Below are 111780 nucleotides of genomic sequence, written 5' to 3' on the forward strand. Positions count from 1 at the left end.
CGGTCCGCCGGGCGGCTCGGGAGGCCGCCGGTACGGGCGCCAGCGTGGCGTACACCGTGGGCGGGCCGCCGGTCTCGGGGCCTCGGGTGCAGACCAACCGCAGTGCCCCCTCCACAGCCGCTGGCCAGCCCGCACACACCTCGTCGAGCAGGTCGATCAGCGCCGCGGTGGGCGGCACGGCCAGTTCGACGGCGTCGGCCCCGGCGACCAGCCGGGCGAGGTGTTCGTCGCGCAGCCACGGCCGGCCCTGACGCAGGTGCATGGTCTCGAAGAGGCCGTCGCCGTGCAGTACGCCGAGGTCGTCACCGCGGAGCATCGGGTCACCGGCCGGCACCGGGCCGCGCCCGAGGACGACAGTCCGCGCGGTCGGATCGGCCCCGACCTCTCCGGCTGGGGACTTCACCATGACCATCGAGCGTAGCGGCGGTCGATCGCGGTGCCCGGACCGGCACGGTGGCCGAACTATGATCGGACGGTGTCCGAATCCTCCCTCGCGGAAATGCTGCGAGCCCGTGGGCTGCGGCTGACGCCCCAGCGACAGCTCGTCCTCCAGGCGGTGCTCGATCTGGGGCACGCCAGCCCGGAGCAGGTGCACACCGCCGTCCGGGAGGTCGCCGCCGGCGTCAACATCACCACCATCTATCGCACGCTTGAGCTGCTGGAACGGCTCGGCCTGGTCACCCACACGCACCTGTCGCACGGCTCACCGACCTATCACGCCGCAGGTGAGCACCAACACGTCCACCTGGTCTGCCGGGAGTGCGGGGCGATCGACGAGATCGATCCGGGGCTGCTCCGGCCGCTCGCCGACGAGTTGGCCGCGCAGCGGGGGTTCCGGGTGGATATCGGGCACGTGTCACTCTTCGGCGTCTGCGTACGCTGCGAGAACGGGGACAACAAATGATCGACATCGCGGGTGCGGTGGCCGTCGAGAGCATCGACGAGGCGAGCCGCGACCAGCCGGATCCGGCGCACGTCGCGGCCGGGGTGCGGGGAGTGGCCGCGCACTACGGGGACCCGCTGCGCGAGCAGCGCACCCTCGACACCGAGGTCGGCCTGGTCGACCGGTCGCACCGGGGAGTCATCGCGGTGCCCGGGGAGGAGCGCGCCGGCTGGTTGCACACGATCACCTCGCAGCACCTGACGACGCTGGCCGCCGGTGAGGGCACCGAGCTGCTGGTGCTCTCCCCGCACGGCCACGTGGAGCAGCACGCGCTTGTCGCGGAGGACGGCGAGACCGCCTGGCTGGACACCGAGCCGGGTGCGACCGAGGGCCTTCTGACCTACCTGGAGAAGATGCGGTTCTTCAGCCGGGTCGACCCGCGCGACGCGACCGCCGAACGGGCGTTGCTGTCGCTGGTCGGGCCGGCGGCGACCGAGGCGCTGGCCACGCTCGGCGTGACCGGGTTGGCCGCACCGGACCTGGTCGCGGTGCCGGGTCCGAAGTTCGCCGCCGGCGCCGTGCCACCGCGGGCGAGTGTCCGGTACGACGTCAAACCGCTGCCGATCGGCGGCTGGGCGCGGCGCGGCCTGCTCGGGGTGGACCTGCTGGTGCCCCGCTCGGCGATGGACCAGGTGGTGGCGGAACTGCGCGGCGCCGGCGTGCCGGTCGCGGGGCTGTGGGCGTACGAGGCGATCCGGGTGGCCGCTCGGCAGCCCCGGGTCGGAGTGGACACCGACCACCGGACCATTCCGGCGGAGGTGGATCTGATCGGCCCGGCGGTGCATCTCGACAAGGGTTGTTACCGGGGGCAGGAGACGGTGGCCCGGGTGCACAACATGGGACGACCGCCGCGTCGCCTCGTACTGCTGCACCTGGACGGGGTGACCACCGACCAGCCGCCGGTGGCCGGTACGCCGGTGACCCTCGACGGCCGGGCGGTGGGCTTCGTCGGCAGCGCGGTGCTGCACCACGAGCTGGGGCAGGTCGCTCTCGCGGTGCTGAAGCGGAACGTCCCGGACGACGCCGCGCTGCGGATCGGGGAGACGGCGGCGGCGATCGACCCGTCCTGAGCGGGGCGTCTAGGATCGCCGGCATGACGACAGGGACGTTGATCACGGTGGCTCCGACGGGCGCGGAGTCGGCCAAGGCGGAGGTGCCGGCGCTGCCGGTGACCCTCGACGAGCTGCTGCTCACCGCGAAGGAGTGCGAGGCGCTCGGCGCCGCCGTGATCCACGTCCACATCCGCGACGACGAGGCCCGGCCGACGCTCGACCCGGTGCGGCTGGCCGACACGGTGGCGGCGCTGCGGGACAGCACCGACCTGATCGTGCAGCTCTCCTCCGGCGGCGCGGTGACCGACCCGGAGGCGGCCCGGCTCGCCGTGCTCGACGCCCGGCCGGACATGGCCTCCTGCACCATGGGCACTGTCAACTTCGGCGACGACGTCTTCCTCAACCGCTGGGAGTTCATCGTCGACCTGCACACGCGGATGCAGGAGCGCGGGATCGTGCCGGAGTACGAGATCTTCGACCTGGGCCACCTGTCCGCGTTGCAGCGGCTGCTCGGCAAGTACGGGCTGCCAGCCGGCGGGCACGTGCACGTCGACTTCGTGATGGGCGTGCCCGGCGGCATGCCGGGCACCACCGAGACCCTTGTCGCCGCCCACCGGATGCTGCGCGACCTGCCCGAGGGCACCACCTTCTCGGCCACCGGCGTCGGCCGCAGCACCCTTCCGGTGCTGTTGGCCGCGCTGTCGACCGGCGGGCACCTGCGGGTCGGCATGGAGGACACCGTGACGTACGCGAAGGGGCGTCCGGTGGAGTCCAACATGCAACTGGTCGCCCGCGCGGTGGGGTTCGCCCAGCTCGCCCAGCGCCCGCCACTGACCACCACCGAGGCCCGCGAGCTGCTCGGGCTGTAAGGCCGGGTCTGTCCCGCGCTCCTGTCACCCGGGTGGAGGACCACCTGGTCACCCGGCCGACGGGCACCCCGGGACCGTCGGTACCGTCCAGCGCGTGACGAAGACGTACGAGGGCGGCGCGCCGCTCGCCGAGGTGGTCCGGTCCGGGTTCGTGGAGGGTGCGCACCGCGGCTCGGTAGTGGTGCTGGACGCCGCCGGGGCGCCGGTGGCCGCCGCCGGGGACGTGACGTCGCCAATCTTCCCCCGCTCGGCCAGTAAGCCGATGCAGGCGATCGGGATGCTTCGGGCCGGTCTGTCGTTGACCGACCCGGCCGACCTGGCCCTGGTGTCGGCGAGCCACGCGGGTGAGGACTTCCACCTGGCCCGGGTCGGTGCGCTGCTGGAGCGCGCCGGGCTGGACGCGGAAGCGTTGCACTGCCCGCCCGACCTGCCGGCGGGCACGGCCGCCCGGGAGGCGGTGCTGCGCGCCGGTGGCGGCCCGAGCAGGGTGCAGATGAACTGCTCCGGCAAGCACAGCGGGATGCTGCTGACCTGCGAGGCCGCCGGGTGGCCGCGGGATGGCTACTGGCGGCCGGAGCATCCGTTGCAGCAGCGGCTGCGGGCGGCCATCGAGGAGTTCACCGGGGAACAGGCGGCGGCGGTGGGCGTGGACGGCTGCGGCGCCCCGGTGCTCGCCGTGTCGCTGACCGGCCTTGCCGGGGCGTTCCTCCGGCTGGTCGACGCCGAGCCCGGCTCGGTGCCCCGCGCCGTGGCCGACGCCATGCGCGCGTACCCGGAGATCGTCGGTGGCACCCAGGCCGACGACACCCGGCTCATGCGTGGGGTCCCGGGCCTGCTGGCCAAGATTGGTGCCGAGGGTGTGATCGCGGTGGCCCTGCCGGGCGTCGGCGCCGTCGCACTGAAGATCGACGACGGCGCCGACCGGGCCCGGATGCCGGTGCTGGTCTCCGCGCTGCGCCGGCTAGGTGTGGACGCCCCGGTGCTGACCGAGTACGCGGAGGTGCCGCTCTTCGGCGGCGGCGTCCCGGTCGGCGCGGTCCGCCCGCTCTGGTGACACCAGCGGCACGGGCGGCTCGCCGCCCGTGCCGCTAGTTCAGAAAGTCGAGCAGGGCGGCGTTGACCGGCTCCGGACGTTCCAGCGGCAGCAGGTGCCCGGCGTCCGGCACGTCGGGCAGCCGTACCGCGCCGGGGACCTCGGCGGCGATCCGGTCGGCGAGTCGACTGATGTCCGGCACGTCCGCGGCGCCGGCGGTGACCAGGACGGGGATCGTCAACTCGCCGAGGCGACCGATCGCCGGTGGCGTCAGCTCGCCCACCTCGACCGCGCCGAGCGCCAACTCGGCGGCGAGGGCACGCTGGTCCATCTCCTGCGCGAACGCGAGCAGTTCCGGGTCGACGTCCTCCGGCTGGCGGGCCGGGCCGACCACCCAGAACCGCACCTCGCCGGCCGCCCCGGCGACGAAGTCGTCCGGGTCGACCTCTCCGACCAGGCTGTCCCAGAGGTCGTTCGCCTCCTCGGACCACTCGTTGCCGGAGACCGCGGTGTCGAACAGCGCGAGCGCGCTCACCCGGTCCGGGTGGGCCAGCGCCGTGTCGATGGCGACCGACCCGCCGAAGGAGCAGCCGACCAGGGCGGCCCGGGGCAGGTCGAGCGCGTCCAGCAGCCCGGCCACGTCGTCGTGGTGCGTGAACGGGGTGGGGGGCAACTCCGAGTCTCCGTAGCCGCGCAGGTCCGGAACGATCACCCGGTGCCGAGTGGCGAGCGCGGGCACCTGCCCCCGCCACATCCGCCGGTCGGCGATGCCGGCGTGCAGCAGCACGACCGGCGAACCGGTGCCGGCCTCGTCGTACGCGATGCTTGCTCCGTTGACTGTGATCGTGTGCACGAACGGACCGTACGGATCGGCGTTGCGGCGCGCAAACAGGGCGCTGAGACGTTGCTAACTACGGCTAGCGTTTTGCTTGCAACAGCTAGCGCGATTGGTTAGCGTCGCTCCCATGGCCACACCCAAGGACCTTCCCGACGTCGGCGGGTTCATCCGCGATCTGCGGCGCAACGCCAAGATCTCGCTGCGACAGCTCGCCGAGCAGGCGGGGGTCAGCAACCCGTACCTGAGCCAGATCGAGCGCGGGCTGCGCAAGCCGAGCGCCGAGGTGCTTCAGCAGCTGGCGAGCGCGCTGCGGGTCTCCACCCCGGCGATGTACCTGCGCGCCGGGCTGCTCGACGACAAGGAGGGCCACGGTGTGCTGGCCGCCATCGCGGTGGACACCGACCTGACGATGGCCCAGAAGCAGTCGCTCAGCCAGATCTACGAGACGTTCCGCCGGGAGAACACCCGGCTGGCCGAGGCCCGGGCCGAGGCCGAGGGCACCGGCACGACCGGAGCGACCACTCCGACCGACGTCGCCGACCAGCCCGCCGACGTGGCCAACCTGGCCGCCACCGGCCCCACCACCGCAGGCGGCACCCCGACCGAGGCCGTGCTCGAGTCGGTCGCCGTCACCGAGGCGGGTACCGCACCCGCCCCGGGCAGCACCAGCACCCCCGAGAAGAAGGCCGCCGGTCCGGCGGCCCGCGAGGCCGCCACGGTGGCCGAAGAGGAGACCTCATGAGCGAGCCGAAGACCAACCGCATCCCCGCCCCGATCTACGCCGCCGCTGGCGCCGGTGAGTTGGCCATCGAGCAGCTGCGCAAGCTGCCGGCCGTGGTCGGCGTCCTCGGCACCCGGGTCGTCGCCGACCTCGGCGGCCGGGCCGTGCTGACCGGCTTCGAGTTGCGGCAGAAGGCCACCGAGACGCTGCGTACCGCCAACGAGACCGCCGGCACGCTGCGCGAGCTGGACCTGGCCAAGCTCCGCGAGTCGGCCGACCTGGCCAAGCTGCGCGAGGCCGCCGACCTCGACAAGCTGCGGGCAGCCGCGACCCGCAACGCCATCATGGTCTTCGCGGGCGCGCAGGCCGCCCAGGAACGGGCCTACGCGGCGTACGGCGCGCTTGTCGCCCGCGGCGAGCGGGTTGTCGGCGCCGGCGTGCTGGAGGCCGCCGAGACGGTCAACGCCGACATCGAGGCGACCGAGACAGTGACGCCCGTCACCGCCACCCCGGCCGCCCCGGTCGCGACCCCCGCCGACGTGTCGACCTCCGCCGACGTGCCGACCCCGGCCGACGTGGCCGAGATCGTCGAGGCCAAGCCGGCCGCCGCCAAGAAGGCCGCCCGTGCGCCGAAGGCCGCCAAGCCGGCCGCGACCCCGTCGGCGAAGCTTCCCGGTGCCACCAAGCGGACCCGCCCGGCGGCCGAGTAGTTCGTCAGGTCGACGACCCCGGCGGCGTCCTTGTCGGACGTAGCCGGGGTCCTCGACATAAGCTTGCCGGCATGGCCAACGCCGCGCCGATCTTCGCGTTCGAAGTCCGCTCCGTGATCGAGCTGATCCTGCTCGTCTTCGCGCTGATCGTCCAGGGCGTCGCTCTGGTGCACGCGATCACCCAGCGCTCCGACGCCTTCCCCGCCATTGGCACCCTCCCGAAGGGCGGCTGGATCGCCATCCTCGCCGTCTGCCTCGTGCTGACCCTGCTGGGCTTCGGCCCGATCAGCCTCTTCGGTCTGATCGGGATCGCCGCCGGCCTGATCTACCTCCTCGACGTTCGGGTCGGTCTGCGCGACCTGAGCGACGGTAAAGGGTTCTGGTGAGAGGTTTTCGCTGGCCACCCCCACCGGACAGTGGACCCCGCACCTGGGGTCCCGGCCCGGGTGGGCCGCGTACCGGCCGACCGGCGCTGCCGGAGCCGGAGACCGAGCTGGTCGCCACCCCGCACGGCGTACGCCTGGAACGGCTGGTCACCGGCACCGGTGATCCGGTCACCGTGTTCGCGCACGGGCTGGGCAACGGCATCGCCACCACCCGCCCGTTCGGCAGTGGCGTGACCGGCCGCAAGGTGTTCTTCCAGTTCCGCGGGCACGGCCGTTCCGACGCCCCGGACGGGTCGTGGGACTACCTGGACCTGGCCCGGGATCTGCGCGCGATCGCAGACCTCGGCGGGGCCAGCCGGGCGTTCGGCGCCAGCCTCGGCGCCGGTGCCCTCTGCCGGTTGCTCGCGGAGAGCCCGGAGCGTTTCGAGAAGCTGGTCTTCTTCCTGCCGGCGGTGCTCGACGAGCCGCGCGGGCCGGTCGCCCACGAACGGATCACGGATCTGCTGGCGGCGGTGCAGAGCGGGGAGGCCTCGGCGGTCGCCGACGTCGTCGCGCTGGAGCTGCCCGCGGCAGTGCGCAACACACCTGCCGGCTGGGCGTACCTGCGGCAGCGGCTCGACCAGCTGCTGCGCGACGGTCTGGCCGAGGGGCTGGGCACGCTTGCGGAGCAGACGTCGCTGCGCCAGATCGGCGACCTGGCGGCGGTCACCGCGCCGGCGCTTGTCATCGGTTGCGCGGGCGACGACCTGCATCCGGTCGAGGTCGCCGAGCGGCTCGCCGTCGCGCTGCCCCAGGCCACCCTGCACGTGTACGACAGGCCCGGCGTCCTCTGGACGGAACGCGCCGACCTGCGGGACCGCATCGCCGGCTTCCTGAACGAGTAACCTGCCCTGTCATGGGCGTCACACAACATGGCCGCACGCACCGGCTCGACCTCGCCGACCCGACCCTGCGCGAGTGGACGTGCACGGTCCTGCACGCCGACGCCGAGCAGGGCATCGTGCTGGACCGCTCGGCGTTCTACCCGGGCGGCGGCGGCCAACCGCCGGACCACGGAGTGCTGCTGTGGCAGGGCGTGCAGACCCGGATCGTCGGCACCCGCAAGGGCGACGACCCGTACCTGATCCCCGCCGAGGGTGACCCGCTGCCGCCGGTCGGCACCGAGGTCGTCGGCGCGCTGGAGGATGAGCGCCGCACCCGGTTGATGCGTACCCACTCGGGCCTGCACGTGCTCTGCGGTGTGGTGTTCCGCGACTTCGGCGCCCTGGTGACCGGCAACTCCATGGAACCGGGCGAGGCTCGGATGGACTTCAACCTCCCCGAGGTCCCGCCGGACTTCAAGAGCCGGATCGAGGAGCTGGTCAACGCCGAGGTGGCCGCCGACCGCTCGGTCGCCACCCGGGTGCTGCCGCGCACCGAGGCGCTGGCCCTGCCGGACATCATCCGTACCCAGTCCAACCTCATTCCGCCGGACGAGCAGGAGGTCCGGATCGTCGACATCGTCGGGCTGGACGTGCAGGCCGACGGCGGCACCCACGTCGCGTCCACCGCGCAGATCGGCAAGGTGCAGGTCGTGAAGGTGGAGAGCAAGGGCCGGGCCAACCGCCGCGTCCGCGTCCGGTTGGTGGACTAGATCGGGTGACGAATTCGGACGCCGGTTGTCAGGTATCGCTGGCAACGTCGCAGGCATGACACAACCGCTCGCAGGAAAGATCGCGCTCGTCGCCGGCGCCACCCGGGGCGCCGGTCGGCAGATCGCGATCCAGCTCGGTGCCGCTGGCGCCACCGTCTACGCCACCGGCCGCAGCAGCAGTGCCGGCCGCTCGGAGATGAACCGGCCGGAGACCATCGAGGAGACCGCCGAGGCGGTCACCGCGGCTCGCGGCACCGGCATCGCCGTTCGGGTCGACCACCTGGTGCCCGAGCAGGTCCGCGACCTGGTCGCTCGGATCGACGCCGAGCGGGGCCAGCTCGACGTGCTGGTCAACGACATCTGGGGTGGCGACCCGTTGGTCACCTGGGACAAGCCGGTCTGGGAGCAGCCGCTGGACGCCGGCTTCCGCACCCTGCGGCTGGCCATCGACACGCACATCATCACCAGCCACTTCGCCCTGCCGCTGCTGATCCGCAAGCCCGGCGGTCTGGTGGTGGAGATGGGCGACGGCACCAAGGCGTACAACGACGAGAACTACCGGCTCTCGGTCTTCTACGACCTGGCCAAGGTGTCGGTCAACCGGCTCGCCTTCAGCCAGGCCCACGAGCTGAAGCCGCACGGCTGCACGGCCGTGGCGCTCACCCCCGGCTGGATCCGTTCCGAGGCGATGCTTGAGCACTTCGGCGTGACCGAGGAGAACTGGCGCGACGGAGCCGCCACCGACCCGAACTTCCTCATCTCGGAGACCCCGGCCTTCGTCGGCCGGGCGGTGGCCGCGCTCGCCGCCGACGAGGAGAAGGCCCGCTGGAACGGCCAGTCCGTCGACGCCGGCACGCTGTCCAAGGTGTACGGCTTCACCGACCTCGACGGCAGCCAACCGGAGGGCTTCCGGTACATCACCGAGGTGGTCGACGCGGGCAAGCCGGCGGACGTCACCGGCTACCGGTAGAGCGCGCCGAGGCGGTCCGCCGCGTCGGCCAACAACTGCCGCAACTCGGGTGGATCGAGCACCTCGACCTCGGGGCCGAGCCCCAGCAGTTGGCGGTACGCCACCGGGACCGACTCGACGGGCAGCCGGGCCACCACCCAGCCCTGCCCGTCGGGCGGACCGGCGGCGGCGACCAGTTCGTCGTACACGAAGGGGGCATCGACCAGGTGCCGGAGCTGGCGCAGGCCGGCGGGGCTCAGCCGGACGGCGACCTCGGCCCGCAGCATGGTCCGCAGGAACGACCCGGCCTGCTCGCGCCAGTGCCCGGCCAGGTCGAAGCCCTCGTCGCGGTCGAACTGCTCGTCGCCCACCTCGACCCCGGTGACCCGGTCCACCCGGTAGGTGCGCACGTCGTCGCCGGCCCGGCCGACCAGATACCAGACCGCACTTTTCAGCACCAGCCCGTACGGCTGGACCCGGCGGGTCACCTCCCGGTCGCCGCGCCGGTAGCGCAGCTCCACCACCCGGTCCGCCCAGACCGCCCGGGCCAACTCGGGAAGCCAGAGCGGTGGCGAGGTCTCCCGGAACCAGCCCGGTACGTCCAGGTGGAACCGTTGCCCGGCACGGGCCGGAGCGTCGCGCAGGGCGGGCGGCAGCGCGGCGAGCACCTTCAGCTCGGCGGACGCGACCGCGTCGGCCAGCCCCATCTCACCGGCCGGCCCGGGCAGCCCGCTGAGGAAGAGCGCCTCCGCCTCGTCCCGGGTCAGCCCGGTCAGTCGGGTGCGGTAGCCGCCGAGCAGCCGGTAACCGCCGGCCCGACCCCGATCGGCGTAGACCGGCACCCCGGCGGCGGAGAGGGCCAGCACGTCCCGGTAGACGGTCCGCTCGGAGACCTCCAACTCCCGCGCCAGCTCGCTCGCGGTCATCGACCCGCGCGCCTGCAACAGCAACAGCAACGAGATCAGCCGGGACGCGCGCACCCGCCCATCCTGCCCGGTGCCGCTCACCGCCCGCCGGGCGTCAGCAACCCCCGGTCGTACGCGGTGGCCACCGCGGCAGCGCGGTCGTTGACCCCGAGCTTGGCGTACACGTGCAGCAGGTGGGTCTTGACGGTGGCCTCGCTGATGAACAGGCGGGTCGCCGCCTCCCGGTTGGAGGCACCCCGGGCCACCAGGGTGAGCACCTCCAGCTCCCGATGACTCAGCGGCTCCTCGGCGGGAGCGCGCAGCCGACCCATCAGCCGCCCGGCGACGCTCGGCGCGAGCACCGACTCACCACGGGCCGCCGCCCGGACCGCGCGCACCAGGTCTTCCCGAGGGGTGTCCTTGAGCAAATAACCGGTCGCACCGGCCTCGATCGCCGGCAGCACGTCCGCGTCCGTGTCGTAGGTGGTGAGCACCAGCACCCGGGCGGTGCTCCCGGCGCGAGCCAGCCGGCCGATGGCGGTCACCCCGTCCATCCCGGGCATCCGTAGGTCCATCAGCACCACGTCCGGCCGCAGCGTCGCGATCAGGGCCAACGCCTCCGAGCCGTCCACGGCCTCGCCGAGAACCTCGAAATCGGGGTCGCCGGTGAACATGCCCCGCAGGCCGTCCCGCACGACGGGATGGTCGTCGACGATCAGCAGTCGTATCGGGGCGGTCATCCGGCACCTCCGGGTAGCGCGGGGACGGACGCCGAGATCGCGGTGCCGCCGCCCGGCTCGGATTCGACGGCCAATTCGCCACCGACCCGGGTCACCCGCTGCCGCATGGCGGTCAGCCCGTACCCGCCGCCCGGCTCGCGGGGCGCCGGCCGGTCGGTGACGTCGAAGCCGGTCCCGTCATCCCGGACATCGAGCGTGACCACGTCCGCCATGTACGACAGGGTCAGCCCGACGCGCGACGCGTCGGCATGCCGGGCCACGTTGGACAGCGCCTCCTGGGCGGCCCGCAGCAGGGTCACCTCGACCTCCGGGTGCAGCGGGCGGGGCGTGCCGGTGGTGGCCACGTCGGCCCGTACCCCGTTCCGGGCCGACCAGCGCCCGCCCAGCTCGACGAGGGCGTCCGGCAGCCGGGCCGTCTCCAACGGTTCCGGGCGGACCGCCTGCACCGAGCGACGGGCCTCGGTGAGGCTCTCCCGGGCCAGGGCGAGCGCGTTGTCGACGTGCCGGCGCCAGTCGGCGGACCGGTCGCGGCCCTGCTCGGCCGCCTCCAGTTGGGTGATGATGCCGGTCAACCCCTGCGCCAGGGTGTCGTGGATCTCCCGCGCCATCCGTTGCCGCTCGTCCAGCACCCCGGCCTCCCGAGCCTGGGTGAGCAGTTGGGCGTGCAGCCCGGCGTTCTCCCGGACCGTCTCGGTGAGTTGGCGGTTGGCCTCGCCGAGTTCCACCACCAACCGCCGGCGCTTGGCGTCCTCCTGTTCGGCGACCATCGCGAACCAGCTCACCGAGCCGGCCACCACCAGGTTGAACAGCACCAGCACCAGCCAGAGCGGCAGGTTCGACGTCACCACCGTCAGGCCGCCGCCCTGCGACGTGGCGACGAGGGTGGCAGTGGTGACGACACCGACGATCCGCCAGTGAGTGCGTAGCACCGAAAAGGCGTGGATGTAACCGACCCAGGCGAAGAAGCCGTACCACGGACTGGCGGCCACCAGCACGGCGGCGAACGTGAGCAGCCCGGCGTAGTAGACCGCCATCAACCCGCGCCGGCTCTGCCACCCGGGGTGCAGGGTGATGAACCAGGCGACCCAGCACCCGGCCGCCGCGGCGACGGCGAGGGTCGGCATCGCCCCCAGGCTGCGGGGCGCCGGTGCGACGAGGGCCAGCAAGGTGCCCAGGGCCAGCCCGCCGAAGGGGAACACCCGATAGAGGCTCGCCTCGCGCTCACGCCAACCGGTCAGACGGTCGTGCCCACCGTTGCAGGTCATCGCATCTCCGCTCACTCCCAGCGGAACAGTTTCGCCGCGCCGGCGCCGGCCGCCACGGCGATCACCGCCATTATTCCCAGGTGCAGCGGCTGCGGCGACGTGCCGGTCCAGGCGTCGAGGAGCGCCTGCACCCCGGGCGGCGTGTAGTCACCGATCCGCGCCACGAAATCCGGAAGCAGGAACCGGGGGAGGTAGGCCCCGCCGAAGAACATGGTGACCATGAACAACGGTGCGGCCAGGGCCTGGGCCGCCTTCGTCGTCCGGGCCACGGCGGCGACCAGCAGGCCGAGCGCCAGCAGCGCCGCCGTACCGAGCAGGAACGCCACGGTGAAGCCGAGCGGGTGCCGGGGCAGCGGCACCCCGAAAGCCAGCCGGGCGACGACGATGAGCAGCAGCGCGCTGGCCAGGATCCCGGCCAGGGCCAGCACCAGTTGGGCGGCGAGCAGAGCCGCCGGGTGCGCCGGGGTGGTCGCCAGCCGGCGCAGCACGCCGCGTTCCCGGTAGGTGGCCAACACGGCGGGCAGGGTGTTCACCCCGACCATGACCAGGGTGACCACCAGCAGCGACGGTGCGAAGTAGCTGACGAAGGTCTGCCCGTCGAATTTCGGATCCGGCTCGCGGAGCGCGGGGATCAACCCGAGCACCGTCAGGATCAGGGTGGGCACGCCGACGGTGGAGAGCAGCGTCGGCCGGTCCCGCAGGTAGAGCCGCGCCTCGATCCTCAGGATCTGGCGAAAGGCGTGCATGGTGGCTCCCTTCTCAGTTGGTGGACCGGTGCCCGGTCAGCTCCACGAAGGCATCGTCGAGGGTGGACTGCTCCAACCGCAGGTCCGCGACGACGATCTGGTGACGGGCCAGCACCGAGGTGACCGCGTGCAGCAACTCGCCGGTGCCGGTCACCACCACCTGGCTCCCGGTACGGTGCACGTCGGTGACCTCGGGCAGGTCGGTGAGGAACCGGTCGTCGACCGGAGCCGACGGCCGGAACCGGATCCGCTGCTCCGGCGCCACCGTCGACACCAGGCCCGCCGGGCTGTCCAGCGCGACGACCCGGCCCCGGTCGATCACCGCGACCCGGTCGCAGAGCCGCTCGGCCTCCTCCATGAAGTGGGTGACCAGCACGATCGTCACCCCGCTGTCGCGGACCTGTTCGATGAGGCCCCAGGTGTCCCGGCGGGCCTGCGGGTCCAGCCCGGTGGTCAGCTCGTCGAGGATGGCGATCTCCGGATTGCCCACCAGGGCCAGCGCGATGGAGAGGCGCTGCTTCTGACCACCGGAGAGCTTCTTGTACGCGGTGTTCCGCTTCTCGCCGAGACCCAGCTTGTCGATCAACGCGGCCGGGTCGGCCGGGTTGCGGTAGAAAGAGGCGTACAACTCCAGTGCCTCGGCCACCCGCAGCCGGTCCGGCAGTTGACTCTCCTGGAGTTGCACCCCGACCCGCTGGCGTAGCTGGGTGGCGTCCCGGCGAGGGTCGAGCCCGAGGACCGACACCTCGCCCCCGTCCGGGACACGCAACCCGGCGACACATTCGACGGTGGTGGTCTTGCCGGCGCCGTTCGGGCCGAGCACGCCGAAGATCTCCCCGGGTTCCACCGCGAACGACACGTCCTCCACGGCCACCAGATCGCCGTACCGCTTCCTCAGGTGGGTCACCTCGATGACCGACATCGTGCCGCCTTCCGCCGCTGGCCTCGTACCCCTCAAGGGTCGTCGGGGTGACCCGGCGGCGAATCGACCGGTCGGCGATGATCGCCGGTGTCCCCGGTTGATCGCCTCCGTCCGTCAACCGGTTGATGCGTGCGGTGCGGGTCGCTGCTAGCGCGCTGCCCGGCGGATTCGATCACCGCTCGCTAGGCTGCTCGATCGTGGACGTCAGCAGAGTCGCCAGCCCGGTCACCGGGGTCGTCGGACGCTTCTTCGCCGGAGCGGGGCTGCTCCTGCGCGGGCTGGGTCTCTACGTCCGCAGCCCGGGGCTGATGCTGCTCGGCGTCGTCCCGGCGCTGATCTCCGGCGCGCTGTTCCTGGCCGCGCTCGCCACCCTGGTGTACTTCGTGGACGACCTCGCCGCGCTCGTCACCCCGTTCGCCGACGACTGGTCGACCACGTCCCGCAGCCTGGTCCGGGTGATCGCCGGGCTGGCCTTCCTGGGCGTTGGCGGCCTGCTCGGCGTGCTCACCTTCACCGCGGTGACCCTGGTCATCGGCGACCCGTTCTACGAGAAGATCTCCGAGCGGGTCGAGCAGCGGTACGGCGGCACGCCCGGCGCGGTGGACGTACCGTTCTGGTCGTCGCTGCGGCGCAGCCTCGCCGACTCGGTACGGCTGGTGGCGCTCACGGTGCTGGTGGGGATTCCGCTGTTCATCGCCGGCTTCATCCCGGTGGTCGGTCAGACGGTCGTCCCGGTCATCGGGGCGGCGGTGGGCGGGTGGTTCCTCGCCGTGGAGCTGGTCGGCGCGCCGTTCTACCGGCGCGGAATGCGGCTGCCGCAGCGCCGGACGATCCTGAAGGCCGACCGGGCCACCTCGCTCGGCTTCGGGGTGGCGGTCTTCCTCTGCTTCCTCATCCCACTCGGCGCGGTGCTGATCATGCCGGCGGCGGTCGCCGGTGCCACCCTGCTGGCCCGCCGCTCGATGGGCCAGTCGATCGAGAAGGACTGACATGGAGATCACCCTGGTCGAGGGGGACATCACCACCCAGCGGGCGGACGCCATCGTGAACGCCGCGAACTCGTCCCTGCTCGGGGGCGGAGGGGTCGACGGTGCGATCCACCGGCGCGGTGGGCCGGCCATCCTGGCCGAGTGCCGGGCGCTGCGGGCGTCCCACTACGGCAAGGGCCTGCCCACCGGTCAGGCGGTGGCGACGACCGCCGGAGAGCTACCGGCTCGCTGGGTGATCCACACCGTCGGTCCCGTCTGGTCGGCGAGCGAGGACCGGTCGGCGCTGCTGCGCGACTGTTACGCCAACAGCCTGCGGGTGGCCGACGAGTTGGCCGCGTCCACTGTGGCGTTCCCGCTGATTTCCGCTGGCATCTACGGGTGGCCGATCGACGACGCGGTCCGGCAGGCACTGTCGGTGCTGCGCTCGGCCACGCCGGTCGCCGTCACCGAGGCACGCCTGGTGCTCTTCGGCGCCGACACCCACGCGACAGTCCGCCAGGTCTTCGACGCCGCCTGACGTCGGCGCGCCACCGCCTCGATCACGCCGTCCTGGTCAGGTCAGGTCGGCCAGGCAGGTCCACTGGGATGCCACCGGCCGGTAGCCCAGTCGGGCGTTGATCGCCAGCATCGAGGCGTTGGTCTCGTCGTTCGAGGTGTACGCGATCCGTACGCCGTTGGCGGCGGCCCGGTGCAGCGCCGCCGTCTTGGCCAGCCGGGCCAGCCCACGCCCCCGGTACGCGGGGATGCTGCCCGTGTAGTCCGACCACATCCGGTCCCCGTCCCGCTTCACGAGGCTGAAGGCGACCACTTCACCGTCGACCTCGGCGGCGGTGCTGGCCGTCTTGTCCAGCCCGAGGTTGTCCCACACGTCGTACTGCCAGCTCTCGTAGCTGATCGCGTCGACCGGCACGTCGCCCGGTTCGTCCGCTGCCGAGGCCACATTCGCCACGTACAGCAGGTGGGGGTCCAGGTCGGCGATCGGGCGCAGCCGTACGCCCGGGGGCGGCTCGGGCAGTGCTGGCGCCGGATTCAGGTCGAGTGCCGAGTAGCGCACCTCTCGGCTCGGCTCGTAGCCGTGTCGGCGGGCGAACGGCAGCGCCTCCGGCTGTGCCATGGCACGCACCCGGCGGATTCCCAAGGGGCGAAGGTGGTCGGTCGCGGCGGTCAGCAGGGCCGTCCCGACGCCGCGCCCCCGGTGCTCCGGGTGGACGTGCAGCAGGTTGATGCCGCCGACGCTCGCCACCGATGTCGAGGTGATCCGTTCGGCGGACACCCAGCCGACGACCCGCGCGTCGACCTCGGCCACGAAGGCGGCCCAGTCCTCCCCGGGCGGCGGCTCGGCGATCATCTTCCGGGTCGACTCGACACCGCGCACCAGGTACGGAACGACCGTCGCCCGCAGGGCCACCACGGCCGGGGCGTCGTCCGGCGTTGCCACCCGAATCCGCATGTCAGGCCCCCGTCCGTACGGCGGCGACGGCCTCGACCTCGACGAGTTGGTCGGAATAGCCGAGAACGGCAACCCCGAGCAGGGTGCTGGGTGGGTCGTGGTCGCCGAAGAAGTCGCGCACCACCTCCCAGACGGTCACCAGGTCGGCCTGCCGGGAGGACGCCACGTACACCGTGGTCTTGACGACGTCGGTGGGGATGGCGCCGGCCGCGGCGAGGGCGGTCTTGAGGTTCGCCAGCACCTGCCGGGCCTGCGCGGCGTGATCGCCTGGCGCGACGGTGCGTCCCTCGGCGTCGAGCGGGCAGGCACCGGCGGTGAAGACCAGTCGCGTGTTTGGTTCGACGGTGGCCGCGTAGGCGTATTCGGCGACGTCGGAGAGTGCGGGGACGTGCAGCAGCGCGACATGGTCCGGCATGCCGGCGAGACTAACCACGATCGCCCGCCGCAGCGAGGCATTAACCTCGCGCCCGTACGGCGAGGAGGCAGTTGTGCGGATCTTGCCGCAGCGCGCGGGCGCCTGACCGCGCCCGGCGCGGTCAGGCGGACACGCGGCGGATCAGTTCGGTGGGGAGCATGACCGACTGTTCGATCGTTTCGCCGGCGGCGAGGCGGAGCAGTTGCTGGGTCATCCGCCGGCCGAGTTCCACGATCGGCTGCCGGACGGTGGTCAGCGGTGGCTCGGTGTAGGCGGCGGTTTCGATGTCGTCGAAGCCGATGACCGCGACGTCCTCCGGCACGCGTCGGCCGGCTTCGCGCAGCGTCCGCAGGGCGGCGTGCGCCATCAGGTCGGAGGCGGCGAAGACACCGTCCAGGTCGGGGTGCTCGGTGAGCAGCCGGTGCATCGCCGCCGACCCGGACTCCCTGGTGAAGTCGCCGACGGCGACCAACTCGGGCAGCCCCGCGTCGTGGACCGCGCTGCGGTAACCGGTGAGTCGTTCGATTCCGGCGATCATGTCCTGCGGGCCGGCGATGGTGGCGATCCGCCGTCGACCGCTGGCGACGAGGTGTCGGACGGCTGCGGTCACCCCGCCCACGTGGTCGACGTCGACGTACGGCACGGGCCCGTCGCCGAGCGGCCGGCCGCTGACCACGACCGGGATGCCGAGCCGGGCAAGTGTGCCGGGCAGCGGGTCGGCACCGTGCAGCGAGGCGAAGAGCACCCCGTCGACGTGCCGGCCGGTGGTGTACCGCTCGACCCGGTGGTGTCCGGCCGGCGAGCCGGCGAGCATCAGCACCAGTTGCTTGTCGGCGGCCTCCAGCTCCTGGCTGACGCCACGGATAATGCCGGGGAAGACCTGGTCGTCGGAGAAGACCCGGGTGGCCGCCTCCGGCATGACCAGGGCGATCGAGTCGGTGCGTTGGGTGACCAGGCTGCGGGCGGCGAGGTTCGGCACGTAGCCCAGCTCGGCGACCGCCCGGGTGACCGCCTCCCGGATCGGCTCGGCGACGGTGGTGGAGCCGTTGACCACACGGGACACGGTGGCCCGGGACACCCCGGCCCGCGCCGCCACCGCTTCGAGCGTCGGCCGTTGCACCGTCGTCATCGCGCCTTCCTCACGCTCGTCACCGCCCGTACCTGGTGCTCAACGCCGGCACCTGGCCATCAGTGTGCGCCGCTGAGTCACGACAGCGTGACCGGCGCTTCCCGCGCTGTCAAGAGAGCGCTCTCTCGGCATCTTGCGGGTTGGCCCCGGAACGGGCGAGGGCGCCACCCGTCGGGGTGACGCCCTCGTCGATCCAAAGGATCACTTGGCCCGCAGGCCGTCCAGCAGGGCGCGGTCACCAGCCACGTCAAGCGTCTCGAAGCTCACCCGACCCCAGAGCGCCAGCAGCAGGTCGCTCGCCGTGCCGCTGACCTGCGCCCGCGCGTGATGATCGTCGTGGTCGAGAATGGTCGCCGTGTCCAGCAGCGCCACACCCTCGCCGCGCAGCCGCAAATACCACTCCTGAGCCGCGTCGGTCGCGGTGAGCTGCACCACCCCGCGCCAGTCGCCCGGCGTCCGCCGTCGACCCGCCGGCAGCCAGGTGTCCAGCACCTCACTCACCCCGTCGGCCGCGAGCTTCGCCTCCACCGGCTCGCCGGCCGCGATGGCGAGCTGGGCGTCCCAACGGTGCACAGCCGTCTCGTGCGCCATCCGGCGCGGCCAGAAGCCGGCCTTCTTCGGCTGCGGAGCCCAGTTCCACGCCGGCGCCTCCGGGTCGAGCCCGTCGAAGACCGTCATCAGCTGGTCGTACCCCTGCTGCCACAGCTGCAGCGGGGGCACGCCCGGGGCCGCCTCAAGCGGCTCCCGGCGGGCCGGCTGAGTGGTCTGGCCGGCACCGGCGAACGACGAAACCCACTGGTAGATGCCCGCGAGGTGCAGTGTGAGGTCGCCGACCGTCCAGCCCGGACAGGACAGAACCGGTGTCTCCGGCGGCGCCTCGGCCACCGCCGCCGCGAACGCGGGACCCTCCGTTCGGAGTGCCCCGACCCAGAAATCCTTGCTGCCCTGCAGTCTGCTCATCGCCATCCTCCCGGGGGTGCCGGACGACCAGTGGGTGCCACGGCTATCGGTCAGCCTAAGGTGAAGGGCGTGCCAGACGCCTCCGCCCAGCCGACAACCGAAGCCGATCGTGCCATCCCTGGTCCACTGGCCAGCTACACCACTCTACGAATGGGTGGGGCGGCCCAGCGGATCGTGGTCGCCGACAGTGCCGACGAGATCATCCGCGCCGTCCGCGCCGCGGACGAGCCGGTCCTGGTCCTGGCCGGCGGCAGCAACGTGGTGATCGGCGACTCCGGCTTCCCCGGCACCGTCGTGCTGGTGCGCTCCCGTGGGCTGCGCGTCATCGGCGAGGACGCCGGATCGGTCACCGTACGGGTCGACGCCGGCGAGCCGTGGGACGACCTGGTCGCCGCCACGGTGGCCAACGGCTGGGCCGGGCTGGAGTGTCTCTCCGGCATCCCCGGCTCGACCGGCGCTACCCCGATCCAGAACGTCGGCGCGTACGGCCAGGAGGTCGCCGAGACGATCAGCGCCGTCGAGGTGTACGACCGGGCCGAGGGCACCCGCCACAGCATCCCCGCCGCCGACTGCGGGTTCGCCTACCGAGGCAGCATCTTCAAGTACCGGGACCGGTGGGTGGTCCTCTCCGTCGACTTCCGGCTCACCCCGTCCCCGCTCTCCGGCCCGGTGCGCTACGCCGAGCTGGCTCGTGCGCTCGGTGTCGAGGTGGGTGACCAGGTGCCGTTGGCCGACGCCCGAGCGGCGGTGCTGCGGTTGCGCGCGGGCAAGGGCATGGTGCTCGACGCCACCGACCCGGACACTCGCTCGGTCGGTTCCTTCTTCACCAACCCGGTGCTGGACCAGGCGACGTACGAGCTGCTCCTGGAGCGCGCCGCCGAGCTGGGCGACCCGCCCGCCTGGCCGGGAGCCGACGGCCTGGTCAAGGTGAGCGCGGCCTGGCTGATCGACAAGGCCGGCTTCACCAAGGGCCACCCCGGCGAGGGCGGAGTGTCGATCTCCAGCAAGCACACCCTGGCCCTGACCAACCACAGCGGCACGGCCAGCACCGGTGATTTGCTCGCCCTGGCCCGCGACATCCGTGACACGGTGCACGACCGCTTCGGCGTGACCCTGCACCCCGAACCAGTCCTCATCAACTGCGCCCTCTAACCCCACCCCCGCCCCGGCACGCCCCCACCCCCGCCCGACCACGTCGATCAAGGAGTTGTGGCGGGGGACAATTGCCGCCTTCGGGGTTAAAGCGCCCGCCACGACTCCATGATCGACCGGGGCGGGGCGGGGCGGGGTGGGGCGGGGCGGGTGGGCCGGGCAAAGCGGGCTGGGGCGGGGCGGGCTGGTTACGGGAGGGGCCAGGGGACGGTTAGTTCGCCCTGGCGCCAGCGCGTGGGGCCGTCCAGGACGGGCCAGCCGGTCTCGCGGAGCCGGGTCACCGCGTGCAGCCAGCGTTGGCGGGGGCCGAAGGTGGCGTACGGGGCGGCGGCCTGCCAGGCGTCGTCCAGGGCGCGGACCAGCTCGTGCACCGGCTCACCGGGAACGTTGCGGTGGATCAGCGCCTTGGGTAGCCGCTCGGCCAACTCGGCGGGGCTGCCCAGCGTGCTGAGCTTCGCGGACAGGGTCAGCGTCCGCGGGCCGTCGGCGTCGACCAGTAGCCAACTGGCGAGCCGACCCAACTCGTCGCAGGTGCCCTCGACGAGCACCCCATCCGGGGCGAGCGCGGCGGTCATCGTGCGCCAGGCGTCCGGGACCTCGCTCTCGTCGTACTGTCGCAGCACGTTGAATGCGCGGACCAGCACCGGCCGGAGCCCGGCCAGCTCGAACCCACCCCGAGCGAACGTCAGCCCGGGTGGGTCGGCGGCCGGGGCCGCGGCCGCCACCCGGGCCGCGTCGATCTCCAATCCGACCAGCCGTACGTCCGGACGGACCCCGGCCGCCAGTCGAGCGCGCAACTCCACCGCGGTCACCGGGGTGGCGCCGTAGCCGAGGTCGACCACCAGGGGGTCCTCCGCCGCCAGGAGCCGGTCGGCGCAGGTGGCGACGATCCAGTTGTCCACCCGCCGGAGTCGGTTCGGGTTCGTCGTCCCGCGGGTGACCACGCCGAGCGGCCGGCGCCGCGCCACAGGGCTCATGTCGACCTCCGGGCCAATCTCCGTTCGCGACCGCGGGGCTCGAAGACCCGGCGCGCTTCTCGCTAGACCCGGTGCACCTTGTGCTGGGCGGCCTGTGCCCGGGGCCGGACCACCAGCCGGTCGATGTTGACGTGCTCGGGGCGGGTGGCGCACCAGGCGATGCAGTCGGCGACGTCCTCGGCGACGAGCGGCCCCGGCACCCCGGCGTAGACGGCGGCCGCCCGTTCCGCGTCGCCCTCGAAGCGGACCAGCCCGAACTCGTCGGTCTTCACCATGCCCGGGTCGATCTCGATCACCCGCAGCGGTCGGCCGCACAGCTCCAGGCGGAGCGTGCCGGCGATCGCGGTCTGCGCGTGCTTCGCGGCGGTGTAGCCGCCCCCGCCCTCGTAGACGGTCAGGCCGGCGGTGGAGGAGACCACCACGATGGTGCCGGAGCGGGACGCCTCCAGCGCCGGCAGCAGCGCCTGAGTGACCCGCAGGGTGCCGAGCACGTTGACGTCGTACATCCACTGCCAGTCGGCGACCGAGCCGGACTCCACCGGGTCCAGCCCGCGCGCTCCGCCGGCGTTGTTCACCAGCAGGGTGACTGGTCCGGGTGCCTGGGCGGCGGCCTCGGCCAGCCCGGCCACCGACTCGTCCGAGGTGATGTCGCAGGTCACCGCGGTGGCCTGCCCACCAGCGGCGGTGATCTCGGCGACCAGGTCGGCGAGCCGCTCGGCGCGGCGGGCGGCGGCGAGTACGTGGAAGCCTTCGGCGGCGAGCCGGCGGGCAGTGGCCGCGCCGATCCCGCTGGACGCTCCGGTGACGATGGCGACTGAGGTCATCCCGACATTGTCACCCCGGGCGTACGACCCGCCCCGACCGGGCGTACGGCGGCCGTGGGTGGGCGTCGGGTGATGAGGTCCGTCACGCCGAGGGGCCGCGCCGGGGAATTTCCGAAGCCCGATGGGGAAGATGACATCCGGCGTACAGGTTGACCGAGAAGCGCCGGTCGTGCGAGACGGCATCAACCGTGACAAAGGAGCGGATGTGGCGGAAATGCACACCGGTGTCGGGCGTCAGCGAGGTGCCCAGCCGTGGCCCCGGCCTCGCCGCATCGCCACCCTGTCGGTCCACACCTCCCCCCTGCACCAGCCCGGCACGGGTGACGCCGGTGGCATGAACGTCTACATCCTCGAAGTCGCCCGGCGTCTCGCCGAGGCCAACGTGGAGGTGGAGATCTTCACCCGGGCCACCTCCGGCGACCTTCCCCCGGTGGTCGAGATGGCGCCCGGCGTACAGGTCCGGCACATCACCTCCGGCCCCCTGGAGGGCCTCACCAAGGAAGAGCTGCCCGGCCAGCTCTGCGCCTTCACCGCCGGGGTGCTGCGCGCCGAGGCGTCCCGCCCACCCGGGCACTACGACCTGATCCACTCCCACTACTGGCTCTCCGGGCAGGTCGGCTGGCTGGCCAAGGAACGCTGGGGCGTGCCGCTGGTGCACACCGCGCACACCCTCGCGAAGGTCAAGAACGCCCAGCTCGCGGCCGGTGACCGGCCCGAGCCCAAGGCCCGGGTGATCGGCGAGGAGCAGGTCGTCGCCGAGGCGGACCGGCTGGTCGCCAACACCAGGGTCGAGGCCAGCGACCTCCTCACCCGCTACGACGCCGACCCGGACCGGGTCAGCGTGGTGCAGCCGGGTGTCGACCTGGGTCGGTTCCGGCCCGCGCCGGGCAACCGGCCCGCGGCCACCCGCGAGGCTCGCCGCCGGCTGGGGCTGCCGTCCGACGGGTACGTCGTCGCCTTCGTCGGTCGGATCCAGCCACTCAAAGCCCCCGACGTGCTGATCCGCGCGATCGCCGCGCTGCGCGAACGCGACCCGGCGCTGGCCGACCAGGTGACAGTGGTGATCTGCGGCGGACCCAGCGGCAGCGGGCTGGATCGGCCCACCGCGCTCATCGAACTGGCCAGCACCCTCGGTGTCACCGACGGGGTGCGGTTCCTGCCGCCGCTCACCGGAGACGATCTCCCTGCCCTGTACCGGGCGGCGGATCTGGTCGCGGTGCCATCCCACAACGAATCGTTCGGGCTGGTCGCCCTGGAGGCACAGGCCTGCGGTACGCCGGTGCTGGCCGCCGCCGTCGGAGGACTGGTCACCGCCGTGCGGGATCAGGTCAGCGGCGTACTGATCGACGGCCACGACCCGGTCGACTGGGCCGGGGCGCTGGGCCGTCTACTGCCGGACCGAGCCCTCCGGGCGGCCCTTGGCCGAGGAGCCGAGCAGCACGCCCGGAACTTCTCCTGGGACCGTACGGTCGCCGGTCTGCTCGGCGTCTACGGCGAGGCCATCGCCGCACACCGCGCCCGGCTCGCGGCCGACCTGGTGGCCAACCCGGCACTCTCCTGCTCCTGGTGACCGAGGGGCGTCGCCGTCAACGGGTGCGCCGGGCGGGTCGGTCGTAGAGTGGGTCCGGTGAGCCCGAAGAGCGATCTTGCGACCCTGATCGAGTCGGTCTGCGCCGAGCGTGAGTTGGCCTGGGAGTCGACCGGCCCCGACTCGTACGCGGTGACCCTGCCGGGCACGCACAAACTCAAGACGGTCTGCAACCTGATCATCGGGGAGCACGCACTGCGGGTCGAGGCGTTCGTGATGCGCCAACCGGACGAGCGCCGCGAGGAGCTGTGGGCCTGGCTGTTGCAGCGCAACGCCCGGATGTACGGCGTCTCCTTCTCCACCGACGCCGTCGGCGACGTGTACCTCACCGGGCGGGTCAACCCGGCCGGCGTGGACGCCGACGAGTTGGACCGGCTGCTCGGCTCCGTGCTCACGTACGCCGACGAGTCGTTCGACACGATGCTGGAGATCGGCTTCGGCAGTTCGATCCGCCGCGAGTACGAGTGGCGGGTCAAGCGCGGCGAGTCGACAGCCAACCTGGCCGCTTTCGCCCACCTCTTCGAGCCCTCCGGCTCCGGCCCCGACCACTCCTGACCCCTGCGCCCCGTCCGCCCCTGCGTCCCCCCGCGTCCCCGCGCGCGCCCGGCGTCCTCTCTCGCAAGATCGTGCTCGAACCAGGATGTAGGGGTGTCGTCGACGTGGCGAGGCCACTCGATCCTGGATCGAGCACGATCATGGCGAGCTGACGGTGGTTCGGACTGCTCCTGACGGGTATGCCGCTCCGCGCGGTGCGGCGAGGGACCCCCGCGCGCCGAGGACGGAGTGTCAAGGAGCGGAGCGTCCCATGGCTCAGCGGAACAGCTCAGGTCGCGGCGCGACTGCGACCAGGACGAAGCGACAGGCCGGCAACCAGACGCCGGGTACCCCGGGAGTCTCCGAGTCGGAGATCTCCCGGATGCGGGTGGACGACATCCGCGGGCAACTGCGCAAACGCGGGGTCTCCGGGATCTCCGCGCTGCGTAAGCCCGACCTGGTGAAACAGCTGGTGCGCTCGATGCGGGCCGGCGCAGGTCGGAGCAGCACCGGCCCGACGGGCCGGGCCACCGGCACCCGGGCGTCGGCGGGTCGTGCCGCCGCCACGAAGAAGTCGGCGGCCAGACCGGCATCGAGCCGCGCGAAGGCCGCACCGGCGAACAAGAGCGCTCCCGCGAAGCGGGCCGCCGCAACGAAGGCGACCGCCACGCGGAAGTCGACGGCGGCGGCGAAGAGGGCGCCGGCGAAGAAGACCACCGCCGCGACGAAGGCCACCGCCGCGAAGCGGACCACAGCGGCGGCGTCGACGGCGGCACGCAAGACCACGGCGGCACGCAAGACCACCGCCGCGAGCCGGACCACCGCCGCGAGCCGGACCACGGCCGCCCGCAAGACCGCAGCGGCCCGCAAGACCGCAGCGGCCCGCAAGACCGCGGCGGCCCGCAAGACAGCGACGGCGCGTACGGCGCCCGCGCGGAAGGCGCCGGCGAAGAAGGCACCGGCCCGGCCGGCGGCGAAGCGCACGGCACCGGCCAAGAGCACGGCGGCCAAGCGCACGACAGCGAAGCGCACGGCACCGGCCAAGAGCACGACAGCGAAGCGCACGACAGCGAAGCGTGCGACGCCGGCCAAGAGCACGTCGGCGAAGCGCACGCTGACGCCGTCGACCGGTGGCGGGACGACGGCCGGTGGGATCCGGACCGGACGGGGCACCGGGCGGTCGGTCCGCAGCTCGCAGGTGATCTCGTCGGTGCTGGACCGGCCGGAGCGGCCGGGGCGCAGTTTGATCACCACGAATCACGAGGTGATCCAGCGGTGGGCCCGGGAGCGTGGGGCCAAGCCGGCGACCATCGCGGGCACCGAGCGCGACGGTCGGGCGGGCGTTCTGACCTTCAACATCCCCGGTTACCGGGAAAGTAGCCGAATTCGCGAGATCACCTGGGATGAGTGGTTCCATACCTTTGATCTGCGGCGACTGAACCTGATTTATCAGGAACAGTTGCGCAGCGGTCGGCAGAGCAGCTTCTTCCGGACCGAGTCACCCGATCGGGAGGACGGTTGAGGCGTTTGCGGGAATGGCTGACGGGTACCCGGCTGTTGCCAGAGATTGAGGCCCGAGCAGCGGATACTCGTCAGTTGTGACCGGCGAGACAGACGTTCTGGGTTGAATCCAGAATCCGGGCGAACTAACTTTATTGCACCGCGCCACGCTTGGAAACGTTCGGGGGAGCGGCGGATCGATCAGATCCGCGCACCAGGCGAGGCGCGAGGGGACGGGTGGATTTACCGTTGGGGGACGGTGGCCCACCTGTTTGGACCGGCGGCTGAGCGGGCGATGCTTACGGGGGTGAGTGTTTGCCCGCCGCCGCCGGCCCCACCGGCGGGCGCCCATCACGACCTCAGGGTCGAGGTGGGCGCTTTGCCGTGTCGAGGGGTCATGCGGTGGGCACCCGGTCGGCGGACGACGATGTCTGCTCTCGCCGTAGCGCGGCGACGTGTCGTTCCCGGGGTGGTCCGGCGACCAGGTGCCCGACCGCCGCTGCCATGCCCAGCCCACCCACGAGCAGCCAGTGCCGGTCGCCGAGGTGTTGCAGGCTCACCCCGCCGAGGGTGGGAGCGACGAACGCCGCCGCCGGGAACGTCAGGTAGAAGACCGCCTGATATCGGGCACGGAGCCGCGGCGGTGCCAGGTCGGCATTGATCTGCGCGTTGGGCGGGGCGGCGAGCATCGAACCGATCGTCCAGACCGCCGCGGCACCCAGGTAGACGGCCAGTTCGTCGGCGACGACGAGCGCCCCGAAGCCGAGCGCGAGCAGCGCGGTGGACGCGGCCAGTACGACGTCCTTCCGGTGCCTGTCGATCAGCCTGGGCACGAACAGTTGCCCGATCACGATCAGCGCGCCGCCGAGCGCCACCACCAGCCCGTACGCCGATGGGCCCAGACCGTCCGCGCGCATGGCCAGCGGCATGATCGTGGACGTCTGCATGGTGAGGACGGCCAGCACGAAGGTGAGCCCGACGAAGATCAGGAAGGTGCGGTCGGTGAGCGCGGTGTGCAGCCCCTGCCGGCGAGGCCGGACCGACGCGCGACTGGCCGGCGCAGGGTCGGCGGGCGGGGCGGCCAGGCGCAGGGTCTCCGGCACCTTCCAGGCGATCACGGCGGCCGCCGTCAGGGTGGCACCGGCGTCGACCAGGAACAGCGCCGTGAAGCTCGCCTCGGCCAGCACCCCGGCGAGCAGCGAGGCGACCGCCATGCCCAGGTTGAACGCCCAGAACTGAAGGTTGAACGCGCGGGAGCGGCGCTCGGCGGGCACCACGTCGACGATCGCCGCGACGAACGCCGGACTGGGCATCGAGTGGACCACGCCGACGAGCGCGGAGAGCACCGCGATCAGGAGCAGGTGCTGGCTGAAGGCGAGTGCCACCATCAGGGCGGCCGTGCTCAGGTGCGCGGCGAGCAGGGTCGCCCGGCGGCCCCACCGGTCGGCGAGGACGCCACCGAGCAGCACGCCGACCGCGCCACCGGCCCCGTACGCGCCGACCACGGTGCCGGCCAGCCCGATGCTCGCTCCGCGTACGTCGGTGAGGTAGAGCGAGAGGAACAGCATGGCGAACGCGCCGGCCCGGTTGATCAGCAGTCCGGCCCAGAGGTACCAGAAGGTGGCGGGAAGCCCGCCCGCGGTGTCGTGCCACCAGCGCCGCAGGGCGTGCACCCGACCTCCATACAGTTCGCTTTCTTAACTGTTCCGAGTGCAGGGTAGGAAATCGGGCCGCCCCGGCGCCAGTCGTCAGGCGGCTGCCTCGGCGGGTTGCGGCGTCCGGCTGGTGTCGACAGGTGCCAGTGCCTCGCCGGATCGGCGCAGCGCGGCGGCGCGCCGCTCCCGGGCCGGTCCCGACACCAGGTGGGCCACGGCGGTCAGGACGCCGAGCGCGGCGCAGCCGTACCAGAGCGCGTCGTTGCCGACGTGCTCGCGCACCAGGCCGCCGAGGATCGGCGCGCTGGCCCCGGCGATCTGCCAGGACAGGGAGAAGACGCCCTGGTAGCGGCCGCGTAGCTCGGCCGGGGAGAGTTCGGCGATGAGCGTGGAGTTGGACGGCGAGTTGAGCATCTCGCCGACCGTCCAGATCAGCACGGTCAGCCCGTAGAACCAGGGGGTGCCGGCGAACGCGGTCAGCCCGAACCCGACGCCCATCACCACGGACGCCAGCGCGAGCACGTGGGAGCGGCTCCGACCCCGGATCAACCGGGGCACGAAGAGCTGGCCGACCACGATGAGGATCCCGTTGAGCGCGATCACCGAGCCGTAGGTGGCCGGGCTCAGGCCGTCGTCGCCCATGGCGATCGGCAGCATCGAGATGTGCTGGAGGAAGACCAGCGCGGCGAACAGGTTGAGAGCCACGAAACCGAGGTAGACGCGGTCGGTGAGGATCGTGCGCAGAGCGCCGCGCGGGGCGGTCGTCGCGGCGGTGGCGGCGATACCGGACCGCCGGGTCTCCGGCACCCGGGTGAAGATGATCAGCGCGGTGATCAGCATGGTGCCGGCGTCGACCACGAAGAGCAGCAGGTAGTCGGCCTGTGCGGCGAGGCCGGCGAGGACGGCGGCGCAGGCGAAGCCGAGGTTGATCGCCCAGTAGTTGAGCGAGAAGGCGCGCAGCCGGTCCTTCGCCGGCACCACGTCGATCATCATGGCCCCGAACGCGGGCCGGGCCGCCTCGGCGAACATGCCGAGCAGCAGGGCGCCCAGCGCCACCGCCCAGAGGTCCCGGGCCAGGCCGAGGCCGAGCATCATCACGGCCGCGCCCACGTGGGCGGTGAGCAGTGTCGGCCGGCGACCCCACCGGTCCGCGAGGGTGCCGCCGGCGGTGGTGCCGAACGCGCCGCCGACGCCCCACAGGCCGATCACCAGGCCGGCCTGAGAGGCCGAGAAGCCGCGTTCCTGGGTGAGGTAGATGGCGAGGAAGACGAGGACGAACGAGCCGAGCCGGTTGATCAGGGTGCCAGACCACAGGTACCAGAAGGTGGTGGGCAGGCCTCCGGTGGTGTCCCGGAACCAGCTCCGCATCGTCCGCATATGGCGCCCCGCTTGCAAGTAATGACCGATGTGACTGTCGTGCCTTACAACCCTAGCGGCGGGCGCGGCCGCTGGTCATCCGCATATTCACGTGGTGGTCGTCACGACGGCTGCCCGCGTGTCCCCTCGGCGGTTGAGGCAGGATGATCCGCATGACTGCGAGCGAAGGGCCCACCGTCGGGACGCTGGTCCTGCTGCGACACGGTGAGAGCGACTGGAATGCCAAGAACCTCTTCACCGGCTGGGTGGACGTCGACCTGACCGAGAAGGGCGAGCGCGAGGCGAGGCGCGGCGGCGAGCTGATGCGCGAGCACAGCCTGCTGCCGGACGTCGTGCACACCAGCGTGATGCGCCGTGCGATCCGCACCGCCGAGCTGGCGCTCAACGCCGCCGACCGGCACTGGATCGCGGTGCGCCGGTCGTGGCGGCTCAACGAGCGCCACTACGGCGCCCTGCAGGGCAAGAACAAGAAGCAGACCCTCGACGAGTACGGCGAGGAGCAGTTCATGCTCTGGCGCCGGTCGTACGACACACCGCCGCCGCCGATCGACGACAACGACGAGTGGTCGCAGGTGGGTGACCCCCGCTACGCGCTGCTGCCGACCGAGCTGATGCCGCGTACCGAGTGCCTCAAGGACGTCGTCGAGCGGATGCTGCCCTACTGGTACGACTCGATCGTGCCGGACATCCTGGCCGGCCGGACGGTGCTGGTGGCCGCGCACGGCAACTCGCTGCGCGCCCTGGTCAAGCACCTCGACCAGATCTCCGACGAGGCGATCGCCAAGCTGAACATCCCGACCGGCATCCCGCTGCGCTACGACCTCGACCCGCAGTTGCGCCCACTCACCCTGGGCGGCACCTACCTCGACCCCACGGCAGCGAAGGAAGCCGCCGCCGCGGTCGCGAACCAGGGCCGCTGAGCCGACGACGAAGGCCCCCGGGATTCCGGGGGCCTTCGTCCTGGTCGGTTCAGCTCGCGGAGGGTCCGCTCTGCCCGGTGATCAGGTAGATCACGTGCTCGCCGGCGTTGACCGCGTGGTCGGCGAAGCGCTCGTAGAAGCGGCCCAGCAGGGTGGCGTCGATCGCGGTCTCCACCCCGTACGGCCAGTCGTCGCCGAGCAGCACCGCGAACAGGTTCTTGTGCAGCTCGTCCATGGCGTCGTCGTCGCGGTCCAGTTCGCCGGCCAGGTCGGCGTCGGGCTTCGCCAGCACCGAGCCGATCTTCACAGCCATCCGGTCGGCGATCTCGGACATCTCGGTGAAGACCGTCCGCAACTCGGCCGGGACGGCGGGGGAGGGGTGCCGGCGCAGCGCGGTCTTGGCCACGTGCTCGGCGAGGTCGCCCATCCGCTCCAGATCAGCGGCCACGTGCAGCGCGGTGATCATCGCCCGGAGGTCGGAGGCGACCGGTGCCTGTCGGGCCAGCAGGTCACAGACCCGCTCCTCGACGTGTCGGTAGAGGTCGTCGATCTCGCCGTCCCGCTCGATGACCGTCTCGGCGGCCTGCCGGTCGGCGGTGAGCAGGGCGCGGGTGGCCTGGCGCATGGCGGCGCGGACGCCCTCCGCCATGTCCACCAGCAGTTGGCTGACGATCTGGAGGTCGGCCCGAAACTCGTCGCGCATCATCACGTCCTGTGGTCGGTCGCCGCCGGCGGGTGCCGGCGCAGGGGGGTTGAGCAGGTGCGACGCCAACGGTATGGGGCGCGGGCGGACCTCGGATGAACCACGGTGAACGACGCCGGACGCGGGGGTGAACACTTCTGAAAGTGAGGGTGGTTCGTCCCGTTCTGTGTGGTAGCCAGGTTAACAATGACCCTACGATCGCCGGGTGGAGTGGACGGTGGCGGTCGTGGTGGCCGTGGCATTGGTGGCCGGATTGGTCGCCGGTCTCCTGCTGCCCCGGTTCCTGCCCTCGCGGGACGGACGCTCCACGTCGACGGGGAGTGTCAACTCCCGCTCAAGCAGGGGGAGGCCCGCGATAGCCGACGAGCAGCAGGCCGGGCTCGGCCGCCGGACGATCGACTCACTCCGGGCCGGTGTCGTGGTACTGGACAACGACGACGTCCCTGTGTTGATCAACCCGGCCGCCCGCGCGATGGGGCTCCTGCGTACCGGCAGCACCCCCGGCTCGATCGCCGCGCACCCGCTGATCCGTACCCTTGCCGGCCAGGTGCGACGCACCGGGGTGCGGCGCGAGATCGAACTCGACCTGCCCCGGGGTCGCGACAGCGCGGGGGAGAACCCGCTCGGCGTGCACCTGCGGGCGATGGGTCTCGGCAACGGCTTCATCGCGGTGGAAGCGGTCGACGTGACCGAGTCGCACCGGCTGACCCGCGTACGACGCGACTTCGTGGCCAATGTGAGTCACGAGCTGAAGACCCCGATCGGGGCGCTCCAACTGCTCGCCGAGGCGTTGCTCGACGCCACCGAGCCGGCCGACGCGGCGGCGCCCGACCTCTCCGAGGACCTGGTGGCCGCGCGCCGGTTCGCCGAGCGGATCCAGCACGAGTCGACCCGGCTGGGTCGGCTGGTGCAGGAGTTGCTGGAGTTGACCCGGTTGCAGGGCGCCGAACCGCAACCGCCACCCGAGCCGGTCGCGCTGGACTGGGTGATCGCCGAGGTGGTCGACCGGACCCGCACCACGGCTTCCGCCCGCAATGTCGAGGTGACAGTCGACGGTCAGCGGGGCCTCACCGTGTACGGCAGCGACTCCCAACTCGCCACGGCGGTGGCGAATCTGGTGGAGAACGCCATCAACTACTCGGGTGAGGACACGGCGGTGCGGGTCACCCTCCGCGGCGACGACGAGCACGTCGAGATCGCGGTCGCTGACCAGGGCATCGGCATTGCCCCCACCGACGTGGACCGGATCTTCGAGCGGTTCTACCGGGCCGACCAGGCCCGTTCGCGGGCCACCGGCGGCACCGGACTCGGCCTGGCAATCGTGAAACACATCGCGAGCAACCATGGCGGACGGGTCGAGGTGTCGAGCACTCTTGGTGGTGGATCGACGTTCACCCTCCGGCTGCCCGCCAGCCCACCGGACGACCTGCTGGCGACACTGCCGCCGGTTGGGATCGAGTCCGGTCCGGCTGGGCTACGGCAGGTCTGACAGCAATGAAAGGAAATCCCCGTTGAGCCGCGTTCTGGTGGTCGAGGACGAGGAGTCGTTCTCCGACGCCTTGTCGTACATGCTCCGTAAGGAGGGCTTCGAGGTTTCGGTCGCTGCGACCGGCACCGACGCCCTCACCGAGTTCGACCGGACCGGCGCCGACATCGTGCTGCTCGACCTGATGTTGCCCGAGATGTCGGGGACCGAGGTCTGCCGGCAACTGCGGCAGCGGTCCGCCGTGCCGATCATCATGGTCACCGCTCGGGACAGCGAGATCGACAAGGTGGTCGGGCTGGAGATCGGCGCCGACGACTACGTCACCAAGCCGTACTCGCCGCGGGAACTGGTTGCCCGGATCCGGGCGGTCCTGCGCCGGCAGAGCCCGGAGGTGGCCGAGGCGGGGGCGCCGACGCTGGCCGCCGGCCCGGTGCGCATGGACATCGAACGGCACGTGGTGACCGTCGAGGGCGGAGCTGTGCAGCTGCCGCTGAAGGAATTCGAGTTGCTGGAGCTGCTGCTGCGTAACGCGGGCCGGGTGCTCACCCGCGGCCAGCTCATCGACCGGGTCTGGGGTGCCGACTACGTCGGTGACACCAAGACGTTGGACGTGCACGTCAAGCGGTTGCGTTCCAAGATCGAGCCGGAGCCGTCCGCGCCGCGTTTCATCGTCACCGTTCGGGGCCTGGGCTACAAGTTCGAGCCGTGATCGGCGTACCCGAAGGGGGTCTGCGTTCGACGCAGGCCCCCTTCGGGCTGTTCGCGCTCGGTCAGCGGACGACCTTGACGTTGAAGATGGCGGTGTCGAGCCGGCCGTAGAGCCGCAACCAGAGCGGCAGCAGCATCTCGGTGCCCCGCGCGGTGGAGAGGTCGCCGAGGTCGATCACGTCGGTGTGCCCGAAGCTGATGAGCAGCCCGGTGACGATCCGCTTGGCCTCCGCGTCGTCACCGGAGACGAAGACGCTGTGCTCGCCGTCGGCGAGCTGACGCGGATGCACCATCAGCTCGGCGGTCAGCGTGTTGAGCGACTTGACCACCAAGGCCTGTGGAAACTCGCGCTGGATGCGTTCGGCGAGGGAGTCGGTGTTGTGTACCGACAGGGTGGGCGGGAAGCCCGCGCCGAAGTCGAGCGGGTTGGCGATGTCGAGCAGGACCTTGCCGGCCAGGTTCGGTGCGCCGGCCGCGGTCAGGGCGGGCAGCGAGCCGTTGCCGTTGGTGGCGTTCACCACCAGCTCGGCGGCACTGGCGGCTTCGGCCAGGGTGGCCAGGCCGACCTCGGGGTGCTGCGCCACCCAGGCGGCCTGTGCGCCGGCCCGCAGGGCCGCGACGTCGCGGGTGCCGATGACGACCTGGTGGCCCAGCTCCGCCGTGCGAGCGGCGATCGCCTGCCCGACCGAGCCGGTTCCGAGAACTGCGATACGCATGTCGATCGATCCTCCGTCGGTGTGCCAAGTGGACTCATGCCGAGTGCCAGCAGGCTAACAGACAGGTCTGTCTACTGCTGCCCCGCGAAGAGCGTCCTGCGCAGCAACGGCACGTGCAAACGCCGGGGTGGGGCGGGGCGGGAGGACGCGCCCAGGCGATGCCGGCCGTTGACGCGGTGGGATATGCAGACGGAACTGTCTGTAGGATCTGTGCCGCCACCAGCAGATCGAGGGAGTGTCGATGCCCGCGCCCCGCACCCCGGCCGGCTCGGCCCGGGACCGGATCCTGGATACCGCGTTCCGGTTGTTCTACGCGCACGGGCCGCGCGGCGTCGGCGTGGACACGGTGATCGCCGAGTCCGGCGTGGCGAAAGCGACGCTCTACAAGCACTTCCCGCGCAAGGACGATCTCGTGCTGGCCTACCTCGATCGGGTTGACCAGGCGTGGTTCGGCGCGTTGCGGGCGGCGGCCCGGGACGCCGGCGAGCGGCCGCGCGACCAGTTGGTCGGGATGTTCGACGCGCTGGTCGGCGCCTGTCGCCGGGACGGTTACCACGGCTGCGCGTTCATCAACACCGCCGCCGAGTCACCTGCGGGCGGGCCGGTGCACGCCCGGACGGTCGAGCACAAGACGGTGGTCCGCGCCTGGGTGACCGAGCTGGCCCGGCAGGCCGGCGCTGCCGAACCGGAACTGCTCGCCCGGCAGCTCACCCTGTTGCTCGACGGCGGGCTCGCCAGCGGTGTGCTGGACGGCGACCCTACGATCGCCGAGGCGGCTCGGCGCAGCGCCCGCACCCTGGTCGACGACGCCCTGCGCTGACCCGCCGCCGAGCGCTCAGAACAGCTTGCGCAGCGCGGCGGCGATCTCGGCCACCTCGGTCAGCCGGCTCTCCGTCACGCTGATCACCAGGTCGTACGCGACGTCCTGGTCGACCTCGTCGAGCTGCGCGATCGTGATGGCCCGGTTCTGCAGCAGGAAGGCGATTGCCGCGATCCAGCCGATCCGCTTGTTGCCATCCACGAACGGGTGGTTGTTGACAAGTGAATGCAGCAGCGCGGCGGCCTTGGTCCACAGGTCCGGGTAGGCATCTTCGCCGAATACGCTCGTCCGCGGCCGGGCCACGGCCGACTCCACCAGGCCGGCATCCCTGATCCCCACACCGATCTTGCGGGCGATGCTGGCCACGTCGGCGAGCGTGGGGTAGCGGACCTCCGTCATCACTCCGCCAGGCGAGCGAGCAGGGTGGCGTGGCGTTCGATGATCTCGTCGGCGAGGTCGCCGAACTCCTTGACGTTGCGCCGTGCGAGGTAGTCGTCGATCGCGCTGACGACCACGGCGTGCATCGACCGCGCCTCTTCGTCCGCGACGTGACGGAGTTGCCGTTCGCGGTCGTCGTCGAGTCGGAGCGTCATGGCCACGCGGCAAATGGTAGCAAGATTGCTACCAAGATCAGCTAGATTTCGTCGGCGGGGTGCGGGGCGACCATGCCCTGCTTGACCCGCGCCGCGCACAGCTCGGCCAGCCGCTCGTAGGCGGCAGCGCCGATCAGTGCGCTCAGCTCCGGGGCGTACGACAGGTACATCGGCTCGGTGCCGACGTGCGCATCCGTCGAGGAGGTGCACCACCAGTCGAGGTCGTGCCCACCGGCGCCCCAACCGCGCCGATCGAACTCGGACAGGGTGGAGACCAGCACCTTGGAGTTGTCCGGCCGCTTGACCCAGTCCTGATCGCGGCGGATTGGTAGCTGCCAGCAGACGTCCGGCTTGTATTCCAACGGGTGCACCCCGTCGCGCAACGCCTGACCGTGCAGGGCGCAGCCCCCACCGCCGGCGAAGTCGGCGTCGTTGAGGAACACGCAGGGGCCGTCGGCGCCCTGGGTGGCGGTGCGGCGGGCCGGGTTCTTGCCGTCGATGGTGTCCTCGTCGGTCCAGTTCTTGAAACCGCGCCGGAAGTGCTGCCAGGTCGCCGGGGTGAGCCGCTTGACGGCGTTGCGGACCCGCTTCTCGTCGTCCGAGTCGGTGAAGAACGCCCCGTGCGAGCAGCAGCCGTCGGCGGCCCGCCCGGCGATGATGCCGTGGCAGCCCTTGCCGAAGATGCAGGTCCAGCGGGAGAGCAGCCAGGTCAGGTCGGCGCGGATCAGGTGCGTCTCGTCAGCCGGATCGGTGAACTCGATCCACTCCCGCGGGAAGTCCAGTGCCACCTCACGGCTGCGCGGGTCGCCTGGGTCGTCCACCAGCACACGGAGCTCCATCGTCACCCGGCCCAGCGTACGCGCGGTGTGGGGCGCAGGCCGGCGAGCCGCGCAAACGTGTTGCACCTAGGGTCTTCACCATGCGACTGGGTGTTCTCGACGTCGGATCCAACACGGTGCACCTCCTGGTGGTGGACGCGCACCACGGCGCGCACCCCTGGCCGGCGCACTCCGAGAAGGTGGTGCTCCGGCTGGCCGAGCAGATCGGCCCCGACGGCGCGCTGACCGAGGCGGGTGCCGACGGCCTGGTCAAGGCCGTGGGCATGGCCAAGGCGGCGGCCACCGGCCTGGCGGCCGACGACCTGATCGCCTTCGCCACGTCCGCGGTGCGCGACGCCACCAACGCGGCCGAGGTGCTGACCCGGGTCCGGGACCAGACCGGCGTACGACTCGCGGTGCTCTCCGGCGCGGACGAGGCACGGTCGACGTTCCTGGCCGTCCGGCGGTGGTTCGGCTGGTCGGCGGGTCGGCTGCTGGTGCTGGACATCGGCGGCGGCTCGCTGGAGATCGCCGCCGGCATCGACGAGGACCCAAACGTCGCGGTCTCGCTGCCGCTCGGGGCCGGCCGGCTGACCCGGGAGCGGTTGGGGGTCGACCCGGCCAGCGCGGTCCCACCGTCGGCGGAGGCCGTCGAAAAGCTCCGGGAGTACGTGGACGGCCGGCTGGACAAGGTGGTCGACCAGATCACCCAGGTCGGTTGGGACCGCGTGGTGGCCACCTCGAAGACGTTCCGAACCCTGGCCCGACTGGCCGGGGCCGCGCCCTCCGGCGCCGGGCTCTGGGCGCGGCGCAGCCTGACCCGGGCGGGCCTGCGGCAGGTCATCGGGTTCATCCGGCACATCCCGCCGGCCCAGTTGATGGAGCTGGAGGGGGTCAGCGCGGGTCGTGCGCACCAGCTGCTGGCGGGTGCCGTGGTCGCCGAGGCGGTGATGCGCCGCCTGGATCTGGACTCGCTCGACATCTGCCCGTGGGCGCTGCGCGAGGGCGTCATCCTCCGTCGACTCGATCAACTCGAACCGAGCTGACCCGGGGGTCGGTTTCGGCCGATTTGCCGGCGCTCGTCGCAATGACGACAGCGCTGCCGGGCTACGCTGGCTGATGTGACTTCCCGCGTTCCCGTGCTCCTGTCCAGCTCCTCGGTCTTCCCCGAGCCGACCGCCGCGGCGTTCCAACTGGCCGCGGCACTCGGCTACGACGGGGTGGAGGTGATGGTCTGGACCGACGTGGTCAGCCAGGACGCGGGCGCGCTGCGCGGCCTCTCCACGCACTACGGCATGCCGGTGCTCTCGGTGCACGCGCCCTGCCTGCTGGTCACCCAGCGGGTGTGGAGCCCGGACCCGTGGGAGCGGCTGCGCAAGGCCGCCGAGCTGGCCGAGACGCTGGGGGCGCCGACGGTGGTGGTGCACCCGCCGTTCACCTGGCAGCGTGACTACGCGCGCAACTTCACCGAGGGGTTGGCCACCGTCGCGGACCGGTTCAACGGGCTGCGGTTCGCGGTGGAGAACATGTACCCGGTCCGGATGGCGGGCCGGCAGTTCGTCCCGTACGTGCCGGGCTGGGATCCCACCGACACCGGCTACCCGTCGTACACCCTGGATCTGTCGCACTGCGCGGCGTCGCACAGCGACCCCCTGGAGATGGCCGACCGGATGGGCGCCGGGCTGGCGCACGTGCACCTGGGCGACGGCACCGGCGAGGGCCGCGACGAGCACCTGGTGCCCGGGCGCGGCACCCAGCCCTGCGGTGAGCTGCTCTCCTCGCTGGCCGGTCGGGGTTTCACCGGGGCGGTGGCGGTGGAGGTCGCCACCCGGGGCGCGAAGAGCCGCGCGGTACGCGAGGCGGACCTGCGTGCCGCGCTGGAGTTCGCCCGTCAGCACCTGACCGCGTCGTCCCCGGTCGACGCCTGACCACGTCCGCCCGCGACGGGCGGCGCCGGGGTCAGCTGACCGGTGAGAGCGAGTCCGCGGCGCTCGTCGGCTGCGGGGCGACCCTCAACTGCTCACCGACCGCCGCCCGCTTGCGGGCCCGGTGCGCCGCCACGTGCGAACGGGTGGCGCAGCGCTCCGAGCAGAACCGCCGGCAGCAGTTGGACGACGTGTCCAGGTAGACGTTGCCGCACCGCTCGTCGGCGCAGACCCCGAACCGGGCACTGCCGTACTCGCAGAGCCAGACCGACAGCCCCCAGACCGCGCCGGCCAGGTATTCGGCACTGACGGAGGCACCCCGGCTGGTCACGTGCATGTGCCAGTCACTGGAGTCGTGCCCCGAGATGCGCGGCTGCACCGGGAACGCCTCGAGCAGCGCGTTCAGCTCGGTGACCGCCTGGCCGTCCCGCCCCGAGGTGCCGTACTCGAAGACGTCGCGCAACCGTTTCTGTGCCCGCCGGAAGATCGCGACGTCCCGGTCCGCGACCTCGTCGCGCATCCAGGCATTGTCGTCGGGGAAGAGTGCCCGCAGGTCGTCGAGGTCGTCCAGGCGGGCGTTGACCAGGTCAACGCCGGTCCGGGCGTACGCGTCGAAGTTCACGCCCCCAACGGTAGACGACTCATGCGGTACGCGGCGCGTCGATGTAGTGCGGCAGGAACCGCGCGTAGCCATCGGTGATCAGACTGGCGCTCTCCCGCACACCCACGCCGGCCGACTCACCGTCGACGATCCAGCTGCCCAGCACCATCCGGTTGCCGTCGAACTGCGGCAACGCCCGGAACTCCTGGTAGCACCAGCCCTCGTCGCCGTAGATCCCCGGGTTGGTGATCTCCTGCTCGGCCGTGACGATGCGGACCGAGCCGCCCTCCCGGCCGAGCAGCGGCTTGGCGACGTACTCCGTCATGCCGCGTGGCGAGTCGAGATACGCCGGGAGCAGGTAGTCGTGGTCGGGGTACAGCTCCCACAGGACGGCGAGCAGCGCCTTGTTCGACAGCAGCAGCTTCCACGCCGGCTCGATCCAGGTGGTCGGGGTGCCCGGGGCCAGCGCCGCCGGCCCGTACGGCTCCGCCAGCATCCACTCCCACGGGTAGAGCTTGAAGCAGGTGGTCACCGGGCGGTCGTCAGCGTCGACGAAGCGCCGGCCGTCCCAGCCGATCTTCTGGATGGGCTGCAACTCGACGTCCAGTCCGGCCTGACGGGCGGTCTCGGCGAGGTAGCCGGCGGTCATGTGATCCTCGCCGGACTCCTCCTCGTTCGACCACAGCACGTGCACCCGGCGCTCGTGCAGCCCGGCCCCGATCTTGGCCCAGGCGCCGACCAGCCGCTCGTGCAGGCTGTTCCACTGGTCCAGCTCCGGTCGGGTCTGCTCCAGCCAGTACCACTGGATGATGCTGGCCTCGACGAGCGCGGTGGGGGTGTCCGCGTTGTACTCCAGCATCTTCGGCGGCCAGGTGCCGTCGTACGCCAGGTCGAAGCGCCCGTAGAGGGTGGGTGGGGCCTCCCGCAGTGACCGGGCCACGGCTTCGGTCGCCCACTCCGGGATGCCGAACTCGGCGTACCGGCGGGTGGCCACCACGTGCTCGGCGGCGGCCACCGACATCCGGTGCAGCTCCTCGGTGGCCTCCTCCAGCCGAAGCACCTCGTCGAGGTCGAAGGCGTACGCGCCGGTTTCGTCCCAGTACGACATCATGTCGCCATCGGGCAGCTCGGTGTCGACGTAGACCAGTCCCTGCGCCCGGATCGTGGTGTCCCAGTCGGGGCGGGGCGTGACCCTCTCGCGGCGCACCTCAGCCGCCGCAGGAGGCGAGGTGGGTGCCGAACCCGCCCCGGTCGGGCACGGCGGCTGTGGTCGGCTCCGGGGCGGCGCGGCCGGTGGCCGGGTCGGGGACCCGCATCGCCAACGCGACAGTGTCGCCGCCGCCGACCGGCCCGAGGGCGCAGTCGTCGTCATCGTCGTCGTCAGAGGTCATGTTGCAGCCGGAGAGGGCGAGCGCGAGAGCGGTGAGCGCGCCGAGCTGCACGGAGGCCGACCGTAGCCGGCGGCGGGGGCGTTGGTCCACGGCATCGTTGTAGCCGATGGGCGCCACCGCCGCCGCCCCGCCCCCCGCGCGAGGCGGCTCTCCCCGCCCCCCGGCGGGGCTCCTGGCAGGGGCGATACGCTCGGTTCATGCTCCGTTCCGTCATCCTCGCCGCCTCCCGGTCATCCCAGGTCGAGCGGCTCGTCGCGACCGCCCCGTACACCCGGGACGTCGTTCGCCGGTTCGTCGCCGGCGCCACCACCGACGACGCGTTGCGCGCGACCCGCGGGCTCGTCGACGACGGTCTCGCGGTCACCCTCGACCACCTCGGTGAGGACACCGTCACCCCCGAGCAGGCCATCGCCACCCGCGACGAATACCTGAAGTTGCTGAAGATGCTCGGTGGCGCCGGGCTCACCCCGCCCGCCGAGGTGAGCGTGAAGCTCTCCGCCCTCGGCCAGATGTTCGACGAGCAGTTGGCGTACGACAACGCGCGGGCGATCTGCGCGGCGGCGGACGCCGCGGGCACCACTGTCACCCTGGACATGGAGGACCACACCACCACCGACTCGACGTTGGAGGTGCTGAGCCGGCTGCGCAAGGACTTCCCGTCGACGGGTGCCGTGCTCCAGGCGTACCTGCGCCGGACCGAGTCGGACTGCCGGGAGCTGTCCTCGGCCGGTTCGCGGGTGCGGTTGTGCAAGGGCGCGTACAAGGAGCCGGAGTCGGTGGCGTACCAGTCGGCCCGTGAGGTGGACAAGTCGTACGTGCGCTGCATGAACATCCTGATGTCCGGCGACGGGTACCCGATGCTGGCCACCCACGACCCGCGGATGATCGCCATCGGCGAGGACCGGGCCCGGTGGTTCGACCGGGGACCGGAGCGCTTCGAGTTCCAGATGCTCTACGGCATCCGCCCCGAGGAGCAGGCCCGACTGGCCGGCGAGGGCTACACCGTGCGCACGTACGTCCCGTACGGCGACGAGTGGTACGGCTACCTGATGCGCCGGCTCGCCGAGCGCCCCGCCAACCTGGTCTTCTTCGGCCGCGCCCTGATCTCCAAGAAGTAGTTCCTCCGCCCCGGCCGACGGGCCGGACCGATCGGCCGGGGCGGCCTCGCCGCGTTCAGGGTTTGGTCGTACCCTTCGGCGGGTGACTGACGGGGTGCAGCAGCCAGCACCACGGCGGCTCTGGCCGCTGTGGACGGTGCTCGTGGTGGTCGTCCTGCTGCTGGGCTGCGGCCTGCCGGCCCTGCTCGTCGCGGGCGTGATCCGGGAGAGTGGCGCCCGGTCCACGATCAGCCGGGCCGGTGTCTCGACGGCCGACGATCCCGCCACGGCAGCGGCCCGAGAGCTGACCGACCGGATGACCGCCCAGCTCGACCGGCAGTCCACGGCGCTGCTCGGCGGCGACCGCGCCGGGTTCCTCGCGATCGCCGAACCCGCCGTGCACGCCGACCTGCGCCGACGTTTCGCGGCACTACGCGAGCTGAAGGTGACCGTTTGGCGGGCCGAACCGAGCGGCCTGCCCGCGCCGATCGTCGGCAAGCCGGGGGAGTGGCGGCTCCTGGTGCGCTTCCAGTACTGCTTCGTCGCCCCGAACTGCCGGCCCAGCCCGGTGCTGATCGGCACCCGTTGGCGGGAGTCCGGCGACCAGCCCCGGTTGGTCGCCATGGAGGAATCCAAGTCGGTGGAGACCGGCACCCGACCGTGGGAGATCAGCGACCTGGCCGTGGCGATCGGCGCGCGGACCATCGTCGCCACCACCCCGGCGCTGCGCGGCAAGCTGCCCGGCCTGCTCGCCCAGGCCGAGGCGGCCGCAAAGGTCGCCGACGGGTACGCGGTCGCCGGCTCGCCGCCGGACCGCTACCGGATCTTCTACGCCGGCCCCGCCGAGTGGAAGCGTTGGTACGGCGGCGACCGGCCAGGGTGGACCGGCGGTTACGCGGTCACCGTGGGCGGCGGCCACCACGAGGTGGTGCTCAACGCCGACGGGCTCTCCAGCAGCGGCACCGACGATTTGCTCCGGCACGAGTTGACCCACGCGGCCTCGCTTCCGGAACGCGGCTACCCGGGCAAGACCACCTGGTGGCTGGTGGAGGGGCTGGCCGAGTTCGCGGGCGCCGGCGGGCAGGCGGTCGACAGGTACGAGGGGCTCGCCGAGGTGCGCAAACTGGTCCGGGCCGGCTGGGACGGCAAGTTGGCGGGCGTCAACCCGGCCGACGACGCCTCCGCCGAGCAGGTCGCCGGCAGCTACGGCGTCGGCTACCTGGCCGTCCGGCACCTCGTCGACAGGTACGGGCCGCAGCGGTTGCTCACCTTCTTCAAGGCTGTGGTGCACGAGCGCAAGACCCTCGAGGTGGCTGCCGAGGAGGCGTTCGGCGAGCAGTGGTCGACGCTGCACGACGAGTGCGTCGCGTACGTCCGCGCCGCCACCGCCTGACGTGCTCGCAGGTGGCGGGACGGCGCGCCGTACCATCGATGCGTGCGCCGCCCTCAGTCAGCTCGGCCGGGCAGCACCGTCCGGCCCCGCCTGCTCGTCGCCCTGACCGCCGCCGTCGTCCTCACCGCCACCACCGCCGCCTCGTGCGGCGATGACGGCGCCGACCTCGCGCTGGCGTCGGCCGCCCGCAACCCGGTCAGCGAGCTGATCGACGCTCCGGCTACCGTCACCGCCCGCGCCGCCGCGACCCTGACCGCCCCCGCCGACGGCTCGCTGGCAAGCCTGCGTGTCCAGCCCGGACAGCGGGTCAAAGCCGGCCAGGTCCTCGCCGTGGTCGACTCGCCCTCGGCCCGGCAGCGGCTGCGCCAGGCGAAGGAGGCGTTGGACGCGGCCAAGCGCGCCGGTCGGGGTGTCTCCACGGGCAACCTGGCAAGCAGTCGACGTGGCACCGACAAGGCGGCCGACGAGGCGTTCGACGCCGCCCGCAAGGCCGCCGAGAAAATCGCCGAACCGCAGTTGCGGGACGCCCTGCTGACCCAGGTGACGTCCGCGCAGCGGCAGTACGCGGCCGCCGCGCGCAGCGCCGACCAGGCCGTCCGCGCGGTGCAGCGGGGGATCAACGGGCTGAGCTCGGCCGTCGGCGCGCTCTCCGCGGCCCAACGGCTCCAGGCCCAGCAGGCGTACGACCTGGCGAAGGCGACTGTCGACGCGCTGACCCTGCGCGCCCCGATCGCCGGCATCGTGCAACCGGGCGGCACCCGGGCGGGCGGTGGCGCGACCGGTGGCCTCGCGGGGCTGTTGGAGCAGGCCGGTGGTGCCCAGGCCGCCGGTCTCAACCCGTCCGCGCTGACGTCCGGCCAGGGCGGGCCTCCTCCCGGGGTGGACGACGCGGTCGCGGTCGGCGGCCAGGTCACCGCCGGCACACCGGTGCTGACCGTGGTGGACACCGGGCAGTTGGGGTTGCTCGCCGAGGTGGACGAGACCGACGTGCTGCTGGTAAAGGCCGGGGTGACCGCCACCGTCGAGTTGGACGCCGTCAGCGGCGCCAGCTACGACGCGACGGTGCGCTCGGTGGACGTGCTGCCCACCAACTCCGCCCAGGGCGGGGTGACCTACCGGGTGCGCCTCGCGCTGGGCGCCGGAAAGCTGGCCGAGGACGAGCCGGCTCCGACGCCCCGCCCGGGCATGAACGCGATAGTCCATCTGCGGGTGCGTGAGGCCGCCGACGCGGTGACCGTACCCGCTTCGGCGGTGTTCTCCGCCGACGGCCGGGACGCGGTCTGGGTGGTCCGCGACGGCAGGGCCGGGCGGGCGGCGGTCACCGTGGGCGTCCAGGGGTCGGATCTGGTGCAGATCATCAACGGCGTGCAGCCCGGCGACCGGATCGTGGTGCGCGGCACCGACCAGGTGCGCGACGGCCAGGAGGTGCGGTGACCGACGCCCCGCCGGCGATCGAGGCGGTGGAGGTGTCCCGGACGTACCAACTGGACGGGGTGTCCGTCGAGGCCCTGCGCGGGGTGTCGCTGGTCGTGCGAGCGGGTGACTACGTGGCCCTGGTCGGTCCGTCCGGCTCGGGCAAGTCCACCCTCATGCACCTCCTCGGAGGGTTGGACCGGCCGACCGGTGGGCGTCTGGTGATCGGTGGTCGGGACGTCAACGCCCTCACGCCGCCGGAGATGGCCGCCCTGCGCAACGAGACGATCGGCTTCGTCTTCCAGGCGTTCCACCTGTTGCCGCGTACCTCGGCGGTGGAGAACGTGGCCCTCCCGCTCGTCTACCGGGGCGTGCCGGCGCGGCAGCGTCGGGAGCGGGCGGCGGCGATGCTCGGCCGGGTCGGCCTCGGGCACCGCCTGGACCACCGGCCCAACCAGATGTCCGGTGGGGAGCAGCAACGGGTGGCGATCGCCCGCGCGCTGGTCACCGAGCCGACGGTGCTGCTGGCCGACGAACCGACGGGCAACCTGGACAGCGTCACCGGTGCGGCGGTGCTGGAGCTGTTGGAACAGTTGAACGTGGAGTCCGGGGTGGCGCTGGTGATGGTCACCCACGACCAGGAGGTGGCGGCCCGGGCCCAGCGGCGGATCACGATGCGCGACGGAGTGGTCGTGGCGGACAGCGACGACCCTCATGATCGACCGCCGTCCGTCGATCCCGGTCGACCTGCGACACTGGTCTCCGCTCCCAGCGCGGAGCCCCGGTCCGCGTCCGGAAGCGCTCCGGGGCACCCGTCCGGTGGCTCCGGTGGCGCCGCCGGAGCCACCGGGCGCCTTCCGCAGGAGGTGGACCCGGGCCGGCCCGAGGTCGAGCGGCCGGGGGGCGAGCCGTGAGGGTCGCCGAGGCGTGGCGGGTGGCGCTGGACGCCCTGCGGGCCAACCGGCTGCGCAGCGCGCTGACCATGCTCGGGGTGATCATCGGAGTCGCCTCGGTGGTCCTGCTGGTGGCCATCGGCACCGGCACCAAACAGAAGGTCGAACAGCAGGTCGAGGGCCTCGGCTCCAACCTGCTGCTGGTCGTGCCCGGCCGCATCGAGGTGGGCAACGCCCCGGTGGTCTCGCCGCTGACCCTGAAGGACGTCGACGCCGTCACCCGGGTGGTCGGCGACCCCGACCGGGTGGCGGTCACCGTCGCCTCCGGGGCGACCGCGCGAGCCGGTGCCCGTTCCGACTTCACCACCGTGCAGGGAGTGCTGGAGACCACCCCGACGGTGTTCACGCGGTCGCTGGCCCGGGGTCGCTACCTCACCGGCACCGACGTGGACACCAGCCGCCGGGTGGCGGTGCTCGGCGACTCGGTGGCCCGCACGCTCTTCCCCGACCGGGACCCGCTCGGCCAGCAGGTGACGCTGGCCGGGGTGCGGTTCCGGGTGATCGGCGTCTTCGCGCCCCTCGGGCAGAGCCTCGGCGTCGACCGGGACGACGAGGTGCACGTGCCGGTGACCGCCGCGCAGCGGCTCTGGGGCACCCAGCGGGTGGACGGCATCGCCGTGAAGGCCCCGGACCGGGAACGGATCGACGAGCTGGGCGAACGGATCGTCGCGGAGCTGAACCGCCGGCACCCGGACACCGAGTTCAGCGCGGTCACCCAGCAGCAGATCCTCGGTGTGCTCGGCGACATCCTCGGCGTTCTCACCGGCGTACTGGCGGCCATCGCCGGCATCTCCCTGCTCGTCGGCGGTGTCGGAGTCTCCAACATCATGCTGGTGAGCGTTCGGGAGAGGACCCGGGAGATCGGGCTACGCAAGGCAGTCGGGGCCCGCCCCCGCGACATCGGTGTGCAGTTCCTGCTGGAGGCGGTGCTGCTCACCACGATCGGTGGGGTGACCGGAATGGCGTTGGGCGTGGGCACCGCCCTGCTGATCAACGGGCTGTCACCGATCCCGGCCGCGATCACCTGGTGGTCGTTGGCGCTCGCCTTCGGCGTGTCCGCGGTGGTGGGCATCGTCTTCGGGGTCGTCCCCGCGCAGCGCGCCGGCCGACTCGACCCGGTGGTCGCGCTACGCGCCGAGTGAACAGCGTCGGAGCGGGCCGGGACGCCGGGCGGCGTCGGAGCGGGCCGGGACGCCGGGCGGCGTCGGTGGAACCGGGACGCCGGGCGCGGGCGGGGAGATTCCGGGAGTGTGGATCGGGTGAACGGCGAGAAGAAACATGATCAGTTGTACGAAGGGATCGCGCCGGTCACAGCCGCCCCGCTACCGTACTGGTAACACGCGCGTCGCCGCCCGGCCCGGAGCATCCGTCGGGTTGGCACGCGCCGGGCATGGGATGGGTTGGTGAGCCATGGCCGGGTCACAGTCCGACGGGCGACTGTCGGAGGTCAGGTTCCTGACCGTCGCGGAGGTGGCGACGGTCATGCGGGTCTCGAAGATGACTGTCTATCGCCTGGTGCACAGCGGTGAGCTCACCGCCGTCCGGGTCGGCCGGTCGTTCCGGGTGCCCGAGCACGCGGTACACGAATATCTCCGGGGCGCTTTCCAAGAGACCGCCTGAGCCGTCGTTCGGCTCCCCGGGTGCCGTCCAACCGGCATCGACGGGGGCGCGTTGGTCCGGCCGAGGCCCTCCGGCTACCCTGGAGCCCGACCGAGACCCCACCGGTGCGCCCCGCCGCCCAGACTGGTCCGGTCCGTTGTCCGCAAGCGGTCGCCGTCGCCACCTGCGTGGTGTCATCCGGTCCGCCCCGCACGTTGTATCGAAAGGCTGTCGTATGGGCTCGGTGGTCAAGAAGCGCCGTAAGCGCATGGCTAAGAAGAAGCACCGCAAGCTGCTGCGTAAGACCCGCGTCCAGCGTCGCCGTCTCGGCAAGTGATCGCCGCCGGGCGCTGAGCCCGGCATTCGGCGGCACTTGCCAAACTGTCGACCCCCGGAGGCTCAGGTGATCAGGCCGTGGTCGTCCCGGCTCGGTCCTTCCTGCCGGGGTAGGTGCGTCAGATGACCCTCGGTGGCACCTCAGGTGCCCCGGGGGTCGTCCTCGTCACCGGGGTGGGCCGCTATCTGGGCGCCCACGTGGCGGCCCGCCTGGCCGCCGACCCGCGTATCGAGCGGGTCATCGGCGTCGACGCACCGGATTCCGGCACCGAGTTCACCGATCTGCTGGACCGGGTCGAACGGATCCGCGTCGACAACGATTCGCTCGGTGGCCTCCTCGCCGACCTGGACGTCGACGCCGTCGTGCACCTCGCCCTGGTCAGCTCCCCCGACAAGCAGCACGGTGGCCGGTCCGCGATGAAGGACCAGAACGTCATCGGCAGCATGCACCTGCTGGCCGCCTGCCAACGGGCTCCCCGGCTGCGCAAGCTCGTGGTCCGGTCGTCGACTGCCGCGTACGGGGTGTCGTTCCGGGATCCGGCGGTCTTCACCGAGGAGACCGAGCCCCGCGAGGTGCCGCGTGGCGGGTTCGGCCGCGACATTCTCGACCTTGAGGGGTACGTCCGGGGCTTCCGGCGCCGCCGGTCCGACGTCACCGCGACGGTGCTGCGCTTCGCCCCGTTCATCGGCTCGACCGCCGACACCACGTTGACCCGCTACTTCGCGCAGCCGTTCGTGCCCACCGTCTTCGGCCGGGACCCCCGTCTGCAGTTCCTGCACTTCGACGACGCGTTGGAGGTGCTGCACCTCTCGATCGTGGAGGACCATCCGGGCACCTACAACGTCGCCGGTCCGGGGGTGCTGTCGCTGTCGCAGGCGATCCGGCGGGCCGGTCGGGTCGCCGTACCGGTGCTGGAGCCGAGTCTCTCCGGTGCCGCCGCGCTGGCCCGCACCATGGGGTTCGGCCGCTACGGCCTGGACCAGGTCGACCTCTTCGTGCACGGCCGGGTGGTCGACACCAGCCAGCTTGAGCAGGAGTACGGCTTCACACCCCGATCGACCGCCGAGGCGTTCGACGACTTCATTCGCGCCCACCACGGTGGGGTGGTCGTCACCCGGGGGCAGTTGGCGGCCGCCGAGCAACTCGTCCTGGACGGCATCCGGCAGGTCCGCTCCGCAGTTCGGGATCGGTCGTGACCGGGCCCGGTGAGGGGCGCGATCCGCGGGGGGTCGGGCGTTTCGACGTACCGCAGCCGTTGGCGGCGGACGTGGAGCCGGCGCGGCGGAACGGACATCGACCGGCCGCTCAGGCCGCGCCGACCCCGACGCCGACCGACGAGATCGACACCGCGACCACCGACGAGCCCGCCGGGGACCTGGTCGACGTTCCGACGTCGGGTGGCACCGAACCGGCGGTGCCGGACCGGCCGGGGGACCACTGGGACCGCAGGGTCGCGAACGGCCTGGCCTTCCTGCGCCGGCGTCTCTCCGGCGACTACGAGGTCGACGAGTTCGGTTTCGACTCGGAGTTGACCGACGCGGTCTTCCACCCCCTGCTGCGGCTGCTCTACCGGGACTGGTTCCGCACCGAGGTCAGCGGCGTCGAGCACGTGCCCGTCGACGGACCAGCCCTGGTGGTCGGCAACCACTCGGGGACGGTGGCGCTGGACGCGTTGATCCTCTCGGCGGCGCTGCACGACAAGCATCCCGCCCACCGCTACCTTCGGCTGCTCGGCGCCGATCTGGTCTTCCGGATGCCGGTGGTCTCCGAGCTGGCCCGCAAGACCGGTGGCACGGTGGCCTGCAACCCGGACGCCGAGCGGCTGCTCAGCGGCGGCGACCTGGTCGGGGTGTTCCCCGAGGGCTTCAAGGGCATCGGCAAGCTGTACGCCGACCGGTACAAGCTGCAACGGTTCGGGCGGGGCGGTTTCGTCTCGGCGGCGCTGCGCACCGGCACCCCGATCGTGCCGGTCGCCATCGTCGGCGGCGAGGAGATCTACCCGATGCTCGCCGACATCAAGCCCCTGGCGCGACTGCTCAAGCTGCCCTACTTCCCGGTCACGCCGACCTTCCCGTGGCTCGGGCCGCTGGGCATGGTGCCGCTGCCCAGCAAGTGGCTCATCGAGTTCTGTCCGCCGATCCCCACCGCGCACCTGACCGACTCGGCGGACGACCCGCTGGTGGTCTTCAACCTCGCCGACCAGGTGCGGGAGACCATTCAGCAGACCCTGCACACACTGTTGGAGCGCCGACCCGACCCGTTCGGTCCCTGACGTATCTCAGCCGGCGCGGCGGCGGCGCTGCAACGCCAGCCCGGCGGTGACCGCGCCGACGACCAGCCCGGCGGCCGCGGTGGACGGTACGGCGATCTTGACCGCTCGCCGACCGGTGCGGAAGTCCCGTACCTCCCAGCCGTGCTGGCGGGCCTGCCGCAGCAGGGCGCCGTCCGGGTTGACCGCCACCGCCCGGCCCACGGCGGAGAGCAGCGGCAGGTCGTTGGCCGAGTCGCTGTACGCCGCGCAGCGGGCCAGGTCGAGCCCTTCCACCGCGGCCAGCTGGGTGACCGCCTCGGCCTTCGCCGGCCCGTGCATCAGGTCACCCACCAACCGCCCGGTGTATGCCCCGTCCACCACCTCGGCCACCGTGCCGATGGCACCGGTCAGGCCGAGCCGGGCGGCGATCACTCGGCCGATCTCCACCGGGGCGGCGCTGACCAGCCAGACCCGTTGGCCGGCCGCCAGGTGCCGTTGTGCGAGTTGGTGGGTGCCGGCCCAGATCCGGGGTGCCATCATCTCGTCGAAGATCTCCTCCGCGAGGTGCTCCACGTCGTCGACGCGCCAGCCCTCGACGAAGGCCAGCGCGGCCTCCTTGGCCAGCGACATGTCACCGGCGTGCTCACGGGCCAACAACCGGAACCGGAGTTGCTGCCAGGCGAAGCGGGCCAGGTCGGCGGAGGTGAAGTAGTTGCGGGAGGCGAGCCCACGGGCGAACCAGTAGATCGACGCGCCCTGCATCATCGTGTTGTCCACGTCGAAGAAGGCCGCAGCGGTCGGGTCCGGTGCGGAGGCGACGGCCGGGGTCAGGTCGGTCTCGGCCCAGCCCGCGGTGTGCCCCTCGGCGTCGGTGCTGACCGTCACCTTACGGCTGCGCGCCACGCGACTCCCTTCCTCACCGATACGACGGATGCCCCCAGCGAGGGTAGCCGCCGTGCGCGGCCGACCGGCCGGGCACAGCACGAACTGTGGCGAGGCCGGTCGGACGTGCGGTATAGGGGGTGGGAGGTCAGCGAGCCCCGGGGCAGGTGCTCGGGTCGGGGCCGAGGGTGTCGCTGGCGGTCGGGGCCGGCAGGCCGCAGGCGATCGCCGCGCGCAGCGAGTCCGAGCGCTCCCGGATGCTGTCCAGGAGGCGCAGGGACCGCTGGGTCCGTTCCCGGTCGACGCGGGTGCTCCCGTCGAGCAGACCGCTCACCGCCCGGCGTTGCCCGGTGACGAACGTGTTGAGCGTGTCCAGGCTGCCCGGCTCCGCCCGCTGTGCCGCGGCGGTGGTCAGCAGGCGTACACCCTGCCGGGTGTCGGCGTCCATGTCGTCGAGGACGGCGCTGTAGCCGATCCGGTCGCCGCGCAACTCGGCGGCCTCGCCGAGTCTGGTCCGGGCGAAGTCCAGGAAGAGTTGACCGCGGCTGATGTCGGAGCTGGCCAGGGCGAGCTGAGCCCGTTCGGTCGAGCGCTTCATCCCGTACAGCGCGTCACCGGGCACCGCGTTCTCGCTGGCGGCGGAAATGCCGGAGACGGCGATGGCGCCCGCGGCGATCCCGACCAGGATCGCGCCCCGGGCTCGGGCCCGCCGGGCGGTGACCGCCGGCAGAAGCCGTCCCCGGGTGGTCGTGGCCGGACGCGTGGCGGCCGGTTCGCTGGCCGCCGGTGTGGTGCCCAGCCCTTCCCGTTCGGCGGTGGCGAGCAGCATCGCCCGCAGGCCGGTCCGGAAGTCCTGGTCCACCTCGACCGTCGGGGGGTCGGTGCTGATCCGTTGGCCCACCGCGACGAGGGGCGCGAGTTGACCGTCCACCCGGGCTCGTACGTGGTGTCGCCGAGCGCCGTTGGCCTCGTCGAGAAGCTGCGCGAAGCGCTCGGCGCGCCGGCGGGAGATGAGGATGTCGTCCACCGCAGGCACCTCCTCTCGCTGGTCACGGCCGGTCGGCCGCCGTCCTTGCCGGAGACCGGGCGGCAGTGTGACACCACGGAGGTGAGGCGCCGCCGGCTTGCCGGTCGGACCTCGGTGACCCGGCCTGCCGGGACAACCACCGGTCGCACCCGGAGAAACGCGGCGGACCGTTCACGGGTTACGGGCCGGGCGGAGCGGAAATTACAGAAAGTGATCGTCGTCACCGGGCGGGACCGACCCTGAGCTGCGCGGACGTCGATCGACGCCCATCGGTCCCGCCGTCGCAAACTACGGCTGGAAGCCGTCCGGGAGCAGCCGGGCCAGGGCGCGTACGGCCCGGTACTGGAGGGCCTTGATGGCACCCTCGTTCTTGCCCATCGCACGGGCCGTCTCGGCCACCGAGAAGCCCTGGAGGAAGCGGAGCACGATGCACTCCTGCTGCTCCGGGTTGAGCTGCTTCACGGCGGTGAGCAGCGCGACGTTCGTGATGTGCTCCACCACCGCCGCCTCCGGGCTGCCCTCCGGGCCCCGGTCCTCCCGATCGGCGTCGAGCACGTCACCGGTGGTGACCTCCAGCCGGTACCGGCCCGACTTGAAGTGGTCCGCGACCAGGTTGCGGGCGATCGTCACCAGCCAGGCGCCGAGGTCGCGGCCCTGCCAGGTGAAGCTGCCGATCCGCTTGAGCGCACGCAGGAAGGTGTCCGAGGTGAGATCCTCGGCGAGTTGGCGGTTGCCGACCCGGAAGTAGATGAACCGGAAGACGGTGTCCACGTACCGGTCGTAGATCAGGCCGAACGCCTCGGACTCGCCGGCCTGGGCGCGCTCGATCAGCGTCCAGACCTCGGTGGCCGGGTCGGACGGGTCGGGGCGGCTCGGAAAGCCGGTCGGGGTCGTGGCGGTGGCGGCCGGCACCGCCGGGATCACCGCCGTCTCGCCCGCCGCCGGATCGGTGGTCACCGTCGGTGTCTCGCTGACCCGTCGACCCTGCGCCGGCATCGTCGGTCGAGGCGGAACGGCGACCCGGCCGCCGGTCGGCCGCGCGTTCCCGCCGGGCACCACGGGCCGCGGCGGCGGCTCGTTGTGGTGCGGCCGGCTGCGGGTGCGGGGGGCTGTGCCGTCGCCGAGCACGGCGGCGCCGTGGGGTTCGTCGAGTGGGGCACGGGCCGTCGGTCTCTCGTTGACGTGCGAGCGTGCCGGCTGGCCGGTCAGGCCGACTGGGCGTTCCGCGTAACCGAAGGTGGTCACCGGGTTACCCCCGTCCCGTCGGTCGCCGGATGGGCCGGTCTGTGCGTCGTCGGGGCGGACCGACCGGGGAGTCGGCCGGGCAGGACGGTCACGGGGGTTGCCGATGGGCGGCAAATCCCCTGGAGGTGCTGGTCCAATGCGCTAACAGGCACGGGGGCCTCCTCGGGCTGAGGGGTGTCGACTCACGGCAAATGGGGTGAGCCGACCCGAGTGATGATAGGGCCAACGTCACCCGCGCGTGGCAAGTCCGTTACACAAGGCGGAAGTATTTCCCGCTCCCTCCGTGCGGTGCCGGACCGGTTGTCCGTCGTGTGCGATTGACTTTCCGTCGACCCGGTGTTCCTCGGTGGATGCCCTGGTGGGGTGGGTCGCCCGTTCGGTTGGACCGGTCGCTGCGGGTGGCGGCGCGGGCGTGGCCGAAACGTCTGCGGACGACGCCGACCATCCCATCGGCGGGACTTGATCGGACCACCGATGGCACACCTGACAGTCCCGTGTACGGGACGGTCGCCCTCGCGCCGCTCGGGCACCTGTTCGCACCGTCGGTCGTGGCCGGGTCGTCGGCCGCTGTGCCAGACTTGATCACCGCGCCGGCCGAGTCGGCGGTACCGGGTGTGCCGCCCCCGCGGACCGGCGAGACTGTGCGGGCGTACGTGGTGGCGGCGTCGGCGCGACCGGTGACGATGCCGACCGAACTGCCGGCGAGCGCCGAAAACCCCATACGGAGGTAACCGATGTCCAGTGACGCCCGGCTCGCCCTGATCACCCGACCCGGCTGCCATCTGTGCGACGACGCCAAGGCGGCACTCGACCGGGTGGTGGCGGTGACCGGCGACAAGTGGGTCGAGTGGGACGTCACCGACGACGAGGGGCTGGAGCGGGAGTACGGAGACCGACTGCCGGTGGTGCTGCTCGACGGCAAGGAGCACGGCTACTGGCGGGTCGAGGAGGACCGGCTGCTGCGGGACCTGACCACACCTCAGCTCTGAGCGGTACCTATGGTGCTCCGATGACCTCCGCACCCCCGCACCTCGTCTGGGACTGGAACGGCACCCTGCTCAACGACCTCAGCCTGGTGGTGTCCGCCACCAACGTCGTGTTCACGAGCCTTGGTGGGCCGACCGTCACCCTGGACGAGCACCGGGTGCGGTTCCGGCGGCCGATCGCCGAGTACTACGCCGAGGTGCTCGGGCAGGCCGTCGACGACGACGAGTTCGGCCGGCTGGACCGGATCTTCCACGAGGCGTACCGCACCGGCCTCACCACCTGTGAGCTGGCCGCCGACGCGCGCGACGCGATGGCCTCCTGGCCGGGCAGCCAGAGTCTGCTCTCCATGTGGTTCCACGAGGAGTTGGTGCCGACCGTGCACACGTACGGGTTGACCGGCCACTTCACCCGGGTCGACGGGCTGCGGGCCACGGTCGGCGGCGGCCGTAAGGCCGAGTCGCTCCGGTCACACCTGGCGGAGCTGGGCGTGGACGGCGCCTCGGTGGTGCTGATCGGGGACTCCATCGACGACGCGGACGCCGCGCTCGCGGTCGGCGGTCGTGCGGTGCTCTACACCGGCGGGTTCACCGACCCGGCCCGGCTGCGCGCCTCCGGCCACCCGGTGGCCGACACCCTCCTCGACGCGGTCAACCTGGCGCGGGAGGTCAGTTCCGCAGGTAGGTGAGGACGGCCAGCACCCGCCGGTGCTGCTCGGTGTCCGGCGGCAGGGTGAGCTTGGTGAAGATGTTGCGTACGTGCTTCTCCACCGCGCCGTCGCTGACCACCAGGGCGCGGGCGATGGCGGTGTTCGAGCGTCCCTCGGCCATCAGGGCGAGCACCTCACGTTCGCGGGGCGTCAGCTCGCGCAGCGGGTCGTCGCGGCGGCGTCGGGCGAAGAGCTGGCCGACCACCTCCGGGTCGAGCACCGTGCCGCCGGCCGCCACCCGGCGCAGCGCGTCCAGGAACTCGTCGATCGCGGCGACCCGATCCTTGAGCAGGTAGCCGATACCGCCGCCGGCAGCGCCGGTGGTGGCCAGCAGATCATCGGCGTACGAGACCTCGACGTACTGGGAGAGCACCAGGATCGGGGTACGCGGCACCAGCCGGCGTGCCTCCACCGCCGCCCGGAGTCCCTCGTCGGTGTGCGACGGCGGCATCCGGACGTCGACGATCGACACGTCCGGCTGGTGCTCCACCACCGCCTCGACGAGCGCGTCGCCGTCCCCGACGGCGGCCACCACCTGATGGCCACTCTCGGTCAGCAGCCGGACCAGTCCCTCGCGGAGCAGGACGCCGTCGTCGGCGATCACGATGCGCATGGCTGTGTTGTCTACCACGTCCGACGCGTCGTGCGGGGGCGGCGCGGGACTGCTCACAGCGGTAGCTCGGCGCGGATCTCGGTGGGGCCGCCGATCGGGCTCACCACCGCCAGTTCACCGCCGGCGGCCCGGACCCGGTCGGCGATGCCGGCCAGCCCGTGCCCCTTGGCCAGGTGTGCGCCGCCCTGACCGTCGTCGCCCACCCGCACCTGGAGGTGGGTGCCCTGCCGGGCGACGGCCACCACGGCCTCGGTGGCCCGCGCGTGCTTGGCGACGTTCGTCAACGCCTCGGACACCACGAAGTAGGCGGTGTTCTCCACCGCCGGGTCGAGCCGCCCGCCCGGAGTGCCGAGCTGCGGATCAACCTGGAGCTCGATCGGGATCAGCCCGCGACCGGCAATCGCGGCCAGGGCGCTGGGCAGGCCCCGGTCGACGAGGATCGGCGGGGCGATGCCCCGGGACAGTGCCCGCAGCTCGGCGAGCGTGTCCCGGGTCTGCGTGACCGCCTCGTCGATGGTCCGGCCGGCGGCCTCCGGGTCGGAGGCGAGCTGCATCCGGGCGCGGCTGAGGTCCATGGCCAGGCGGACCAGGCGCTGCTGGGGGCCGTCGTGGATGTCGCGTTCCAGCCGGCGCAGCGCGGACGCCTCGGCGGACACGGCGGCCCGTTTCTGCTCCTCCAGCACGGTGATCCGGTCGCGCATCTCGGCCACCCCGGTCAGCATGGCCTTGGCGAAGCTGGCCTGCAGCAGGGCGCATCCCCGCACCACGATCGGCAGGGTGATCAGGAAGAACACCCCGATCGCGGTGTTCAGGCCGATTCGGGCGGTGGTCGAGTCGCCGAGGCCGAGCAGTTGGGCGAGGTCCTGGTCACCCTCGCCGCTGGCGCGGGGCAGGGCCCAGTCGTAGACCCAGTACAGCGAGCCGGCGATCGCTCCGGCCCACCAGACCACGGCGACCACGAACGTGCCGGCCGCCGCGATGAGCCGCAGGATGCCGTGCGCCAGGTCGAGCCAGGACTGGGCGTCCCGCATCGGCACGAAGATCCTTCGCCAGGCGTTCGCGCCCGCCTCGGGCAGCCGGTAGTGCGGCCGGATCCGGGGTTGCCGGAGCACCGCGGGCAGCCGTAGCCGTTCGATGTCGGCCAGCCCACGGGCGGCGTACAGGGTGCCGCTGAGGATCGGCAGACCGATCACCGTGACCACCAGGCCGATGCCGACCGCGGTGCCGAGGATGAGGACGACGAAACTGGCCACCGCCAGAGGCAGACCGAGGAGCACGTAGCCGGAGTCGACGAAGAGTTGGCGGGGAATGCTCGGTGCCAGCGTCGGTGGGTCGCTGGTGGCGGCAACGGCGGTCATGGGAAAAGGCTAGGCATTCCGACTTCCGGTCCCCATCCCGAAGCCCTGCCTCTCCCCCGTAGTGCTGCCCCTACCACCTGCGGAACGGCCCGGTGAGGCTCAGCGCGGGATTGGTCAGAGAAGTCGGTATTGAGCAATAATTGCCTGGGCGGCACGGACGAAAGTCGCTAAATCGATCTTGCGGAATGGAGCTGTTGGTGGAGTCGCGGCACGCAGCGACAAGATCGCGATTTGTGCACGTCTTCACAAGCGCCTACTCTGTGACTCCGACGCGCCCTGCTAGCACAGCCGGCAACCTCGGTCGCCAGCGGGAGTCCATAAGCGGCCGACCAGCGGAGTTGGCCGAGGATCGCACCGCACGGAGTCTCATGAGTCAGCACCGTCACCCAGGCGCGCCCGGCCGCGCCGGTGCCGTACCAGCGCTCCCGGATCTGCCCGAGGCCACCGTCGCTCGGCTCCCGGAATACCTGCGCGCGCTGCACAACCTCGCCGACACCGGGCACGAGACGGTCTCCAGCGAGGAGCTGTCCGCAGCCGCCGGCGTCAACTCCGCCAAGCTTCGCAAGGACCTCTCGCACCTCGGCTCGTACGGCACCCGGGGCGTCGGCTACGACGTCACGCTGCTGATCGAGCAGATCGAGAATGTGCTCGGGCTCACCCAACGCCGGGCGGTCGCCCTGGTCGGCGTGGGTAATCTCGGTCACGCTCTGGCCGGCTACGACGGCTTCGCCGGCCGGGGCTTCCGGATCGCCGCACTTCTCGACGCCGATCCCTCCCGGGTCGGCGAAGAGATCAATGGCCTGGTGGTCCGGCATGTCGACGATCTGGCGACGGTCGCCGCGGAGGAATCCCTCGCGATCGGCGTGATCGCCACCCCGGCCGCAGCCGCCCAGCAGGTCGCCGACCAGCTGGTCGCCGTCGGCGTGACGAGCATCCTCAACTTCGCGCCGTGCGTACTCTCGGTTCCGGAGGGGGTCGACGTGCGCAAGGTCGATCTCGCCATCGAGCTGCAGATTCTGTCCTTCCACGAGCACCGCAAGGCGTCGCTGACCGCGCTGCCCGCCACCGGCGGGTCCGCTCTCACGGCCCTGCCGGGCGGGTTCGCGGCCACCGACACCCAGGAGGCGATCGGCACGTGAAACTGCTCGTCGTCGGCGCGTCCTATCGGACCGCCCCGGTCGCCACGCTGGAACAACTGGCCGTGCCTCCCGCAGACCTCACCCGCACCCTGGACCGCCTGGTCGCCCAGCCCTACGTGGCCGAGGCGGTGATCGTCTCCACCTGCAACCGGGTGGAGGTCTACGCCGCCGTGTCCGGTTTCCACGGTGGGCTCGGCGACGTGTGCGCCGTCCTGGCGGAGCAGGCCGGCACCTCGCCGGCGGCACTCGCCAGCCACCTGTACGTGCACTACGACACCGCTGCCGTGGAGCACGTCTTCCGGGTCGCCACCGGTCTGGACTCGATGGTGGTCGGCGAGGCGCAGATCCTCGGCCAGCTGCGTGACGCGTACCACTGGGCCACCGGCGCCGACTCGGCCGGCCGCCTGCTGCACGAGCTGATGCAGCAGGCCCTGCGGGTCGGCAAGCGCGCCCACGCCGAGACCGGCATCGACCGTGCCGGCCAGAGCGTCGTCACCGCCGCGCTCGAGCTGGCCGCCGGGCACCTCGACGGCGACCTCGCCGGCCACCCGGCCCTGGTGGTCGGCGCCGGCGCGATGGGCTCACTCGGGGTGGCCACGCTGTCCCGGCGGGGCGCCGGTCCGCTCACCGTCAGCAACCGGGGCGCCGACCGGGCCGTCCGGCTCGCCGAGTCGTACGGGGCGAGTGCCGCGCCGATGACCGAGCTGGCCGACACCCTTTCCACAGTGGACATCGTAGTGGCCGCCACCGCTTCCACCGAACCGGTCCTCACCCGGGCGGTGGTCAGCGCGGCGCTCGCCGAACGGGACCCGGTCCGGGGCCCGCTGGTCCTGCTCGACCTTGCCGTCCCGCGTGACGTCGAGGACGGTGTCGCCGAGCTGTCCGGCGTCGAGGTGATCGACATCGACCGGATGGCGGCGCTGCTCGCCGACGGTCCGGCCGCCGCGGACGCCGCCGCCGTCGAACGGATCGTGCGGGGCGAGGTGGAGAGCTTCCTCACCTGGCTGCGCGGTGCCGACGTGGCGCCCACCGTGGCCGCGCTGCGCGGCCGAGCCGACGACGTGGTCACCGCCGAGCTGCGCCGGCTCGCCCAACGTCGCCCCGACCTCGGCGACGACCTGCGCGCCGAGGTCGCCCGTACCGTGCACCGGGTCGTGCAGCGGCTGCTGCACCAGCCCACCGTCAAGGTCCGCCAGTTGGCCGCGGAGCCCGGCGGCGACCAGTACGCGGCCCTGCTGCGCGAGCTGTTCGACCTCGAGGTGCCGCAGACCTCTCCGGTGGACACCGTCCCGGACGTGCTGACCCCCGACCTCGGTATGGCGCTGCCCGGTGTCGACCCGGTGTCCGGTGCCGACGCCCCCGAGCCCACCCCACCCACCGGAGGTGCGCGATGACCGCCCCCCTACGCCTCGGCACGCGCGGCAGCGCCCTCGCGATGGCCCAGTCCGGCCAGGTCGCCGAGGCGGTGACCGCCGCCACCGGTCGCCCGGTCGAGCTGGTCGAGGTGGTCACCGCGGGCGATCGTTCCAACGCACCGGTGCACCGGCTCGGCGTCGGGGTGTTCGTCTCCGCGCTGCGCGACGCCCTGACCGCCGGGACGATCGACTTCGCGGTGCACTCCTACAAGGATCTGCCCACGGCTATCGCCGCCGGGCTGCACATCGCGGCGGTGCCGGCCCGACTGGACCCGCGCGACGCGCTGATCGCCCGGGGCGGCCGGACGCTCGCCGAACTACCGCCCGGCGCCACCGTGGGCACCGGCGCGCTGCGCCGGATCGCCCAACTGCACGCGCTCGGCCTGCAACTCGAGGTCACCCCGATCCGCGGCAACATCGACACCCGCCTGGCGCGGGTGGTCGGTCCCGAGGCCGACCTCGACGCCGTCGTCCTGGCCCGGGCCGGGTTGGCCCGGATCGGTCGGGCCGACGAGATCACCGAGACGCTGGATCCGATGCTGATGCTGCCCGCCCCCGCCCAGGGAGCGTTGGCCGTGGAGTGCCGGGTCGACGACCAGAGCCTGGTCGAGTTGCTCGCGGTGCTCGACCACGCACCGTCGCGAGCCGCGGTCACCGCGGAACGCGCGTTTCTGGCAACCCTGGAGGCTGGGTGCAGCGCACCCGTCGCCGCCTACGCGGAACTCGCCGAGGGCGATACCGGCGATGAGATCTACCTGCGCGGGGCGGTGATCAGCCCGGACGGCACTCGTGACCTCCGGCTGTCCCGCACCGGAACGCCCGCCGACGCGACGGAGATCGGTAAGGCACTCGCCGCCGAACTCCTCGACCTCGGCGCCGACTCGATCCTCGGCCACGATGGACACACCGGCCCGGGGACCCAGCAATTTGGGAGCACAGAATGACCCGCACCCGTAAGCCCGTCGGCCGTATCGCGTTCGTCGGGGCTGGCCCCGGTGACCCTGGGCTGCTGACCCGTCGGGCCCACGACGCCCTGGTCGACGCTGACCAGGTGATCTACGACCGGGGAGTCCCGGAGTCGTTGCTCGCCGTCGTTCGCGCCGAGGCCAGGGACGATGCCGAGTTCACCCCCGCCGAAGGCGCGCCGGGGGACGTGGCGAAGGTGCTGATCTCCGCGGCCCGATCCGGGTTGAACGCGGTGCACCTGGTCGCCGGCGACCCGTTCGGCCACGACTCGGTGGTGAAGGAGGTGCAGGCGGTGGCCCGCACCGCCGCCCACTTCGAGGTGGTGCCCGGTGTCGGTCAGGCCGAGGGTGTGGCCACCTACGCGGGTGTTCCGCTGCCCGGTGTGCGTACCGCCGCCGACGTCGAGGACGTCAGCGCACTGGACTTCGAGGCGCTGGCCGCTGCCGTCGGCCGGGGTTCGCTCGCGCTGGCCGTGGACGCCGGTGACCTCGCCGCCGTCCGGGACGGGCTGCTCTCCGCCGGGGTCGACGGCACCACCGGCGTCGGGGTGACCGGCGACGGCACCGGCGAGACCCAGTACACGACCACGTCGACCGTGGACAGCTTCGTGGCTGCCGCGCTCGGCTTCACCGGCCGGGTGGTGCTCACCGTCGGTGTCGGGGTGGGTCAGCGCGACAAGCTGAGCTGGTGGGAGAACCGCCCGCTGTACGGCTGGAAGGTGCTCGTACCCCGGACCAAGGAGCAGGCCGGCGCGATGAGCGCGCGGCTGCGCGCGTACGGGGCGATCCCGTGTGAGGTGCCGACCATCGCGGTCGAGCCGCCGCGTACTCCGGCGCAGATGGAGCGGGCGGTCAAGGGCCTGGTCGACGGCCGGTACGCCTGGGTGATCTTCACGTCGGTGAACGCGGTTCGCGCGGTCTGGGAGAAGTTCGCCGAGCACGGGCTGGACGCCCGGCACTTCGGCGGCGTCAAGATCGCCTGCATCGGTGAGGCGACGGCCGACGCGGTGCGCGCGTTCGGTATCCAGCCGGAGCTGATCCCCGCCGGGGAGCAGTCCTCCGAGGGGCTGCTCGCCGAGTTCTCCCCGCACGACGAGATCCTCGACCCGGTGGGCCGGGTGCTGCTGCCGCGTGCCGACATCGCCACCGAGACGCTCGCCGCCGGGCTCACCGAGCGCGGCTGGGAGGTCGACGACGTGACCGCGTACCGGACGGTGCGGGCCGCGCCGCCGCCCGCCGAGATCCGGGACGCGATCAAGTCGGGCGGGTTCGACGCTGTCTTGTTCACGTCATCCTCCACCGTGCGGAACCTGGTCGGTATCGCCGGGAAGCCGCACGCGCGTACCGTGGTTGCGGTTATCGGGCCCAAGACGGCGGAGACCGCGACGGAGTTCGGCCTGCGGGTCGACGTCCAGCCGCCGCACGCCTCGGTGCCCGACCTGGTGGAGGCGCTTGCCGCCTACGCCGTCGAGCTGCGCGAGAAGCTGGCCGCCATGCCGGCCAAGCAGCGCCGCGGTTCGAAGGTGCAGGGCCCGACCGCTCTGCGCTTCCGGTAGTCGTTCGAGGAGGCCTGCCATGTCGTACCCCGAGATCCGGCCCCGCCGGCTGCGCCGCAACCCGGCGATCCGCCGGCTGGTGTCCGAGACCCGGGTCGACCCGGCCGAGCTGGTCGTGCCGATGTTCGTCAAGGAGGGGCTGAGCGAGCCCCGTGCCATCGGGTCGCTCCCGGGGGTGCTCCAGCACTCCCGGGACTCGCTGCGCAAGGCGGCGGCCGAGGCGGTCCAGGCCGGCGTCGGCGGGATCATGCTCTTCGGCGTGCCGGAACGGCGGGACCCGACCGGCTCCGGCGGCATCGACCCGAACGGCATCCTCAACGTCGCCATCCGCGACGTGGTGGCCGAGGTGGGCGACGCCGCGGTGGTGATGAGCGACCTGTGCCTGGACGAGTTCACCTCGCACGGGCACTGCGGGCTGCTCACCGCAGACGGTGAGGTCGACAACGACTCCACCCTGGCCGCGTACGCCGAGATGGCGGTGGCCCAGGCCGCCGCCGGGGTCGGCATGGTCGGGCCGTCCGGGATGATGGACGGCCAGGTCGGCGTGGTCCGCAAGGCGCTCGACGCCGCCGGGCACCAGGACGTGGCCGTGCTGGCATACGCCGTCAAGTACGCCTCGGCGTTCTACGGCCCGTTCCGCGAGGCGGTGGAGTCGGCGCTGGAGGGCGACCGGCGCACCTACCAGCAGGACCCGGCCAATCTGCGGGAGTCCCTGCGCGAGGTGGCGCTCGACGTCGCCGAGGGCGCCGACCTGGTGATGGTCAAGCCGGCGCTGCCCTACCTCGACGTGGTGGCGGCGGTACGGGCCGCGGTGGACGTCCCGGTAGCCGCCTACCAGGTCTCCGGCGAGTACGCGATGGTCGAGGCGGCCGCCGCGAACGGCTGGATCGACCGGGAGCGGGTGATGCTGGAGACGCTCACCTCGATCAAGCGGGCCGGCGCGCAGGTCATCCTCACCTACTGGGCTGTCGAGGCCGCCGGGCTGCTGCGCCAGCGCTACTGAGGCGGGCCGCCTACGGCGCGATCACGGGCTGCCCGCGGCGCGATCATGCGGAAATAGTGGCCTCCTCGGCAGGAGAGGCCACTATTTCCGATCATCGGCCCGTTCTGCCGATCAGGGCAGCTGTCCCAGCCGATCGACGACGGCCAGCCGGGTGACGGCGGTGCTCATGTACGGCGACTCCTTGCCATCCCGCACCGTGAGCCGGCGGGTGCCGAGGTAGACGTGGGTCTCCCGGTCGAAGATCAGGTCGACGTGGGCGGCGAACACGCCGGGAGTCCGCAGCGCCACGCCCCGTCGGCCGGCGGCGTCCCGCACCTCGCCGGGCAACACGCTCGCCCCCGGTACTCGGGCCATCGCCTGGAACAGCGCGCCGAGCGACTGCGGCGGCACGTAGCCCTCCAGCATCCACATCCCGTCGGTGAAGATCGTGGTCGGGTCGTTCTGGATGGCCTCCAGGTCCGCGCCGGCGGGTAGGTCCAGGGGGATCGGGTGATCCCGCAGGTGTTGCGCCATCTGCTCCGGCTCGGTGGGCAGGCCCTGGAAATAGCCGGGCGGCGGTGGCAGGTGCGAGACGTTGTCGGTTCGCCACTCGTCCGGGCGGCTCTCCAACCGCCGCCGCTGCTGCCAGGTCGGATCGTCGCCGACCGGCACCCAGCGTTGGAGCCGCTCATCGACGTACGGGCCGGCCGCTGGCTCCTCCCGGGCGGTCAGCCGCAGTTCGATGAAGAGGAACTGGCCGGGACGCGCCACCAGGTCGGGCTGCTGCCGGGCCGTGTCCGCGGCCTCGGTCAGGACCTCGGCCGCGCTCGCCGTCGGTGGGGCGTCGCCGACCGTCTGGGTCACCAGTCCGACGGCGGTGAGCAGGACGACAAGCCCACCGACCCCGGCCAGCCGCCAGCCCGGCCTACGCCACCGTGCGCCCCGTGTCGCACGGACGGTCGTCGGGGCTGCGTCGGCGGCCGGGGCGCTTTCGGTGGTTCGGGCGCCGAGGTGTTCCTTCAGTTCGGCGAGAAGCCGTGCCTCGAAGTTGCCCAGTTGCGGGGTTCTGCTCATGGTGACCTTCCCTCCGATCAGACGAGCGCGGATTCGGACTGTGCGAGAGCGAGGCGTACCGCCCGGCGGGCCCGATGCACCCGGACCCGCGCGGCGACCGGGGAGATCCCGAGCGCGGCGGCCGCGTCCGTCAGGGACAGGCCGTCGACGGCGACGAGTTCGAGCAGGGCGCGCGTGTGCTCCGGCAGACCGCCGAGAGCGCGATAGGTACGGCGCGCCAGCGATTCCGCGTCGATGCGCTCCTCGATCCGGGCGATGTCGTCGGCGTCCAACAGCCGTCGTCCCGCCAGGCGACCGCTGGCCCGCAGATGACGGGTAGCCCGGCGGTGTTCGGCCGCGATGACGTTGCGGGCCACGCCGAAGAGCCAGGCCAGCTCGTTTCCGCGCTCCGGCTGGAAACCGGCCGCGGAGTCGATCACCGCCAGGAACACCTCGGCCGTGAGGTCGGCGGCGGTGTGCGGGTCGTCGACGCGGCGGGCCACGAACCGCCCGATCGTCTCGACGTGTCGGCGGTAGAACCGCTCGAACGCCGCGGGGTCCGTACCGATGGCGGCTAGGTCGTCCCCGCCTGGGCTCGGGCTACTCACAGGCCGTCCTCTCGTTGGCCGTCCTTACACCCCTTCCTTGGTTCGGCGGCGATTCGGCGTTACATCCGCCAGCGCCGCGCTTTTTGCCAAAATCGTGCAGAAACACAGATGTAGTGGCCTCCTGGTCGGCGGAGGCCACTACATCTTGGATCGAGCGCGATCATTCGTGGGCGGGCGGAGACCCCTCAGTCGTCGTTGGTGATCGTGCCGACCGCGAGCGGGTCGGCCAGCCGCAGGCCGGGCACGCCGGCCACCAGCAGCGTCAGCTTCTCGTCCGACTCCCGCCTCCGGTCGCCGCGCACGGTCACCGGGAACGCCACCGCCGTCTGCCCGGCGGCCAACACCTTGCACCCGGCGTACGGGTCGAAGTCCGAACCCGACTGCGCGGTGAGGCCGACGGTGGTTGCACAGAGCAGCACCGGCTGGGACAACGGCCGGGACACGGTCGCGGTGAAGGTGAGCTGCCGGGTGCCCTGGTTGCCCTCGACCACCGTCGCGTCGGCGACGGTCAGCGAGGCGCGGGACCGGAACCGGGCCACCTGCGGGTCGTGGTCGCTGGAACCCCGTGACCCGTCGCCGCTGAACTCCGCCGGCCAGTCGGCGTTGATGTGCGCCGCCCGCACCTGCACCAGATCGCCGTAGAGCGCGTCGTTGACGAACAGGTGGTCGAGTGTCTGCGCGTGCCCCTCGAAGCTGTACGAGTACGCCGACGCCGGCACCTCCGCGACCAGGTTGTCCCACAGGTTGTGCAGACCCGCCTCGTACAGCGGCGCGAGCTGGTCCGACGGCGTGGGCTGCTCGCCGGTGGCGATGGGATCGTCCGGGCGGGGGAAGACGTTCAGGTCCCCGCCGTAGACCACCCGGGCGCTCTGGTCGGCCGCCTCGATCGCGGTGACGATCGCCGCGCCGTAGCGGGCCTGCTCCCGCCGCTGCCCCACCCGGCTGTCCGGGCCGGAGGAGTAGTGGTTGCTGAGCGCGTACAGGGTGAACCGCTCGGTCGAACCGGGCGACGCGGCCACGCTGAACCTGCCCAGCTGAGGGGCGCGGGTGAAGACGTTGGTGCCGTCCCGCCCGGTCGAGGTGTCCACATCCGCCGGCAGCACCGCGTTGAGGGCCTTCGGGTTCTGTACGTCCGCGTTGGCCGGCAGGCCGGCAGCGCGGTACTGGACGGACGGTGTCGAGCCCAGCAGTGGATCGTCGGCCGTCGCGGCCGTCAGCGACAACCGGTCGGTGCGGTACAGGAACGCCGCGGTGATCCCACGGGCGTCCGCGCCGGTCCGGTCATAGGCCGCGGCGTACGCCGGTCCGCCGGCCGCCGCCACCACGAGCGCCAACTCCTGGATGCTGTCCGGAGCGCCGTCCGCGTTGTTGGTGTCGCCGCAGCTCAGCGCCGCCCCGGAGACCGTGCAGATGTCCTGGTCCTCGGCCTCCTGCACCAGGATCAGATCCGGTGCGTGCAGGTCCTTGACGATCTGGTCGGCGAGCGCGGCCAGCTGTTCGCGGTACTCTGCCTCGCTGCCCGGCACGTAGTCGAACGGCGGGTCGACACCTGGACAGCCGGCGTTACCGGTGAAGTCGCAGCCGTCGAACGGGTCGTCGCGGTAGTCGTACAGGTTCTCCACGTTGTAGGTGGCGACGGCCACCTCCTGCGACCGGTCGGCCGGCTTGGGCGGGTTGTTCTTCGACGGGTCGGCCCCGGCGGCGAACTCCGCCCGCTCGACCTGGACGCCGTACTTCTCGAACGAGTAGTAGACCCCGCCCACCGCGTCCGCCCGCAGCGTGTCGAAGGTGTGCGCCGGCGGGAGCAGCGCGGCGCTGTCCCCGGCGGTGGCTTTCACGCCCATGCTGCCGAGCAGCGTCCGCTGACCGTTGCCGTCGTCGAAGCCGCGGGTCGGGTCGTTGTCCAGTGGGTGCGAGTCCCGGAAGACCCGCCGGGAGTACGGGTCGGCGCGGTCCAGCAACGGGTCGTCGCGGTCGACCACCCACAGCTCCGCGTCGGCCGTGGAGGAGAAGACGTCCCGGCCGCTCACCGCGCCGCTGCCCGCGCGAACCCGCATCCGGGAGCCCTCGTGCCGCTCCCAGAAGCGCTGCGCGTCGGTCAGCACGGCCGGCGGCACCGCGTCGGTCACCGCGACCGCCGTGTCCACGGCCAGCCCACCGCCGATCCGGCGGACCAGCGACGCGCCGGAGAGCTGGGTGAAGCTGTAGTACTCCGACACCCGGGCCCGCAGCACGACCTCGTCGCCGACCGTCGGCACGTAACCGCCGATCAGCGAGGTGAACGCGCCCATGAACACGAAGATGCCGTCGGAGCTGGTCGGGTCGCCGTCGGTGTCGCCGGTGCGGCTCTGCAGGAAGAAGCCGCGCTGCTCCGCGCCGGCCGACGTGCGGGCCAGAGTCAACTGGGTGATGACGCCGCGTACGTCGTACAGCGTGCTGCTCGTGCCGTTGCCGCTCGCCGGTGCGAGCGGCGACCGGTCGGCGGGGCCGGACTCGGTGTCGGTGGTCGGGCCCTGCACCTCACCGACGGTCAACTCCCGGGTCACCTGCACGGCCAGCGCGCAGCTCGCGGTGCCGCCGTCCGCGTCGGTCGCGGTGAGGGTGACGGTGTACGCCCCGGCGGCCAGGTCGGCGCTCGCGTCGATCGTGGCACGGGCGGTGCCGCCGACGCCCCCCGCGGGAGTGAGCGCCGTGCGGGTGATCGAGCCGGCGGACGGGGTCGGACTGACCGAGGTCACCACCAGGTCGACGATCGTGTCATCGGGATCGGTGGCGGTGACCTCCCGGCTCGCCGCCGTGCCCGCGCTGGTGACCAGCGGGCCGCCGCAGGTCAGCGTGGCCGGGACGTCGACCGGCCCGCCGCCGTCCACGGAGTGCGCGCCGACGCCGTCGAAGGTGTCCACCGGGAAGCCGGCCCACTGGGCCGCGGGGTCGAACGCGTCCGTCGGGTCGGTGTCGCCGCTGGTCACGGTCGGCAGCCGGCGCAGGGTGTCGTCCGCGGTGCTGGTGGCGCCCGCACCCCACTCGGTGCCCGGGTCGACGCCCACCTGCCCGATCGAGTCGAGCACGGTGACGCCCCGGAGCAGCACGACCGCGTCGTCACCGTTGAACAGACTGGCCCCGGTGGTCTGGTCGGCCTGGGCGAGGATGGCGGCCCCGGCCGACGCGCTGGCGAACACGAACACGTCACCGGCGGCCACGTTCCCGGTCAACGCGATCGTGGTGGCCGTGGTGGAGCCGTTGAAGTAGAGCTGGAGCCGGTAGCCGCCGGCGGCGAGGTCAACCGGGGCGCCGGTGCCGTTGAACAGCTCGATCGCCTTGTTGTTCGACGAACCCTCGACGTACTCCGAGATGAACAGATCGGTGGGCGCGGCGCTGGCCGCGGTGGGTGCGACGCCGAGCGCCGTGATGGTCACGGCGGCGGTGGCGGTCGCGAGCGCGGCGATTGAGCGGCGCGGGCGCATAGGGCCTCCACGATGGGTGGATGGGGTCAACGCACGTTAAGGTGCGCGGTGGTCCACCGTCCATCCCCCAGTGGACAGTTGCGTGAATTCCCTCAGCGTGGCGGATCGAGCCGGTGCACCAGCTCGGCGACGTCGACGCTGTATTCGCACCAGTCGCGGTCCGGTTGGTAGCCCAGCTCGGCGTTGACCTTCAGCATCGCCTCGTTGGCCTGCGCGTTCCAGGTCTGCACCTCGATCAGCTCCGGCTCGGCGGAGCGCAGCTCCAACAGCATCCGGGCCTTGATCGCCCGGTCGATGCCGTAGCCCCGGTGGTCCTGCGCGACGATGGTGTCGTACTGGTCGGCGCGGGTGGGGTGCTGCGCGGGCACCACCACCTCGGTCAGGCCGGCCACCTCGCCGCTCTGCTCGTGTCGGGCGAGCACGATGTACGGTTTCATGCCCCGCCGGTGCAGGGTGTCGAGGCTGTCGCGCAGCCGCTCCGGCTCGTAGGAGCTGGGGCGCAGCTCACCGTCGTCGACGTCGCGCACCTCGGCCTTCGCCCGCGCGTACGCCTCGATCAGGTCGTCCGGTGGCCCACCGGGGAAGAACTCCAGGTGGTAGCCCGCCGCGATGCCGGTGGCCATCTGCGTCAGCTCGGCCCAGTCGACCGCGGTGAGGTCGAGCACGCTGCGCGTCTCCACGTACTCCCGGGTGAAGCCGAGCGACTCGTAGAACCCGACCGCGGGCGTGTCGCCGACCACCTCGACCCCGATCGACCGGAAGCCCTCCTGGTAGACCCGGCGGGCAGCACGCAACACCAGGTCACGACCGAGACCGCTGCGCCGCACCGACGGGTGCACCAGCACCTCGAGCACGCCGATGTCACCGAGGAGCAGCACGTGCACCTGGCCGAGCACCGCGCCCGGAGCACCGGGGTCGGTCGCCTCGGCCTGGGCGATCCAGGAGATCCGCCGCTCGCCGGGCATCACCTCGGCGAGGTATTCGCGCAATGAGGTCTCCCGCCACGGCGGATCCTGCGGCAGGTCGGCCGCCAGCACCGCGTTCAGCGTGACCAGCAGCGACGCGATCTCGGCGGACGACGCGGTCCTCGGGTCCCACTCGCGCACCATCACCCGTCTAGCTTGCCGCTAACAGAGGCCGGGGGGAAGTGTCCAGTTCTCCAACGTATCGAGACGATCACGTCACGGGCGGCTGGCCCGTCCGTACCGGTTGGCGGTGTCGTAGACGTCCTGGGCGTACCGCCGTACATCGTTGTAGGACAGGATCGCGTTCCACCAGTCGCCCGGGATGCTCAGGTTCCGACCACCCTTGCAGAGGTAGTTACCCGCCGCCAGGGCCGCGTCGTCCAGGTCGTGCGGGTCCTTGATCCCGTCATTGTCGGCGTCCGCGCCGATCTCCTGCCAGGTGGTCGGGATGAACTGCATCGGCCCGATCGCCCGGTCGAGGGTCAGGTCCCCGTCGAGCACCCCACGGTCGGTGTCGATGATCCGCATCCGGCCGCCGTTGCCGTCCAACGGCAGTCCGATGATCTTCGGTAGCGCCTTGCCGTCCTGCCCCAACCGCGCGCCGTTGGCCAACCCGTGCCCCGATTCGACCTGCCCGATCGCGGCCAGCGTGGTCCAGCTCAGCGCGCAACTGCGGTTCGTCTGCGCGAGCATCAGCTCGGCGTAGCCGTACGCCTGCATGGCGACGGCCGGGATATTCACCTTGGCACCGACCTGTTGAGCCCAGCCAGCCAGGGCGTCCGACGGCCGGCCGCCGATGCCGGGTCCGCTGGTCGGCAGTCCACCGCTCGGCAGTCCGCCGGTGGGCAGTCCGCCGGTGGGCAGTCCGCCGGTGGGCAGTCCGCCGGTCGGCAGTCCGCCGGTGGGCAGTCCACCGCTCGGTAGTCCACCGCTGGGTAGTCCGCCACCCGGTAGGCCGCCTTCGGGCACCGGGCCGGTGGGCAGGCGGGCAGGCACCCCCGGCGGGACGGTGGGCGTGCCGGAGGCGTCGGCCGCGACCGGGCGGGGTGCGCGGATCGTGGCCGGCACGAGCAGGGCGCCCGCCGCCGCGGTCGCGGCCACCAGCGCCAGCAGGAAGAGGCCGGGCAGGGTGAGCCGGCCACTCGGTCGACGAGCCCAGGCCCGGGTCGCACGGACGGCCGAGGCTGCCACCCGGCGCGGCGGCAGCCGTACCGCGTGCGCGAACGGCACCCGCCGTCGCCGGGAGGCGCCGGACGCCGGCACGGCGGGAATTTCGTCCACACTGGTCTTCGCCAGATCCGCGGTGACCTTGGTGACGGGCTTCGTCTCGTCAGCGGACACACCGGGCTTCGTGTCGTCGGCCGGCGCACCGGCCTTCGTGTCGTCTGTCGACTTGTCGGCACTCGGCCCGGTGGCGGACTGCGGCGCGCCCGGAGCAGTGGCGCTGCCGGTCGCCTTCGCGTCTCCGGTCGCCTGGTCTCCGACCTTCGGGCCGCCGGTCTTCGGGTCTTCGGTCTTCGGGTTGTCGGTCTTCGGGTTATCGGTCCTGGGGGCCGCTGCCCGCGTGTCAGCGCTGTCGTCGGCGACCGGATCGGGCTCGACCCGGTCTTTCGCGCCGACGCCGGCCGCGCCTGGCCCGGACCTGGGGGCGTCGGTCGGGCTGGCCGAGGGGGCGTCGGTCGGTCCGGAGGTGGTGGCAGGTGTGGGCGGCGTACTCGCGGTCCGGCCGCTCAGCCAGGGCCGGCGGGGGCGGGGCACCGCGCGAACCGGGTCGGGCGCGGCCCCCGAGCCTTCGAGTGGCCCGTCCAGCGGCGCGGCCGGTCGTAATGGTTGCACACGCGTGTCGTCCTCGCCGTCCACCACCCGTCGAGTATCACCCATCCTCCGCCGGACGTCAGTTCCCGTACCCTGGGCGCATGCCCCGGTACGAGTTCCGTTGCCGCGCCTGCGGCGACACTTTCGAGGTCAACCGTCCGATGGCGGCTGCCGCTGACCCGGCCGTCTGCCCGCAGGGACACACCGACACGGTGAAGCTGCTCTCCGCGGTCGCGGTCACCGGTCGGGGTGGGGCCGTCGGTGGCGCCCCGGCGTCCTCCGGTGGTGGGTGCTGCGGAGGCGCCTGCGGCTGCTGATCGGACCAATTCCCCGCCACCTGGTGGGCTGTTCTTGCCGTGACCGGGTCCGAGTGGCACTTTGAGGCGGCATCTGCCCGACCGTTCTCACGATGCGTTACCGCTCGGACTCAGGCAGCATGAACCCGACGTCACGGGCGGAGGTTCCACGCATGTCGCCACGGATCCAGCTCCCGAGCGGTTGGGTGACCTTCGTGTTCACCGATATCGAGGGCTCGACCCGGCTGGCCCAGTTGCTCGGCCCCGACTACCGCCCGGTGCTCGCCGAGCACCGACGGCTGTTGCGCCGGACGCTGGCCAGCACGGGCGGCGCGGAGTTGTTGACCGAGGGCGACTCGTTCTTCCTGGCCTTCGAGGACGCGGCAGCGGCGCTGACCGCCTGCCTGACCGCCCAGCGGGCGCTGTCCAACCACGACTGGCCGACCGCCGAAGCCGCACCCCGGGTGCGGATGGGCCTGCACACCGGTTACGCCGAGCCGCGCGACGGCGACTACGCCAGCCCCGAGGTGCACCGGGCCGCCCGGGTGGCCGCCGCGGCGCACGGCGGGCAGGTGCTCTGTTCGGCGCCCACCGCCCGTCGGGCCGAGCCGTTGCCGCCCGGTGCGACCCTGCTCGACCTCGGCCTGCACCGGCTGCGCGGTTTCGACGACCGGGAGCGGCTCTTCCAACTGGTCGCGCCGGGCCTGGAGCGGCAGTTCCCGCGTCCCCGCACCGCCGACGCGGTGGCGCACAATCTGCCGACCCAGGTGACGTCGTTCGTCGGTCGGCAGGCCGAGCGCGTCGAGTTGGGCCTGCTGGTGAAGCAGCACCGCCTGATCACGGTGCTCGGCGCGGGCGGGGCGGGCAAGACCCGGCTCGCGGTGGAGTTGGCCAGCGGGGTCGTCGAGTCGTACCCGGACGGGGTGTGGTTCGTCGACATCGCCGCGGTGACCGACCCGGGGTTGGTGGCATTCGCGATCGCCGCGGTGCTCGGCCTGCGACCCGAACCGGGCCGGCCGATGCTGGACACCCTTGTCGAGTACGCGGCCGGCCGCCGCATGCTTGTCGTCCTGGACACCTGTGACACCCAGCCGGCCGCCTGCGCGGAGGTGATCGCGCGGTTGTTGTCCGGCGGTGGTGGCGTACGGGTGCTGGCGACCAGCCGGGAGTCGTTCAGCCTGCCGGGTGAGGTGGTGTGGCGGATCCCGCCGCTCTCGGTCGACCCGCGCGCGGACGGTGCGGAGAGCGATGCGGTGGCGCTCCTGCTGGACCGTACGGCGGCGGCGCGAGGCGGCCGGCGGCCGGACCCGGCCGAGTCGGCCGATCTCCGCAGGGTGGTGCAGCGGTTGGACGGGTTACCGCTCGCCATCGAGCTGGCCGCCGCCCGGCTGCGGGTGCTCTCGGTGGGCCAGCTCGCGGAACGCCTCGACGATGTTCTCGGCACTCTGGACGCCGGTCGGGAGGACCCGGATCCGCCACCGGTGGAGCGCGGCTGGTCCGGCAACCAGCAGGACACGGTGGACCTGGTGGCCGCGGCGTCCGGGGCGTCGCCACCCACCGCGGCGAGCAGGGCGGTGCAGCGGTCGGCCACGGAACGGCACCTGACGATGCAGGCCACCGTCACCTGGTCGTACCGGACGCTCGGGCCTCGGGCCGCCCGCCTGCTGCGGTGGCTGTCGGTCTTCGCCGGGCCGGTGGACCTGGCGACGGTGGAGTGGCTGCTGGGCGACGACCCGCTGGATCCACTGTCGGTGCTGGTGGACAAGTCGATGGTGTTGGCCGAGCCGCGGGCCACCGGTAGCACCTACCGGATGCTCGACCCGATCCGGGCGTACGCGGCGCGGCGGCTGGCCGAGGCGGGTGAGGAGCGGGCCGCCCGGAATAGGCATGTCGCCTGGTCGGCCCATGCGGTGGACCGGGCACACCTGGGTCAGGACGGCCGCCCGGTGACGCTGTCGCTGTACGCCCTCGACCCGTTGGCCGGGGAGGTACGCGCAGCGTTGCGGTGGTGCGCCACGGGCGGTAGTGCCCGTGCCGGTCTCGGTCTGGCCGGTGGGCTGGACCAGTGGTGGCTTGAGCGGGGCCTGGCCCGGGAGGGGCGGCTGTGGCTGTTCCGGTTGTACGGGCGGATCGCCGAGACGGGTGAGCGGATCCCGGAGGCGGAGCTGGCGGCGGTTTACCACATGCATTCGTTGCACGCCGGCGCGGACGGTGAGTTCGCCGAGGAGTTGCGCTACTCCCAGCGGGCGGAGGCGGCCGCCCGGCAGGCCGGTGATGCCGGGTTGTTGGCCCGGGTGCTCGCCGGCCGGGCCGCGCCGTTGGTGGACATGGGGCAGTTCGTCGAGGCCGAGCGGGTGTGCCGGGAGGTCATCGACTGGGCGCACGGGCAGGACGTGGTCGGCGAGGCGCTGTTGGCGGTGTTCAGCCTGGCTGAGCTGCTCTGGCGGCGGGGCGCCCTGGGGGAGGCGGCGGATCTGCTGGGGGCGGTGCGTCCGGTGGAGGCGGCCCGCCCGGTGGAGCGGGGCCGGCGGTCGGTGGACATGCTGCTCGGGATGGTCGCGTTGGCCCGGGGCGATGTGATCGCCGCGCACGAGCACCTGCTGGTGGCACTGCGTTCGCGGATGGGCCACGGCTACCACGGTCGGGCGTGTGACACGTTGAACGCGGTCGCGGTGCGCTGCGTGATCGGCGGGGACCGGTTGACCGCGGCTCGCCTGTTCGGGGCGGCGCAGGCCACCCGGGCGAGCATGCGCGCGACCCCGGGCATCTACGGCGGCTACTGGGCCGAACAGCAGGCCGAACTGCGCGCGCAACTGGGTGACGCGGTGTTCGACGACGCGTACGGCGAGGGTGCCGAGTTGGGGCTGGACGAGGCCGCCGCGCTGGCACTGGACGTGGAACACCCGGACCTGGCGGCCGACTCGACCCGCTTCAGCACCGGCCTGTCCCAGCCCACCCCCCGCCGCCCCGCCGACCCCGACCGCCACCCAGCAACCCGCACCGAACGCGCCTAACCCCAGCCCTGCCCCCACCCCCCCTCAGCCTTGTTGATCAAGAGATTTGCGTCAGGAAACAGGCTCCTGGTGACCGAAACCTCTTGATCAACGCCGCCGAGGGGGTGGGGGTGGGGGTGGGGGGTGGGGGGTGGGGGGTGGGGGGTTAGGCGCGGGCGGCGGCTGCTTCGGCTTCGGCCTTTATTTGGGCGGCGCGGTCGATGTCGGCCTGCTGGACGGCTGCTACCGAGCCGAAGGTCTTGACCGCCTGGTAGTAGGTCCAGGCCAGGCTGTAGCAGGCCGGTCGGACGACCGTGTTGTACGTGGTGCAGACGCGCTTCAGGTCCTCGTAGAAGGCGCTGTCCAGTCGGGACTTGTTGGCGGGGAACTGGCTGACCGCCTTGTAGTTGCGGTAGCCGAAGTCGTGCCGGTAGCAGCTGAGGCTGAAGGTGAACCCGAGCGGGTTGTCCGGGCTGGACGAGCAGTAGTCGGTGGACCAGGTGAAGTTGTACTCGGCCCAGGGTGCCCGGTTGACCCGGGCGCTGTTCCAGGAGTTGTAGCTGGAGGCGCTGGTCTGCGTCCAACTGGACAGCACGGACAGCTTCTGGGCGGGGGTGACGGCGGCGGCGGCGGGGGAGGCGATGGCGAGGGTGGCGAGCAGCGCGAGCGCGCCCGAGGCGAACAGGGTGGCAAGACGTCGGGGCACTTGTTACCTCCGCGGGGGTGGGCGGGTGGGGCGGGAAGTTACCGGCGGGTCACCGGATGTCGACAAGTTTCGATCAGCTGATCAACTGCTCGGTATGTGCCTCGCCAACAATTGGTGACATGGGTTCAAACAGACGAATGCCCCGGCCGCTCGGGGCGACCGGGGCATTCCGGGGAACGGGTCAGCGCCTGACGAACGCCGGCGGGCTGGTCGGGCTTTCGTTGGCCGACCGGTCCAACGCGGTCAGCTGGTAGGTGTAGCGCTCACCGGGCACGGCCGAGGTGTCCACCCAGGACTGCGTGCCACCGGGTGTGGCGCGGACGGTGTTGACCAGGTGCGCGGCGTCCGCCGTGCCGCACCGACCGGGCAGGGCGGTGCCGTCGAACCGGTAGATCGCGTACGAGGTGGCGGTGCCGAGTGGCCGGACACCGTCGGCGGGCTGACGCCAGGTCAGCCGTACCCCGTCGGCCTGTCGGGTCGCCTTGGTGACCACCGGGAAGAGCAGCGGCCTGGCCGGCAGGTGCGGCATGGCCGGCACCAGCGCGGGCCGGGAGTAGTGCTCGGCGGCGTAGATGTCGGTGGCGCCGAGCCGGTTGGCCCGCACCTGGACGGCCGAGAAGTGCACGTTGCCCTGCACCTCCGGGTACGACCGGTTGAGCGTCAGGTGGTCGGACAGCTCACGCGGGTTCTGCCAGTACGGTCCGTACGCGGGGTCGCCGCTCTTGTAGTCGGCCTGGCCGATGTAGAGCTGCACGCGGGTGCCGCGCACCGTCTCGGCCCACCACGGGACGAGTCGCGCGTAGTCGGCGGCCGGGTACTGGCCGATGTACCAGTAGAGCTGCGGGACCACGTAGTCGATCCACTCCTGCTTGATCCAGGTGCGGGTGTCGGCGGAGATGATGTCGTACGACTGGCTGCCGGTGGTGTCCGAGCCGAGCGGGTCAGCGGCCTTGTTGCGCCAGATGCCGAACGGGCTGACGCCGAACTTCACCCACGGCTTCGCCGCCTTGATCTTGCCGTTCATCTCCTGGACCAGCAGGTTGATGTTGTCCCGCCGCCAGTCCGCCCGGTCCGTGAAGCCCCGGTTGTGCGCGGCGAAGGTGGCGTCGTCGGGCACCTGGTAGGTGCCGCTGGGATAGGGGTAGAAGTAGTCGTCGAAGTGGACGCCGTCGATGTCGTACCGCTGGACCGCGTCCATCATCGCGGTCTGCACGAACTCGCGTACCTCCGGAATGCCGGGGTTGTAGTAGAGCCGGCTGCCGGCCACGCCGGCCGGCGGGTAGGCGAAGGTCCAGTCCGGGTGCTGCCGCGCCGGGTGGCCGGGAGCGAGTTGGGTGAGGTCGGCGCCGGCGCCGCCGGGGGCCGGCATGGAGACGCGGTACGGGTTGAACCAGGCGTGAAACTCCAGGTTGCGCTTGTGCGACTCGTCGACGAGGAAGGCCAGCGGGTCCCAGCCCGGGTCCTGCCCACGGGTCCCGGTCAGGTACTCCGACCACGGCTCGTACGGCGAGGGCCAGAGCGCGTCGGCGGTGGGCCGGACCTGCACCACGACGGCGTTGTGGTGCAGCCGCTGGGCGAGGTCGAGCAGTTCCCGATATTCGGCCTGCTGGGTGGCGACCCGGTCCGGGCTGGTCTGGGACGCCTTGCTGGGCCAGTCGATGTTGACGACCGACGAGATCCACATGGCCCGGAACTGGCGCTTCGGCGTGGCCGGGTCGGTGACGCAGGTGGTGGTGGGAGTGGCGGCATCGGTCGCGGCGCTCGCGGGGGTGGCGGTGACGGTCGTCCCGAGCAGGGCTGCGACCAGCCCGGCGACTCCGAGTCGGGTGGCTCTCATGCGGTGTGTCCCTTCGTTGGGGCTCCCGGATGGTTCGCGGCGCGCGGCAAGATTCGCCGTGGATGTCCGCGTTGCTGGTAGAAAATTTTCACAATTTGGCAAGCGCCGCAAGGGTTCGTGGTTGACCAATCGCGCCGCTGGGTAGCAACGGCGGTCACCGGCCGCCACGGAGGTGGTCGCACGGTGGGAGGGGTGACCGCGTGTCCGTGCTGCGCACCAAACCAATCAAGGACGTGATAGCCCAAGGGGAGGCCGACGGCAGTGACGGCACGCTCGGCCTGAAGAGACGGCTCGGCGCGCTCGACCTCACCGGCTTCGGCATCGGCATCGTGATCGGCACCGGCATCTTCACCCTCACCGGCATCGAAGCCCGGGACAGCGCCGGACCGGGCGTGGTGATCTCCTTCGCCATCGCCGGCGTGGTCGCCCTGCTCGCCGCCCTCTGCTACGCCGAGTTGGCCTCCAGCGTGCCGACCGCGGGCAGCGCCTACACCTACGCGTACGCCACGATGGGCGAGATCGTCGCCTGGATCATCGGCTGGGACCTGCTGCTGGAGTTCGCGCTCGGCGCGGCCGTGGTGGCCCGAGGTTGGTCCGGCTACCTCGCGGAACTGCTCGACCTGCCGACCCGATGGTTCGGCGAGGAGGGCAGCACGGTGAACGTCGGCGCCATCGCCATCGTGCTGATCCTCGGCATCGTGGCGATCGTCGGCATCCGGGAGTCGTCCCGGATCACCAACCTGCTGGTGCTGGTCAAGGTGGCGATCTGCGTGTTCGTGGTGGTGGCCGGTCTGTTCTTCGTCAAGGCCGCGAACCTCAGCCCGTTCATCCCACCGGCCGAGCCCGCCGGGAGCGGCGACGACGGCATCAAGCAACCGGTGACGCAGGCGCTCTTCGGGCTGGAACCGTCCGTCTTCGGCTTCGTCGGGGTGCTCAGCGCCGCCGCCGTGGTGTTCTTCGCGTACACCGGCTTCGAGGCCGTCGCCAACCTGGGCGAGGAGACGAAGAAGCCCAAGCGGGACCTCACCCTGGGTCTGCTCGGCACGCTGCTGATCTCCACCGTGCTCTACATCGGCGTCTCGCTGGTGGTGGTCGGGATGGTGCCGTACACCGAGATCGACCGGGGCGCCCCGATCGCCTCGGCGTTCGAGTCGGTCGGCGCGGGCTGGGCGGCCGTGCTGGTCTCCATCGCCGCGGTCGCCGGCCTGACCAGCGTCATCCTCGTCGACCTGGTCGCGATGGGCCGGATCGGCTTCGCGATCGCGCGGGACGGGCTGATCCCGCCGTCGATCGCGAAGGTGCACCCGCGGTGGGGCACCCCGTACCGGATCTCCGCGATCATGACGGTGGCGGTCGCGCTGCTGGCCGGTTTCCTGCCGCTCTCCGCGTTGGCCGACCTGGTCAGCATCGGCGCGCTCTGCGCGTTCGTGCTGGTGTCGATCGCGGTGCCGATCCTGCGTCGCAAGCGCCCGGACCTGGAGCGGCCGTTCCGGGTGCCGTTCTCCCCGGTGCTGCCGATCGTCTCCGCGCTGGCCTGCTTCTACCTGATGCTCAACCTGTCGGTGGAGACCTGGCTTCGGTTCCTGGCCTGGATGCTGCTCGGCGCGCTGATCTACTTCGGTTACGGCTACCGCCGCAACCGGCTGGCCCAGCACGAACCGGCGGTCGCCCCGGCGCCGCGCGAGCCGAGCGCCTGACCGAGGTGCGGAGGGGCCGGGCGGCCCCTCCGCACGATCAGCTCAGGGACGGGGTTGCGGCGTGGCGGTCGGACCCTTGACCACCGGCTTGCCGTCGACCCAGGTCACCTCGTCGAGCCAGACCTGCCGACCGGGGTCGGTGCTGCCCTCCTGGCCGGGCGGCCAGGCGTGGTAGAGCAGCCAGGTCCGGCCGTCCTTGACGACCATCGAGGCGTGACCTGGGCCCGAGGCGGCCTCGGCGCTCTTCAGGATCGGGTTCTCGGCGGCCTTCACACAGGGGCCGGTCGGGCTCTCGCAGACCGCGTAGCCCTCCGCGTACTCGGCCCGGTCGTAGGCGTTGGCGGCGAAGAAGAGCAGCAGCCGACCGTCCTGGCGGTGGAAGAACGGCCCCTCGATCAGGGTGCCCTCCCACGCCTCGGTCTGCTTCAGCAGCTTCGTCGGTTCGCCGACGAGGGTCAGACCGTCGTCGGCGAGGCGCTGTGACCAGAGCCAGGTGTCCACCCCGATCGCGTTGCCGTCGTTCTTCCACAGCAACCACAGGCTGCCGTCGGTGTCCCGGAACGGGCTGGCGTCGATCGCCCCGCCCAGGTCGGCCTGGCAGATCAGCGGGCCGGCCGCGTCGTCCGAGTACGGCCCCTGCGGCGCGCTGGCCACCGCCCGTCCGACGCACTGCCGGCCCGACTCCCGGCCGGCCACGGTGTAGTAGAGCGCGAACCGGTCCGGCGCCAACTGGATGACCTCCGGCGCCCAGGTCTTGCCGGCGTCCGCCCAGTCCGGCAGCGTCGGCAGTGCGTCCCCGGCCTCGGTCCAGTCGACCAGGTCCGTCGAGGTGAGCACCGGGACGTTGCGGCCGCCGGAGTTGGTGTGGAACAGGTACCAGGTGTCGCCCACCTTGATTGCCTGCGGATCCGGGGCGTCGGTCTTCACGACCGGGTTGGTGAACATGCTGGGTTCGCTCCCGCTGCTCGTGGTGGGGGTGGGCTCGGTGTCGTCGGCGCAGCCCGAAACGAGCAGCGCGGCGGCGAGAACGATCGCCGCCGCGCCACGTCGCCGGGCGGTCGTGCGCGTCATCCCTTCAGACCGCTGCGGGAGACGCCCTGGATGATGTGCCGCTGGGCGAGCACGAAGAGGATCAGCACCGGCACGCTGGCCAGCACCGCACCCGCCATGATCACCGGGTAGTCGGTGACGTACGAGCCCTGGAGCAGGCCCAGGCCCGGCGGCAGGGTGAGCTTCTCCGGGCTGAACAGCACGAAGATCGGCCAGAGGAAGTCGTTCCAGTTGGTGAGGAACGACAGCACGGCCAGGGTGGCCAGGGCCGGCTTGGACAGCGGCAGCACCACCTTGTAGAAGATCTGCCACTGGTTGGCGCCGTCCAGCGTGGCGGCCTCCTCCAGCTCGTTCGGCAGGGAGAGGAAGAACTGCCGCAGGAAGAAGACCCCGAACGCGCTGGCCGCGCCGGGCACGACCACCACGGCGAGGGTGTCGATCCAGTTGAGCTGGTCGACGATCAGGAAGTTCGGAATGATCAACGAGGTCGGCGGGATGAACAGCGTCCCGACGATCAGGGCGAAGGTCACCCCACGCCCCCGGAACTTCAGCCGGGCCAGGGAGTACGCGGCCATCGAGGCGGTCACCAACACCAGCAGCGAGTGCAGCGTGGCGGCCACCATGCTGTTGAGGAACCACCGCAGCACCGGGTTCGCCGAGTTGTTGAGGATCTGCTCGTAGCCGTAACCCGCGAGCGGATTCGGCAGCCAACTCGGCGGGATCTCCTGGGCGGCCGTGTAGGTCTTCAGCGAGGTGATGACCATCCACACCAGCGGAACCAGGAAGACCAGGGTCAGCGCGACCAGGATGGCGTAGAGCCCGACCCGGCGCGGCCCCGATCCGGAGCCGTTGGTGGTCGGCGTGGGCGTCGTCATGGCGATCCCCTCAGTCTTCCTTGTAGCGGAAGAGGCGGAAGTTGGCGATGCTCACGACCGCCAGCAGCAGGGCGAACACGATGCTCATCGCGGCGGCGCGGCCGGCGTTGTTGTCGCGCAGGCCCTCCTCGACGATGAACCACACCACCGTGCGGGTCTCCGTGCCGGGCGTCCCCTGGGTGATCAGGAACGACTGGCCGAACATGTTCGCCGAGGCGAGCACGGTCGTCGTGATCACGAAGAGCAGCACCGGACGCAACCCGGGCAGGGTGACGTTGCGGAACCGCTGCCACGCGCTGGCCCCGTCCATCCGGGCCGCCTCGTACAACTCCGGCGAGATGTCCTGCAACCCGGCCAGGTAGATCACCGCGTTGAAGCCGGAGGTCCACCACACGGTCACGCCGACCAGCGAGATCCACGCCCACGGCATGTTCGTCACCCAGGGCGTGTCCGACGGCAACCCGACCACGCCGAGGAGCCGGTTGACCAGGCCCAGGTTGGCGTCGAGCAGGAACCGCCAGAGCAGGCCGATCACCGCGACACCCAGCACGTACGGCGCGAAGTAGACCGCCCGGAAGAACGTCCGGCCCGGGAAGGAGCGGTTGAGCAGCAGGGCCAACCCCAGCGGTACGACCACCAGCAGCGGCACCGACAGCACCGTGAAGATCGCGGTGGCGCGGATGCTCTGCCACCAGTCGCCGTACACGGCGGAGTCGCTGGAGAAGAGCTGCTTGTAGTTGTCCAACCCGACGAACGGCCGGTTGGGCAGCTGGAAGTCCCACTGGTGCACGCTCAGCCAGAGGCCGAGGATGATCGGCAACAGGCCGAAGACCCCGAACAGGACCAGGTAGGGGGCAAGGAACAGGTATGGCGTCGCCCGTCTGGTCCGACCCGCCGAAGCGGTCCGGCGGGCTTCGTTGGCCGCCGGGGGCGGCGCGTCACCGCGCGCCGCCCCGACCTCGATCACGTCCGCCACTGGTTATCAGCTCCCGTACTTCTTGCGGTTTTCCTCGAGCTGCTTGTTGGCCTTGGCCACGCCCTCGTCGAGCGCCTGCTGCGGCGTCTTCTTGCCGAGCGCGGCCACGTTGAACGAGTCGTAGAAGGTCTTGATGACCTCGCCGAGGCCCGGGGTCGCCGGCGGGAACGCGGCGTACTCCAGCTCGGGGGCGAGTGCCGAGATCTCCGGCAGCGCCTTGAAGTCGGCGCTCTCCCGGACGTCCTTGCGGGCCGGGATCTGGCCGCCCTTGGCCCAGTCCAGCGAGTGCTGGCTCAGCCAGTTGATGAAGACCTTCGCGCCGGAGACCTTGTTGGCGTTGGTCGCCCGCTGCTTCACGATCGTGAAGTTGTGCGAGTTGGCCCAGGCCGCCGGCTTGCTGCCGAGCTGGGGGAGCGGGGCGACGCCCCACTGCACCTCGGGGCTCTTCTTGAGGTCGTTGATCTGCCAGATGCCGTTGAAGGTGAAGGCGTTCTTGCCGCTCTTGAACGCCAGGTACTCGGCGTCCTGACCGACGTTGGCCGGCGAGTGGCCCTGCTTGATCATGTCGACCAGCCAGGTGCACGCCTCGACCGCCGGGCCGGAGTTGAACGTGGCCTTGGCCACCTCGGCGTCGAAGAGGCTGCCCCCCCACTGGTTGAGCAGGGAGTAGAACGTCATGCCGCCGGTGAACTGGAACGGGCTGAGCCAGAAGCCCTGCACGCCCGACTTCTTGAACTCGGCGAGCGCCGCCGTGAAGTCGTCCTTGGTGGTCGGCGGCTTGTTCGGGTCCAGGCCGGCCTTCTGCATGACGGCCTTGTTGTAGTAGAAGCCCAGCGGGTGCATGTCCAGCGGGATGCCGTACCGCTTGTTGTTGTAGAGCCCGCCCTGCCACACGGTGGGCGCGAAGTCCGCCTCGGAGAGCTCCAGGTTCTTGGCCACGTCGTCCAGCTCGCTGATCACGCCGCGGGCGGCGAAGGTGGCGAGCTGGTCCATGTGCATGACCGCGATGTCCGGGCCGTTGCCGCTGGAGGCCGCACCGGGGAGCTTGTTGTAGTAGTCCTCCCACTGGTACGTGGCCACCGACACCGCGATGTTCTGGTGCTCGGTGTTGAACTGGTTGACGAGCGCCTTGAAGATGTCCCCGTCGCCGCCGGTGAAGCCGTTCCACAGCTTCAGGTCCACCTTGGGGCCGGTGTACTCCTTGCCGCCGTTGCCGGCGGCCGGCCCGGAGGCGTTGTCATCGCCGCCGCCGCAACCCGCGAGGGTCAGCGAGGCCGCGGCACCGAGTCCGAGACCGAGGCCGAGCAGGCGCCGCCGGCTCATGTCGTTCTGGATCATGCTTTATCTCTCCTTGAGGGGGGACGGTATGAATTGTGCCTGCTCAGCCAGGTGCGACAGCTAGGCGCTGGCCGGGCCGAAACGGAGCACGCTCCAGGACACGGCGGGCAGGAGCACGGTGCACCGGCCGCCGTCGGGGGTGGGGATCGGTAGGTCCCGAGGCGTCACCCGGTCCGGCTCGGCCTCGGTGTTCGTCGCTGCCGGGTCAGAGCCGGCAGCGATGCACTCGAACGACAGACCGGACATACCCGGCATGCCGCGCAGGTCGATCTCCAGCGGGAGATCGGTGGAGTCCCGGTTGACCGCGAACACGGTCAGCTCACCGGTCTCCTCGTCGTGCACGGCGACGGTGTCGAGCACCGGCACGTCCCCGTACTTCTTCGTGTCGTAGCGCGGCGACACGGGCTCGGTACGCAGCACGGTGCCCCGCGCGTAGCGGGCGGTCAGCGCGAACGGGTGGAAGATGCTCTGCCGCCAGGCCGGGCCACCGGTGCGGGTGCGGATCGGCGCGATCACGTTCGCCAGCTGGGCCTGCGCGGCCACCCCGACCCGGTCGGCGTGGCGGAGCAGCGTGATCAACAGGTCACCGACGACCACCGCGTCGACGGCGGTGAAGGTGTCCTCGATCAGCGCCGGAGCCTCGACCCAGCCGCGCCGGTCCAGGTCGGCCTGGAGGCGGGACTCGTACCAGACGTTCCACTCGTCGAAGGAGATCTTCAGCTTGCGCCTGTGCCGCTGCTTGGCGGCCACGTGGTCGGCGGTCGCGACGACCTCGGTGATGAAGTTGTCCATGTCGACGGCCGAGGCCAGGATGCTGGCCTGATCGCCGTCGGACGGGTCGTAGTAGGTGTGCGCCGAGATGTAGTCGACGTGCTCGTAGGTGTGCTCCAGCACCGTCGCCTCCCACGAGGCGAAGGTGGGCATCCGCCGGTTGGAGCTGCCGCAGGCGATCAGGCTGATCGACGGGTCGATCATCTTCATCGCGCGGGCGGCCTCGGCGGCGACGCGTCCGTACTCGTCGGCGGTCTTGTGGCCGACCTGCCACGGACCGTCCATCTCGTTGCCGAGGCACCACAGTCGCACCCCGTACGGATCCTCGGCGCCGTGCTTGCGCCGCAGGTCGGAGAGCTCCGTGCCGCCCGGGTGGTTGGTGTACTCCAGCAGGTCCAGGGCCTCTTGCACCCCGCGGGTGCCGAGGTTGACCGCCATCATCGGCTCGACACCGGCCTCGGTGGCCCAGGTCATGAACTCGTCCAACCCGAACGCGTTGGTCTCGATCGTCTTCCAGGCCAGGTCGAGCCGGCGCGGCCGGTTGCCGACCGGGCCGACCCCGTCCTCCCAGCGGTAGCCGGAGACGAAGTTGCCGCCCGGGTAGCGGACCACCGAGACGCCCAGCTCGCGGGTCAGGTCCAGCACGTCGCGGCGCAGGCCACGGGTGTCGGCGCTGGGGTGGCCGGGCTCGTAGATGCCGCCGTAGACGCACCGCCCCATGTGCTCGACGAACGAGCCGAAGAGGCGTCGGTCGGCGGGGCCGATGGAGAAGGCCGGGTCGACCGTCAGCTGCGCGGTCCGCAAGGGGGTGCCACCTTTCCTCGTGCCGATGCCCGGGTGAGCGCAGTCACCGTTCACCCGGTGTCCACCGTTTCTACAACGTTGTAGGCAACGTTGTAAAGAGCAGGTGACAAGGTAGGGTGCGCTGGGTTACCTCGGGGAGGTTGCGGAGTGCGACACAGACTCAAGGACGTGGCCGAACGGGCCGGAGTGTCGGTGAAGACCGTCTCCAACGTCGTCAACGGCTACCTGCACGTCCGGCCGGACACCCGTGCCCGCGTCGAGGAGGCCATCGCCGAACTCAACTACCGGCCCAACCTCTCGGCCCGCCACCTGCGCAAGGGCCGCACCGGCGTGATCGCGCTGGCGGTCCCGGAACTGGACATCCCGTACTTCGCCGAGTTGGCCCGCTACGTGGTGACCGCCGCCGCCGCGTACGGCTGGACGGTGCTCATCGACCAGACCGGCGGTCGACGCGAACAGGAACGGGTGGTCGCCTCCGGCATCACCGACCACCTCATCGACGGGCTCATCTTCAGCCCGTTGGCACTCACCGCCGAGGACCTGGCCGGCCTGGACGGCACCCCCATGGTGCTGCTCGGTGAGCGGGTCGAGCACGGCCCCGCGGATCGCGTGGTGATCGACAACGTGACCGCCGCCCGGCAGATCACCGAGCACCTGATCCAACTCGGCCACCGCCGGATCGCGGCCATCGGCTCCCAGCGCACGGACGAGGGCGCGAGCGCCCGGCTGCGCCTGGCCGGCTACGCCGACGCGCTGCGCGCCGCCGGGCTCGACTACGACGAAACCCTGGTGGCGCCCGCGTCGGCCTGGCATCGCGCCGACGGCGCGGCCGCCATGCGGGGCCTGCTCACCTCCGGCGTACGCCCCGACGCCGTCTTCTGCTTCAACGACACGCTCGCCCTGGGTGCCCTGCGCGCTCTGCACGAGGCCGGCCTGCGGGTGCCCGAGGACGTGGCGGTGGTCGGCTTCGACGACATCGAGGACGGCAGGTTCTCCATTCCCACGCTCAGCACCGTCGCCCCGGACAAGGAGCGGATCGCCGAACTGGCCGTCGAACTGCTGGCCAACCGGCTGGACGGCGACCGCTCCGCCCCGACGAGAGAGCTCTCCGCCCCCTACCGCCTGGAACTCCGCGAATCCACCCGGACCCCCTGACGTCGGGCCGGGTGGGTCAGTCGAAGAAGCGGGCCAGGTGGGACTTTGCTGCGGTCTCGGCCTTCGGGGGCAGGGGGGTCAGGTCGGCGAAGATCGAGGCGCCGTCGCAGCCGGCGTGCAGGGGATACCAGCGCGGGGCGCCGGGTGGCCGGCCCTGGCAGATCCCCTTGAACGTCTGGACGTCCATCAGTCGGACGTGAGTCGGGTCGGCCACCGCGTTCACGTGCCCCCACCAGGGGCTCATCACGTGCAGCACGCCGCCTGGACGGAGTACCCGGTGGCACTCGTCCACCAGCGGCAGGAAGTCGATCAGGTGCTCCAGGATGTGCACCGCGAAGAGGACATCCACCGAATCGTCGGCAAGCGGTAGCGAGCCGGACAGGTCCGCGACCGCGTTCACCCCCGGCGCCGGGTAGATGTCCAGCCCCAGGTTGGTCGACCACTGCTTGGTCGGACCGCACCCGAGGTCCACCACGACCGGCGCCCGCCCGCCGACGCCGACCCGGCACCAGACGCCGTAGACGCCGGCCAGTCGCCCCACCAGGTCCCGCACCAGCCGCAGCTCGGCGGGCTCGGCCACGTCCCCAGTGAGGTGGGCCACCCCCCGGTCGAACCGCACCTCGACCGCCAGGCCCCGCAGCCGGTCGTCGTGCCGAGCCTGGTCCGCCCATGCCTGGGCGAGGGAATCGTCGATCGCCCGCAGCCGGTCGGCCGAGGGTGGAGTCTGTGCCAAAGCGACCATGCGGGCCACCTCCCGCCGCGCGATACCCGCAATCGCGCCCGCTATGCCCGGCTCGTCCGCGTCGTCGCCCCCTCCGGCGCGGCGGGCCATGGGCGTGTCGCAGGTTGCGGGGCAGGACGGCAATCATCTTGATGCCACACCGGCATCAAGATGACTCAGGGGCATCAGGCTCAACGGAGGCACGCCGTCCCGTGCCGAACCGCCACCGGTCAGATCGGCTCCTGCGAACACGCGGCAGGCCAGGTCGCCTCGCCGCAGGCCGGCGGTCGGCCTGCGAGAGCCTTTTGCCCCACGCCAACGGGCCGCGCCGGGCACTGGGCCGCGCCGCGCCGGTCGGGTCAGCCCGATAGGGTCCGACGGCCCCCGCGCACCCGCTGGCGGGGTTGCGGGGCGGCGGGTTTCGGCCGCTTCAGGTGGTAGCGGTGCAACTCGTGGTGGCCGGGCAGGGACGGGTCCTCGCTCATCGCGACCAACTCCCAGCCCTGGTCACCAGCCCGGTTCAGGTGGGCCAGCGAGGTGTCGCCGTACGGCGTCACGTCGACCATGGAGCCGTCCGGGCCGTACCAGACGAAGACGACCTCCCAGCCGAGGTCGTTGCTCGCCGCCTGGCGGCGGCGGACCAGCAGGGCGTACTCCCACTTGAGCATGGCGTCATTCTCACCCCGCGCGGCCGCGCGGGCACGGATCAATCCTCGGCGATCCGCCCGCCGTCCACCCGGAGCCGACGGTTCGTCTCGATGGCGGCCAACATTCGCCGGTCGTGCGTGACGAGCAGCAACGTTCCGGGGTAGGTGGCCAGCGCCGACTCGAGCTGCTCGATGGCGGGCAGGTCCAGGTGGTTGGTGGGTTCGTCGAGGACCAGCAGGTTGACCCCGCGGCCCTGGAGCAGCGCCAGCGCCGCCCGGGTCCGCTCACCGGGGGACAGGGTGGCCGCCGGTCGCGGCACGTGCGCCGACCGTAGGCCGAACTTGGCCAGCAGGGTCCGCGCGTCCGCCGGCGACATGTGCGGTACGGCCGCGTGGAACGCGTCGATCAACGGCGCGTCGCCGAGGAACAGCCCTCGTGCCTGGTCGACCTCGCCCACCACGACCCCGGGTCCGAGCGAGGCGGTGCCGGCGTCCAGCGGGAGCCGCCCCAGCAGCGCGGCCAGCAGGGTGGACTTGCCCGAGCCGTTCGCCCCGGTCACCGCCACCCGGTCCGCCCAGTCGATCTGGAGGTCGACCGGGCCGAGGGTGAACCCTCCCCGGCGTACCACCGCACCTCGCAGCGTGGCCACGACGGCGCCGGCGCGGGGTGCGGCGGCGATCTCCATCCGCAGCTCCCACTCCTTGCGGGGCTCCTCGACCACGTCGAGCCGTTCGATCAGCCGTTCGGTCTGCTTGGCCTTGGCGGCCTGCTTCTCGCTGGCCTCGGCGCGGAACTTACGGCCGATCTTGTCGTTGTCGGTGGCCTTGCGTCGGGCGTTCTTCACGCCCTTCTCCATCCACCCGCGCTGGGTGCGGGCCCGAGCTTCCAGCCCCGCCTTGGTGTCGGCGTACTCCTCGAATTCCGCGCGGGCGTGCCGGCGGGCTACCTCGCGCTCCTCCAGATAGGCCGCGTAACCGCCGCCGTAGTGGTTGACCTGCTGCTGCGCCAGGTCCAGCTCCAGCACCCGGGTCACCGTGCGGAGGAGGAACTCGCGGTCGTGGCTGACCAGCACCGTGCCGGCCCGCAGCCCGGTGACGAACTCCTCCAACCGCTCCAACCCGGCCAGGTCCAGGTCGTTGGTCGGCTCGTCGAGCAGGAACACGTCGTACCGACTGAGCAGCAGCGACGCCAGCCCGGCCCGGGCCGCCTGACCGCCGGAGAGCCCGGTCGTAGGGTGGTCCAGGTCGACCGCGAGCCCCAGGTCCGCGCTCACCTGCTCGGCGCGTTCGTCCAGGTCCGCGCCGCCCAGGGCGAGCCACCGCTCCAGCGCGTCGCCGTACGCGTCGTCGGCGCCCACCGCCCCGGCGGTCAGCGCCTCGGTCGCCGCGTCCAACGCGGCCTGCGCGGCGGTCACCCCGGTTCGCCGGGCCAGGAAGTCCCGCACGGTCTCGCCCGGCCGCCGCTCCGGCTCCTGCGGCAGGTGCCCGACGCTCGCCGTGGGCGGGCTGAGTCGCACGGTGCCGGCCTCGACCGGCAACAAACCGGCGAGGGTACGCAGCAGCGTCGACTTGCCGGCCCCGTTCGGCCCCACCAGGCCGACCACGTCGCCGGGGGCCACCACCAGGTCCAGCCCGGCGAAGAGTGGGCGGTCGCCGTGCCCGGCGGCCAGGTCCTTGACGATCATCGTGGCGCTCATCAGTTCGGGAGCCTATCCGGCCGCCCGCATACGACCAGCCCCCAGCGGGCAGACTCAACGGCGTGGTGACCACACTGGCGATCGACTGTGGCGGCGGGGGCATCAAGGCGTCCGTGCTCGACGAGGCGGGGACGATGCGGGCGCGACCCCTGCGCGTGCCGACCCCGTACCCGTTGCCGCCCGCGCTCTTCGTCCGGACCCTGCTGGATCTCGGTGGGCGCCTGCCAACGGCGGACCGGCTGACGGTCGGCGTACCGGGGATGATCCGGCACGGGGTGGTGGTGACCACACCGCACTACGTGACCCGCAGCGGCCCGCGCACCCGGGTCGACCCGGACCTGGTCGCCGAGTGGTCCGGCTGGGACGCGCGCGGCGCGCTGGCCGACGCGTTCGGGGTGCCGGCGCTGGTACTCAACGACGCCGAGGTGCACGGCGCCGGGGTGGTCGCCGGCACCGGCTGCGAGCTGGTGCTGACCCTGGGGACAGGGCTGGGCAGCGCGCTCTACGACGGCGGGGTGCTCGCACCGCACCTGGAGCTGTCGCACGCGCCGGTGCGGTGGGGCACCACCTATGACACGTACGTCGGCGAGCCGGAGCGGCGGCGGCTCGGCGACGCCTTCTGGTCCCGGCGGATCCGGCAGGTGGTGGACGGGCTCCGCCCGGTGTTCCGCTGGGACCGGCTCTACCTGGGCGGGGGCAACTCCCGACTGATCCGGCCCGAGCAGCTGGCCCGGATGGGCGACGACGTGGTGGTGGTGCCGAACACGGCGGGAATCGTCGGTGGCGTCCGCGCCTGGGAGCTGGCCGCAGGTCGCCGGGACGCGCGAACCTGACGTGATCTCGCCGGATCTCGGCCTCGGGAACAGTCGCCAAACGCCTGACGTTGTGCCAGCGTCGGAACAGGTGACGGTGCGACCCGAGGAGGTGGGCAGATGGATCTTCTGGCGGACTACCGGCGGGCGACCATGTTCTTCGAAACCGGTGACCCGAGCGGGGCAGCCCGACTGCTGGAGCCGATCGTCGACGCCGAACCCGGCAACGCGGCGGTTCGGCAGTTGCTGGCTCGGGCGTACTTCCAGTCGGCCCAGCTCAACCGGGCCGAGGAGCACCTGCGCGAGCTTGTCGAACGGGACCCGAGCGACCACTACGCGCACCACGTGCTCGGTCGGACGCTGGAGCGGCTGAACCGGCACACCGACGCGCTGCGGCATCTGCGGATCGCCGCCGCCATGTACGCGACGAACGACGACTACCGGATCGCGCTGGAGCGGGTGGAAACCCGGGTGGGCGGCACGCGCTGAGCGTGGACCGGTGACGGTGCGAGGGGCGGTCCTGCGGGGCCGCCCCTTCGTCGTCCGGCGGGCTTACCGCCGGGCGTGCCTAGGATGGCGGACATGGGACCTGACCGGGCGGGGGCCGCGGCATGAAGCTCAAGCTGGACCTGCACGAGATCTTCAACAAGGGGCAGGACATCGACCGCGCGTTGCGCGGGATCATGGACGAGGCGGTGGCGAAGAAGGCCACCCTCGTCGAGATCATCCCCGGCAAGGGGTCGGGACAGCTCAAGAAACGGGTGCTGCGGTTCCTCGACCAGAAGGACGTCAAGCAGCTCTACCACCGCGTGGAAAAGGACTCCAAGAACTTCGGCCGCCTCTTCGTGCACTTCCGCTGGAAGTAGCGACGGCGTGCCCGCTGATGATCTTCTGCTGCCTCCCGCGTTCGACGCGATGACGGCCTGGGCCGGTACTGGGCGGGTGGTGCGTGCCACCGAGCAGGACGTGGCGACGTGGCGGCTTCCCGAGCCGCAGAAGGCCGCGCTGAGCTCCTCTGGCGTACCGCTGATCGATGGCCTCGTCGGCGCGGTGTCATTCGAAGCGGAGCCGACGAGGTACCGGTTGGCGAGCGCCGACGATCCCCTCTGGGGGTACGGCGCCGCGCCGGGGACCGGTGAGGTGCACCTGTGGTCGTCGGACGGCGGCGCCGCGTTCGTCAACTCGACGATCGTCCACTGGCTGTGTTCGCTGCACATGGTTGGTAGCTGGCTGACCAGCTCAACCGTCATCGACCGCTGGGACGAGGACGGACAGGCGGAGGAGCAGGCGCTCGCAGAGATCGCCGACCTGTTGGAACGCATCAGGGACCTGGACCCGCCCGCGTACGGGGACGGCGACCACACAACCCACTTCTGGCCCGGAGTGCTCGACCGGTGGCTCTACTGATCGAGGCAGACATCGTCTTCCTTGGTTTGTGGCAGGCCCGCACAGCCACGTGTTGATGCTCCTGGGAGGCTGCGGGGGTGGAACAGTCTGCGTGGGCCGAAATTTCGGCGTTGGCGGCGGCGGCTCCGTATCCGGTGGAGGTGTTGCCGGTCAATCTTGAGCGGGCGGCAGCTTGCTTGGCAGCCTTGGAAGTCACGACCAGGTCGTGGCTCGGTGCCGTGGTGGCCAACAGTGGCGGGCTGGTGATCGATCACGGTTGGCTTCGGGTGCTCGGCGGCGGGCACGACGCGCTGCCGGATGTTGCCGCCGAGATGGTTCCTGGAACTGCTCATCTGGTCGTCGCCTTCGATGTGATGGGCGGGCAGTTCGCGTGGTTGCAGGCGGAGCCGGGAGCACGGCCGACGGTGCATTACTTCGGCCCGGAGGACGTGGCTTGGCAAGACCTTGAGCTTGGGTATGGCGACTGGCTGGAGGCGATGCTCGCTGGCTCATTGACTGGCTTCTATGAGGGTTTGCGCTGGCCGGGCTGGGAAGTCGAGGTGGCCAACGTCGCCCTGGATCAGGGGATCCACACACTGCCGCCGCCGTGGACCAGGGAGGGCAAGGATCTCTCGGTGGTGTCCCGTAAGCCGATCCGGCTTGCTGAACTCGTTTCGATTCACCAAATGGTCGCTGGCAGATGACACGGGCGCCGGGGGCCCCTCCGGCTAGTTTCGCGGTGCCGGAACCCCAGGTGGGCATTCGATCAGCGCGGGAGTGATCTCGCGGGGGCACCGCACTACGTGACCCGCAGCGGCCCGCGCACCCGGGACTCGTTGCTTTTCCAGCCCTTCAGGCTCAGGGAGTCGGTCGCCCATGGCTCGGTCTCGTGGGCGACCTGTTCGGCCCGCTCCACAACCGAGTCCCGAGCCCTGTCGTGGCCTGAGGAGGCGCACCCGGCGGACCGCAGCACGACGAGCAGCGCGCCGACGCCGATCCGCCCCCAGCGAGCCGGATCGAGCGCCCGTCGACTGTCGATGATGTGTCGCGGCATGCCGCCAGCACATCCTCGATCCCGTCGGCGCGCACCCGTCCCGGTACTCAGCGCGGGCCGCTGCTCGTCGTGGCTCGGCCCGCCGACCATCGCTCGATCCACGCATGATCGTGCCCGATCCTGGTTGTAGTCCCCTCGCTCGTGGTCGAGGGCACTCTTTCCTGGATCGAGCACGATCTTGGGTGGGCCGGCCGAGCGCGGCCGGCCGGACCACCGTGTCGTCTGTCAGAAGGGGTACGTGCGGGCGACCGCCAGCATCTCGGAGCTGTGCGACCCGACCACGCCGACGGCCGGCGGCCGGGGGCGGAAGCCGGGCAGCGCGTCCAACCCGTCACTGGCGTCCATGGCCCGCAGCGCCACCTGCCCGGCGGTGGGCCGCAGGGTCAACGTGACCTCGATGCCCTCGGTGGGCGGGGCGTGGAACACCAGCCCGAAGCCCCACCGGCCCGCGCGGGGCTCCACCGGCACCGCCCGCCCGGCGACCTCGGCCCGCAGGACGGTGGCCGTCGACGTGTCGACGTGCAGGGTGGCGAGCCGGGCGGCCCGCTGCGGGGTGAGCCGCAGACGCAGCGTGCGTTCCCCGCCGGACGTGGTGTCGCCCAGCACGTCCAGCTTCGGCGCCGGCAGGTTCGCCGGCTGTGCCGGCCCGGCCCGCAGCTCACCGTCGCCGAGCCCGGGGAAGTCGTCGCCGACGTCCGCCGTCCCGTCCACGTAGCCGTCCGTCCACGACTGCGGGTCACTTTCGTGGCTGAGCCAGCGGGCCTGGCCGGTGCCGGCGTCCATCGCGTACATCAGGTGGGTCGGCGCGGGATGCGCGGCGTCGAACCGGTCGACGCCCAGCCCGACCCCGGCGAGCACCACCGTCGCCACGGCGGCGGCCACGGCCGGCAGCAGGCCGAGCCGGCGCGCCCGCAACGCCCGCACGCCGCGCTGGCCGCCGGCCTGCGGGTGCAGCAGGTCGACCACCGGCAGGGCGGCCAGGCCGAGCAGCACGGCGACCAGCGCGGCCACCCCACCCATGCCCATCCCCAGCGCGGGGAAGAGCAGCACCACGGTGGGCAGCAGGATGACCACACCGACGGCCGCGGCGGCGGTCACCGCCACCACCGGCCACGGCCCGGTCTGCCGGGTACGCAGCGCGACCAGCCCACCGAGGGCACCGGCCAGCGCCGGCAGGGTGGTGAGGTACGCCCCGCCGGGCACCGCCACGGCGAGCAGCACCCCGAACAGGGCCAGCCAGGCCAGCCCGCCGACGGCGAGCGCGGCCGGGCCGATCCGGCGGCGCAGCAGCGCGTACCAGGCGAACAGGATGGCGGCGGCGAGCGCCACGACGGCCAGGCGGTACCAGACCGGGCGGTACGGGTCGAGCAGTTCCGCGTACCCCGGTCGGATCGTGGTGATCGCCAGCCAGAGCAGTTGGGCCGCGACCGGCGCGACCACGATCGGCGCCAGGGCCAGCCCGAAGCCGGCGGCGAGCCGGCCGGTGCTGGCCCGGCCCCGTCGACGGACCAGCCAGCCCAGCGCGGCCACCGCGGCCACCGCGAGCAGGGCCAGCGGCAGGGTGAACGTGCCCGGGTAGTGGACCAGCCCGCCGGGGACCGGGAAGTACGTCGCGTCGTGCCCGGAGCGCAGCTCGGTCAGGTCGGTGCGGCCGAACTCCCGGGCCAGGCCCAGCGCGTTGTCGCCGTGCTGCTGGAGGCTGCCCCGGTCCATGGCCGCCGGCGTGTCCAGCGGGGTGTGGTAGATCGCGCCGCCGTCGATGTACGCCGAGTTCAGCCCGACGAACTTCTGGTCCAGGAACGCGGTGAAGTCGGTGTCGTTGGGCAGCGCCCGGTAGATCTCCACCGCGAACGAGGTGCCGACCGGGTGCGGGGCGGCCCGGCCGAAGACGTCCACCAGTTTCGCGTTGTTCCGGGACGTCTCGAACATGATCACCGGACCGGTGGAGCCCCGCGCCTCCAGGTTGAGCACCACTCCGCCGTCGGCGGCCAGCGGGTGGCTGGCGGCGAACGCGGACGCGCCGCAGAGGCACGCCTCCTCCGCGTCGGTCAACACGAAGACGATGTCGTTGCGAGGCCGCGGACCGGTGGTCAGCGCGCGGGCCACCTCCAGGATGGCCGAGGTGCCGGCCGCGTCGTCGTTGCCGCCCGGCCCGGTCTGCACCGAGTCGTAGTGGGCGACCAGGAAGACCCGGCCGGTCGAGGCGGTGCCGGGCAGCCGGGCCACCACGTTGCGGACGCGGGCCAGGGTCGCCCCGCCCGCCGCGCCGCTGAGCTGCCCGGCCTCCGGGGCCACGGTGTCCTGCACCTCGGTCTCCAGGCCCAACCCGCGCAACTGCTGCTCAAGGTGCGCCCGGACCTGGTCGTTGGCCGGGCTGCCGGCGACGTGCGACCGGGCGGCGATCACCTGGACGTCCTCGTACGCCCGGCCGGCGCTGAACTCGCCCACCGGCGCGTCCGCCGGGTTCGGCGTCGGCGTGCGCAGGTCGAGCAGGCTGCCGGCGCCGATGGCGGCCAGCGCCACGAGCGCCGCCGCGGCGGCCACGAGCCGCCGGTGCGGCCTGGTCAGCGCACGATCCGCAGGGGGTACGCCCGGAGCAGGACGGGCCGGTGTGCCAGTCGGGGCCGGGGTGGGGGGTGCGCCCACGGAAACTCCTCGGGGGGTGGTGGGGCCTGGGGTGGCACCATCCTGCCCCCCGGCGGTCCCGGACGGCATGGCCGGTACGGCCCGGCACCGATCACCCGCGAGGTTTGTCCGTCGGCGGGCAGTGATGCGCCCCATCCCCGCCCGTGCCGTGGGCATCGTGTTGTGTGCGACCGTTGTCTAATACAGGATCAGCAGGGCACTCGGAAGGAGCCCGACATCACCAGCGAACTCCCGCGTCTCGCGGCGGTGACCCGGCCGCACCGGGGGTCCGGCTCGGCCGGGTCCCCAGTTGTGCCGTACCCGCACGGTGGCCTGGCGCGGCACGCCAACCTGCCGCCGGGCGAACGGCTGCGGGTGCTGCTGGTGGAGGACGACGAGGGCGACGCCTTCCTGGTCGGTGAGCTGCTCGCCGAGACCAACTCGATGATCGACCTGCTGGTCGCCACCAGCCTGCGAGAGGCGCGGCAGCGGATCAACGACGTCGACTGCGTCCTGCTCGACCTGGGCCTGCCCGACGCGCAGGGGCTGGACGGGCTGCGTCAGGTGCTGGAGATGTCCAGCGGCGCCGCGGTCTGCGTGCTGACCGGCCGCTCGGACGAGCACCTGGGCGTCGTGGCGGTCGCCGAGGGCGCACAGGACTACCTGGTCAAGGGCCAGGTCGACGGAGTGCTGCTGACCCGGGCGCTGCGCTACGCCGTGGAACGCAAGCGCGCCGACGAGAACGCCCGCCGGTTGCGGGAGGTCGAGCTGCGGCAGGCCGAGTCGGCCCGCCTCGAACGTGGTCTGCTGCCCCAGCCGCTGATGACGACCGACCAGGTGGCGGTGCACACCTTCTACCGGCCCGGCCGGCACGCCGCCCTGATCGGCGGGGACTTCTTCGACGTGGTGCAGACCCGTCCGGACCGTCTCGACCTGATCGTCGGTGACGTCTGTGGGCACGGCGTGGACGAGGCCGCGCTCGGCGTCGAGCTGCGGGTGGCCTGGCGGGCACTTGTGCTCGCCGGAGTGCCGGACGACGAGGTGCTGCCCGCGCTGGAGCAGGTGCTGATGAGTGAGCGCCGCCTTCAGGAGATCTTCGCGACGGTGGCCACCACCAGGCTCGACCTGGACGCCAACCGTGCGACAGTCCGACTCGCCGGGCATCCGCCGCCGCTGCTGCTCGCCGGCGGCCGGGTCGCCCCGGTGCCCGCGCCCGGCGGCCGACTGCTGGGCGTACGACCCCGCCGGCCGATCGCCTACGACCTGGAGTTCGACACCGATGACTGGTCCCTGCTGATGTACACCGACGGGCTCATCGAGGGGCGGGTGGGAGCGGGCAACGATCGCCTCGACGTGTTGGGGCTGAGCGGGCTGCTCGACGAGCCGGCCAACCGTTCGGTGTCGCTGCCCGAGCTGCCCGCCTGGCTGGTCGGCCGGGCCGAGCGGCTCAACGGCGGCGCGCTCGCCGACGACGTGGCCATGCTGCTGGTGAGCCGGGGTGGTGGCCGGTGAAGCCGGTGGTCGGCGGCTGGAGTCTGCGCCGTCGGGTCATCACGCTGCTCACCGTCGTGGGGGTGCTGCTGATCGCCCTGGCCGGCGCGGAGGCGGCGATGGCCGCCCGCAACCGCACCCAGATCGACGCCGTCCTGAACGAGACCGGCCCACTGCGGGTCCAGTCCCAGGAGTTGCTCAACGCGCTGCTCGACCAGGAGACGGCGATCCGTGGGTACGCGGTAAGCGGTGACCCGGACGACCTGAACCCCTATCGGGAGGGGCTCGCCCAGGAGAAGAGCGTCACCGTCTCGATGCGGTCGCTGCTCGACAACTACCCGCAGATCAGCCAGGAGCTGCGCACCGTCGAGGAGCGCATCACGCAGTGGCGGCAGTCGGTGGCCGAGCCGGTGATCACCACCACCGAGCAGAGCGGCACCAGCGCGGGCCAGGCACTCGTCACCGAGCAGGCCCGGCAGCAGTTCGACGAGGTGCGCACGGCGGTCAACGACCTCCAGGGGGAGGTCCTGGCCGCCCGGGAGCAGACCGCCTACAACGTACGGACCAGCAGCAACGTGCTTGTCGTACTGCTGATCGTCGCCGCCCTGGTGGTGGTCGTGGCCGGCGCGGTGCTGCTGCTCTCGCTGGACCGGATGGTGATCCGGCCCCTGACCGGCCTGGCCACCCAGGTGCGCGAGGTCGCCGAGGGCGACTACCAGCACCGCATCGCCACCACCGGCCCGCCGGAGTTCATCCAGCTCGGCGACGACGTGGACGCCATGCGGCAGAAGATCGCCGCCGACCTGGCCGAGGTGCGGGCTGCCCGCGAGCGGATCGAGTGGGTCAACAGCCAGCTCCAGAAGCAGGCCGAGGAGTTGACCCGGTCCAACCGTGACCTGGAGCAGTTCGCGTACGTGGCCTCGCACGACCTCCAGGAGCCGCTGCGCAAGGTGGCCAGTTTCTGCCAGTTGCTCCAGCGTCGCTACGCCGGGCAGCTCGACGAACGGGCCGACCAGTACATCGCCTTCGCGGTGGACGGCGCACAGCGGATGCAGCGCCTGATCAACGACCTGCTCGCGTTCTCCCGGATCGGCCGGCTCACCACCGGCTTCGTCGAGGTCGACCTCAACAAGGTGATGGGCGACGTGGCCGGTCAGACCGAGGCCGCGCGGCAGTACGCCGACGCGGAGCTGACCTGGACCGACCTGCCGGTGATCTCCGGTGAGGAACCGCTGCTCACCAACCTGCTGGCCAACCTGGTCAGCAACTCGATCAAGTTCCGCCGGGCGGATGTGCCACCCAGGGTGCACGTCTCGGCGCGGCTGGTGGACGCCGAGTGGGAGATCACCTGCCAGGACAACGGCATCGGGATCGAGCCGGAGTTCGCCGACAAGATCTTCGTGATCTTCCAGCGGCTGCACTCGAAGGACGCGTACCCGGGCACCGGCATCGGGTTGGCCATCGTCAAGAAGATCGTCGAATATCACGGGGGTCGGGTCTGGGTGGACACCGACGTGCCGGAGGGCACGGCGATCCGGTTCACCCTGCCGGCGCTTCCGGCGGACCTGGAGGCGGCGGCCGCCGCCGACTCGTCGGAGCAGCCGCAGGCCCTGCCGGCGGGCGACGCCACGCCCTCGAACGAGACTCCGGCAGCGGCGACCGAGCAGTCCGACTCCTCGGACCAGCCGGACCGGGCCGACGAGGCGCCGGAAAGCGGTAGAACGGGTGACATGAGGGAGACGGTGGGATGACCGCGCCGGCGGATGGCAAGAGCCCGATCGAGGTCCTGCTGGTCGAGGACGACCCGGGTGATGTGCTGATGACCCAGGAGGCGTTCGAGGAGCACAAGCTGCGCAACCGGCTGACCGTCGTCTCCGACGGCGCCGAGGCGCTGGCCTACCTGCGCCGGGAGGGCCAGTACGCGGACGCGGTGGCGCCCGACCTGATCCTGCTCGACCTCAACCTGCCCCGGCGCGACGGCCGGGAGGTGCTGGAAGAGATCAAGAACGATCCGAACCTGCGTCGGATCCCGGTGGTGGTGCTCACCACCTCCCAGGCCGACGAGGACATCCTGCGCAGCTACCAGCTGCACGCCAACGCCTACGTGACCAAGCCGGTGGACTTCGAGCGCTTCATCTCGGTGGTCCGCCAGATCGACGAGTTCTTCGTCAGCGTGGTCAAGTTGCCGCCGCGTGGCTGACACCCTGCTCGACGACGTCGGCGACCTCCTGCGGGAGGCCGCCGACCAGGTCGTGCTGCCGTTGTTCCGCAAACTCGACGACGCCGACGTGTCGGAGAAGGCGCCCGGCGAGGTGGTCACCGTCGCCGACCGCCGGGCCGAGGAGCTGCTCTCGGCGGGCTTGCGCCGGCTGCGGCCCGGCTCGACGGTGGTCGGTGAGGAGGGTGTCGCCGACGACCCGGGGTTGCTGCGGCACCTGCGGGACGCCGGTGACGTCTGGCTGGTCGACCCGGTCGACGGCACCGCCAACTTCGCCGCCGGTCGCCGGCCGTTCGCCCTGATGGTGTCGTTGCTGACCGACGGGCAGCCGGTCGCCGGCTGGATCCTCGACCCGCTCGCCGACACCCTCGCCGGGGGCTGGGCGGACGACGGCACCCTGCTCAACGGCCAGCCGGTGGAGGGCACCATCCCGGTGCCGCCGCTCGGCGAGCTACGCGGCGCGGCGATGACCCGGTTCCTGCCGCCGGAGACCCGCGACCGGGTCCGCGCCGGCGGTCGGCGGCTCGGCGAGCTGCTGCCCGGCCAGCACTGCGCCGGCCGGGAATACCTGGACATCCTCACCGGCGAGCAGCAGTTCGTCCTCTTCTGGCGCACCCTGCCCTGGGATCATGCCCCGGGCACCGTGCTGGTCCGCGCGGCGGGTGGCGTCGCCCGCCGGTTCGACGGTGTCGACTACCACCCCGCCGACGACGGCCACGGTCTGCTCGTCGCAGCCAACGAGCAGGTCTGGACCGAGGTGCGCGAAGCCCTTCTCGCCCCCTGATCCGGGCACTGCGCGACGGCGTCGGAACGCTCCGTCGACATCGGGGCGTTCCCGGCGTCGGGGGGCTGGTCAGCGGCTCACCGTCCGGTATCGTGACGGCGGTCTCCGCCAGCAGGCCGCCGACCGGCGCCGGTGGGGACGCCGCCGCGCAGTTGTTCACCGGGGGCCGGCGGTCGACGGAAGGACGCTTTCGTGCCCAGGACCAGGCTCGACCCGCGGCTCGGTCGCCGCACCCTGCTCACTCTGCTCGCCGCCGTCGCCCTGGTGCTCGGCGGTGCCGCCGTGCCGGCGTACGCCGAGCCCGGTGAGGGCGGCAGCAAGAAGCTGCAGGATGCGTTGGAGCTGACCGCCAAGGGGCACATCGAGGCCAAGGCCAAGCTCGACAACTCCAAGCGCCGCCAGACGGCGTTGACCGGCGAGTTGACGGCGATCGAGGGTCGCATGGGTGGGCTCACCGCCCAGGTCGGCGAGGTCGCCGCTCAGTCCTACCGGATCGGTCGGCTCGGGCCGGCGTCGATGCTGCTCAACACCGCCACGCCGCAGGCGTTCCTGGAGCGCGCCAGCGATCTCGACCTGATGGCCCAGCGGGACAGCAAGCGGCTGCGTGATCTCGTCGCAGCCCGGCAGCAGGCGCACGAGGCCAAGGTCGCCATCGACGCCGAGGTCCGCGAGCAGCAGAAGCAGCTCGCCGTGATGGCGAAGAAGAAGAAGGAGGCCGAGGCGGCGCTCGCCGAGGTCAGCTCGGGCAGCAGCAACGGTTTCAGCGGGGGCAGTTCCGCCTCCGCGAAGCCCGCGCCGCGTAACTCCGACGGATCCTGGCCGTCGGAGTCCTGCTCCGTGAAGGACCCGACCACCTCCGGCTGCATCACCCCGCGCACCCTCAACGCGCTCAAGCAGACCCAGGCGGCCGGCTACAAGCGGCACGTCTCCTGTAAGCGCAGCGGTGGCGGCGGGGAGCACCCGAAGGGGCGGGCCTGCGACTTCGCCGCGGCCACCAACGGCTTCGAGGACCGCAACGCGACAGGTGGCGACAAGGCGTACGGCGACAGCCTGGCCGCCTGGCACGTGCGCAACGCCGACCGACTGGGCGTGCTCTACGTGATCTGGTACCGGCAGATCTGGCATCCCGGCACCGGGTGGCGTTCGTACAGCGGCAGCGGCAGTCCCGCCGCGTCCCACACGAACCACGTTCATCTATCGCTGTACTGACCCTGGGCCCCAGCTTCACTGCGTACCATCGCGACGATGAGTTCCCCACCGCCCGACGTCGCGGCCCCGCCGGCCGCCGCCGCCCCGTCCGTGCCGGTCACCGGCCGGGCGCTGCCCAACGGCCTGGCCGCCTTCCTGGTCTTCTTCTCCAGCGGCGCCGTGCTGGTGCTGGAGACCGTCGCGCTGCGCCTGGTCGGCCCGTACGTCGGGGTGACCCTCCAGGTGACCAGCTCGGTGATCGGTGTCGCGCTGGCCGCGATCGCCTACGGGGCGTGGACCGGCGGCTGGCTGGCCGACCGGCGCAACCCGCGCGGCCTGCTGGCCCCGGCGCTCGTGCTGGCTGGCATCGCCACCGCCGTCACCCTGCCCGTCGTCCGGTACGCCGGAGAGGTGCTGCGCGGTGGCGCGGCCAGCGGCATCCTGCTCCTGGTCTCGCTTGCCGTGTTCGTACCGGCCGCGCTGTTGGCCGCGGTCACCCCGTTGGTCGTGAAGCTTCAACTAGCCGACCTGCGTCGCACCGGCCAGGTGGTCGGTCGACTCTCCGGGATCGGCACCCTGGGCGGCATCACCGCGACCCTGCTCACCGGCTTCGTGCTGGTCGCCGCCCTGCGCAGCACGGTCATCCTGGTGACCCTGGCGATCGCGCTCGGGCTGGTCGGCATCGGCCTCGGCTGGTATCTGCGCCGACAGGAGCCCACCGAGCTGCCCGGTCCGGCCCGGACCCGGGCCGCGCTGGCCGTGCTCGGCCTGGTCGGGGCGGGCCTCGCCACCGTGGCACCGAACCCGTGCGACATCGAGACGGCGTACCACTGCGCCCGGGTCACCACCGACCCGAACCGGCCCACCGGCCGGACGCTGCTGCTCAACTCGGCCCACCACTCGTACGTGGACCTCGCCGACCCGAAACACCTGGAGTACGCGTACACGAAGTGGATCGGAGCCGTCGCCGACGTCGCCGCGCCGGCCGGTCAGCGGCTGGACGCGTTGCACCTGGGCGGCGGCGGGTTCACCGTGCCGCGCTACCTGACCGCCACCCGGCCGGGCACCGACAACGTGGTGTTCGAGATCGACGGTGGGCTGGTCGAGTTGGGCGAGCAGGAGCTGGGCGTACGGACCGGGCCGGAGCTGCGGGCGGTGGTGGGCGACGCCCGGATGCTCGTCGGCGACGAGCCGACGGACAGCCGTGACCTGGTGGTCGGTGACGCGTTCGGTCACCTGGTGGTGCCCTGGCACCTGGCCACCCGGGAGATGGCGGCCGAGGTCCGGCGGGTCACCCGCCCCGGCGGCGTGTACGTGCAGAACGTGATCGACTACCCGCCACTGCGGTTCATCCGCGCCGAGCTGGCCACGGTGGCCGCCGAGTTCCGGCACGTCGCGTTGATCGCGCCGCCGGAGGCGCTCGCCGAGGAGCAGGGTTCCAACTTCCTCATCGTCGGCTCCGACGCGCCACTGCCGCTGGAGGCCGTGCGGGCGCGACTGGCCGAGGTGGACCCGAAGGTCAGCCTGCTCTCCGGCACCGAGCTGACGGACTTCGTCGGCGGGGCGCTGGTGTTGACCGACGACTACGCCCCGGTGGACCAACTGCTGGCCACCGCCTGATCGAGTGACAACTCTGACCGATTCCGACACTCCAGGTGTAGGACGTTTGATCCTGGGCAACAACGGTCACCATGGGTAGTGGGGACCGAAACGGCGCGCAGCTCCTCGATGAGCGGTACCGACTGATCGAGCAGCTCGGCGCGGGCGGGATGTCCGTGGTGTGGCGTGGCTACGACGAGGTGCTCGGCCGTCAGGTCGCGGTGAAGGTGCTGGCCTCCAGGCTGGCCAGCGACCGCGCGTTCCGCCACCGGATCCGGATCGAGGCGCAGGCCGCCGCACGCCTCTGCCACCCCAACATCACCAACGTGTACGACTACGGCGAGTCCGAGCAGGTCGGTCTGACCGTGCCGTACGTGGTGATGGAGCTGGTCGACGGCGCCTCGCTGGCCAGCCGGCTGGGCCGGGAGACCCAACTGCCCTGGCGCGAGGCGGTCACGATCGGCGCGGAGGTCAGCTCGGCGCTGACCACCGCGCACGCCCGCGGCGTGGTGCACCGCGACGTCACCCCGGGCAACGTCATGCTCACGTCGACCGGGGTCAAGGTGGTCGACTTCGGCATCTCCGCGCTCGTGGGGGAGAGCGAGAAGGGGCCGGACGGCGCGCTGCTGGGCACTCCCGCGTACCTCGCCCCGGAACGGCTGGACAACGGCCAGGTGTCCCCGGCCACCGACGTGTACGCCGTCGGGCTGCTGCTCTACCGGATGCTCACCGGGCGGCTGCCGTGGCGCGCCACCACGACCACCCAGATGTTGCGCGCACACATGTACAACGAACCGGAACCGATGCCCGCCGTCGAGGGGCTGCCCGACGAGGTGACCGAGCTGGTGGGGCGCTGCCTGGCGAAGCGGCCCGCCGACCGACCGGCCACCGCCGAGGTGACCCGGATCCTCGCCGACGCGGCCGGCATGCTCGCGGCGGTGCCGGTCTCCCCGGCCGGCGGACCCCTGGACCCGGCCCTGCTGGGCGCTGCGCGTACCACGATCCTGCCCTGGTCGGCGGCGACCGACGCGTTGCCGCTGTCGCGTACCCGCAATCGGGACCGGCGAGTCCGGCAGCGGGTGACCCGGCGGCGGCGGGTGGAGGCCGGGGTGGCCGCCGTCGGGCTGATCGCGGTCACCGGGGCGATGTGGGGCTTCACCTCACGCAGTCCGGCAAGCGGTGAGGGACGGCCGACAACCGAGGCCCGAATGGGTCTGCCGGCGAAGGTGCCGTGCGAGGTGGCGTACGCGCTGCGCACGGACTCCGGCACCGACTTCGCCGCGGACCTGACGCTCACCAACACCGGCGACCGGGAGCTGCGGGACTGGGCGATGAGCTTCAGCTTCCCCGGTCAGCAGACGGTGACGAAGTCGGAACCCGCACCCGCGTACCAGCAGGGAAGCACCGTAGTGGTCCGGCCGGCGGAGCAGCGCAACACGTTGGCGCCCGGTGCCGCCGAGAAGCTCACCCTCACCGGGACGTACAGCGGGGCGAACCCGCTGCCTGTCGAGTTCCGACTCGGCGAGGTGGCCTGCGGGGTGCGCGTCTCCGGGGTCGCCGGCAGTGCCCCGGCCCCGGCCCCACCGAGCAAGGCGGCCACCCCGACGGAGACTCTGCCCAAGGCCCCGCCGAAGGCGGCGACGGCTGGCGGCGGCCCGGGTGGCCCCGCTGCGGGCAGCGGAGCGACGAAGGCCAAGCCTGAGAAGCCGGGCAAGGGCAAGGGGCCGGGTGGTGGTCCGGGAAAAGCGGGGAAGTGACAAAGGGCAAGGGGAAGGGGCACGGCGGTAAGAAGTGACGGTCAGCGTCGTCCCGCGAACCGTTGCACCTGGTCGATGCCACCCTCCACCACCAGCACCCCACCCTGGGCCAGCGCCGTGTCGTCCGAGGCGTACCGGAAACGCTCGCCGGGCGCCTTCGCGCCGATCACCCGGACCCCGGATCGCTCCTCCGGACGCAGGTCGAGAAGGGTGCGCCCGACGAGCGACTCCGGCACCCGGACGGTGGCGATCGCGAAGTCGTCGTCGAACTCGATGAAGTCGAGCAGCCGGCTGACGATCAGGTGCGCCACCCGGTCGCCGGTCTCCGCCTCCGGGAAGATCACGTGGTGCGCACCCACCGACGACAGGATCTTGGCGTGTTTCTGCGAGGTGGCCCGTGCCCAGATCTGCGGCACACCCAACTCGACCAACGCCAGCACGGTGAGGACGCTCGCCTCCACCGACGCCCCGATGGCCACCACCGCCCGGCCGAAGCTGGTGACGCCGAGCTGCCGCAGCGCCCCATCCTCGGTCGCGTCGGCCTGGACCACCCGGTCGAGCTGGTCCGAGAAGCGCTGCACCTGGTCCGGGTTACGGTCGACGGCCAGCACCTCGCGGTCCATCCGGGTGAGCGACGCGGCCAGGTGGCAGCCGAACCGACCCAACCCGATCACCACGATGCCGCCGCCGTCCGATCGTCTCGCCGACACCTCGACCCTCCTCGCTCCTAGCCGACAATTGGTTGTTCCTGCGGGTAGCGGTAGAGCTTGCGCCTGGTGTTCAGGGCGATCGCCGACCCGAGGGTGAGCGGCCCCACCCGGCCGATGAACATCAGCACGGTCAGCACCAGTTGACCGCTGGCCGGCAGCTCGCTGGCGAGACCGACGGTGAGCCCGGTGGTGCTGAACGCCGAGGTGACCTCGAACAGGGCGGCGACGAACCGCACGCCCTCGGTGAGCAGCAGCAGGAGCATGGTCCCGGCCGTGACCAGCGCGACGCTGAGCAGGGCCACGGTCACCGCCTGCCGCTGGCTCGCGGTGGCCACCCGGCGGTGCCCGACCGTCACGTCGGGCTCGCCGCGCAACTCCGCCCAGATGGTGAACGCGAGCAGGAAGAACGTGGACACCTTGATGCCGCCGGCCGTGCTGGCGCTGCCGCCACCGATGAACATCAGCACGATCAGCAGCGGATAGCTCTCCTCTTGGAGATCGGCGATGTTCAGCACGTTGAAACCGCCGGTGCGGCTCAGCGCGATCTGGGTGAACGACGCGAGCACCTTGCCTCCGGCGTCGTACGAGCCGATGGTGCTGGCGTTTGTCCACTCGGCGGCGAGCAGGCCGACGAAACCGAGCAGCAGCAGGGCGATGCTGCCCCAGATGGTCAGCTTGGTGGCCACCGCCCAGCCCGCCGGCTTGCGCCACTCTCGGACGGCCTCGAACAGGGCGGGAAACCCCAGCCCGCCGACGATGGCCCCGAACGCCAACGGCAGTGACACCCACGGATCGCGGTCGAAGGCCAGCAGGCCCTCGGTGTAGAGCGCGAAGCCGCCGTTGTTGAACGCCTGGATGGCGTGGAACACGCCCGACCAGAGCGCCCGCCCGGGCGGGTAGTCGTACGCCCACCAGAGCCGGCCGGCGACCAGAGCGGTCAGCACGGCCTCGCAGGCGAAGACGGTGATCGCGATCCGGCGCAGCAGCCGGCCCACGTCACCGATGCCGAACTCCGCCGTCTCAGCCTGCACCAGCAGCCGGTTGCGCAGGCCGAGCTGGCGCGAGACCACCAGGATGACGAGCGCCGCCGCGGTGAGGATGCCGAGACCGCCGAGCTGGGTGAGCAGGGTGATCACCAGCAGTCCCCAACCGGACCAGTAGTTGGGGGTGTCGGTGGCCGCCATGCCGGTGACGGACACGGCCGAGGTGGCGGTGAAGAGCGCCGTGACCAGCGGCGGACGCTGGTGATCGATGGTCGCCCACCGTGCCATGAGCAGCCCGGCACCGAGCAGGATCGGCACCAGGAAGGCGAACGGCACCAGCCGCACGGGGTTGCGGAAGAACCGGCGCACCAGACAATCTTCCTTTTCCGCCCGTCGCCTGGCGGGGGAACGCGCATTCCGGAGATTCACCTTCCGGCCAGCCATCGACCAACTGCCGGTCAACCCGGGGCGATCTGCTGAAGCGGCTTTCCCCCGATGACAGGAGCCGCGATGCGACGTACCCTTCCGACCCTCGGCCTGGCCGGCGTGTTGCTCGCCGCCGCCGTGGCCGTGCCGACCATGGCCGAGGCCGGCCCGGCGACCGACGCGGACCGCTCCCGAGCGAACGACCGGCCGATCGTGATCGCTCACCGGGGCGCCAGCGGCTACCGGCCTGAGCACACGGTGGAGGCCTACCGGTTGGCGATCCGGATGGGCGCCGACTACATCGAGCCGGACCTGGTCTCCACCTCCGACGGGGTGCTTGTCGCCCGGCACGAGAACGAGATCTCCGGCACCACCGACGTGTCGACGCACCCGGAGTTCGCGGCCCGTAAGGCGACGAAGACCATCGACGGTGTCGCGGTGACCGGCTGGTTCACCGAGGACTTCACCCTCGCCGAGCTGAAGACGCTGCGAGCCAAGGAGCGGCTGCCGCAGGTCCGCGTGGCGAACACCGCGTTCGACGGCCGCTTCGAGGTGCCCACCCTCCAGGAGGTCATCGACCTGGCCCGGACCGAGGGGCGGGCACGGGGCCGCACCATCGGCATCTACCCGGAGACCAAGCACCCCACCTACTTCGCCTCGATCGGCCGGCCGCTGGAGGAGCCGCTGCTGCGGGTGCTGCGGCAGAACAAGCTGGACCGGAGGAACTCGCCGGTCTTCATCCAGTCGTTCGAGACGGCCAACCTGCGCCGCCTGAGCAAGCTGACCGACGTCAAGCTGGTCCAACTGCTCGACGCGACCGGCCGCCCGTACGACTTCACCGCCGCCGGCGACACCCGCAGCTACCAGGACCTGGCCACGCCGGCCGGGCTGAAGTGGATCGCCGGGTACGCCGACGGCATCGGCGCGAACAAGAACCTGATCGTGCCCCGCGACGCCACCGGCGCCCTGCTCGCCCCCACCAACGTGGTGCGCGACGCGCACCGGGAGCGGTTGCTCGTGCACTCCTGGACGTTCCGGGCGGAGAACCAGTTCCTCCCGGTCGACTTCCGGATCGGCGCCGACCCGAACGCGCGCGGCGACATCACGGCCGAGTACGAACTCTTCCTCGGCCTGGGCCTGGACGGCGTCTTCAGCGACCACCCCGACACCGCCGTCGCCGCCCGCGCCGGCCTCTGACCCCATTCGAACGTCGGCCCGGAGCTGATCCGCTCCGAGCTGACCAGCGGGCCGATCACGCCCGGCCCATCTGCTGGCCCGTCGTCCGCCACCCGGACGACGGGCCAGCGGCACGTCCAGGCCACCGCTCGCAAGATCGCGTTCTGTCGAGGGTTGGCGCAGGGCGATGTCCTTCTGACGGTTTCACTTCGCAAGATCGTGCTCGATCCAGGATCGAGTGGGGTCGCCGCGTCGATATGGCACTACATCCAGGATCGAGCACGATCATGAGGGGATGGGCCGGGCGTGAGGCGGCAACTTCCCCGAGGTTGCTGTCTCAGAGCCGATCGAGGCAGCAACATCGGGGAAGTTGCGCAGATCTTGGCCGCTGGGCTTGGCGGGTGGGGTTGGTTTGGGCTACTCAGTGCGTACGGCATCGGGTTTTCGGTGACAGCTTGCTCCGCGGTCGTCGGCGGTGTCCGCGCCCGCCCGACCACGACGGGCCCTGCGGTTGACCGGGCGGGGCGGGTGGCGCGAGGCGACACATCCGCCGGGTGGTCCGTAGGGGTTTGGGCCATCGGGAGGGAAGGGCTCCCGAGTGGCGGTGCGGCCCGTTGTAACCCCCGGCCACCTCATTCCTGTTACTTGTGTGTTTCCGCCACATAGCTCGTGGGTGACGTCACTTCTAGCGTGAGCCGACAACACAGCATCCTGTCCTCACCCTGGAGTCGCGATGACGGTCCGGCACACGCGGCGGGCGTTCCTCTCCGCCGCCACGATGATGGCTGCGGCACTGGCCGCCACGGCCTGTGGTAGCCCGCAGGACACCGCCACCGGCGGCGGCGACAACGCCGCGCCGGTCAAGGTCGGTCTGGTGTACTCCCAGTCGGGAGCCCTGGCCAGCTACGGAAAGCAGTACATCGAGGGGTTCAAGGCGGGGTTGGACTTCGCCACGAAGGGCACCGGCAAGGTCGGTGACCGGAAGATCGAGCTGACCGAGGTCGACGACGCGGGTGACCCGGCCAAGGCGGTCTCCGCCGCGAAGGACCTGATCGGCAAGGGCACGAAGATCATTGCTGGTTCCACCGCCTCCGGCGTGGCGCTTCAGGTCGCGCCGATCGCGGCGCAGAACAAGGTCCTGTTCATCTCTGGCCCGGCCGCCACCGACGCGGTGACGGGCGCGAACAAGTACACGTTCCGTTCCGGGCGGCAGTCCTACCAGGACGTGGTGACCGCCAAGTCGTTCATCGGCGACCCGACCGGCAAGAAGGTCGTGGTCTTCGCCCAGGACGGCGCGTTCGGCGACGCCAACGAGGCAGCCGTCAAGGCCGTCATCGGCGGCGCGGGCGCCACCGTGAGCAGTGTCCGGGCGCCGGCCAGCGCCACCGAGTTCACGCCGTTCGCCAGCCAGATCAAGGCGGCCAAGCCGGACCTGCTCTTCGTGGCCTGGGCCGGCACCACCGCCCCGGCGATGTGGCAGAGCCTCGACCAGCAGGGCGTGCTCTCGTCCACCACTGTCGTCACCGGCCTGGACATCCGCTCGTCCTGGCCCACCTTCGGCGCGGCCGGCACGAAGATCTCCTTCCTGTCGCACTACTTCGACGGTGCCAGTGACACGGAGGCCAGCAAGGCGCTGAAGGCCAAGGTCAGCACCATCGACCTGTTCCACCCGGACGGCTTCGCCGCCGCCCAGATGGTGGTCCGCGCGGTGCAGGAGGGTGGGGACGACGTCGACAAGATGGTCACCGCCCTGGAGGGCTGGAGCTTCGACGGGGTCAAGGGCAAGATGACCATCCGGGCCGCCGACCACGCGCTGCTCCAGCCGATGTTCCAGGCCAAGCTGACCGGCAGCGGCACCGCGTTCACGGCGACCGCGCAGAAGAGCCTCACCGGTGACGAGACCGCGCCGCCGGCCGTGGCCATGAAGGGCTGAGTCATGCTCGCCACCCGCGGTCTGACCTGGCGGATCGGTGAGGTCGCCATCGTCGACAGCGTCTACCTCGACCTCGCGCCCGGAGAGTTCCTGGGCGTGATCGGGCCGAACGGCGCCGGCAAGACCTCACTGTTCAACCTGATCACCGGCCTGCGCCGGGCCACGGAGGGCCGGGTCGTCCTGGACGGGCAGGACATCGGGGAGCTCCCGCCGCACCGGCGGGCACGCCTCGGGCTGGGCCGTACCTTCCAGGCGTCCTCGGTCTTCGGCTCGCTCAGCGTGCGGGAGAACGTCCGGCTCGCCGTGCAGGCGCACCGCGGGGGCTCGATGGCACTGTGGCGGCGGGCGGCGGCCGACCGGGAGGTCGCCGCCGCCGCCGACACGGCACTCGACCGGGTCGGCCTCGCCCACCGGGGTACGGCCCTCGCCGGCACCCTGGCCCACGGCGAGAAGCGCAAGTTGGAGATCGCCCTGCTGCTCGCCGGCGAACCGCGGGTGATGCTGCTGGACGAGCCGATGGCCGGGGTCAGCGCCGAGGACGTACCCGAGTTGGTGGCCGTGATCAAGTCGTTGACCGGCGACAGCGGCCGGGCGGTGCTGATGGTCGAGCACCACATGGACGTCATCCTGGAACTGGCCGACCGGATCGCCGTCATGCACCACGGCGCGCTGCTGGCCTGCGACACCCCGGAGACGGTGATGGCCAACCCCACGGTGCAAGAGGCCTACCTGGGGGAGTCGCTCTGATGGAACCAGTTCTCACGGTGGAGGACCTGTCGGTCCGGATCTCCGGGCTGCACATCCTCCAGGGGGTGTCGTTCACGGTCGCGCCGACCGGGGTGACCGTCCTGCTCGGCCGCAACGGCGTCGGCAAGACCACCACGCTGCGCGCGATCGTCGGCCTCACCCCGCCCGCCGGCGAGGTCCGCGGGACCATCCGGATGGGCGCGCAGAGCCTGCTGGCCCGGCCCACCCACCGGCTGGTCCGCGGTGGGCTCGGCTACGTGCCCGAGGACCGCTGCGTGTTCGCCGGCCTCACCGTCGCGGAGAACCTGCGGCTCGCCGAACGGCGCGGCACCAGCCCGGCGTACGACAAGGTTTTCGCGCTCTTCCCGGAGCTGGACCGGCGCGGACGGCAACGGGCGGGTTCGCTCTCCGGCGGGCAGCAGCAGATGCTCGCGATCGGGCGGGTGCTGCTCAACGACAACCGGCTGCTGCTGGTCGACGAGCCGACCAAGGGGTTGGCGCCGAAGGTGGTGACCGAGGTGGCCGAGGTGTTGGAACGGGTCGCGGAGTCGGTCCCGGTGCTGCTCGTCGAGCAGAACCTGGCGGTGGTACGCCGGCTGGCCCGCGATGCGGTGGTGCTGGCCGCCGGCAAGGTGGCCTGGACCGGCGACGCCCACGAGTTGCTGTTGGAGACCGCGTTGACCAAGTCGTTGCTGGGTGTGGGCTCGGCGGAGGTGTCCCACTGATGGGGACCGTGATCCTGTTGACGTTGACCGGGCTCGGCCTGGCGGCGCTGTACTTCCTGGTCGCGTCCGGCCTGTCCCTGGTCTTCGGCCTGGCCGACGTGCTCAACTTCGCGCACGGGCTGTTCCTCGGCGTGGGCGCGTACGGCACCTGGTGGGCGGCGGGCAACCTGCCGGGCGCCGGCTCGGACGGGTTGGGCTTCGTGTTCGCGGTCGCCTTCGGGGTGGCCGCCGGCACGCTGGTGGCGATCCTGGTCGAATTGGTGCTGATCCGCCCGCTCTACTCCCGCACCATCGAGCAGGTGCTGGTCACCGTCGGGCTCTCGCTGGCAGGGGTGGCGTTGTTGCAGGCCACCTGGGGTGCGGACGCCCGGCCGTTCCCGCGTCCGGACTGGACCCGGCAGGTGACCGGGATCCTCGGCGCGCAGGTGCCCAACGGTGGCCTGCTGCTGATCATCGCGGCGGTGCTGGTGCTCGGGGCGATCCTGGCGTTCCTGCGCTGGACCCGGTACGGGCTGGTGATCCGGGCCGGCGTGGAGAACCGGGAGATGGTGACCGCGCTGGGCATCGACGTGCGCAAGGCGTTCACCCTGGTCTTCGCGATCGGTGGGGCGGCCGCCGCGCTCGCCGGGGCGCTCGGCGGGGTCTACTTCGGCACCGTCTCGCCCGGCCAGGGCAGCTCACTGCTGATCTTCGCGTTCATCGTGGTGGTGATCGGTGGGATGGGCTCGGTGGTCGGCTCCGCGTACGCGGCGGTCGTGGTCGGGCTGGTGCAGCAGTTCGTCAACTACTACGGCACGTCCGGGCTCGGCGACATCTGCGTGGTCGGGCTGCTGGCCGTGGTGCTGCTGCTGCGTCCGCAGGGCATCGCCGGAAAGGTGGCAACGGCATGACGGTGATCGACGCGCCTCCCGCGCAGGTGCCCGACGAGTTGACCCCGCAGCGGGGGCGGTGGCACCGGGTGCGCCCGTTCCTGCCGCTGGTCGCGGTGGTGGTGCTGGCGATCCTGCCGTACTCGACGATCTCCCTGCCGGGGATCTTCGAGGGGCCGGTGAACTCACCCGGCACCCTGCAACTGCTCGCCATCTGCCTGATCTTCGGTGGCCTGGCGGCCGGTTACGACCTGCTCTTCGGCCGGACCGGCATGCTCTCCTTCGGGCACGCGCTGTACTTCGCCGCCGGCGTGTACGGCACTGACATCCTCATCACCCGGGCCGGTCTGCCGCTGTGGCAGGCGGCGTTGCTGACCATCACCGGCGGGACGATCCTCGCCGCGTTGCTCGGCGCGGTGGCGCTGCGGACCGTGGGTATCGCGTTCGCCATGGTCACGCTGGCCTTCGCCCAGGTCGGCGCGATCCTGGTGGCCCGGGACTTCGGCGGGCTCACCGGCGGCGAGGAGGGTCTGCCGCTGGACGTGTCCGGGCTGCCCGCCGGTCTGGTCGGGGTGACCAACACCGTCAACCTGTACTGGCTGGCGCTCGCGTACCTGACGCTTGTGGTCTTCGTGGTGCACCGGGTGAGCGGGTCACCGACCGGTCGGGTGCTCGCCGGTCTGCGGGACGACGAGCGGCGGATCGGTGTGCTCGGGCTGGACCCGTACCGCTACAAGCTGGTGGCGTTCACCCTCGCCGGCGGGCTGGCGTCGGCGGGCGGGGTGGTCTACGTCCTGATCGTCGGCGGCGCCTCACCGCACATCACGTCCTCCGAGCTGACCCTGTCGCTGCTGGTCATGGTGGTGCTCGGCGGTCCGGGCACCCGCTGGGGGCCGGTGCTCGGCGGCGTCCTCTACATGTACCTGGACCACCGGCTCACCGCGTTCGGCACGAGCGACGCGGTGGACAACCTGCCGGCCGTCCTCAGCCGCCCGCTGAGCCAGCCGCTGTTCGTCCTGGGCACGGTCTTCATCCTGGCCGTCTACTTCTTCCCAGGAGGCCTGACCAGCCTGGCCCCCCGCCTAACCCACCTAACCCGATCCCTCCGCCCCCCGCGCTAACCCCACCCCCTCTGAGCCCGTCGATCATGGAGTTATCGCCACAACACGGCGGATGGCGATAACTTCATGATCGACGGGTTTCGGTGCAGGGGGAGGTTGGGGAGATGGACTCTCGGGTCGCTGTTGTCAGTGGGGGTGGGACCGGGATCGGGGCGGCCGTTGCCGGTTCGCTTGTTCGGGACGGGTACGACGTACTGATCGTCGGGCGGCGCGCGGACGTGTTGTCGGCCGCCGCCTCGCAGATCTCGGTCGACTGCGGGCGGCCGGACGCCGTGACCGCCGTGACCGCTGACCTGACCGAGCCGGAGCAGCTCGACCGGGTGCTCGCGGCGGTCGGCGGTCGGCCGGTCGACGTGGTGGTCAACAACGCCGGCGGCTACCTGGGCGGGGACACCTCCACGCTGGAGGGGACCGCCGCGCACTGGCGGGCCAACCTGGACGCCAACGTGCTCACCGCCGTGCTGCTGACCGAGGCGCTGCGGCCGGTCCTGCGTCGGCCCGGCGGGCGGGTCATCCTGGTCAGCTCGATCGCCGCCCAGCGTGGCGGCGGTGGGGCGTACTCGGCCGCGAAGGCGGCCCTGCACGGTTGGGCGTACGACCTGGCGGCGAAGCTCGGCCCGGACCAGATCACGGTCAACGTGGTGAGCCCGGGTTATGTCGCCGAGACCGAGTTCTTCGGCGACCGGATGACCGCCGAGGGGCACGCGCAGCGGGTAGCGGCGACCCTGGTCGCGAGGGCCGGGCTACCGGACGACATCGCCGAGGCCGTCCGCTATCTCGCGAGCCCGGCCGCCGGATACGTCACCGGCCAGGTCCTCGGCGTCAACGGGGGCTCGGTCCTCGGCCGCTGACCACACGAACGCACGAGGGCGGCGACCCCCGTTGGTCGCCGCCCTCCTACGTGGTCGGTCAGCCGTTCAAGATCTCGTACGCCATCTTCGGCGCGATCGTCGCGGCGGCGCCGGCCGGCACGCTGATCTTCGGAGTGGTGCCGTAGTCGGCGTAGTTGACGACGTAGTCGTACGCCTTCGCCTTGCCGGCCGCCGGGATCTTCAGCGTCAGCGAGGACAGCCGCTTGTCCGCGCCGACGACAGCGGTGAACGGCACCGTCTTGCCCGCCTCGCCAAGCGCCGCCGCCTCACCCTCCTCCAACACCTCTGCGGCGTTACCGGTGCTGACGTCGATGACTCCGGCGTACTGCCCGGGGCTCTTCTCCTCCACCGAGGTGGCCGCCTGGATGAGCGGACCCACGTTGCCCTGGTCGACGCCGTCGTAGGCCGGAATGGTCTCGCTGTCGGCGAGCTTGGTGCGGTCCAGCTTCATCCACTTGTCCGGGAACTTCGGCAGGCCCGCCTGGCCGGTCAACTTGATCTTCATCCAGGCCTCCTCGGCAATGATCAGCACCGACATCTTGACGGTGATGCCATCCGCGCCGGGCGGAATCGTGGTGTTCAGCTCGACGCCCTTCGCGTCCGGGTCGACTCGTCCGGCGATCGTGCTGGACGCGTCCCTGCCACTGAACCGGAACGTCCCCTCGGCCCCGTCCGGGACGGCATCCAGGAGCACCTGCTTCGGGTCGGCGGTCGGGCTGGCGCTCGGGCTGCTCTGCGGCGCCGAGGTCGGTTCGCTCTTGGGTCCGCACCCGCCGAGCAGGGTGGTCGTGGCCAGCATGGCGGCGATCACGCCGACCGTGCGGCGGGTGGTGCTCGCGGTGCCCGTTGCCTGTGTCATCACATTCTCTTTCTCGCTGCGTGGCTGGTGCCGATGACCATGTTGTCGGCACGCACGGCGGTGCGGCTGCCGATATGCTGCCGTCCGGCTGCCGGGCACTGCCGTCCGGCGCTGCC

108 protein-coding genes and 2 pseudogenes (1 of these 110 only partly in view) are annotated in these 111780 nt (G+C 71.8%); 62 read left to right on the forward strand and 48 right to left on the reverse strand.

What is annotated here, in order from left to right; genetic code table 11:
- Positions 1-406: the 5' end (the start) of an aminotransferase class IV gene (locus AB0O48_RS07335; protein WP_365063795.1), read on the reverse strand. It extends 473 nt beyond the left edge of the window; only the first 406 of its 879 coding nucleotides appear in the window; the start codon lies at positions 404-406; its stop codon lies off the left edge, out of view.
- Positions 407-475: 69 nt separating this feature from the next.
- On the opposite strand from AB0O48_RS07335, the gene AB0O48_RS07340 reads away from it, so the two are divergent.
- The 4 genes from AB0O48_RS07340 to AB0O48_RS07355 all read left to right on the forward strand — a co-directional run bounded on the left by AB0O48_RS07340 (position 476) and on the right by AB0O48_RS07355 (position 3918).
- Positions 476-904 carry a Fur family transcriptional regulator gene (locus AB0O48_RS07340; RefSeq protein WP_357253782.1) on the forward strand — a complete coding sequence of 143 codons (429 nt, stop codon included), beginning with the start codon at positions 476-478 and terminating at the stop codon, positions 902-904.
- Complete coding sequence (locus tag AB0O48_RS07345) at positions 901-2013, forward strand: folate-binding protein (RefSeq protein WP_357253784.1); 1113 nt, start codon at positions 901-903, stop codon at positions 2011-2013. The genes AB0O48_RS07340 and AB0O48_RS07345 overlap by 4 nt, the downstream gene beginning before the upstream one ends.
- 23 nt (positions 2014-2036) lie before the next feature.
- On the forward strand, positions 2037-2864 hold the full coding sequence (locus AB0O48_RS07350; RefSeq protein ID WP_357412851.1) for a 3-keto-5-aminohexanoate cleavage protein: 828 nt from the start codon (positions 2037-2039) through the stop codon (positions 2862-2864).
- A gap of 94 nt (positions 2865-2958) precedes the next feature.
- Positions 2959-3918, forward strand: coding sequence for an asparaginase (locus tag AB0O48_RS07355; RefSeq protein WP_365063801.1), 960 nt, complete (start codon positions 2959-2961; stop codon positions 3916-3918).
- A gap of 34 nt (positions 3919-3952) precedes the next feature.
- Here the strand turns inward: AB0O48_RS07355 and AB0O48_RS07360 are convergent, their stop codons facing one another.
- Complete coding sequence (locus AB0O48_RS07360; protein WP_357253788.1) at positions 3953-4750, reverse strand: alpha/beta hydrolase; 798 nt, start codon at positions 4748-4750, stop codon at positions 3953-3955.
- A 112-nt stretch (positions 4751-4862) separates the two neighbouring features.
- Between AB0O48_RS07360 and AB0O48_RS07365 the strand changes: the two genes are divergently transcribed.
- The 6 genes from AB0O48_RS07365 (at position 4863) to AB0O48_RS07390 (ending at position 9155) form a co-directional block, all read left to right on the forward strand.
- On the forward strand, positions 4863-5477 hold the full coding sequence (locus AB0O48_RS07365; protein WP_365063805.1) for a helix-turn-helix transcriptional regulator: 615 nt from the start codon (positions 4863-4865) through the stop codon (positions 5475-5477).
- Positions 5474-6166 (forward strand): hypothetical protein, encoded by a 693-nt coding sequence (locus tag AB0O48_RS07370; RefSeq protein WP_357253790.1) that lies wholly within the window; start codon positions 5474-5476, stop codon positions 6164-6166. The genes AB0O48_RS07365 and AB0O48_RS07370 overlap by 4 nt, the downstream gene beginning before the upstream one ends.
- Positions 6167-6237: 71 nt before the next feature.
- The gene (locus AB0O48_RS07375; protein ID WP_357253792.1) at positions 6238-6552 is read left to right on the forward strand and encodes a DUF2516 family protein; all 315 of its coding nucleotides are present in this window, start codon (positions 6238-6240) and stop codon (positions 6550-6552) included.
- Positions 6549-7436, forward strand: a complete 888-nt coding sequence (locus AB0O48_RS07380) for an alpha/beta hydrolase (protein WP_357253794.1) — start codon at positions 6549-6551, stop codon at positions 7434-7436. The genes AB0O48_RS07375 and AB0O48_RS07380 overlap by 4 nt, the downstream gene beginning before the upstream one ends.
- Before the next feature lie 11 nt (positions 7437-7447).
- Positions 7448-8185 carry an alanyl-tRNA editing protein gene (locus AB0O48_RS07385; protein WP_238644360.1) on the forward strand — a complete coding sequence of 246 codons (738 nt, stop codon included), beginning with the start codon at positions 7448-7450 and terminating at the stop codon, positions 8183-8185.
- 55 nt (positions 8186-8240) lie between these two features.
- The gene (locus AB0O48_RS07390) at positions 8241-9155 is read left to right on the forward strand and encodes an SDR family oxidoreductase (protein WP_365063811.1); all 915 of its coding nucleotides are present in this window, start codon (positions 8241-8243) and stop codon (positions 9153-9155) included.
- Here AB0O48_RS07390 and AB0O48_RS07395 read toward each other — a convergent pair.
- From AB0O48_RS07395 to AB0O48_RS07415, 5 genes are read right to left on the reverse strand one after another with little or no spacing between them, the layout of a single operon-like run.
- The gene (locus tag AB0O48_RS07395; RefSeq protein WP_365063813.1) at positions 9146-10114 is read right to left on the reverse strand and encodes a YafY family protein; all 969 of its coding nucleotides are present in this window, start codon (positions 10112-10114) and stop codon (positions 9146-9148) included. The two genes, AB0O48_RS07390 and AB0O48_RS07395, sit on opposite strands and share 10 nt — an antisense overlap.
- A gap of 23 nt (positions 10115-10137) precedes the next feature.
- A complete protein-coding gene (locus AB0O48_RS07400) occupies positions 10138-10779 on the reverse strand; it encodes a response regulator transcription factor (RefSeq protein WP_357570847.1) in 642 nt (213 codons plus the stop codon).
- Positions 10776-12044 (reverse strand): sensor histidine kinase, encoded by a 1269-nt coding sequence (locus AB0O48_RS07405; protein WP_357570848.1) that lies wholly within the window; start codon positions 12042-12044, stop codon positions 10776-10778. Before AB0O48_RS07405 ends, AB0O48_RS07400 begins: the two co-directional genes overlap by 4 nt.
- A gap of 11 nt (positions 12045-12055) precedes the next feature.
- Positions 12056-12790, reverse strand: coding sequence for an ABC transporter permease (locus AB0O48_RS07410; RefSeq protein ID WP_357570849.1), 735 nt, complete (start codon positions 12788-12790; stop codon positions 12056-12058).
- Between the two features lie 13 nt (positions 12791-12803).
- On the reverse strand, positions 12804-13712 hold the full coding sequence (locus tag AB0O48_RS07415; protein ID WP_357570850.1) for an ABC transporter ATP-binding protein: 909 nt from the start codon (positions 13710-13712) through the stop codon (positions 12804-12806).
- A 197-nt stretch (positions 13713-13909) separates the two neighbouring features.
- Between AB0O48_RS07415 and AB0O48_RS07420 the strand changes: the two genes are divergently transcribed.
- Together AB0O48_RS07420 and AB0O48_RS07425 are read left to right on the forward strand one after the other, a co-directional pair.
- Positions 13910-14701 (forward strand): EI24 domain-containing protein, encoded by a 792-nt coding sequence (locus AB0O48_RS07420; protein ID WP_357253810.1) that lies wholly within the window; start codon positions 13910-13912, stop codon positions 14699-14701.
- 1 nt (position 14702) lies between these two features.
- Positions 14703-15218, forward strand: a complete 516-nt coding sequence (locus tag AB0O48_RS07425; RefSeq protein WP_365063820.1) for an O-acetyl-ADP-ribose deacetylase — start codon at positions 14703-14705, stop codon at positions 15216-15218.
- A 36-nt stretch (positions 15219-15254) separates the two neighbouring features.
- Here AB0O48_RS07425 and AB0O48_RS07430 read toward each other — a convergent pair whose 3' ends face one another.
- The 4 genes from AB0O48_RS07430 to AB0O48_RS07445 form a co-directional block, all read right to left on the reverse strand.
- Positions 15255-16151 carry a GNAT family N-acetyltransferase gene (locus AB0O48_RS07430; RefSeq protein ID WP_365063823.1) on the reverse strand — a complete coding sequence of 299 codons (897 nt, stop codon included), beginning with the start codon at positions 16149-16151 and terminating at the stop codon, positions 15255-15257.
- 1 nt (position 16152) lies between these two features.
- A complete protein-coding gene (locus AB0O48_RS07435; protein ID WP_357253816.1) occupies positions 16153-16566 on the reverse strand; it encodes a RidA family protein in 414 nt (137 codons plus the stop codon).
- A 121-nt stretch (positions 16567-16687) separates the two neighbouring features.
- The gene (locus AB0O48_RS07440) at positions 16688-17695 is read right to left on the reverse strand and encodes a LacI family DNA-binding transcriptional regulator (RefSeq protein ID WP_365063828.1); all 1008 of its coding nucleotides are present in this window, start codon (positions 17693-17695) and stop codon (positions 16688-16690) included.
- Between the two features lie 201 nt (positions 17696-17896).
- The gene (locus tag AB0O48_RS07445; protein WP_357253819.1) at positions 17897-18655 is read right to left on the reverse strand and encodes a maleylpyruvate isomerase family mycothiol-dependent enzyme; all 759 of its coding nucleotides are present in this window, start codon (positions 18653-18655) and stop codon (positions 17897-17899) included.
- A gap of 69 nt (positions 18656-18724) precedes the next feature.
- On the opposite strand from AB0O48_RS07445, the gene AB0O48_RS07450 reads away from it, so the two are divergent.
- Positions 18725-19807 (forward strand): UDP-N-acetylmuramate dehydrogenase, encoded by a 1083-nt coding sequence (locus tag AB0O48_RS07450; protein ID WP_357253820.1) that lies wholly within the window; start codon positions 18725-18727, stop codon positions 19805-19807.
- A gap of 188 nt (positions 19808-19995) precedes the next feature.
- On the opposite strand, the gene AB0O48_RS07455 is transcribed toward AB0O48_RS07450, so the two are convergent.
- The gene (locus tag AB0O48_RS07455; RefSeq protein ID WP_365063833.1) at positions 19996-20784 is read right to left on the reverse strand and encodes a class I SAM-dependent methyltransferase; all 789 of its coding nucleotides are present in this window, start codon (positions 20782-20784) and stop codon (positions 19996-19998) included.
- 62 nt (positions 20785-20846) lie between these two features.
- Entirely contained in the window at positions 20847-21608 is a 762-nt protein-coding gene (locus AB0O48_RS07460; RefSeq protein ID WP_357570852.1) for an SDR family oxidoreductase, read from the reverse strand.
- A 205-nt stretch (positions 21609-21813) separates the two neighbouring features.
- Here AB0O48_RS07460 and mshA point away from each other — a divergent pair, with 205 nt between their 5' ends.
- From mshA to AB0O48_RS07480, 4 genes and pseudogenes are all read left to right on the forward strand, one after another.
- Positions 21814-23178: a D-inositol-3-phosphate glycosyltransferase gene (mshA, locus tag AB0O48_RS07465; RefSeq protein ID WP_357253826.1), complete on the forward strand. Its 1365-nt coding sequence runs from the start codon at positions 21814-21816 to the stop codon at positions 23176-23178.
- A gap of 57 nt (positions 23179-23235) precedes the next feature.
- Positions 23236-23751 carry a YbjN domain-containing protein gene (locus AB0O48_RS07470; RefSeq protein WP_357570853.1) on the forward strand — a complete coding sequence of 172 codons (516 nt, stop codon included), beginning with the start codon at positions 23236-23238 and terminating at the stop codon, positions 23749-23751.
- Positions 23752-24001: 250 nt separating this feature from the next.
- A pseudogene (locus AB0O48_RS07475) lies at positions 24002-24304 on the forward strand (hypothetical protein); the annotation flags it as partial.
- A 579-nt stretch (positions 24305-24883) separates the two neighbouring features.
- A pseudogene (locus AB0O48_RS07480) lies at positions 24884-25252 on the forward strand (hypothetical protein); the annotation flags it as partial.
- A 373-nt stretch (positions 25253-25625) separates the two neighbouring features.
- On the opposite strand, the gene AB0O48_RS07485 reads toward AB0O48_RS07480, so the two are convergent.
- Positions 25626-26903, reverse strand: a complete 1278-nt coding sequence (locus AB0O48_RS07485) for an MFS transporter (RefSeq protein WP_365063839.1) — start codon at positions 26901-26903, stop codon at positions 25626-25628.
- 75 nt (positions 26904-26978) lie between these two features.
- Complete coding sequence (locus tag AB0O48_RS07490; RefSeq protein ID WP_357253832.1) at positions 26979-28262, reverse strand: MFS transporter; 1284 nt, start codon at positions 28260-28262, stop codon at positions 26979-26981.
- A gap of 152 nt (positions 28263-28414) precedes the next feature.
- On the opposite strand from AB0O48_RS07490, the gene AB0O48_RS07495 reads away from it, so the two are divergent.
- Entirely contained in the window at positions 28415-29182 is a 768-nt protein-coding gene (locus tag AB0O48_RS07495) for a phosphoglyceromutase (RefSeq protein WP_357253834.1), read from the forward strand.
- 49 nt (positions 29183-29231) lie between these two features.
- Here AB0O48_RS07495 and phoU read toward each other — a convergent pair whose 3' ends face one another.
- A complete protein-coding gene (gene phoU, locus AB0O48_RS07500) occupies positions 29232-29885 on the reverse strand; it encodes a phosphate signaling complex protein PhoU (protein WP_357253836.1) in 654 nt (217 codons plus the stop codon).
- Between the two features lie 205 nt (positions 29886-30090).
- Between phoU and AB0O48_RS07505 the strand changes: the two genes are divergently transcribed.
- Together AB0O48_RS07505 and AB0O48_RS07510 are read left to right on the forward strand one after the other, a co-directional pair.
- Positions 30091-31374 (forward strand): ATP-binding protein, encoded by a 1284-nt coding sequence (locus AB0O48_RS07505; RefSeq protein ID WP_357253838.1) that lies wholly within the window; start codon positions 30091-30093, stop codon positions 31372-31374.
- Positions 31375-31396: 22 nt separating this feature from the next.
- On the forward strand, positions 31397-32080 hold the full coding sequence (locus AB0O48_RS07510; protein ID WP_039906992.1) for a response regulator transcription factor: 684 nt from the start codon (positions 31397-31399) through the stop codon (positions 32078-32080).
- Positions 32081-32141: 61 nt separating this feature from the next.
- Here AB0O48_RS07510 and AB0O48_RS07515 read toward each other — a convergent pair whose 3' ends face one another.
- A complete protein-coding gene (locus AB0O48_RS07515) occupies positions 32142-32795 on the reverse strand; it encodes an NAD(P)-binding domain-containing protein (protein WP_357253840.1) in 654 nt (217 codons plus the stop codon).
- Between the two features lie 241 nt (positions 32796-33036).
- Here AB0O48_RS07515 and AB0O48_RS07520 point away from each other — a divergent pair, with 241 nt between their 5' ends.
- A complete protein-coding gene (locus tag AB0O48_RS07520) occupies positions 33037-33615 on the forward strand; it encodes a TetR/AcrR family transcriptional regulator (protein ID WP_357253843.1) in 579 nt (192 codons plus the stop codon).
- Between the two features lie 15 nt (positions 33616-33630).
- On the opposite strand, the gene AB0O48_RS07525 is transcribed toward AB0O48_RS07520, so the two are convergent.
- The 3 genes from AB0O48_RS07525 to AB0O48_RS07535 are packed head-to-tail and all read right to left on the reverse strand — an operon-like array spanning position 33631 to position 35047.
- A complete protein-coding gene (locus AB0O48_RS07525; protein WP_365063847.1) occupies positions 33631-33981 on the reverse strand; it encodes a type II toxin-antitoxin system death-on-curing family toxin in 351 nt (116 codons plus the stop codon).
- Between the two features lie 32 nt (positions 33982-34013).
- A complete protein-coding gene (locus AB0O48_RS07530; protein ID WP_357570855.1) occupies positions 34014-34214 on the reverse strand; it encodes a hypothetical protein in 201 nt (66 codons plus the stop codon).
- Between the two features lie 35 nt (positions 34215-34249).
- Positions 34250-35047: a hypothetical protein gene (locus AB0O48_RS07535; protein ID WP_357253977.1), complete on the reverse strand. Its 798-nt coding sequence runs from the start codon at positions 35045-35047 to the stop codon at positions 34250-34252.
- An 80-nt stretch (positions 35048-35127) separates the two neighbouring features.
- Here AB0O48_RS07535 and AB0O48_RS07540 point away from each other — a divergent pair, with 80 nt between their 5' ends.
- The gene (locus AB0O48_RS07540; protein WP_357253846.1) at positions 35128-36072 is read left to right on the forward strand and encodes a Ppx/GppA phosphatase family protein; all 945 of its coding nucleotides are present in this window, start codon (positions 35128-35130) and stop codon (positions 36070-36072) included.
- Between the two features lie 75 nt (positions 36073-36147).
- On the forward strand, positions 36148-36954 hold the full coding sequence (locus AB0O48_RS07545) for a sugar phosphate isomerase/epimerase (RefSeq protein ID WP_357253847.1): 807 nt from the start codon (positions 36148-36150) through the stop codon (positions 36952-36954).
- Positions 36955-36985: 31 nt separating this feature from the next.
- Here AB0O48_RS07545 and AB0O48_RS07550 read toward each other — a convergent pair whose 3' ends face one another.
- From AB0O48_RS07550 to AB0O48_RS07560, 3 genes are read right to left on the reverse strand one after another with little or no spacing between them, the layout of a single operon-like run.
- Complete coding sequence (locus AB0O48_RS07550; RefSeq protein WP_357253850.1) at positions 36986-37573, reverse strand: CGNR zinc finger domain-containing protein; 588 nt, start codon at positions 37571-37573, stop codon at positions 36986-36988.
- A 19-nt stretch (positions 37574-37592) separates the two neighbouring features.
- Complete coding sequence (locus tag AB0O48_RS07555; RefSeq protein WP_357253851.1) at positions 37593-38759, reverse strand: glutathionylspermidine synthase family protein; 1167 nt, start codon at positions 38757-38759, stop codon at positions 37593-37595.
- 1 nt (position 38760) lies between these two features.
- A complete protein-coding gene (locus AB0O48_RS07560) occupies positions 38761-39033 on the reverse strand; it encodes a hypothetical protein (protein WP_357253853.1) in 273 nt (90 codons plus the stop codon).
- A gap of 107 nt (positions 39034-39140) precedes the next feature.
- Between AB0O48_RS07560 and AB0O48_RS07565 the strand changes: the two genes are divergently transcribed.
- From AB0O48_RS07565 to AB0O48_RS07605, 9 genes are all read left to right on the forward strand, one after another.
- Positions 39141-40061 carry a proline dehydrogenase family protein gene (locus tag AB0O48_RS07565; protein WP_357253855.1) on the forward strand — a complete coding sequence of 307 codons (921 nt, stop codon included), beginning with the start codon at positions 39141-39143 and terminating at the stop codon, positions 40059-40061.
- A gap of 82 nt (positions 40062-40143) precedes the next feature.
- Complete coding sequence (locus AB0O48_RS07570; RefSeq protein WP_357253856.1) at positions 40144-41433, forward strand: hypothetical protein; 1290 nt, start codon at positions 40144-40146, stop codon at positions 41431-41433.
- Between the two features lie 42 nt (positions 41434-41475).
- Complete coding sequence (locus AB0O48_RS07575) at positions 41476-42867, forward strand: efflux RND transporter periplasmic adaptor subunit (protein WP_365063856.1); 1392 nt, start codon at positions 41476-41478, stop codon at positions 42865-42867.
- Positions 42864-43760 carry an ABC transporter ATP-binding protein gene (locus tag AB0O48_RS07580; protein WP_357253859.1) on the forward strand — a complete coding sequence of 299 codons (897 nt, stop codon included), beginning with the start codon at positions 42864-42866 and terminating at the stop codon, positions 43758-43760. The genes AB0O48_RS07575 and AB0O48_RS07580 overlap by 4 nt, the downstream gene beginning before the upstream one ends.
- Positions 43757-44941: an ABC transporter permease gene (locus tag AB0O48_RS07585; protein ID WP_357253861.1), complete on the forward strand. Its 1185-nt coding sequence runs from the start codon at positions 43757-43759 to the stop codon at positions 44939-44941. The genes AB0O48_RS07580 and AB0O48_RS07585 overlap by 4 nt, the downstream gene beginning before the upstream one ends.
- Positions 44942-45209: 268 nt before the next feature.
- The gene (locus AB0O48_RS07590; protein ID WP_110563213.1) at positions 45210-45419 is read left to right on the forward strand and encodes a helix-turn-helix domain-containing protein; all 210 of its coding nucleotides are present in this window, start codon (positions 45210-45212) and stop codon (positions 45417-45419) included.
- A gap of 214 nt (positions 45420-45633) precedes the next feature.
- Positions 45634-45735, forward strand: coding sequence for an AURKAIP1/COX24 domain-containing protein (locus tag AB0O48_RS07595; RefSeq protein WP_007465623.1), 102 nt, complete (start codon positions 45634-45636; stop codon positions 45733-45735).
- A gap of 122 nt (positions 45736-45857) precedes the next feature.
- Positions 45858-46931 (forward strand): NAD-dependent epimerase/dehydratase family protein, encoded by a 1074-nt coding sequence (locus tag AB0O48_RS07600; RefSeq protein WP_357253863.1) that lies wholly within the window; start codon positions 45858-45860, stop codon positions 46929-46931.
- Positions 46932-47110: 179 nt separating this feature from the next.
- Positions 47111-48007, forward strand: coding sequence for a lysophospholipid acyltransferase family protein (locus tag AB0O48_RS07605; RefSeq protein ID WP_357253979.1), 897 nt, complete (start codon positions 47111-47113; stop codon positions 48005-48007).
- A gap of 6 nt (positions 48008-48013) precedes the next feature.
- Here AB0O48_RS07605 and AB0O48_RS07610 read toward each other — a convergent pair whose 3' ends face one another.
- The 3 genes from AB0O48_RS07610 to AB0O48_RS07620 all read right to left on the reverse strand — a co-directional run bounded on the left by AB0O48_RS07610 (position 48014) and on the right by AB0O48_RS07620 (position 51140).
- The gene (locus AB0O48_RS07610) at positions 48014-48889 is read right to left on the reverse strand and encodes an HAD-IB family hydrolase (RefSeq protein WP_357253865.1); all 876 of its coding nucleotides are present in this window, start codon (positions 48887-48889) and stop codon (positions 48014-48016) included.
- A gap of 127 nt (positions 48890-49016) precedes the next feature.
- Positions 49017-49904: a DUF5667 domain-containing protein gene (locus AB0O48_RS07615; protein ID WP_357253867.1), complete on the reverse strand. Its 888-nt coding sequence runs from the start codon at positions 49902-49904 to the stop codon at positions 49017-49019.
- 279 nt (positions 49905-50183) lie between these two features.
- A complete protein-coding gene (locus tag AB0O48_RS07620; protein WP_357253869.1) occupies positions 50184-51140 on the reverse strand; it encodes an ECF subfamily RNA polymerase sigma factor, BldN family in 957 nt (318 codons plus the stop codon).
- Positions 51141-51874: 734 nt separating this feature from the next.
- Between AB0O48_RS07620 and AB0O48_RS07625 the strand changes: the two genes are divergently transcribed.
- A complete protein-coding gene (locus AB0O48_RS07625) occupies positions 51875-52129 on the forward strand; it encodes a glutaredoxin family protein (RefSeq protein WP_357253871.1) in 255 nt (84 codons plus the stop codon).
- A gap of 20 nt (positions 52130-52149) precedes the next feature.
- Complete coding sequence (locus tag AB0O48_RS07630) at positions 52150-52812, forward strand: HAD hydrolase-like protein (RefSeq protein WP_357253873.1); 663 nt, start codon at positions 52150-52152, stop codon at positions 52810-52812.
- Here AB0O48_RS07630 and AB0O48_RS07635 read toward each other — a convergent pair.
- Entirely contained in the window at positions 52793-53446 is a 654-nt protein-coding gene (locus AB0O48_RS07635) for a response regulator transcription factor (RefSeq protein ID WP_357253875.1), read from the reverse strand. The two genes, AB0O48_RS07630 and AB0O48_RS07635, sit on opposite strands and share 20 nt — an antisense overlap.
- A 53-nt stretch (positions 53447-53499) precedes the next feature.
- The gene (locus AB0O48_RS07640) at positions 53500-54804 is read right to left on the reverse strand and encodes a sensor histidine kinase (RefSeq protein ID WP_357253877.1); all 1305 of its coding nucleotides are present in this window, start codon (positions 54802-54804) and stop codon (positions 53500-53502) included.
- 368 nt (positions 54805-55172) lie between these two features.
- On the opposite strand from AB0O48_RS07640, the gene AB0O48_RS07645 reads away from it, so the two are divergent.
- From AB0O48_RS07645 to hemB, 5 genes are read left to right on the forward strand one after another with little or no spacing between them, the layout of a single operon-like run.
- Positions 55173-55943 (forward strand): redox-sensing transcriptional repressor Rex, encoded by a 771-nt coding sequence (locus AB0O48_RS07645; protein ID WP_357253879.1) that lies wholly within the window; start codon positions 55173-55175, stop codon positions 55941-55943.
- Complete coding sequence (locus AB0O48_RS07650; RefSeq protein ID WP_357570858.1) at positions 55940-57337, forward strand: glutamyl-tRNA reductase; 1398 nt, start codon at positions 55940-55942, stop codon at positions 57335-57337. The genes AB0O48_RS07645 and AB0O48_RS07650 overlap by 4 nt, the downstream gene beginning before the upstream one ends.
- Positions 57334-58302: a hydroxymethylbilane synthase gene (gene hemC, locus AB0O48_RS07655; RefSeq protein ID WP_357570859.1), complete on the forward strand. Its 969-nt coding sequence runs from the start codon at positions 57334-57336 to the stop codon at positions 58300-58302. The genes AB0O48_RS07650 and hemC overlap by 4 nt, the downstream gene beginning before the upstream one ends.
- A complete protein-coding gene (locus AB0O48_RS07660) occupies positions 58299-59879 on the forward strand; it encodes a uroporphyrinogen-III synthase (protein WP_357253884.1) in 1581 nt (526 codons plus the stop codon). The genes hemC and AB0O48_RS07660 overlap by 4 nt, the downstream gene beginning before the upstream one ends.
- Positions 59880-59898: 19 nt before the next feature.
- The gene (gene hemB, locus AB0O48_RS07665; RefSeq protein ID WP_357253886.1) at positions 59899-60882 is read left to right on the forward strand and encodes a porphobilinogen synthase; all 984 of its coding nucleotides are present in this window, start codon (positions 59899-59901) and stop codon (positions 60880-60882) included.
- A 111-nt stretch (positions 60883-60993) separates the two neighbouring features.
- Here hemB and AB0O48_RS07670 read toward each other — a convergent pair whose 3' ends face one another.
- From AB0O48_RS07670 to AB0O48_RS07690, 5 genes are all read right to left on the reverse strand, one after another.
- Positions 60994-61935, reverse strand: coding sequence for a CU044_5270 family protein (locus AB0O48_RS07670; protein WP_357253888.1), 942 nt, complete (start codon positions 61933-61935; stop codon positions 60994-60996).
- A 17-nt stretch (positions 61936-61952) separates the two neighbouring features.
- A complete protein-coding gene (locus AB0O48_RS07675) occupies positions 61953-62522 on the reverse strand; it encodes a sigma-70 family RNA polymerase sigma factor (protein ID WP_357570860.1) in 570 nt (189 codons plus the stop codon).
- 185 nt (positions 62523-62707) lie between these two features.
- Complete coding sequence (locus AB0O48_RS07680) at positions 62708-65986, reverse strand: lamin tail domain-containing protein (protein ID WP_357570861.1); 3279 nt, start codon at positions 65984-65986, stop codon at positions 62708-62710.
- Between the two features lie 92 nt (positions 65987-66078).
- Positions 66079-67095 (reverse strand): GNAT family N-acetyltransferase, encoded by a 1017-nt coding sequence (locus AB0O48_RS07685; RefSeq protein ID WP_357570957.1) that lies wholly within the window; start codon positions 67093-67095, stop codon positions 66079-66081.
- Positions 67096-67167: 72 nt separating this feature from the next.
- On the reverse strand, positions 67168-68814 hold the full coding sequence (locus tag AB0O48_RS07690; protein ID WP_357570862.1) for a lytic murein transglycosylase: 1647 nt from the start codon (positions 68812-68814) through the stop codon (positions 67168-67170).
- A gap of 53 nt (positions 68815-68867) precedes the next feature.
- Between AB0O48_RS07690 and AB0O48_RS07695 the strand changes: the two genes are divergently transcribed.
- Together AB0O48_RS07695 and AB0O48_RS07700 are read left to right on the forward strand one after the other, a co-directional pair.
- Positions 68868-69083: a zinc ribbon domain-containing protein gene (locus tag AB0O48_RS07695; RefSeq protein ID WP_357253896.1), complete on the forward strand. Its 216-nt coding sequence runs from the start codon at positions 68868-68870 to the stop codon at positions 69081-69083.
- A 152-nt stretch (positions 69084-69235) separates the two neighbouring features.
- Positions 69236-72076: an adenylate/guanylate cyclase domain-containing protein gene (locus tag AB0O48_RS07700; RefSeq protein ID WP_357253898.1), complete on the forward strand. Its 2841-nt coding sequence runs from the start codon at positions 69236-69238 to the stop codon at positions 72074-72076.
- Positions 72077-72221: 145 nt separating this feature from the next.
- Here AB0O48_RS07700 and AB0O48_RS07705 read toward each other — a convergent pair whose 3' ends face one another.
- Both AB0O48_RS07705 and AB0O48_RS07710 read right to left on the reverse strand, forming a co-directional pair.
- Positions 72222-72761 carry a phospholipase gene (locus AB0O48_RS07705; protein ID WP_357570863.1) on the reverse strand — a complete coding sequence of 180 codons (540 nt, stop codon included), beginning with the start codon at positions 72759-72761 and terminating at the stop codon, positions 72222-72224.
- 181 nt (positions 72762-72942) lie between these two features.
- Entirely contained in the window at positions 72943-74598 is a 1656-nt protein-coding gene (locus tag AB0O48_RS07710) for a family 10 glycosylhydrolase (RefSeq protein ID WP_357570864.1), read from the reverse strand.
- 200 nt (positions 74599-74798) lie between these two features.
- Between AB0O48_RS07710 and AB0O48_RS07715 the strand changes: the two genes are divergently transcribed.
- The gene (locus tag AB0O48_RS07715) at positions 74799-76295 is read left to right on the forward strand and encodes an amino acid permease (RefSeq protein WP_357570865.1); all 1497 of its coding nucleotides are present in this window, start codon (positions 74799-74801) and stop codon (positions 76293-76295) included.
- Positions 76296-76337: 42 nt separating this feature from the next.
- Here AB0O48_RS07715 and AB0O48_RS07720 read toward each other — a convergent pair whose 3' ends face one another.
- The 5 genes from AB0O48_RS07720 to AB0O48_RS07740 are packed head-to-tail and all read right to left on the reverse strand — an operon-like array spanning position 76338 to position 82109.
- A complete protein-coding gene (locus AB0O48_RS07720) occupies positions 76338-77366 on the reverse strand; it encodes a glycoside hydrolase family 43 protein (protein WP_365063876.1) in 1029 nt (342 codons plus the stop codon).
- Complete coding sequence (locus AB0O48_RS07725) at positions 77363-78220, reverse strand: carbohydrate ABC transporter permease (protein WP_357253906.1); 858 nt, start codon at positions 78218-78220, stop codon at positions 77363-77365. Before AB0O48_RS07725 ends, AB0O48_RS07720 begins: the two co-directional genes overlap by 4 nt.
- A 10-nt stretch (positions 78221-78230) precedes the next feature.
- Entirely contained in the window at positions 78231-79196 is a 966-nt protein-coding gene (locus AB0O48_RS07730; protein ID WP_365063879.1) for a sugar ABC transporter permease, read from the reverse strand.
- A 6-nt stretch (positions 79197-79202) separates the two neighbouring features.
- Positions 79203-80534 carry an ABC transporter substrate-binding protein gene (locus AB0O48_RS07735; protein WP_365063882.1) on the reverse strand — a complete coding sequence of 444 codons (1332 nt, stop codon included), beginning with the start codon at positions 80532-80534 and terminating at the stop codon, positions 79203-79205.
- A 60-nt stretch (positions 80535-80594) separates the two neighbouring features.
- A complete protein-coding gene (locus tag AB0O48_RS07740) occupies positions 80595-82109 on the reverse strand; it encodes an alpha-N-arabinofuranosidase (protein ID WP_365063885.1) in 1515 nt (504 codons plus the stop codon).
- A gap of 147 nt (positions 82110-82256) precedes the next feature.
- On the opposite strand from AB0O48_RS07740, the gene AB0O48_RS07745 reads away from it, so the two are divergent.
- The gene (locus AB0O48_RS07745; RefSeq protein ID WP_357570870.1) at positions 82257-83264 is read left to right on the forward strand and encodes a LacI family DNA-binding transcriptional regulator; all 1008 of its coding nucleotides are present in this window, start codon (positions 82257-82259) and stop codon (positions 83262-83264) included.
- A gap of 16 nt (positions 83265-83280) precedes the next feature.
- Here AB0O48_RS07745 and AB0O48_RS07750 read toward each other — a convergent pair whose 3' ends face one another.
- The 3 genes from AB0O48_RS07750 to AB0O48_RS07760 form a co-directional block, all read right to left on the reverse strand.
- Complete coding sequence (locus tag AB0O48_RS07750; protein ID WP_357253915.1) at positions 83281-84006, reverse strand: methyltransferase domain-containing protein; 726 nt, start codon at positions 84004-84006, stop codon at positions 83281-83283.
- A gap of 338 nt (positions 84007-84344) precedes the next feature.
- Positions 84345-84653 (reverse strand): hypothetical protein, encoded by a 309-nt coding sequence (locus AB0O48_RS07755; protein ID WP_357253917.1) that lies wholly within the window; start codon positions 84651-84653, stop codon positions 84345-84347.
- A gap of 38 nt (positions 84654-84691) precedes the next feature.
- Positions 84692-86329, reverse strand: coding sequence for an ABC-F family ATP-binding cassette domain-containing protein (locus AB0O48_RS07760; RefSeq protein ID WP_365063891.1), 1638 nt, complete (start codon positions 86327-86329; stop codon positions 84692-84694).
- Between the two features lie 62 nt (positions 86330-86391).
- Between AB0O48_RS07760 and AB0O48_RS07765 the strand changes: the two genes are divergently transcribed.
- From AB0O48_RS07765 to AB0O48_RS07785, 5 genes are all read left to right on the forward strand, one after another.
- Positions 86392-87162, forward strand: coding sequence for an ROK family protein (locus AB0O48_RS07765; RefSeq protein ID WP_365063893.1), 771 nt, complete (start codon positions 86392-86394; stop codon positions 87160-87162).
- A gap of 99 nt (positions 87163-87261) precedes the next feature.
- Complete coding sequence (locus AB0O48_RS07770) at positions 87262-87630, forward strand: tetratricopeptide repeat protein (protein ID WP_357370359.1); 369 nt, start codon at positions 87262-87264, stop codon at positions 87628-87630.
- A gap of 122 nt (positions 87631-87752) precedes the next feature.
- Complete coding sequence (locus AB0O48_RS07775; RefSeq protein WP_007465523.1) at positions 87753-88007, forward strand: Smr/MutS family protein; 255 nt, start codon at positions 87753-87755, stop codon at positions 88005-88007.
- 7 nt (positions 88008-88014) lie between these two features.
- Positions 88015-88548 carry an SUKH-4 family immunity protein gene (locus AB0O48_RS07780; protein WP_357253925.1) on the forward strand — a complete coding sequence of 178 codons (534 nt, stop codon included), beginning with the start codon at positions 88015-88017 and terminating at the stop codon, positions 88546-88548.
- A 77-nt stretch (positions 88549-88625) separates the two neighbouring features.
- Positions 88626-89231, forward strand: a complete 606-nt coding sequence (locus tag AB0O48_RS07785; protein ID WP_357253927.1) for a DUF2625 family protein — start codon at positions 88626-88628, stop codon at positions 89229-89231.
- 95 nt (positions 89232-89326) lie between these two features.
- On the opposite strand, the gene AB0O48_RS07790 is transcribed toward AB0O48_RS07785, so the two are convergent.
- Positions 89327-89581, reverse strand: coding sequence for a hypothetical protein (locus AB0O48_RS07790; protein WP_365063899.1), 255 nt, complete (start codon positions 89579-89581; stop codon positions 89327-89329).
- A 225-nt stretch (positions 89582-89806) separates the two neighbouring features.
- The gene (locus tag AB0O48_RS07795; RefSeq protein WP_365064370.1) at positions 89807-92125 is read right to left on the reverse strand and encodes a M28 family peptidase; all 2319 of its coding nucleotides are present in this window, start codon (positions 92123-92125) and stop codon (positions 89807-89809) included.
- Positions 92126-92518: 393 nt separating this feature from the next.
- Here AB0O48_RS07795 and AB0O48_RS07800 point away from each other — a divergent pair, with 393 nt between their 5' ends.
- From AB0O48_RS07800 to AB0O48_RS07830, 7 genes are all read left to right on the forward strand, one after another.
- Positions 92519-93718, forward strand: coding sequence for a fused response regulator/phosphatase (locus AB0O48_RS07800; RefSeq protein ID WP_357253931.1), 1200 nt, complete (start codon positions 92519-92521; stop codon positions 93716-93718).
- Entirely contained in the window at positions 93715-95448 is a 1734-nt protein-coding gene (locus tag AB0O48_RS07805; RefSeq protein WP_365063903.1) for an ATP-binding protein, read from the forward strand. Before AB0O48_RS07800 ends, AB0O48_RS07805 begins: the two co-directional genes overlap by 4 nt.
- On the forward strand, positions 95445-95897 hold the full coding sequence (locus AB0O48_RS07810; RefSeq protein ID WP_357253935.1) for a response regulator: 453 nt from the start codon (positions 95445-95447) through the stop codon (positions 95895-95897). Before AB0O48_RS07805 ends, AB0O48_RS07810 begins: the two co-directional genes overlap by 4 nt.
- Positions 95890-96699, forward strand: a complete 810-nt coding sequence (locus tag AB0O48_RS07815; RefSeq protein WP_357253937.1) for an inositol monophosphatase family protein — start codon at positions 95890-95892, stop codon at positions 96697-96699. The genes AB0O48_RS07810 and AB0O48_RS07815 overlap by 8 nt, the downstream gene beginning before the upstream one ends.
- A gap of 192 nt (positions 96700-96891) precedes the next feature.
- Positions 96892-97908, forward strand: coding sequence for a hypothetical protein (locus AB0O48_RS07820; RefSeq protein WP_357253939.1), 1017 nt, complete (start codon positions 96892-96894; stop codon positions 97906-97908).
- A 36-nt stretch (positions 97909-97944) separates the two neighbouring features.
- Entirely contained in the window at positions 97945-99507 is a 1563-nt protein-coding gene (locus tag AB0O48_RS07825; protein ID WP_357253940.1) for a fused MFS/spermidine synthase, read from the forward strand.
- Between the two features lie 71 nt (positions 99508-99578).
- Complete coding sequence (locus AB0O48_RS07830; protein ID WP_357253943.1) at positions 99579-101243, forward strand: serine/threonine-protein kinase; 1665 nt, start codon at positions 99579-99581, stop codon at positions 101241-101243.
- 41 nt (positions 101244-101284) lie between these two features.
- On the opposite strand, the gene AB0O48_RS07835 is transcribed toward AB0O48_RS07830, so the two are convergent.
- The gene (locus tag AB0O48_RS07835) at positions 101285-101953 is read right to left on the reverse strand and encodes a TrkA family potassium uptake protein (protein WP_357253944.1); all 669 of its coding nucleotides are present in this window, start codon (positions 101951-101953) and stop codon (positions 101285-101287) included.
- Positions 101954-101970: 17 nt separating this feature from the next.
- Positions 101971-103305 (reverse strand): potassium transporter TrkG, encoded by a 1335-nt coding sequence (locus AB0O48_RS07840; protein ID WP_365063909.1) that lies wholly within the window; start codon positions 103303-103305, stop codon positions 101971-101973.
- Between the two features lie 141 nt (positions 103306-103446).
- Between AB0O48_RS07840 and AB0O48_RS07845 the strand changes: the two genes are divergently transcribed.
- The 7 genes from AB0O48_RS07845 (at position 103447) to AB0O48_RS07875 (ending at position 110784) form a co-directional block, all read left to right on the forward strand.
- Entirely contained in the window at positions 103447-104559 is a 1113-nt protein-coding gene (locus AB0O48_RS07845) for a glycerophosphodiester phosphodiesterase (RefSeq protein WP_365063912.1), read from the forward strand.
- Between the two features lie 712 nt (positions 104560-105271).
- Positions 105272-106471: a substrate-binding domain-containing protein gene (locus tag AB0O48_RS07850; RefSeq protein WP_357253950.1), complete on the forward strand. Its 1200-nt coding sequence runs from the start codon at positions 105272-105274 to the stop codon at positions 106469-106471.
- 3 nt (positions 106472-106474) lie between these two features.
- Positions 106475-107218: an ABC transporter ATP-binding protein gene (locus AB0O48_RS07855; protein WP_357253952.1), complete on the forward strand. Its 744-nt coding sequence runs from the start codon at positions 106475-106477 to the stop codon at positions 107216-107218.
- Positions 107218-107943, forward strand: a complete 726-nt coding sequence (locus AB0O48_RS07860) for an ABC transporter ATP-binding protein (protein WP_357253954.1) — start codon at positions 107218-107220, stop codon at positions 107941-107943. Before AB0O48_RS07855 ends, AB0O48_RS07860 begins: the two co-directional genes overlap by 1 nt.
- A complete protein-coding gene (locus tag AB0O48_RS07865) occupies positions 107943-108833 on the forward strand; it encodes a branched-chain amino acid ABC transporter permease (RefSeq protein ID WP_365063917.1) in 891 nt (296 codons plus the stop codon). The genes AB0O48_RS07860 and AB0O48_RS07865 overlap by 1 nt, the downstream gene beginning before the upstream one ends.
- Positions 108830-109933: a branched-chain amino acid ABC transporter permease gene (locus AB0O48_RS07870; protein WP_357253958.1), complete on the forward strand. Its 1104-nt coding sequence runs from the start codon at positions 108830-108832 to the stop codon at positions 109931-109933. Before AB0O48_RS07865 ends, AB0O48_RS07870 begins: the two co-directional genes overlap by 4 nt.
- 104 nt (positions 109934-110037) lie before the next feature.
- Positions 110038-110784 (forward strand): SDR family oxidoreductase, encoded by a 747-nt coding sequence (locus AB0O48_RS07875; RefSeq protein WP_365063921.1) that lies wholly within the window; start codon positions 110038-110040, stop codon positions 110782-110784.
- 58 nt (positions 110785-110842) lie between these two features.
- On the opposite strand, the gene AB0O48_RS07880 is transcribed toward AB0O48_RS07875, so the two are convergent.
- The gene (locus AB0O48_RS07880) at positions 110843-111664 is read right to left on the reverse strand and encodes a hypothetical protein (protein ID WP_357253961.1); all 822 of its coding nucleotides are present in this window, start codon (positions 111662-111664) and stop codon (positions 110843-110845) included.
- Positions 111665-111780: the final 116 nt, after the last annotated feature.

It is taken from the genome of Micromonospora sp. NPDC085948 (genome assembly GCF_040686315.1).
Taxonomy (GTDB): Bacteria; Actinomycetota; Actinomycetes; order Mycobacteriales; family Micromonosporaceae; genus Micromonospora.

What these genes read in the sequence shown, in the direction of transcription:
- AB0O48_RS07415 (WP_357570850.1), bottom strand. Translation starts at nt 13,712, where the DNA reads ATGTCGGTCATCGAGGTGACCCACCTGAGGAAGCGGTACGGCGATCTG.
- AB0O48_RS07680 (WP_357570861.1), bottom strand. Translation starts at nt 65,986, where the DNA reads ATGCGCCCGCGCCGCTCAATCGCCGCGCTCGCGACCGCCACCGCCGCC.
- AB0O48_RS07720 (WP_365063876.1), bottom strand. Translation starts at nt 77,366, where the DNA reads ATGACGCGCACGACCGCCCGGCGACGTGGCGCGGCGGCGATCGTTCTC.
- AB0O48_RS07590 (WP_110563213.1), top strand. Translation starts at nt 45,210, where the DNA reads ATGGCCGGGTCACAGTCCGACGGGCGACTGTCGGAGGTCAGGTTCCTG.
- AB0O48_RS07565 (WP_357253855.1), top strand. Translation starts at nt 39,141, where the DNA reads ATGCTCCGTTCCGTCATCCTCGCCGCCTCCCGGTCATCCCAGGTCGAG.
- AB0O48_RS07755 (WP_357253917.1), bottom strand. Translation starts at nt 84,653, where the DNA reads ATGCTCAAGTGGGAGTACGCCCTGCTGGTCCGCCGCCGCCAGGCGGCG.
- AB0O48_RS07455 (WP_365063833.1), bottom strand. Translation starts at nt 20,784, where the DNA reads ATGAGCCCTGTGGCGCGGCGCCGGCCGCTCGGCGTGGTCACCCGCGGG.
- AB0O48_RS07695 (WP_357253896.1), top strand. Translation starts at nt 68,868, where the DNA reads ATGCCCCGGTACGAGTTCCGTTGCCGCGCCTGCGGCGACACTTTCGAG.
- AB0O48_RS07520 (WP_357253843.1), top strand. Translation starts at nt 33,037, where the DNA reads ATGCCCGCGCCCCGCACCCCGGCCGGCTCGGCCCGGGACCGGATCCTG.
- AB0O48_RS07685 (WP_357570957.1), bottom strand. Translation starts at nt 67,095, where the DNA reads ATGGTGCGCGAGTGGGACCCGAGGACCGCGTCGTCCGCCGAGATCGCG.
- AB0O48_RS07535 (WP_357253977.1), bottom strand. Translation starts at nt 35,047, where the DNA reads ATGGAGCTCCGTGTGCTGGTGGACGACCCAGGCGACCCGCGCAGCCGT.
- AB0O48_RS07410 (WP_357570849.1), bottom strand. Translation starts at nt 12,790, where the DNA reads ATGCACGCCTTTCGCCAGATCCTGAGGATCGAGGCGCGGCTCTACCTG.
- AB0O48_RS07595 (WP_007465623.1), top strand. Translation starts at nt 45,634, where the DNA reads ATGGGCTCGGTGGTCAAGAAGCGCCGTAAGCGCATGGCTAAGAAGAAG.
- AB0O48_RS07700 (WP_357253898.1), top strand. Translation starts at nt 69,236, where the DNA reads ATGTCGCCACGGATCCAGCTCCCGAGCGGTTGGGTGACCTTCGTGTTC.
- AB0O48_RS07645 (WP_357253879.1), top strand. Translation starts at nt 55,173, where the DNA reads ATGAGTCAGCACCGTCACCCAGGCGCGCCCGGCCGCGCCGGTGCCGTA.
- AB0O48_RS07865 (WP_365063917.1), top strand. Translation starts at nt 107,943, where the DNA reads ATGGGGACCGTGATCCTGTTGACGTTGACCGGGCTCGGCCTGGCGGCG.
- AB0O48_RS07790 (WP_365063899.1), bottom strand. Translation starts at nt 89,581, where the DNA reads ATGCCGCGACACATCATCGACAGTCGACGGGCGCTCGATCCGGCTCGC.
- AB0O48_RS07875 (WP_365063921.1), top strand. Translation starts at nt 110,038, where the DNA reads ATGGACTCTCGGGTCGCTGTTGTCAGTGGGGGTGGGACCGGGATCGGG.
- AB0O48_RS07725 (WP_357253906.1), bottom strand. Translation starts at nt 78,220, where the DNA reads ATGACGACGCCCACGCCGACCACCAACGGCTCCGGATCGGGGCCGCGC.
- AB0O48_RS07870 (WP_357253958.1), top strand. Translation starts at nt 108,830, where the DNA reads ATGACGGTGATCGACGCGCCTCCCGCGCAGGTGCCCGACGAGTTGACC.
- hemC (WP_357570859.1), top strand. Translation starts at nt 57,334, where the DNA reads ATGACCGCCCCCCTACGCCTCGGCACGCGCGGCAGCGCCCTCGCGATG.
- AB0O48_RS07850 (WP_357253950.1), top strand. Translation starts at nt 105,272, where the DNA reads ATGACGGTCCGGCACACGCGGCGGGCGTTCCTCTCCGCCGCCACGATG.
- AB0O48_RS07630 (WP_357253873.1), top strand. Translation starts at nt 52,150, where the DNA reads ATGACCTCCGCACCCCCGCACCTCGTCTGGGACTGGAACGGCACCCTG.
- AB0O48_RS07405 (WP_357570848.1), bottom strand. Translation starts at nt 12,044, where the DNA reads ATGACCTGCAACGGTGGGCACGACCGTCTGACCGGTTGGCGTGAGCGC.
- hemB (WP_357253886.1), top strand. Translation starts at nt 59,899, where the DNA reads ATGTCGTACCCCGAGATCCGGCCCCGCCGGCTGCGCCGCAACCCGGCG.
- AB0O48_RS07370 (WP_357253790.1), top strand. Translation starts at nt 5,474, where the DNA reads ATGAGCGAGCCGAAGACCAACCGCATCCCCGCCCCGATCTACGCCGCC.
- AB0O48_RS07855 (WP_357253952.1), top strand. Translation starts at nt 106,475, where the DNA reads ATGCTCGCCACCCGCGGTCTGACCTGGCGGATCGGTGAGGTCGCCATC.
- AB0O48_RS07735 (WP_365063882.1), bottom strand. Translation starts at nt 80,534, where the DNA reads ATGATCCAGAACGACATGAGCCGGCGGCGCCTGCTCGGCCTCGGTCTC.
- AB0O48_RS07495 (WP_357253834.1), top strand. Translation starts at nt 28,415, where the DNA reads ATGACTGCGAGCGAAGGGCCCACCGTCGGGACGCTGGTCCTGCTGCGA.
- AB0O48_RS07350 (WP_357412851.1), top strand. Translation starts at nt 2,037, where the DNA reads ATGACGACAGGGACGTTGATCACGGTGGCTCCGACGGGCGCGGAGTCG.
- AB0O48_RS07425 (WP_365063820.1), top strand. Translation starts at nt 14,703, where the DNA reads ATGGAGATCACCCTGGTCGAGGGGGACATCACCACCCAGCGGGCGGAC.
- AB0O48_RS07600 (WP_357253863.1), top strand. Translation starts at nt 45,858, where the DNA reads ATGACCCTCGGTGGCACCTCAGGTGCCCCGGGGGTCGTCCTCGTCACC.
- AB0O48_RS07670 (WP_357253888.1), bottom strand. Translation starts at nt 61,935, where the DNA reads ATGAGCAGAACCCCGCAACTGGGCAACTTCGAGGCACGGCTTCTCGCC.
- phoU (WP_357253836.1), bottom strand. Translation starts at nt 29,885, where the DNA reads ATGCGCGACGAGTTTCGGGCCGACCTCCAGATCGTCAGCCAACTGCTG.
- AB0O48_RS07845 (WP_365063912.1), top strand. Translation starts at nt 103,447, where the DNA reads ATGCGACGTACCCTTCCGACCCTCGGCCTGGCCGGCGTGTTGCTCGCC.
- AB0O48_RS07445 (WP_357253819.1), bottom strand. Translation starts at nt 18,655, where the DNA reads ATGAGCAGACTGCAGGGCAGCAAGGATTTCTGGGTCGGGGCACTCCGA.
- AB0O48_RS07810 (WP_357253935.1), top strand. Translation starts at nt 95,445, where the DNA reads ATGACCGCGCCGGCGGATGGCAAGAGCCCGATCGAGGTCCTGCTGGTC.
- AB0O48_RS07710 (WP_357570864.1), bottom strand. Translation starts at nt 74,598, where the DNA reads ATGAGAGCCACCCGACTCGGAGTCGCCGGGCTGGTCGCAGCCCTGCTC.
- AB0O48_RS07775 (WP_007465523.1), top strand. Translation starts at nt 87,753, where the DNA reads ATGAAGCTCAAGCTGGACCTGCACGAGATCTTCAACAAGGGGCAGGAC.
- AB0O48_RS07430 (WP_365063823.1), bottom strand. Translation starts at nt 16,151, where the DNA reads ATGCGGATTCGGGTGGCAACGCCGGACGACGCCCCGGCCGTGGTGGCC.
- AB0O48_RS07515 (WP_357253840.1), bottom strand. Translation starts at nt 32,795, where the DNA reads ATGCGTATCGCAGTTCTCGGAACCGGCTCGGTCGGGCAGGCGATCGCC.
- AB0O48_RS07660 (WP_357253884.1), top strand. Translation starts at nt 58,299, where the DNA reads ATGACCCGCACCCGTAAGCCCGTCGGCCGTATCGCGTTCGTCGGGGCT.
- AB0O48_RS07375 (WP_357253792.1), top strand. Translation starts at nt 6,238, where the DNA reads ATGGCCAACGCCGCGCCGATCTTCGCGTTCGAAGTCCGCTCCGTGATC.
- AB0O48_RS07390 (WP_365063811.1), top strand. Translation starts at nt 8,241, where the DNA reads ATGACACAACCGCTCGCAGGAAAGATCGCGCTCGTCGCCGGCGCCACC.
- AB0O48_RS07345 (WP_357253784.1), top strand. Translation starts at nt 901, where the DNA reads ATGATCGACATCGCGGGTGCGGTGGCCGTCGAGAGCATCGACGAGGCG.
- AB0O48_RS07880 (WP_357253961.1), bottom strand. Translation starts at nt 111,664, where the DNA reads ATGACACAGGCAACGGGCACCGCGAGCACCACCCGCCGCACGGTCGGC.
- AB0O48_RS07400 (WP_357570847.1), bottom strand. Translation starts at nt 10,779, where the DNA reads ATGACCGCCCCGATACGACTGCTGATCGTCGACGACCATCCCGTCGTG.
- AB0O48_RS07540 (WP_357253846.1), top strand. Translation starts at nt 35,128, where the DNA reads ATGCGACTGGGTGTTCTCGACGTCGGATCCAACACGGTGCACCTCCTG.
- AB0O48_RS07825 (WP_357253940.1), top strand. Translation starts at nt 97,945, where the DNA reads ATGAGTTCCCCACCGCCCGACGTCGCGGCCCCGCCGGCCGCCGCCGCC.
- AB0O48_RS07365 (WP_365063805.1), top strand. Translation starts at nt 4,863, where the DNA reads ATGGCCACACCCAAGGACCTTCCCGACGTCGGCGGGTTCATCCGCGAT.
- AB0O48_RS07635 (WP_357253875.1), bottom strand. Translation starts at nt 53,446, where the DNA reads ATGCGCATCGTGATCGCCGACGACGGCGTCCTGCTCCGCGAGGGACTG.
- AB0O48_RS07440 (WP_365063828.1), bottom strand. Translation starts at nt 17,695, where the DNA reads ATGACGACGGTGCAACGGCCGACGCTCGAAGCGGTGGCGGCGCGGGCC.
- AB0O48_RS07860 (WP_357253954.1), top strand. Translation starts at nt 107,218, where the DNA reads ATGGAACCAGTTCTCACGGTGGAGGACCTGTCGGTCCGGATCTCCGGG.
- AB0O48_RS07460 (WP_357570852.1), bottom strand. Translation starts at nt 21,608, where the DNA reads ATGACCTCAGTCGCCATCGTCACCGGAGCGTCCAGCGGGATCGGCGCG.
- AB0O48_RS07385 (WP_238644360.1), top strand. Translation starts at nt 7,448, where the DNA reads ATGGGCGTCACACAACATGGCCGCACGCACCGGCTCGACCTCGCCGAC.
- AB0O48_RS07830 (WP_357253943.1), top strand. Translation starts at nt 99,579, where the DNA reads ATGGGTAGTGGGGACCGAAACGGCGCGCAGCTCCTCGATGAGCGGTAC.
- AB0O48_RS07490 (WP_357253832.1), bottom strand. Translation starts at nt 28,262, where the DNA reads ATGCGGACGATGCGGAGCTGGTTCCGGGACACCACCGGAGGCCTGCCC.
- AB0O48_RS07750 (WP_357253915.1), bottom strand. Translation starts at nt 84,006, where the DNA reads ATGGTCGCTTTGGCACAGACTCCACCCTCGGCCGACCGGCTGCGGGCG.
- AB0O48_RS07640 (WP_357253877.1), bottom strand. Translation starts at nt 54,804, where the DNA reads ATGACCGCCGTTGCCGCCACCAGCGACCCACCGACGCTGGCACCGAGC.
- AB0O48_RS07625 (WP_357253871.1), top strand. Translation starts at nt 51,875, where the DNA reads ATGTCCAGTGACGCCCGGCTCGCCCTGATCACCCGACCCGGCTGCCAT.
- AB0O48_RS07770 (WP_357370359.1), top strand. Translation starts at nt 87,262, where the DNA reads ATGGATCTTCTGGCGGACTACCGGCGGGCGACCATGTTCTTCGAAACC.
- AB0O48_RS07435 (WP_357253816.1), bottom strand. Translation starts at nt 16,566, where the DNA reads ATGCCGGACCATGTCGCGCTGCTGCACGTCCCCGCACTCTCCGACGTC.
- AB0O48_RS07760 (WP_365063891.1), bottom strand. Translation starts at nt 86,329, where the DNA reads ATGAGCGCCACGATGATCGTCAAGGACCTGGCCGCCGGGCACGGCGAC.